Source organism: Stenotrophomonas rhizophila, from assembly GCF_003651185.1.
GTDB classification, from domain to species: domain Bacteria; phylum Pseudomonadota; class Gammaproteobacteria; order Xanthomonadales; family Xanthomonadaceae; genus Stenotrophomonas; species Stenotrophomonas maltophilia_Z.
Map to the genome: position 1 here is coordinate 1 of NZ_RCDC01000004.1, position 114941 is coordinate 114941.

106 protein-coding genes, 1 tRNA gene and 1 pseudogene (1 of these 108 running past the window's edge) are annotated in these 114941 nt (G+C 67.4%); 62 read left to right on the forward strand and 46 right to left on the reverse strand.

The window, feature by feature from the left end; translation table 11 throughout:
- The coding region (locus BCL79_RS00070; protein ID WP_259462063.1) for an integrase core domain-containing protein at positions 1–497 on the forward strand (497 nt) is incomplete at its 5' end.
- A 19-nt stretch (positions 498–516) separates the two neighbouring features.
- Positions 517–966 (forward strand): annotated as a pseudogene (locus BCL79_RS00075) (integrase core domain-containing protein); the annotation flags it as partial.
- Positions 967–979: 13 nt separating this feature from the next.
- On the opposite strand, the gene BCL79_RS00080 reads toward BCL79_RS00075, so the two are convergent.
- Positions 980–1603, reverse strand: a complete 624-nt coding sequence (locus BCL79_RS00080; protein WP_220668884.1) for a LysR family transcriptional regulator — start codon at positions 1601–1603, stop codon at positions 980–982.
- 97 nt (positions 1604–1700) lie between these two features.
- Between BCL79_RS00080 and BCL79_RS00085 the strand changes: the two genes are divergently transcribed.
- Positions 1701–2147: a PACE efflux transporter gene (locus tag BCL79_RS00085; protein WP_121036601.1), complete on the forward strand. Its 447-nt coding sequence runs from the start codon at positions 1701–1703 to the stop codon at positions 2145–2147.
- A gap of 130 nt (positions 2148–2277) precedes the next feature.
- On the forward strand, positions 2278–4743 hold the full coding sequence (locus BCL79_RS00090; protein WP_121036602.1) for a M20/M25/M40 family metallo-hydrolase: 2466 nt from the start codon (positions 2278–2280) through the stop codon (positions 4741–4743).
- Positions 4744–4911: 168 nt separating this feature from the next.
- On the opposite strand, the gene lpdA is transcribed toward BCL79_RS00090, so the two are convergent.
- Genes lpdA through BCL79_RS00110 form a run of 4 tightly spaced genes read right to left on the reverse strand, consistent with a single transcriptional unit; the run spans position 4912 to position 9967 of the window.
- Positions 4912–6318 (reverse strand): dihydrolipoyl dehydrogenase, encoded by a 1407-nt coding sequence (gene lpdA / locus BCL79_RS00095; RefSeq protein ID WP_121036603.1) that lies wholly within the window; start codon positions 6316–6318, stop codon positions 4912–4914.
- A 3-nt stretch (positions 6319–6321) separates the two neighbouring features.
- Complete coding sequence (locus tag BCL79_RS00100) at positions 6322–7665, reverse strand: dihydrolipoamide acetyltransferase family protein (RefSeq protein ID WP_121036604.1); 1344 nt, start codon at positions 7663–7665, stop codon at positions 6322–6324.
- Between the two features lie 3 nt (positions 7666–7668).
- Positions 7669–8712 carry an alpha-ketoacid dehydrogenase subunit beta gene (locus BCL79_RS00105; RefSeq protein WP_121036605.1) on the reverse strand — a complete coding sequence of 348 codons (1044 nt, stop codon included), beginning with the start codon at positions 8710–8712 and terminating at the stop codon, positions 7669–7671.
- Positions 8713–8716: 4 nt separating this feature from the next.
- Complete coding sequence (locus BCL79_RS00110) at positions 8717–9967, reverse strand: 3-methyl-2-oxobutanoate dehydrogenase (2-methylpropanoyl-transferring) subunit alpha (RefSeq protein ID WP_121036606.1); 1251 nt, start codon at positions 9965–9967, stop codon at positions 8717–8719.
- 262 nt (positions 9968–10229) lie between these two features.
- On the opposite strand from BCL79_RS00110, the gene BCL79_RS00115 reads away from it, so the two are divergent.
- Positions 10230–11141 carry a LysR substrate-binding domain-containing protein gene (locus tag BCL79_RS00115; RefSeq protein ID WP_121036607.1) on the forward strand — a complete coding sequence of 304 codons (912 nt, stop codon included), beginning with the start codon at positions 10230–10232 and terminating at the stop codon, positions 11139–11141.
- On the opposite strand, the gene BCL79_RS00120 is transcribed toward BCL79_RS00115, so the two are convergent.
- The 8 genes from BCL79_RS00120 to BCL79_RS00155 form a co-directional block, all read right to left on the reverse strand.
- Complete coding sequence (locus BCL79_RS00120; RefSeq protein ID WP_121036608.1) at positions 11111–12307, reverse strand: YkvI family membrane protein; 1197 nt, start codon at positions 12305–12307, stop codon at positions 11111–11113. The genes BCL79_RS00115 and BCL79_RS00120 overlap by 31 nt on opposite strands.
- Positions 12304–13305, reverse strand: coding sequence for a class A beta-lactamase (gene bla, locus BCL79_RS00125; RefSeq protein WP_121036609.1), 1002 nt, complete (start codon positions 13303–13305; stop codon positions 12304–12306). Before bla ends, BCL79_RS00120 begins: the two co-directional genes overlap by 4 nt.
- Positions 13302–14345, reverse strand: a complete 1044-nt coding sequence (locus BCL79_RS00130; protein WP_121036610.1) for a DUF1611 domain-containing protein — start codon at positions 14343–14345, stop codon at positions 13302–13304. The genes bla and BCL79_RS00130 overlap by 4 nt, the downstream gene beginning before the upstream one ends.
- A gap of 192 nt (positions 14346–14537) precedes the next feature.
- Complete coding sequence (locus BCL79_RS00135; RefSeq protein ID WP_121036611.1) at positions 14538–16745, reverse strand: TonB-dependent receptor; 2208 nt, start codon at positions 16743–16745, stop codon at positions 14538–14540.
- A 484-nt stretch (positions 16746–17229) separates the two neighbouring features.
- The gene (locus BCL79_RS00140; protein ID WP_121036612.1) at positions 17230–18561 is read right to left on the reverse strand and encodes a peptide MFS transporter; all 1332 of its coding nucleotides are present in this window, start codon (positions 18559–18561) and stop codon (positions 17230–17232) included.
- A 19-nt stretch (positions 18562–18580) separates the two neighbouring features.
- Positions 18581–20581, reverse strand: a complete 2001-nt coding sequence (locus BCL79_RS00145; protein WP_121036613.1) for a serine hydrolase domain-containing protein — start codon at positions 20579–20581, stop codon at positions 18581–18583.
- A complete protein-coding gene (locus BCL79_RS00150; RefSeq protein WP_121036614.1) occupies positions 20578–21576 on the reverse strand; it encodes a dipeptide epimerase in 999 nt (332 codons plus the stop codon). The genes BCL79_RS00145 and BCL79_RS00150 overlap by 4 nt, the downstream gene beginning before the upstream one ends.
- A gap of 33 nt (positions 21577–21609) precedes the next feature.
- Positions 21610–23484 carry a serine hydrolase domain-containing protein gene (locus tag BCL79_RS00155; protein WP_183073611.1) on the reverse strand — a complete coding sequence of 625 codons (1875 nt, stop codon included), beginning with the start codon at positions 23482–23484 and terminating at the stop codon, positions 21610–21612.
- Positions 23485–23873: 389 nt separating this feature from the next.
- Between BCL79_RS00155 and BCL79_RS00160 the strand changes: the two genes are divergently transcribed.
- A complete protein-coding gene (locus BCL79_RS00160; RefSeq protein WP_121036616.1) occupies positions 23874–24509 on the forward strand; it encodes a helix-turn-helix domain-containing protein in 636 nt (211 codons plus the stop codon).
- Between the two features lie 72 nt (positions 24510–24581).
- On the opposite strand, the gene BCL79_RS00165 is transcribed toward BCL79_RS00160, so the two are convergent.
- The 4 genes from BCL79_RS00165 to BCL79_RS00180 form a co-directional block, all read right to left on the reverse strand.
- A complete protein-coding gene (locus BCL79_RS00165; protein WP_121036617.1) occupies positions 24582–27701 on the reverse strand; it encodes a discoidin domain-containing protein in 3120 nt (1039 codons plus the stop codon).
- Between the two features lie 165 nt (positions 27702–27866).
- Positions 27867–28760 (reverse strand): SDR family oxidoreductase, encoded by an 894-nt coding sequence (locus BCL79_RS00170; RefSeq protein ID WP_121036618.1) that lies wholly within the window; start codon positions 28758–28760, stop codon positions 27867–27869.
- 44 nt (positions 28761–28804) lie between these two features.
- Positions 28805–29335, reverse strand: coding sequence for a hypothetical protein (locus BCL79_RS00175; protein WP_220668885.1), 531 nt, complete (start codon positions 29333–29335; stop codon positions 28805–28807).
- A 10-nt stretch (positions 29336–29345) separates the two neighbouring features.
- Positions 29346–30083, reverse strand: coding sequence for an SDR family oxidoreductase (locus BCL79_RS00180; RefSeq protein WP_121036619.1), 738 nt, complete (start codon positions 30081–30083; stop codon positions 29346–29348).
- Positions 30084–30196: 113 nt separating this feature from the next.
- Here BCL79_RS00180 and BCL79_RS00185 point away from each other — a divergent pair, with 113 nt between their 5' ends.
- Positions 30197–31102: a LysR family transcriptional regulator gene (locus BCL79_RS00185; protein ID WP_121036620.1), complete on the forward strand. Its 906-nt coding sequence runs from the start codon at positions 30197–30199 to the stop codon at positions 31100–31102.
- A gap of 167 nt (positions 31103–31269) precedes the next feature.
- Positions 31270–32298 (forward strand): phosphotransferase enzyme family protein, encoded by a 1029-nt coding sequence (locus BCL79_RS00190; protein ID WP_121036621.1) that lies wholly within the window; start codon positions 31270–31272, stop codon positions 32296–32298.
- A gap of 112 nt (positions 32299–32410) precedes the next feature.
- Here the strand turns inward: BCL79_RS00190 and BCL79_RS00195 are convergent, their stop codons facing one another.
- The 10 genes from BCL79_RS00195 to BCL79_RS00235 form a co-directional block, all read right to left on the reverse strand.
- Entirely contained in the window at positions 32411–33286 is an 876-nt protein-coding gene (locus BCL79_RS00195) for a DMT family transporter (RefSeq protein WP_183073731.1), read from the reverse strand.
- A gap of 44 nt (positions 33287–33330) precedes the next feature.
- The gene (gene murB, locus BCL79_RS00200; RefSeq protein ID WP_183073612.1) at positions 33331–34380 is read right to left on the reverse strand and encodes a UDP-N-acetylmuramate dehydrogenase; all 1050 of its coding nucleotides are present in this window, start codon (positions 34378–34380) and stop codon (positions 33331–33333) included.
- On the reverse strand, positions 34377–35432 hold the full coding sequence (locus BCL79_RS00205) for a quinone-dependent dihydroorotate dehydrogenase (RefSeq protein ID WP_121036622.1): 1056 nt from the start codon (positions 35430–35432) through the stop codon (positions 34377–34379). The genes murB and BCL79_RS00205 overlap by 4 nt, the downstream gene beginning before the upstream one ends.
- 9 nt (positions 35433–35441) lie before the next feature.
- A complete protein-coding gene (locus tag BCL79_RS00210; protein WP_121036623.1) occupies positions 35442–36212 on the reverse strand; it encodes a class I SAM-dependent methyltransferase in 771 nt (256 codons plus the stop codon).
- A gap of 7 nt (positions 36213–36219) precedes the next feature.
- A complete protein-coding gene (locus tag BCL79_RS00215) occupies positions 36220–36504 on the reverse strand; it encodes a DUF4190 domain-containing protein (protein WP_121036624.1) in 285 nt (94 codons plus the stop codon).
- Positions 36505–36554: 50 nt separating this feature from the next.
- Positions 36555–37340: an SDR family NAD(P)-dependent oxidoreductase gene (locus BCL79_RS00220; protein WP_121036625.1), complete on the reverse strand. Its 786-nt coding sequence runs from the start codon at positions 37338–37340 to the stop codon at positions 36555–36557.
- Positions 37340–38872: an L-piperidine-6-carboxylate dehydrogenase gene (gene amaB, locus BCL79_RS00225; protein ID WP_121036626.1), complete on the reverse strand. Its 1533-nt coding sequence runs from the start codon at positions 38870–38872 to the stop codon at positions 37340–37342. The genes BCL79_RS00220 and amaB overlap by 1 nt, the downstream gene beginning before the upstream one ends.
- A 184-nt stretch (positions 38873–39056) precedes the next feature.
- Positions 39057–39133 (reverse strand) — tRNA-Arg (locus BCL79_RS00230).
- A gap of 148 nt (positions 39134–39281) precedes the next feature.
- Positions 39282–39446: a hypothetical protein gene (locus BCL79_RS20185; RefSeq protein ID WP_183073613.1), complete on the reverse strand. Its 165-nt coding sequence runs from the start codon at positions 39444–39446 to the stop codon at positions 39282–39284.
- A 16-nt stretch (positions 39447–39462) separates the two neighbouring features.
- A complete protein-coding gene (locus tag BCL79_RS00235) occupies positions 39463–39834 on the reverse strand; it encodes a hypothetical protein (RefSeq protein WP_121036627.1) in 372 nt (123 codons plus the stop codon).
- Between the two features lie 156 nt (positions 39835–39990).
- On the opposite strand from BCL79_RS00235, the gene BCL79_RS00240 reads away from it, so the two are divergent.
- From BCL79_RS00240 to BCL79_RS00285, 10 genes are all read left to right on the forward strand, one after another.
- Positions 39991–40479 (forward strand): DUF421 domain-containing protein, encoded by a 489-nt coding sequence (locus BCL79_RS00240; protein WP_121036628.1) that lies wholly within the window; start codon positions 39991–39993, stop codon positions 40477–40479.
- A 92-nt stretch (positions 40480–40571) separates the two neighbouring features.
- On the forward strand, positions 40572–40811 hold the full coding sequence (locus BCL79_RS00245; protein ID WP_121036629.1) for a hypothetical protein: 240 nt from the start codon (positions 40572–40574) through the stop codon (positions 40809–40811).
- Positions 40812–41001: 190 nt separating this feature from the next.
- Positions 41002–42165, forward strand: a complete 1164-nt coding sequence (locus BCL79_RS00250) for a zinc-dependent alcohol dehydrogenase (protein ID WP_019183026.1) — start codon at positions 41002–41004, stop codon at positions 42163–42165.
- Position 42166: 1 nt separating this feature from the next.
- Positions 42167–43159 carry an acyl-CoA dehydrogenase gene (locus BCL79_RS00255; protein ID WP_121036630.1) on the forward strand — a complete coding sequence of 331 codons (993 nt, stop codon included), beginning with the start codon at positions 42167–42169 and terminating at the stop codon, positions 43157–43159.
- Positions 43156–43905 (forward strand): PIG-L deacetylase family protein, encoded by a 750-nt coding sequence (locus BCL79_RS00260; RefSeq protein ID WP_121036631.1) that lies wholly within the window; start codon positions 43156–43158, stop codon positions 43903–43905. The genes BCL79_RS00255 and BCL79_RS00260 overlap by 4 nt, the downstream gene beginning before the upstream one ends.
- Positions 43902–44489 (forward strand): class I SAM-dependent DNA methyltransferase, encoded by a 588-nt coding sequence (locus BCL79_RS00265; RefSeq protein WP_121036632.1) that lies wholly within the window; start codon positions 43902–43904, stop codon positions 44487–44489. The genes BCL79_RS00260 and BCL79_RS00265 overlap by 4 nt, the downstream gene beginning before the upstream one ends.
- Entirely contained in the window at positions 44486–45199 is a 714-nt protein-coding gene (locus BCL79_RS00270; RefSeq protein ID WP_121036633.1) for a glycosyltransferase, read from the forward strand. Before BCL79_RS00265 ends, BCL79_RS00270 begins: the two co-directional genes overlap by 4 nt.
- On the forward strand, positions 45199–45468 hold the full coding sequence (locus BCL79_RS00275) for a PQ-loop domain-containing transporter (protein WP_121036634.1): 270 nt from the start codon (positions 45199–45201) through the stop codon (positions 45466–45468). The genes BCL79_RS00270 and BCL79_RS00275 overlap by 1 nt, the downstream gene beginning before the upstream one ends.
- A 169-nt stretch (positions 45469–45637) precedes the next feature.
- A complete protein-coding gene (locus BCL79_RS00280) occupies positions 45638–46087 on the forward strand; it encodes a PA2169 family four-helix-bundle protein (protein WP_019183020.1) in 450 nt (149 codons plus the stop codon).
- A gap of 159 nt (positions 46088–46246) precedes the next feature.
- Positions 46247–46534 carry a hypothetical protein gene (locus BCL79_RS00285; RefSeq protein ID WP_046272599.1) on the forward strand — a complete coding sequence of 96 codons (288 nt, stop codon included), beginning with the start codon at positions 46247–46249 and terminating at the stop codon, positions 46532–46534.
- A 58-nt stretch (positions 46535–46592) separates the two neighbouring features.
- On the opposite strand, the gene BCL79_RS00290 is transcribed toward BCL79_RS00285, so the two are convergent.
- A complete protein-coding gene (locus tag BCL79_RS00290; RefSeq protein ID WP_121036635.1) occupies positions 46593–47081 on the reverse strand; it encodes a GNAT family N-acetyltransferase in 489 nt (162 codons plus the stop codon).
- Positions 47082–47184: 103 nt separating this feature from the next.
- On the opposite strand from BCL79_RS00290, the gene BCL79_RS00295 reads away from it, so the two are divergent.
- The 6 genes from BCL79_RS00295 (at position 47185) to thrC (ending at position 54012) form a co-directional block, all read left to right on the forward strand.
- Positions 47185–47874: a helix-turn-helix domain-containing protein gene (locus BCL79_RS00295; RefSeq protein ID WP_121036636.1), complete on the forward strand. Its 690-nt coding sequence runs from the start codon at positions 47185–47187 to the stop codon at positions 47872–47874.
- 67 nt (positions 47875–47941) lie between these two features.
- Positions 47942–48889 carry a DMT family transporter gene (locus BCL79_RS00300; protein ID WP_121036637.1) on the forward strand — a complete coding sequence of 316 codons (948 nt, stop codon included), beginning with the start codon at positions 47942–47944 and terminating at the stop codon, positions 48887–48889.
- Between the two features lie 129 nt (positions 48890–49018).
- Positions 49019–49147, forward strand: a complete 129-nt coding sequence (locus tag BCL79_RS20415; RefSeq protein WP_259462064.1) for a hypothetical protein — start codon at positions 49019–49021, stop codon at positions 49145–49147.
- Between the two features lie 89 nt (positions 49148–49236).
- Positions 49237–51759, forward strand: a complete 2523-nt coding sequence (gene thrA / locus BCL79_RS00305) for a bifunctional aspartate kinase/homoserine dehydrogenase I (RefSeq protein ID WP_183073614.1) — start codon at positions 49237–49239, stop codon at positions 51757–51759.
- An 11-nt stretch (positions 51760–51770) separates the two neighbouring features.
- Positions 51771–52688: a homoserine kinase gene (locus tag BCL79_RS00310; protein WP_121041028.1), complete on the forward strand. Its 918-nt coding sequence runs from the start codon at positions 51771–51773 to the stop codon at positions 52686–52688.
- A 31-nt stretch (positions 52689–52719) separates the two neighbouring features.
- Entirely contained in the window at positions 52720–54012 is a 1293-nt protein-coding gene (gene thrC, locus BCL79_RS00315; protein ID WP_121036639.1) for a threonine synthase, read from the forward strand.
- A gap of 7 nt (positions 54013–54019) precedes the next feature.
- Here thrC and BCL79_RS00320 read toward each other — a convergent pair whose 3' ends face one another.
- Positions 54020–54781, reverse strand: coding sequence for a Crp/Fnr family transcriptional regulator (locus tag BCL79_RS00320; RefSeq protein ID WP_019183011.1), 762 nt, complete (start codon positions 54779–54781; stop codon positions 54020–54022).
- Positions 54782–54922: 141 nt separating this feature from the next.
- Between BCL79_RS00320 and hisS the strand changes: the two genes are divergently transcribed.
- The 15 genes from hisS (at position 54923) to BCL79_RS00395 (ending at position 68812) form a co-directional block, all read left to right on the forward strand.
- Positions 54923–56320 (forward strand): histidine--tRNA ligase, encoded by a 1398-nt coding sequence (gene hisS, locus BCL79_RS00325; RefSeq protein ID WP_121036640.1) that lies wholly within the window; start codon positions 54923–54925, stop codon positions 56318–56320.
- 23 nt (positions 56321–56343) lie between these two features.
- Entirely contained in the window at positions 56344–56610 is a 267-nt protein-coding gene (locus tag BCL79_RS00330; protein WP_259462065.1) for a hypothetical protein, read from the forward strand.
- A gap of 166 nt (positions 56611–56776) precedes the next feature.
- Positions 56777–57097 carry a YerC/YecD family TrpR-related protein gene (locus BCL79_RS00335; protein ID WP_121036642.1) on the forward strand — a complete coding sequence of 107 codons (321 nt, stop codon included), beginning with the start codon at positions 56777–56779 and terminating at the stop codon, positions 57095–57097.
- A gap of 11 nt (positions 57098–57108) precedes the next feature.
- Positions 57109–58020 carry an ATP phosphoribosyltransferase gene (hisG, locus tag BCL79_RS00340; RefSeq protein WP_121036643.1) on the forward strand — a complete coding sequence of 304 codons (912 nt, stop codon included), beginning with the start codon at positions 57109–57111 and terminating at the stop codon, positions 58018–58020.
- Positions 58017–59312, forward strand: coding sequence for a histidinol dehydrogenase (hisD, locus tag BCL79_RS00345; RefSeq protein ID WP_121036644.1), 1296 nt, complete (start codon positions 58017–58019; stop codon positions 59310–59312). The genes hisG and hisD overlap by 4 nt, the downstream gene beginning before the upstream one ends.
- Positions 59309–60397, forward strand: coding sequence for a histidinol-phosphate transaminase (gene hisC / locus BCL79_RS00350; protein ID WP_121036645.1), 1089 nt, complete (start codon positions 59309–59311; stop codon positions 60395–60397). Before hisD ends, hisC begins: the two co-directional genes overlap by 4 nt.
- Positions 60394–61467 (forward strand): bifunctional histidinol-phosphatase/imidazoleglycerol-phosphate dehydratase HisB, encoded by a 1074-nt coding sequence (gene hisB / locus BCL79_RS00355; protein ID WP_121036646.1) that lies wholly within the window; start codon positions 60394–60396, stop codon positions 61465–61467. Before hisC ends, hisB begins: the two co-directional genes overlap by 4 nt.
- Positions 61464–62066 carry an imidazole glycerol phosphate synthase subunit HisH gene (hisH, locus tag BCL79_RS00360; protein ID WP_121036647.1) on the forward strand — a complete coding sequence of 201 codons (603 nt, stop codon included), beginning with the start codon at positions 61464–61466 and terminating at the stop codon, positions 62064–62066. The genes hisB and hisH overlap by 4 nt, the downstream gene beginning before the upstream one ends.
- Positions 62063–62797 carry a 1-(5-phosphoribosyl)-5-[(5-phosphoribosylamino)methylideneamino]imidazole-4-carboxamide isomerase gene (gene hisA, locus BCL79_RS00365; protein ID WP_121036648.1) on the forward strand — a complete coding sequence of 245 codons (735 nt, stop codon included), beginning with the start codon at positions 62063–62065 and terminating at the stop codon, positions 62795–62797. The genes hisH and hisA overlap by 4 nt, the downstream gene beginning before the upstream one ends.
- Positions 62791–63567, forward strand: a complete 777-nt coding sequence (gene hisF / locus BCL79_RS00370) for an imidazole glycerol phosphate synthase subunit HisF (protein WP_121036649.1) — start codon at positions 62791–62793, stop codon at positions 63565–63567. The genes hisA and hisF overlap by 7 nt, the downstream gene beginning before the upstream one ends.
- The gene (hisIE, locus tag BCL79_RS00375) at positions 63557–64195 is read left to right on the forward strand and encodes a bifunctional phosphoribosyl-AMP cyclohydrolase/phosphoribosyl-ATP diphosphatase HisIE (protein ID WP_121036650.1); all 639 of its coding nucleotides are present in this window, start codon (positions 63557–63559) and stop codon (positions 64193–64195) included. Before hisF ends, hisIE begins: the two co-directional genes overlap by 11 nt.
- 93 nt (positions 64196–64288) lie before the next feature.
- Complete coding sequence (locus BCL79_RS00380; RefSeq protein WP_121036651.1) at positions 64289–65887, forward strand: calcineurin-like phosphoesterase C-terminal domain-containing protein; 1599 nt, start codon at positions 64289–64291, stop codon at positions 65885–65887.
- Between the two features lie 145 nt (positions 65888–66032).
- Complete coding sequence (locus BCL79_RS00385) at positions 66033–67034, forward strand: glucokinase (protein ID WP_121036652.1); 1002 nt, start codon at positions 66033–66035, stop codon at positions 67032–67034.
- A 33-nt stretch (positions 67035–67067) separates the two neighbouring features.
- On the forward strand, positions 67068–68066 hold the full coding sequence (locus BCL79_RS00390) for a N(4)-(beta-N-acetylglucosaminyl)-L-asparaginase (RefSeq protein WP_121036653.1): 999 nt from the start codon (positions 67068–67070) through the stop codon (positions 68064–68066).
- Positions 68063–68812, forward strand: coding sequence for a copper homeostasis protein CutC (locus BCL79_RS00395; protein ID WP_121036654.1), 750 nt, complete (start codon positions 68063–68065; stop codon positions 68810–68812). The genes BCL79_RS00390 and BCL79_RS00395 overlap by 4 nt, the downstream gene beginning before the upstream one ends.
- A 120-nt stretch (positions 68813–68932) precedes the next feature.
- Here the strand turns inward: BCL79_RS00395 and BCL79_RS00400 are convergent, their stop codons facing one another.
- The gene (locus BCL79_RS00400) at positions 68933–71998 is read right to left on the reverse strand and encodes a TonB-dependent receptor (protein WP_121036655.1); all 3066 of its coding nucleotides are present in this window, start codon (positions 71996–71998) and stop codon (positions 68933–68935) included.
- Positions 71999–72566: 568 nt separating this feature from the next.
- Between BCL79_RS00400 and BCL79_RS00405 the strand changes: the two genes are divergently transcribed.
- The 6 genes from BCL79_RS00405 (at position 72567) to BCL79_RS00430 (ending at position 82493) form a co-directional block, all read left to right on the forward strand.
- The gene (locus BCL79_RS00405; RefSeq protein WP_121036656.1) at positions 72567–75053 is read left to right on the forward strand and encodes a GH92 family glycosyl hydrolase; all 2487 of its coding nucleotides are present in this window, start codon (positions 72567–72569) and stop codon (positions 75051–75053) included.
- A 118-nt stretch (positions 75054–75171) separates the two neighbouring features.
- On the forward strand, positions 75172–76215 hold the full coding sequence (locus tag BCL79_RS00410) for a LacI family DNA-binding transcriptional regulator (RefSeq protein WP_121036657.1): 1044 nt from the start codon (positions 75172–75174) through the stop codon (positions 76213–76215).
- 44 nt (positions 76216–76259) lie between these two features.
- Positions 76260–77570, forward strand: coding sequence for an L-fucose:H+ symporter permease (gene fucP, locus BCL79_RS00415; protein ID WP_121036658.1), 1311 nt, complete (start codon positions 76260–76262; stop codon positions 77568–77570).
- A 7-nt stretch (positions 77571–77577) separates the two neighbouring features.
- On the forward strand, positions 77578–78573 hold the full coding sequence (locus tag BCL79_RS00420; RefSeq protein ID WP_121036659.1) for a carbohydrate kinase family protein: 996 nt from the start codon (positions 77578–77580) through the stop codon (positions 78571–78573).
- The gene (locus BCL79_RS00425) at positions 78570–79763 is read left to right on the forward strand and encodes an AGE family epimerase/isomerase (protein ID WP_121036660.1); all 1194 of its coding nucleotides are present in this window, start codon (positions 78570–78572) and stop codon (positions 79761–79763) included. The genes BCL79_RS00420 and BCL79_RS00425 overlap by 4 nt, the downstream gene beginning before the upstream one ends.
- Positions 79764–79850: 87 nt before the next feature.
- On the forward strand, positions 79851–82493 hold the full coding sequence (locus tag BCL79_RS00430; protein WP_121036661.1) for a beta-mannosidase: 2643 nt from the start codon (positions 79851–79853) through the stop codon (positions 82491–82493).
- 71 nt (positions 82494–82564) lie between these two features.
- Here BCL79_RS00430 and mtnC read toward each other — a convergent pair whose 3' ends face one another.
- The 5 genes from mtnC to BCL79_RS00455 form a co-directional block, all read right to left on the reverse strand.
- The gene (gene mtnC / locus BCL79_RS00435; RefSeq protein WP_121036662.1) at positions 82565–83263 is read right to left on the reverse strand and encodes an acireductone synthase; all 699 of its coding nucleotides are present in this window, start codon (positions 83261–83263) and stop codon (positions 82565–82567) included.
- 3 nt (positions 83264–83266) lie between these two features.
- A complete protein-coding gene (locus BCL79_RS00440; RefSeq protein ID WP_121036663.1) occupies positions 83267–83830 on the reverse strand; it encodes a 1,2-dihydroxy-3-keto-5-methylthiopentene dioxygenase in 564 nt (187 codons plus the stop codon).
- A gap of 117 nt (positions 83831–83947) precedes the next feature.
- Positions 83948–84589 carry a methylthioribulose 1-phosphate dehydratase gene (locus BCL79_RS00445; protein ID WP_121036664.1) on the reverse strand — a complete coding sequence of 214 codons (642 nt, stop codon included), beginning with the start codon at positions 84587–84589 and terminating at the stop codon, positions 83948–83950.
- 112 nt (positions 84590–84701) lie between these two features.
- Positions 84702–86126, reverse strand: a complete 1425-nt coding sequence (locus tag BCL79_RS00450; protein ID WP_121036665.1) for an amino acid permease — start codon at positions 86124–86126, stop codon at positions 84702–84704.
- Between the two features lie 68 nt (positions 86127–86194).
- Positions 86195–87673 carry an amino acid permease gene (locus BCL79_RS00455; RefSeq protein ID WP_121036666.1) on the reverse strand — a complete coding sequence of 493 codons (1479 nt, stop codon included), beginning with the start codon at positions 87671–87673 and terminating at the stop codon, positions 86195–86197.
- A 185-nt stretch (positions 87674–87858) separates the two neighbouring features.
- Here BCL79_RS00455 and BCL79_RS00460 point away from each other — a divergent pair, with 185 nt between their 5' ends.
- Positions 87859–88440 carry an NUDIX hydrolase gene (locus BCL79_RS00460; protein ID WP_121036667.1) on the forward strand — a complete coding sequence of 194 codons (582 nt, stop codon included), beginning with the start codon at positions 87859–87861 and terminating at the stop codon, positions 88438–88440.
- Positions 88441–88482: 42 nt separating this feature from the next.
- Here BCL79_RS00460 and serA read toward each other — a convergent pair whose 3' ends face one another.
- Positions 88483–89724, reverse strand: a complete 1242-nt coding sequence (serA, locus tag BCL79_RS00465) for a phosphoglycerate dehydrogenase (RefSeq protein WP_121036668.1) — start codon at positions 89722–89724, stop codon at positions 88483–88485.
- 203 nt (positions 89725–89927) lie between these two features.
- Between serA and BCL79_RS00470 the strand changes: the two genes are divergently transcribed.
- From BCL79_RS00470 to BCL79_RS00480, 3 genes are all read left to right on the forward strand, one after another.
- Positions 89928–91316, forward strand: a complete 1389-nt coding sequence (locus BCL79_RS00470) for an FAD-binding oxidoreductase (RefSeq protein ID WP_121036669.1) — start codon at positions 89928–89930, stop codon at positions 91314–91316.
- Positions 91317–91377: 61 nt separating this feature from the next.
- Positions 91378–91674 (forward strand): DUF2388 domain-containing protein, encoded by a 297-nt coding sequence (locus tag BCL79_RS00475; protein WP_121036670.1) that lies wholly within the window; start codon positions 91378–91380, stop codon positions 91672–91674.
- Positions 91674–93491 carry a DUF4105 domain-containing protein gene (locus BCL79_RS00480; protein ID WP_121036671.1) on the forward strand — a complete coding sequence of 606 codons (1818 nt, stop codon included), beginning with the start codon at positions 91674–91676 and terminating at the stop codon, positions 93489–93491. Before BCL79_RS00475 ends, BCL79_RS00480 begins: the two co-directional genes overlap by 1 nt.
- Here BCL79_RS00480 and BCL79_RS00485 read toward each other — a convergent pair.
- Both BCL79_RS00485 and BCL79_RS00490 read right to left on the reverse strand, forming a co-directional pair.
- Positions 93469–94536: an ATP-binding protein gene (locus BCL79_RS00485; RefSeq protein ID WP_121036672.1), complete on the reverse strand. Its 1068-nt coding sequence runs from the start codon at positions 94534–94536 to the stop codon at positions 93469–93471. The genes BCL79_RS00480 and BCL79_RS00485 overlap by 23 nt on opposite strands.
- Positions 94536–95285 carry a response regulator gene (locus BCL79_RS00490; RefSeq protein ID WP_121041030.1) on the reverse strand — a complete coding sequence of 250 codons (750 nt, stop codon included), beginning with the start codon at positions 95283–95285 and terminating at the stop codon, positions 94536–94538. Before BCL79_RS00490 ends, BCL79_RS00485 begins: the two co-directional genes overlap by 1 nt.
- A gap of 22 nt (positions 95286–95307) precedes the next feature.
- On the opposite strand from BCL79_RS00490, the gene BCL79_RS20015 reads away from it, so the two are divergent.
- The 3 genes from BCL79_RS20015 to BCL79_RS00500 all read left to right on the forward strand — a co-directional run bounded on the left by BCL79_RS20015 (position 95308) and on the right by BCL79_RS00500 (position 96750).
- Positions 95308–95511 carry a hypothetical protein gene (locus BCL79_RS20015; protein WP_147433821.1) on the forward strand — a complete coding sequence of 68 codons (204 nt, stop codon included), beginning with the start codon at positions 95308–95310 and terminating at the stop codon, positions 95509–95511.
- Positions 95508–95903 carry a nuclear transport factor 2 family protein gene (locus tag BCL79_RS00495; protein WP_183073615.1) on the forward strand — a complete coding sequence of 132 codons (396 nt, stop codon included), beginning with the start codon at positions 95508–95510 and terminating at the stop codon, positions 95901–95903. Before BCL79_RS20015 ends, BCL79_RS00495 begins: the two co-directional genes overlap by 4 nt.
- A gap of 103 nt (positions 95904–96006) precedes the next feature.
- A complete protein-coding gene (locus BCL79_RS00500; protein ID WP_121036674.1) occupies positions 96007–96750 on the forward strand; it encodes an MliC family protein in 744 nt (247 codons plus the stop codon).
- A 60-nt stretch (positions 96751–96810) separates the two neighbouring features.
- Here the strand turns inward: BCL79_RS00500 and BCL79_RS00505 are convergent, their stop codons facing one another.
- The 7 genes from BCL79_RS00505 to BCL79_RS00535 all read right to left on the reverse strand — a co-directional run bounded on the left by BCL79_RS00505 (position 96811) and on the right by BCL79_RS00535 (position 103553).
- Positions 96811–97191: a hypothetical protein gene (locus tag BCL79_RS00505; protein WP_226956558.1), complete on the reverse strand. Its 381-nt coding sequence runs from the start codon at positions 97189–97191 to the stop codon at positions 96811–96813.
- 70 nt (positions 97192–97261) lie between these two features.
- Positions 97262–97828, reverse strand: coding sequence for an elongation factor P-like protein YeiP (gene yeiP / locus BCL79_RS00510; protein WP_121036675.1), 567 nt, complete (start codon positions 97826–97828; stop codon positions 97262–97264).
- 68 nt (positions 97829–97896) lie between these two features.
- Positions 97897–98667, reverse strand: coding sequence for an SDR family NAD(P)-dependent oxidoreductase (locus tag BCL79_RS00515; RefSeq protein ID WP_121036676.1), 771 nt, complete (start codon positions 98665–98667; stop codon positions 97897–97899).
- A 52-nt stretch (positions 98668–98719) separates the two neighbouring features.
- Positions 98720–101308: a sensor domain-containing protein gene (locus BCL79_RS00520; protein ID WP_121036677.1), complete on the reverse strand. Its 2589-nt coding sequence runs from the start codon at positions 101306–101308 to the stop codon at positions 98720–98722.
- On the reverse strand, positions 101305–102198 hold the full coding sequence (locus BCL79_RS00525) for a hydroxymethylglutaryl-CoA lyase (protein ID WP_121036678.1): 894 nt from the start codon (positions 102196–102198) through the stop codon (positions 101305–101307). Before BCL79_RS00525 ends, BCL79_RS00520 begins: the two co-directional genes overlap by 4 nt.
- A gap of 168 nt (positions 102199–102366) precedes the next feature.
- The gene (locus BCL79_RS00530; RefSeq protein WP_121036679.1) at positions 102367–102753 is read right to left on the reverse strand and encodes a VOC family protein; all 387 of its coding nucleotides are present in this window, start codon (positions 102751–102753) and stop codon (positions 102367–102369) included.
- 11 nt (positions 102754–102764) lie between these two features.
- Positions 102765–103553, reverse strand: a complete 789-nt coding sequence (locus BCL79_RS00535; protein ID WP_121036680.1) for an enoyl-CoA hydratase-related protein — start codon at positions 103551–103553, stop codon at positions 102765–102767.
- A 114-nt stretch (positions 103554–103667) separates the two neighbouring features.
- Here BCL79_RS00535 and BCL79_RS00540 point away from each other — a divergent pair, with 114 nt between their 5' ends.
- From BCL79_RS00540 to BCL79_RS00550, 3 genes are read left to right on the forward strand one after another with little or no spacing between them, the layout of a single operon-like run.
- A complete protein-coding gene (locus BCL79_RS00540; RefSeq protein ID WP_121036681.1) occupies positions 103668–103925 on the forward strand; it encodes a FeoA family protein in 258 nt (85 codons plus the stop codon).
- Positions 103922–105781 carry a ferrous iron transporter B gene (feoB, locus tag BCL79_RS00545; RefSeq protein WP_121036682.1) on the forward strand — a complete coding sequence of 620 codons (1860 nt, stop codon included), beginning with the start codon at positions 103922–103924 and terminating at the stop codon, positions 105779–105781. The genes BCL79_RS00540 and feoB overlap by 4 nt, the downstream gene beginning before the upstream one ends.
- On the forward strand, positions 105781–106035 hold the full coding sequence (locus BCL79_RS00550; RefSeq protein WP_121036683.1) for a DUF6587 family protein: 255 nt from the start codon (positions 105781–105783) through the stop codon (positions 106033–106035). Before feoB ends, BCL79_RS00550 begins: the two co-directional genes overlap by 1 nt.
- 35 nt (positions 106036–106070) lie before the next feature.
- Here the strand turns inward: BCL79_RS00550 and BCL79_RS00555 are convergent, their stop codons facing one another.
- Positions 106071–106832: a 3-oxoacyl-ACP reductase gene (locus BCL79_RS00555; RefSeq protein ID WP_121036684.1), complete on the reverse strand. Its 762-nt coding sequence runs from the start codon at positions 106830–106832 to the stop codon at positions 106071–106073.
- 94 nt (positions 106833–106926) lie between these two features.
- Between BCL79_RS00555 and dapB the strand changes: the two genes are divergently transcribed.
- From dapB to recJ, 7 genes are all read left to right on the forward strand, one after another.
- On the forward strand, positions 106927–107667 hold the full coding sequence (gene dapB, locus BCL79_RS00560; RefSeq protein ID WP_121036685.1) for a 4-hydroxy-tetrahydrodipicolinate reductase: 741 nt from the start codon (positions 106927–106929) through the stop codon (positions 107665–107667).
- Between the two features lie 240 nt (positions 107668–107907).
- Entirely contained in the window at positions 107908–109038 is a 1131-nt protein-coding gene (carA, locus tag BCL79_RS00565) for a glutamine-hydrolyzing carbamoyl-phosphate synthase small subunit (protein WP_121036686.1), read from the forward strand.
- A complete protein-coding gene (locus BCL79_RS00570; protein WP_183073616.1) occupies positions 109035–109592 on the forward strand; it encodes a hypothetical protein in 558 nt (185 codons plus the stop codon). Before carA ends, BCL79_RS00570 begins: the two co-directional genes overlap by 4 nt.
- Before the next feature lie 54 nt (positions 109593–109646).
- On the forward strand, positions 109647–112889 hold the full coding sequence (carB, locus tag BCL79_RS00575) for a carbamoyl-phosphate synthase large subunit (RefSeq protein WP_121036688.1): 3243 nt from the start codon (positions 109647–109649) through the stop codon (positions 112887–112889).
- A gap of 8 nt (positions 112890–112897) precedes the next feature.
- On the forward strand, positions 112898–113362 hold the full coding sequence (gene greA, locus BCL79_RS00580) for a transcription elongation factor GreA (protein ID WP_183073734.1): 465 nt from the start codon (positions 112898–112900) through the stop codon (positions 113360–113362).
- Between the two features lie 5 nt (positions 113363–113367).
- Positions 113368–114288 carry a phosphoglycerate mutase gene (locus tag BCL79_RS00585; RefSeq protein WP_121036690.1) on the forward strand — a complete coding sequence of 307 codons (921 nt, stop codon included), beginning with the start codon at positions 113368–113370 and terminating at the stop codon, positions 114286–114288.
- A 67-nt stretch (positions 114289–114355) separates the two neighbouring features.
- Positions 114356–114941, forward strand: partial view of a single-stranded-DNA-specific exonuclease RecJ gene (gene recJ, locus BCL79_RS00590; protein WP_121036691.1) — the 5' end (the start) only. 1169 nt of this gene lie beyond the right edge of the window; only the first 586 of its 1755 coding nucleotides appear in the window; its start codon is at positions 114356–114358; its stop codon lies off the right edge, out of view.

The window sequence follows — 114941 nt, forward strand, 5'->3', positions numbered from 1 at the left end:
CCGTCTGGTCCATGGACTTCATGAGTGACGCGTTGGCCTGTGGCAAACGATTCCGAACGTTCAATGTGGTCGACGACTTCAACCGCGAGGTGCTGCATATTGAGGTGGATACATCACTCAACTCTGGTCGCTTGGTGCGCGTGTTCGAGCAGCTCAAACGTGATCACGGATTACCGCAGGTTCTACGGTCGGACAATGGCCCTGAGTTCCTGGGCGAAGCATTTACCCAGTGGGCCAAACTCAGCGGCGTGGCGCTGCGATACATCCAACCTGGCAAGCCCAACCAGAACGCCTTCATCGAACGCTTCAACCGCACGTTCCGTGAGGAGGTGCTGGACCAGCACCTCTTCGCACGCCTTGAGGACGTACGTGAGGCAGCGCATTGGTGGATGATCGATTACAACGAGATTCGTCCACATGACTCGCTCAGCGGCATGAGCCCCGTCGAGTACCGTACCGCTCACGCCAGAAGCTCTGCTTTAGAAATGTCTGCTTGACGGGGGAGCTTACGGGGTGATCAAATGCCTGACCATTGTCGACGACGCCACCCACGAGGCCGTGGCCATCGAAGTGGAGCGGGCAATTTCTGGGCAAGGTGTGTCCAGGGTGCTGGACAGACTGGCCATGCAGCGCGGCTTGCCAGGAGTGATCAGGACAGACAACGGCAAGGAATTTTGCGGTAAGGCGATGGTGGCCTGGGCTCACACAAAGGGAGTTGCCCTGCGTCTGATCGAGCCGGGAAAACCGAACCAGAATGCTTACGTCGAATCTTTCAACGGGCGTTTACGCGATGAATGCCTCAACGAGCACTGGTTCCCGACATTGCTTCATGCCCGTACCAGCATCGAAATCTGGCGGCGCGACTACAACGAAGAAAGGCCCAAAAGAGCGCTTGGCGGACTGACACCTGCCCAGTACGCCGCGCAGTTGGCGGCGAAGAAAGATACCATCAGCACTGGATTCTAAACCCGCCCACTACTCAGGTCGGGGGGACGTCGGGGTCCAGCGATGACGATCTGGCGGCTGCCGCTGAGATCCTCCAGGCGCCGCAGGTCTGCCGGGAGGCCGGGCGTATCCGCCGTGGCCGAAGTGACGGCGACGAAAAGCATATCGGCGACATGGGTAAAGGCTTCTTCCCGATCCACCTCTGTAGAGACGGGCAGTAGGGCCAGATCGGCCTGTTCCTGGTGAAGCCTCTCCCGACCTGGTCCTCGGGCAGTCGCAGCAGGTTCACCCGCAGCAGCGGGTACCGGGAACCCACCTGCGCCAGTGCCGCCAGCATCGCCTCGTCTGGAACACCGGCGGCGACGGCGACCGTCAGGGTGCTCTCCAAATCCTGCGACAGCTCCACGGCATGGATCTGCAGCAACCGCAGCCTGCTGGCGACGGAACGTGCGTGGGGCACCAGGGCCAGCGCTTGTGCGGTCGGCAACGCCTCGCGGCGCGAGCGGTCGAACAGGGGATAGCCCAATCCGGCCTCGATGTTGGCGATGCCCATGCTCACGGCGGACGGCACCCGGCGCAACGCGCGGGCCGCGCCGGAGAAAGAGCCGTGGTCGACCACCGCGAGGAAGAGATCGATGTCTTCGCTGGACAGGGACATGTATTTGTCAGTGTTTCTGAAAGGAGATGACTTTTTCAATCAACCTTTCTGAATATAGCATCCACCCCCTTCGCCAGTGACCTAGCAGGAGGATGTGATGCAGGGAGTAAAACGCAAGGTGATCTACGTCGGGGGCTATGAGCTTCTGGGACTTGTGGTGGGAACGATGGTCATGACCGTGCTGACGGGCAAGTCACCGGCGACGACAGGGCTGCTGGCGCTGATGATCACGGGGATCGCCACGGTATGGAACGTTAGCTTCAACTACCTGTTCGAGGCATGGGAGCGACGGCAACGCGACCGGACGCGCACGGTACGCCGACGCGTCCTGCATGCCGTAGCGTTCCAGCTCACCCTGGTGTGTTTTCTGGTCCCGCTCATCGCGTGGTGGCTGGGCATTACGCTGATCCAGGCATTTGTCCTGGACTTGGTATTCATCGTCTACATCCCTTTCTATACGTTCGCCTACAACTGGGCGTTCGACCGGTGCTTCGGCGTTCCCAGTTCCGCGGTGAATCACGAGGGGAACCCGCATCTTGGCTGATCAGAAAATTGTTTGACAGATCGGAAATTGCTTTGTAATCCTGTGAAGGTCACCCTTGCTGGATTGCTCCTGTGCTCGTTATCCCGCTCTTCTGCAGCCTGGCGAATGACCTAGACCACAGGGGGCGCGCATGAGCGCGCTCCGGTCATCCCGCGGCGCCGCACGGTATGCGCTGCCACTGCTGCTCCTCAGCATCGCCATCGCCGCATGGTCCGCCTGGAGCGCGCAGAAAACCCCGCCGCCACAGCCCGCCAGCATCGCCACCACCGAGTTCTCGGCGGCACGCGCGATGCAGCATCTGGGTTGGATCGCGGCCGAACCGCATCCCACCGGCTCGGCGGCGGCCGCGAAGGTTCGCGACCAGTTGGTGCATCACCTGCAGCAGGTCGGACTCCAGGTATCCGTGCAGCGTGGCCAGGCGGCTGCCGAGTACGGCAAGGGCGACGGTCGCGGTGTGCGGGCGGCCAATGTCGAGAACGTGGTTGCGGTACTGCCGGGCCGCGATCGCAGCCTGCCGGCGGTGCTGCTGATGGCGCACTACGATACCGTTCCCCATTCGCCCGGCGCAGCCGACGATGGCCTCGGGGTGGCGGTGATGCTGGAGATCTCCCGTGCTATGCAGAGTGACGTGCGGCAGCGTGACGTGGTCTTCCTGTTCACCGATGCGGAGGAGGCCGGCCTGCTTGGCGCGCGTGCGTTCTTCGCCTCGCATCCGCTGTCGTCGCGTATCGGCACAGTCGTCAATCTGGAAGCCCGCGGCAGCAGCGGCCGTGCGGTGCTGTTTGAAACCGGGCCGGGCAACGCGGCGCTGCTCAGCACGTTCGCCAAACTCGCGCCGCAGCCGCTGGGCAATTCGCTGACCGGTTTCGTCTACCGCTACATGCCCAACGGCACCGACTTCACGGTGCCGGCGCAGAAAGGTATTCCCGGCCTCAATTTCGCGATCATCGGCAGCCAGATCGACTATCACGCCGCGACCGCGAGCGTGGCCAATCTCGACCCGGGCAGTGTGCAGCACATGGGCGCCCAGGTGCTGCCGCTGGTGCGCCAGTTGGCCAGCTCGGCAACCCTGCCGACTGCTACCCACGATGCAATCTACAGCGACCTTCCCGGCGGCTGGATGATCAGTGTGCCGATGTGGTCAGGCTGGTGCGTGCTGGCGTTCGGGTTGCTGGTCATTGTCGTGGTCGCACGCCGTGCCACGTTCAACCATGGCGGATGGCGCGGCGTGGTCAGTGGCGTGGCGGGGTGGCCGCTGGCGCTGCTGTCCGTCGCGCTGGCCGTACGTGTGTCGTACCGGTTGCTGGGCGGCGGCGATGCCACGCTGGTGAACAACCGTGATCTGCTGGCGGCATTCTCCACGCTGGCGGCAGGCGAGGGGCTGTTGGCGATCGGCGTAGTGCTGGCGTTGGGCGCACTGCTGGTCTGCAAGGCGGCACGCAAACCGGCTGCCGCGCTGGCGCTGGTGGCCGGTGCGTGCGCTTCTCTGCGGGGTGGGTTCGATGTGATCGGACTGGTGCTGGGCGTGCTGGTGGCGCTGCTGGTCTGGACCAGCGCGGGGACCGCTGCGCGCGGTGAAAGCGTGCGATTGGGTGCCTTGCTGGTGGCCTGGATCATCGGCGCGGTCGTGCAGCTGCTCGCGCCGGAGCTGGCGCCGCTGCTGCTGTGGCCGCTATTGGCGGTGGCCGCGGTGGTCTGGCTGCTACCGGCGCACGCGCCGCTGACCGCATTGCGTGTCCTTGCCGCGGCAGTCATCACCGCATTCGCCTTGGCCCATGTCTTCCACTTCGCGCTGCAGCTGTTCGAGGCGATCGGCTTCGGCACGCCGGAGGTGCTGGCGTTGCCGTTCGCATGGCTCGCCATGTTGCTGTTGCCGTGGGTACGCGCGGCCGACGGCGGACGCTGGCTTGCCATCGCTGCGTTCATCACGCTGTTGTCTGCCGCATGTGTTCTGGCCGCGGCATCGCTCACCCAGGCGGACCGCACGCGCTATCCCGAACTGTCCCAGGTGCTGTTCGTCGCCGATCCAGACAACCAGCAGTACCACCGCGTCAGTCCGTTGTCGCAGCTGTCCGATTGGAGCCGCGGCGCATTGCGGGTAGGGCAGGGTGAGCTTGCCCGTCTGTCGATTCCGGCGCTGGATTGGGCAGGGGTCTGGGCGACGAAGGCCGACGCCATCGCGGTGCCGGAGCGGGTTCGCTTCGAGCCGTCGTTCGATGCTGCCACCGGTCAATCGGTGCTGCGCGTGCTGGCACCCGCAGGCACGCGCGAACTTCGTGTACGACTGAAGAGCGGGGCGGTGGTGCGCAATGTGCAGTTGCAGGGCGAAGAGGTGCCACTGCTGGACGAGGCGGACCGCTGGTCGCGTCTTCGCTGGCAGGCGCCGGGGCCGGACGGGATCGAACTGCGCTGGCCAGCGGACAGCGGTCCGGTCGAGGTCCAGGCCGCAGCCGGGATCGATGGCTGGCCCAAGGATGCGGCGCCAGTGCCTGCGCGGTCTGCGCACATCGTGCCGTGGTCGACCTCGGACATGACCTGGATTCTTGGCGCGACGCGCGTGAGTCCGGAGGGCGGCGCGCACGGGGGCGCGCGGTAACGCCCGACGAGATGGAGGGCGGGTGGCTCTTCCGTCACGGCCAGCATCCACGGCTGCCTGTTGCGATCTACCGGAACCCATACAAAGAAACGGCCCGCAGTGCGGGCCGTTTCTTTACTGCCTGGACATCCAGCGCTTCCGACTCCTCAGCAGCGCCTTGCAGATGCCTCAGATATGCAACGCATGCCCCAACGCACGCAGCGCCGCCTCCTGCACCGCCTCACCCAGGGTCGGGTGCGGATGGATCGTCCCGGCGATGTCTTCCAGCGTGGCACCCATCTCAATCGACTGCACGAAGGCGATCGACAGTTCCGAGACCTGCACGCCCACGGCCTGCCAGCCGAGAATCCGGTGATCGCTGCTGCGTGCGACCACGCGCACGAAGCCATCGGTGGATTCCAGCGACATCGCACGGCCATTGGCCGCGAACGGGAACAGCGCGACCTTGGTCTCGATGCCCTGCGCCTTGGCTTCGTCCGGCGACAGCCCGACCACCACGATTTCCGGGTCGGTGAAGCACACCGCCGGAATCGCGGCCGGCACGAAGTGGCGCTTCTTGCCGCTGACGATCTCGGCCACCAGTTCGCCCTGTGCCATCGCACGGTGCGCGAGCATCGGCTCACCGGCGACATCGCCGATCGCCCACACGTTGCGCATCGAGGTCTTGCACTGGTCGTCGATCTTGATCGCCTTGCCGGTCAGATCCAGCTGCAGCGATTCCAGATTGAAGCCGTCGGTCTTCGGGCGACGACCCACCGCGACCAGGATCTGGTCGGCGTCCAGCGCGATCTCGTTACCGTCCTTGTCACGCACGCGCAGCTGGCCGTTGTCGGCCAGGCCGAGCACGCTGTGCCCGGTCAGCAGCTTCACGCCGGATTTCTCCAGGTGCGTGGCCACCGGCTTGGTCAGCTCGGCGTCGTAGGCCGGCAGGATGCGCTCCCGGGCTTCGACCACGGTGACTTCGCAGCCGAGCTTGCGGTACACCGTGCCCAGTTCCAGGCCGATGTAACCGCCACCGACGACGATCAACTGCTTCGGCAGCGTGGTCGGCGAGAGGGCTTCGGTGGAGGAGATGACCTTGCCACCGAACGGCAGGAACGGCAGTTCCACCGGCACCGAGCCGGTGGCCAGCAGCAGGTGCTCACAGCTGATGCGCAGCGTGCCGCCATCTTCTGCAGCGCCGGCGATCTCGACGGTCTTGCCGTCGACGATCGTGGCCCAGCCCTTGATCAGCTGCGCGCCGTTCTTCTTCAGCAGTGCGCTGACGCCGCCGGTCAGCTTCTTGACGATGCCGGCCTTCCACGCGACGGTCTTGGCCAGATCCAGCGACGGCGCCTGCACGCTGATGCCCAGCGGCGAGGTGCCCGCCGCATACGCGGTGACCTTGGCGAATTCCTCCGCGGCATGGATCAGCGCCTTGGACGGAATGCAGCCGATGTTGAGGCAGGTGCCACCCGGATTGACGCCCTCGACCACGATGGTCTTGACGCCGAGCTGGCCGGCGCGGATGCCGGCGATGTAACCGCCGGGACCGCCGCCGATGATCAGCAACTGGGTTTGAAGGGTATTGGACATCGCTTACTCCACGAACAGCAGGGCCGGGGTTTCCAGGCGCGTACGGATCGCCTGCACGAACTCGGCCGCATCCATGCCATCGACGATGCGATGGTCGAACGAAGACGACAGATTCATCAGCTTGCGGGCAACGACCTGGCCCTCGCGGAACATCGGGCGTTCGATGATGCGGTTCACGCCGACGATCGCCACTTCCGGATGGTTGATGATCGGCGTGGAGACCACACCGCCCACCGCACCGAGGCTGCTGATGGTGATGGTGGAGCCGGACAGCTCCTCACGCGTTGCCTTGCCCACACGAACGGCGTTGGCCAGGCGCGCGATCTCGGTGGCGGTCTGCCACAGGTCCAGCGACTCGGCATGCGCGACCACCGGCACCGACAGGCCGACCTCGCTCTGGGTCGCGATGCCCAGCTGCACGCCTTCATAGCGGGTCACGATGTTGGCCTGGTCATCGAAACGGGCGTTCATCTGCGGGAAGTCGCGTGCGGCCAGCACCACCGCGCGTGCCAGCAGTGGCAGCAGGGTCAGCTTGCCGCGCTCCTTGGCCCAGCGCTCGTTGAGCTTGGCGCGCAGGGCTTCCACTTCCGTGACGTCGATTTCTTCCACATAGGTGATGTGCGGAATGGTCGTCCAGGACTGCTGCATCTTCTGCGCGATCTTGCGGCGCAGGCCCATGATCGGCACCTGCTGCTCGCCGGTACGGCGCGCGTAGCTGCTGCCACCGACAGTGCCACCGATCGGCTGCGCCTTGCCACCGGCGGCGGCGTAGGCATCCAGATCGGCCTGCAGGATGCGACCGCCCGGGCCGGTGGCCGGCACGTAGCGCAGCTCGATACCCAGGTCCCAGGCGCGGCGGCGCACGGCCGGCGAGGCCAGCGGGGCTTCACCGGCGTTGAGCACGCCGTTGGTGACCGCGCCGCGCGCGTCCTGCTTGGCGGCAGGGGCGGGTGCGGAGGCAGCGGCAGCCTTGGCGGGCGCCGCAGCCGGTGCGGCCTCGGCGGCGGCGGCAGGTGCAGCGGCCGGTGCAGCCGCCTTGGGCGCAGCCACCGGTTCGGCCGGCGCCGCGGCGGCCGGTGCACTGGCGGCGCTGGCATTGCCGGCGCCGTCCACTTCCAGGCGGATCAGCTCGCTGCCGACGGCCATCATCTGGCCGGGCTTGCCGCCCAGCGAGACCACGGTGCCTGACACGGGCGAGGGGATCTCGACCATGGCCTTGTCGGTCATGACCTCGGCCACGACCTGGTCTTCGGCGACCGGGCCACCGACCTCGACCTTCCAGGTGATCAGTTCGACTTCGGCGATACCTTCACCGATGTCCGGCATCTTGATGACGTGATGTCCCATGGTTCAGTCCTCCAGCACGCGCTGCATTGCATCGATGACCCGGGACGGACCCGGGAAGTAGTCCCATTCCTGCGCGTGCGGATACGGGGTGTCCCAGCCGGTAACGCGTTCCACCGGTGCCTGCAGGTGGTAGAAGCAGTGCTCCTGCACCAGCGCGACCAGTTCGGCGCCGAAGCCGCAGGTGCGGGTGGCTTCGTGCAGCACGATGCAGCGGCCGGTCTTCTTGACCGAGGTGACGATGGCCTCCAGGTCCAGCGGCCACAGGCTGCGCAGGTCGATCACTTCGGCATCGATCCCGGCATCTTCGGCGGCGGCCTTGGCCACCCACACGGTGGTGCCGTAGGTGATGACCGTCAGTGCCTTGCCTTCGCGGGCGATGGCGGCCTTGTCCAGCGGCACGTTGTAGTAGCCCTCCGGCACCAGGTTGTCCGGGTACTTGGACCACGCGGTGACCGGGCGGTCGTGGTGACCGTCGAACGGGCCGTTGTACAGGCGCTTGGGCTCCAGGAAGATCACCGGATCGTCGTTCTCGATCGAGGCGATCAGCAGGCCCTTGGCGTCGTACGGGTTGGAAGGCATGACGGTGCGCAGGCCGGTGGCATGGGCGAAGATCGCCTCCGGGCTCTGGCTGTGGGTCTGGCCGCCGTAGATGCCACCACCGCACGGGGTGCGGAACACCAGCGAGGAGGTGAAGCTGCCGCCGGAGCGATAGCGCATGCGCGCCGCTTCGGAGACGATCTGGTCGTAAGCCGGGTAGATGTAATCGGCGAACTGGATCTCGGCGACCGGGCGCAGGCCGTAGGCGGCCATGCCGATCGCCGCGCCGGCGATGCCGTTCTCGGAAATCGGCGCATCGAACACGCGCTGCTTGCCGTACTTGGTCTGCAGGCCGTCGGTGCAGCGGAACACGCCGCCGAAGTAGCCCACGTCCTGGCCGAAGACCACCACGTTGTCGTCGCGTTCCAGCATCACGTCCATCGCCGAGCGCAGCGCCTGGATCATGGTCATCGGCGTGCCGCCGGTGTTGTTCTGTTCAATCCCGCTCATGTGTTCAGACTCCCAACTGCTGACGCTGGCGACGGAGGTGTTCGGGCATGTCCTTGTAGACGTCTTCGAACATGAGGGCCGCGCCGGGACGGTTGTCGCTGCCGAGCAACCCGTGGGTCTCGGCTTCCTTGAGGGCACGCAGGACCTCGGCATCCAGTTCGGTGCGCAGTTCGTCGTGCTGCTGCTCGCTCCACAGGCCGCGCTTGATCAGGTGCTGTTTCAGGCGGTCGATCGGATCGCCGAGCGGGAACTGCTGCGCATCGTCGGCCGGGCGGTACTTGGAGGGATCATCCGAGGTCGAATGCGGGCCGGCGCGGTAGGTGACCCACTCGATCAGGGTCGGGCCCAGGTTGCTGCGGGCGCGTTCGGCGGCCCAGCGCGAGGCGGCGTACACGGCCAGCAGATCGTTGCCGTCCACACGCAGCGACGGAATCCCGTAGCCCACGCCGCGGGCGGCGAAGGTGGTGTTCTCACCGCCGGCGATGGCCTGGAAGGTGGAGATCGCCCACTGGTTGTTGACCACGTTGAGCACGACCGGTGCGCGGTACACGTGCGCGAAGGTCAGCGCGGCGTGGAAGTCGCCTTCGGCGGTCGCGCCATCACCCACCCATGCGGTGGCGATGCGGGTGTCGCCCTTGATCGCCGAGGCCATCGCCCAGCCCACGGCCTGGATGTACTGGGTGGTCAGGTTGCCGGAGATCGAGAAGAAGCCGTAATCCTTGTACGAATACATGATCGGCAGCTGGCGGCCCTTCAGCGGGTCGGCCGCGTTGGACAGCACCTGGCAGATCATGTCGACCAGCGAGACTTCCTTGGTGATCAGGATGCCCTGCTGGCGGTAGGTCGGGAACTGCATGTCGTCATCGCGCAGCGCCAGGGTCTGGCCGACCGCGATCGCTTCTTCACCCAGGCACTGGATGTAGAACGAGGTCTTCTTCTGGCGCTGGGCGATCAGCAGGCGGGCGTCGTAGGCGCGCGTCTTGAGCATGGCGTGCATCGCACGCAGCAGCACGGCGTCGTCGATGTCGGCAGCCCAGGGGCCCACGGCGTCGCCGTTGTCGTCCAGCACGCGGATCAGCTGGCCGGTCAGCGGCGCGGTCTGGCTGGCGCTCACATCCACGGGCGGTTTGTCGACCGCGCCGGCGGGGCTCAGCTTCAGATAGGAAAAGTCGGTGGCCTGGCCGGGACGGGCGCTGGGCTCGGGCACGTGCAAACGCAACGGTTCACTCGTGGCGGGGATCTGGGGTGATGACATGTCAGGGGCCTCGCTGGGCTTGGGTCATGGAGCTACAGGCATACCGCAGGCGGGGGGCAACGGTAATGGCGATGTTGGCGCGCCGACATCCGGGCGGGATCTCGTCGCGAAGCGGGTAAGGGCCAGCGCTTGCAAGGCGGCTGGGGCCATGGCGCATTGCACCCGGTGTGAAGTCTAGAGGCACAGCGGCTTATCGTAAATTTGTTTAATTGCGTATGAGGTATTGTTTATTCAGATATCTTCATTCCGTGGGAGCCCGTGCATGCAAATCCCCGCCAACATGACCCTGCGCCAGCTGCGGTACTTTGCCGAAGCGGCCGAGTTGGGGCAGTTTTCGCAGGCCGCACGCAAGCTGCACGTCTCCCAGTCGGTCATCACCACCGCGGTCGCCCAGCTGGAAGCCTCGCTGGGCCTGAAGCTGTTCGACCGCATGCCGCACGGGGTCGGGCTGACCGCCGAGGGGCATCGTTTCCACCAGCATGTGCGGCACATCCTGGATACGTTGCAGGACGCGCTCAGCGAGCCGATGTTCCTGGCCAACACGCTGCCGGGCCGGGTGAGGATCGGCGCCTCCTACACGGTGCTGGGCTACTTCCTGCCGAGCCTACTGGCGCGCTTCAAGCGTTCCTACCCGCAGGTGGAGGTGGATCTGGTCGACATGGACCGCGCGGCGATCGAACAGGGCGTCAGCAGCGGTGAGCTCGATTTCGGGCTGTGCATCATCTCCAACATGGCCGAGCCCTATGTGCTGCGGCGCCAGGTGCTGATCCGCTCGCGCCGCCAACTGTGGCTGGCCGAGTCGCACCCGCTGCTGCAACTGCCGGTGATCAGCCCGGCCGACGTGGAGCCATACCCGTACATCATGCTGATGGTCGACGAAGGGCAGGAGTCGGCGATGCGCTACTGGCGCTCGGTAGGGCGCGAACCCAATGTGGTGTTCCGCACCTCGTCGCTGGAAGCGCTGCGCGGCATGGTCGCCTACGGGTTCGGGGTCAGCATCCTGTCGGACATGGTCTACCGCCCCTGGTCGCTGGAGGGGCGCCGGATCGACGTACGCACCCTCACCGATGCGGTACCGCCGATGGAAGTCGGCCTGGTCTGGCGCCCGGACGAAGACCTGTCCGCGCCGGCACGCGCACTGCATCAGTTCCTGGTCTTCGCCTGTGGCGGATGAGCGCCGAGTGCATCGGCCAGGGCAGGACGCGGATCGGGCAGCTCACCGACGGGCGCGGTGAAGGCCTGCCCACGGCGTGTCCAGATCTGCCACGCCGAGTACGTCAGCAGCGGCACCACGTAGGTGGCCAGGATGGCGTAGGCCAGCAGCCGGTAGCCCTTCGCGATCAGCGCGACCAGTCCGATGCCATCGGCCAGGAATACGGCCATCAGCAGAATGGCGGCAATGATCGCCACCCGCATGCCGCGGCCGGGGGCAGCGCCGGTGCGCTCTTTCCAGTTGACGCTGATGCGACCGTCCACCGAGGCCATCAGCGTGACTCCGGTTTCGACCAGCGCGACCATGATCATCAGCCGGAACAGCCACTGGAACCACGGCAGGCCGAGCTGGCCGAGCATCAGGTCCGAGGGCAGGGGCGCATCGGCGATGTCCGGCAGGAAGGCGATCATGCAGACGTAGAACACGATGGCCGGCAGGATCGCCAACGGGCCGGCCAGGGCGCCGGCGATCACCGCATCGCGCCGGCACAGCAGGTGGCGCACCACCAGCAGGATCGAGACCGCCGCGAACATGTTGTAGCCGGCGTAGGTCACGCCGTTGAGCACCCAGTCCTGGCCGAGCTCATGGGTGTTGGACAGCTGTGCCATCGCGCCGCCGCCGAAGCGATAGAGGATCAGGCACGCGGCAATGGCGTAGACCAGGTACATGAAGGCCGACATCAGCTTGAACATGCGTTCGACGGCGTTGGTGCCGGCCTGCACCACACCGGTGATGATCGCCACCAGCACCAGCGTGCCGACGATCCGTGGCCAGCCGAACATGGTCGCGGCCAGTTCGCCGGCGGCCGCGCCGAACACCGCCAGCACGACGACGATCAACGCCAGGTAGGCCACTTCGAAGGTCCACCAGCCACGGCCCAGCAGATGCCGGAAGAAGGTGCGGTAATCGTTGGCCCGGATCGCCCGGGCCAACAGGAACGTCAGGATGCAGATCACGCTCCAGATCAGCATCGACAACACCATCGCGGCCAGGCCGCCCCAGGGGCCCGATGGCAGGAAAAACTCCGCCAGCTCACGGCCGGTGGCGTATCCGCCGCCGATCACGGCCGACTTGAACGCCAGACCGGGCAACAGATACCGCTGGAAGCGGCTGGCGGCGGCGGTCACTTGCGGGCGGCCGTGGGCTGCAGCAGGTAGAAGTCGCGCACGGTGCGGGCGATCTCGGCGATCACACGCTCACGTTCGCTGCGCGGGGCATTGCTGGCTTTGACGAACACGGAGATCGCAAACTGGCTGCCATCGGGCAGGGTGACTACGCCCACATCGTTGACGGTGCCGGCTACGGTGCCGCTCTTGTCGGCCACCTTGGTGCCCGGCGGCAGACTGCCACGCAGGCGTGCACTGCAGGTGCGGCAACGTTCCATGATCTGCACCAGCACCTCGGTGCTGGCCGGGCTCAGCGCCTTGCCGGTGAACAGCCTGGTCAGCAGGGTCGACATCGCACGCGGCGTGGAGGTGTCGCGCGGATCCTTGTCGAAGGCTTCGTTGCCGGATTTCGTGCGCTTGACCACCTCGGGGTCGAGGGTCAGTTCGGCCACGCGTTCCTTGGTCAGCGGCTCATCGCCGAGGCCGAAGATATCGCTGAGCAGCTGCCGGGTGTTGCGATCCAGGCGCTGGCCTTCAATGCCCTGTGCGCGCAGCCAGGCGGTGACCGCGGCCGGTCCGCCGGCCTGCGCCACCAGCACGTCGGTGGCGGTGTTGTCGCTCTGGGTCAGCATCACTTCCAGCAGATTGTGCACCGACAGGCTCACACCATCATGGATGAAGCGGTCCGCGATCACTTCCGAATCGACATAGAACGCCTTCGGCACCGGCACCATCGTGGTCAGTGCCAGTTCGCCGGCATCGACCTTGGTCAGGATCACGGCCGCCACGGCGACCTTGAACGTGCTGGCCATCGGGAATGCTTCGTCGGGATTGAGATGGACCTGCGCGCCCTTGCCATCCAGGCGCCACGCCGAGACCCCCACCTTGCCGTCGACCAGGGTGGCCAGGCGCGCGACTTCGGTTTCAACCGGGCTGGTGGTGGCGCTGAACGCAGCGAGCGGGCTCAGGCCCAGCAACGCGGCAACGCACAGGCTCAAGGTACGGGATGTCATCTTCATGCGATGCAGGCCTCCAGCAAACGGTTGAATTCCCCATCTTGCCGCATCGGGTCGGCCACCGGCAGACCAAGACGCGCGCTGACTTCGGCACAGGCGGCGGCTGCCGCGGCGTCGGTCATGCCATGGGTATTGAGACTGACGCCGACGCAGCGGATATCAGGATTGGTACGGCGCCCCAGCTGCACGGTCAATGCGATGACCTCTTCGATGGAGGGCAGCGGATAGTCCGGATACCCCAGCACGTGCTTGCGCCCCGGCTGGTGGCAGACCACGAACACATCCGGCTGGCTGCCATGCAGCAGACCGAGGCTGACACCGGCGTAGGCAGGATGGAACAGCGAGCCCTGGCCTTCGATGACATCCCAGTGATCGTCGGCCGCATTCGGGCTGAGCAGTTCGGCGGCACCGGCCGAGAAATCGGCGACCACCGCGTCCATCGGAATGCCGCTGCCGGCGATCAGGATGCCGGTCTGGCCGCTGGCGCGGAAGTCGGCATCCACGCCGAGCCCACGCAGGCCGCGTGCCAGCGCCAGCGCGGTGTACTTCTTGCCCAGCGCGCAGTCCGTGCCGACGGTCAGCACGCGCTTGCCGGTGCGCTTGCGGCCGTTGCCGACCGGAATGCCGCGCGGTGGCACGCGCACGTTGATCAGCTCGCGCCCGTGGCGTTCGGCCGCCGCAGCCAGTTCCGGAATGTCACCCAGCTTCTGGTGCATGCCACTGACCAGGTCCAGGCCGTTTTCCAGTGCGTCCACCAGCGCCGGCAGCCACTGCGGGGGAATGACCCCACCGCCGTTGGCCACGCCGATCACCATCGCACGTGCACCGGCGGCGCGCGCCTGCGCCGGCGTCATGCTCGGCAGGCCGGTGGTGATCGGGCAGCCCGGCAGGCTCCACTCGGCCACGCACACTTCCGGCGCCCAGTCGTGCAGGCCGATCGCGGTCTTGGCGAAGCCCGCTTCGGTGGTGTCACCCAGGAACAGCAGGTACGGCTGGGGGAGGGCGGCGAGGGCCTGTACGGCAGCGGTGGGCGTTGCGCTCATGAGGGATCCAGTAGTCGGGGGAGAGAAGAGAGGGGAGGCATTCACGACGAGGGGCTCGCAGTTGTTAGACCTGGTTGGATCTGTATAAGTCCTAATCAGAGAATATGCAACCCAATCAGGATACTCCTTTAGTCTCTTCCGACGGTGGGCCGGGCGACGGCTTGCGCGCCACCGGGCACGGCGCTACGGCACTCAGTAGCGGTAGTCGATCGACATACCGATCGTGCGCGGCTGCAGCGGCACGCCGGTCACCGCGACGTAGCGGTTGAGCGCGTCCCGTACCGAGCCGGTTGAGACGTAGGCACGCTCGTCGGTGGCATTGCGGGCGTACAGGCGGACCGTCCACGTCATGTTGGTCAGCTCGGCATGCAGGTCCAGCGCGTTGTAGCTGTCGATGTCGTACGCGCCGGCGACGCGCTCGCCGGTGACCCGGTAGCCAGCACCGACCCGGCCCTGCCACTGGTCGCTCACATCGAAGTCGTAGTCGATCGTGCTCGACCAGCTCAGGCGCGGCGTCATCGGCATCCGGCTGCCGGACACCAGTCCGCTGGAGGGCGGTACATCACCGATCTTCGAATCGATGTAGGCCGCATTGAGGCCGACCGTCAGGCGCTCGGCCGGGCGGACCATGAAGCTCAGTTCCGCACCCTGGCTGCGCGCGCTGCCGGCATTGCCCATCCAGCTCAGGCCGTTCTCGGAGACGCGCACCTGGATGTCGTCCCAGTCGATCCGGAACAACGCCAGGTCGATCATCGCGCGGCGGTCCCAGAAGTGCGATTTGAAGCCGAGCTCGAGGTTGTCCAGCGTGTCGGCCTTGGTCATCGGCACCACGCCGGAGGTCGAGACGTTCGGTCCACCCGGACGATAGCCGGTGGCGTAACGCGCGTAGATCATCGCGCTGTCGTTGAGGTGCCAGCGCGAGGCCAGCTTCCACGTGGTCACGCTGTCATCGGCGGAGTCGGCCAGATCGATCGGCCGCGGGCCGTACAGCAGCCCGATGCTGTGCTGTTCGAAATCCTGCTGGTTGCGCGCGTGCCGCACACCGGCGGAGACATCGAAGCGCGGGCTGAACTTATACGTGACGTCGGCGAAGATCGCCTGCTCGTCATAGGTGCCGGGCAGGCTGGCGGTGCCGGGGTTGAACGGCAGCGGGATGCCGTTGGCATCGTAGGCACTGACCTGCTGGCGGTTGGTGTTCTTCTCGCCGGTGAAGAAGGTGCCGAGCAACCATTCGACGCGCTCGCTCTCCTTGGAGCTGATGCGGAATTCCTGGGTCCACTTGCGCGTGCCGAGGAAGACATCGAACTGCGCCTGGCCGGCCGGGTACGGTGTCAGCAGCGGCCAGGCCACGCCATAGACCAGCGTGGAATCCTGCACTTCGTCCATGCGGGTTTCGGAGAAGCTGGTGGCGGAGACGAAATCGACGTTGCCCAGATCCCAGTCCAGGATCGCCGAGTAGTAGTCGGTTTCCATCCGGTACGGCGTCGCGCGCTGCAGGATGCCTTCGAGCGGGCCGCGGATCGGCTCCAGCGTGGGATAGGTCAAGCCCACCGCACTGGAGTTGTCGGCGTCCACGATCTGCGACAACGCCTGCACGCGCAGGTTGGCGGTGTCGCTGATGCGCCAGGTCAGCGCCAGGCGTGAGGCCAGCTGGTAGTAGCCGTTGCTGTCTTTGGCATCCTCGCCGGTGAGGTCAGGCTGGTCGACGTAGCCCGGCGTGCTCTGGCGCGACAGGCTGGCGCGCATGGCCAGCTTGCCTTCAATGAGCGGTACGTTGAAGGCCGTGCGCACGCCGATGCCGGTATCGCCGGCCTCCTTGGTCGCGTTCACATCCGTGCCGGCGCGGAACTCGAACGCATCCGGATCGGCCGCCTTGGTGATGTACTTGAACAGCCCGCCCATCGAACTGGCGCCGTACAGCGTGCCCTGCGGGCCGCGCAGCACTTCCACGCTCTGGATGTCATACGGCAGCAGGTCCAGTGCGTAAGTGGTCGCGCGCTGTTTGTTGCTGCTCGGGCCGATCGGCGTGTCATCAATGTAGGTGCCGATGATCGAGCCGCCCCCGAGAGGCGCGACACCGCGCAGTGCCATCGTGGTCTGGCCCGGTGCGCCGCCGCTGTCCACCTGGAAGCCCGGCACGTAGGCGGCGAAGTCGTTCAGGCGGGTGGCGCCGAACGCCTCGAGACGTTCTTCGCTGATCACGCTGACGCCGGCGGCCACCTCCATCACGTTCTCGGCGCGCTTCTGTGCGGTCGCCACCACGCGATCAAGCTCCACCACATCGGGCGTGCTGCGGCTGCCATCGGCGTCGGCATCCTGGGCCATCGCTGCGGTGGCAAGGCCCATGCAGCACAGGGTGACGGTGGAGGCGAGGATCGAACGTTTCATCGGCTTGCGCATGTGGCGGGCTCTCCGGAATCAGGAACGGGGTCAGGCAGGAAAAACGACGGCCATGCACGGCGGTAACAGCCGTGCAGGGGTGTGGAGGCGCGCGCTGTCGACGCCGCGCCGGGTTGGCACGTCGGTCAGGGGAGGCGGCGTGGGGGAAGGAAACGGCAGACGACGGGCGTTGGCAGGTGCAAGGCCGTGTTGCTGGCCAGCGGCGCGATCGGCGCGGAGGCTGGCGGTGGGGTTGTACGGAAACTGATCGGGCATTTCGACATCCCTACAAATCCTATGTAAGGAATATTTAGCTTGATCAGGTTTATGTCAAGCTCAATCAGAAAACATCATCCCATTACGGACTATTGCGCCGCAGCAATTCAGCGGATGCGGAATCGCGTTTCCCGGCGTTCTGATCTGTCCCGGGGGCGTACGCCGGGAAACGGGTCGCTATCGGCCGCGATCGTCGCCACGGCCGATCGCCCTGCTCAGCGCTGCGGCCTCAACCCGATGTCACGGCACCGTCGGCCGCGGCGGCATTCTGTGGTGCAGGTGCAGCATTGCCGGCGAGCAATGGCCGGGCACGTCGCTCCAGGCGCAGCAGCAGCACCGCAACCAGCATGCAGGTGCCGGCCATCAGCGAGAAGAAGACGGCACTGGAAAGCGTTGACCACAGCGTGCCGACCGCGCCGGCCAGCAGGTTGCCGCCGAACGAGGCCAGGAACCAGAACGCGATGATCGTGGCGCCAAAGCCGACCGGCGCCAGCCGTGCGAACAGGCCCAGCCCCACCGGCAGGATGAAGAGCTCGCCGAAGGTGAAGATCGCAAAGAACAGCACGGCCCACAGCCAGCCGACCTTGGCCGACGGTTCACCGCCCAGCATCGCCACCAGGGCAAAGGACAGGCCGACCACCGCAGCACCGATCGCCATCTTGGTCAGTGCGGCCGGCTCGCGGCCGTTGCGGGCCTGGCGGGTCCAGTGCTGCACCAGCATCGGCGTGATCAGGAACACCAGCAGGGGATTGAGCGAGAAGAACCAGGTCATCGGCAGGGTGAAATCGGCGGTGAGCACGCGGTCCACGCCGGTATCGAGCCAGACCGCGATGGTGTTGCCGATCTGTTCGTAGGCCAGGCGGAACACCACGATCAAGCCGGCAATCATCGCCATCACCTGCAGCAGCGGGCGGTAGGCTGGCTGCCACAGGGCGGAGAAGGGCAGTGTGGCGCGCTCGCTGCGCGGCGGATCCGGCGGCAGATGGCGGCGGCCGGTGATGTAGATCACCAGGCCGAGCAGCATGCCGATGCCGGCCGCGGAGAAGCCAACGTGCCAGCCATACACCTCACCCAGCGTGCCGCAGATCAGCGGGGCGAGAAACGCACCGAGGTTGATGCCCACGTAGTACACATTGAACGCCGAGCCACGGCGCGGATCATCGCGCTGGTACAGATCGCCGACCTGGCCGGGCAGGGTCGGCAGGAACAGCCCGTTGCCGAGCACGATCGCCAGCAGGGCCGGATACAGCAGCGCATCGAAGGCCATCAGGAAATGGCCGAACGCCATGATCGCCCCGCCCAGGATCACCGCCCGCCGCTTGCCCAGCCAGCGGTCGGCGAGCATGCCGCCGAACACCGGGCTGAGGTAGGCCAGCGCGGTGTACAGCCCGTAGACCATCGAGGCCTGTTCCTGCGAGAACAGCAGCTGCTTGGTCATGTAATAGACCAGCAGCGCCCGCATGCCGTAGTAGGAGAATTTCTCCCACATCTCGGTGAGGAACAGGATGGTCAGGCCGGGCGGTTGCCCGAACCAGGCCTTGCGCGGGGCATCGAGGGTCATGGGGCGGGGCGTCCGGGGGTCAGATCTGCAGGCCGGTGCTGATCAGGCGCTGGGTAATGGCGACGAACGCCACTGCCAGGCCTGCCAGTGCGACGACCCAGGCACCGTAGCGGCGCACGCGCGGCCAGCTGGCCGGCGCGCGGACGGCCACCCAGACCAGTGCGAGGGCGGCGATAACGCTGAGCCAGGACAACGCCTGCACCAGGATCAACGGCCCGTTGGTGTACGACGAGATCGCGCCCGGGCCAGCGATCGATTTCACGTACAGCGCCCAGGCGACCACGGTGCCGAGCTGCGTGGTGACCGACAGCGTCTGCAGCCAGCGCAGGCCACGGGCCTCGAGCGGTGCGCTGACGCGGTAGTAGCGGCGCACGAACACGCCCCCGATGCGCAGCACGGCCGACAGCGTCAGCAACCCCAGCGCGACGAACAGCGCCGGGCGCAGCCATGCTGGCGAACGCCAGCCCGGGATCGGTTCAAAGCCGAACACCGAGGCGAACGGACCGCCGGAGAAGTACACCGGCCGGCCGTCCTTGACCTTCACTTCCAACAGGCCGCGGCCGTTTTCCTGCTGCCACAACCACGGCGACACCTCGCGCCAGCGCAGCAGCTGGCCGTTGAGGCCCTTCTGGCCATCCACGGTGATGGTGCCGTCCTCCTGCGGGTGCACACGGATCGGTGCGAACAGCGTCAGCATGCGCAGATACGAACTGTCCGAACGGCGCGTGCTCTGCCAGCTCGTTCCGGCCAGCGCAGCGGCGTGCTCGCGGGCAGTGGCAGCATCCACGCCCGGGCCAGCGCGTTCGATCGGCAGGGTCGGCAGGAAATTCTCGACGAAGCGCTCCCACACCTGGGCGCGCAGGGCAGAACCGGCCGCGTCACGCCCCACGCTGTTGGTGGACACGAAGACGCCGATGTTGCGTTCCGGAATCATCCACAGCCACGAGTAGAAGAACAGCATCGTGCCGCCGTGCGAGCGGGTGTCATAGCCACCGGTGTCCGAGGCCATCCAGCCCAGGGCCATGCGCGGCAGGTGCGGCAGGATCGCCGGCTGCGGGGTCAGCATCTGTGCGTTGGTTTCCGCGCGCATGATGCGCTGGCCGTCCAGTTCGCCATGGTTGAGCGTGGCCATCATGAAACGTGCCATCGCCGAGCCGGAGGCATACAGCCCGCCCACGCCCGGCGCGGTGTTCTTCTCGGCCGGGTAGCTTTTGCCCGAGCCCAGCAGATAGCCCTTGGCAGCGTGCGGCAGCAGCTCGGCCGGCAGCTTCTGTTCGAAGCTGGCGTACTGCATGTCCAGCGGCTGCAGGATGTGCTGCCTGGCGTAATCCTCGAAGCGCTGGCCGCTGACCCGCTCGACGATGTACGAGGCGATGCCGGTGGCGTAGTTGGAATACGCCGGCGTGGTGCCCGGCGCAGAGATCTGGTTGGGCACCCATTCCTTGAGGTAGTTGTCTCGGTTGGCCGGATGGTCCGGGCCGAGCACGATCAGGTAGCGCATGCGCTCTTCCAGACCGCTGGTGTGGGTCATGATCTGGCGCAGCGTGATCGGCTCACCCTTGGCCGGGACCTTGATGTCCAGGTAGGTGTTGATGTCGGTGTCCAGGTCCAGCTTGCCCTGTTCCACCAGCTGCATCACCGCGGTCCAGACGAACAGCTTGGAGATCGAGCCCGGGCGGAACAGGGTGGTCCTGGGATCCACCGGCGTGCGCTTTTCAACATCGGAGAAACCAAAGCCGCGCTCGGTGACGACCTTGCCGTTCTCGACCACGGTCACCACGGCGCCGGCGAGATCGCCCTGCGCCATCAGATAGGGCACCAGGCCATCCAGGAAGGTATCCACGCGGGCCGCATCCAGCGTGCCGGTGGCGGCCGGTGCGGGCGTGATGGTGTCCGGCGTCTCGGCAGCCACAGGTGCGGCGGGCGCCGCGACGGGCGTGGGTGCCTGCGCATGCAGCGGCGAGAACGCGGCGGTGGAGGCCAGCAGCAGGCCGCAGATTAGCGGGCGCCAGAGACTCATGCCTGCACTCCCTTGCCCCACACCGCATCGTCGCAATGCACCAGGCCCTCGTCGTAACGCAGGCCCGGCACGCGATCGTCGCGCAGGAACAGCGGGCCATCCAGATCCACCACGTCGCAATGCTGGCCCACGATGAAGGCCGGGCCCATCGCCCAGCTGCTGCCGATCATGTTGCCGACCATCACCTGCATGCCCAGCGAGCGTGCCTTGCCGACCATCGCCAGGCTTTCGGTGAGGCCGCCGGCCTTGTCGAGCTTGATGTTGATGACGTCGAACAGGCCTGCCAGCGCGTCGATCTCGGAAACGTCCTGCACACTCTCGTCGGCGGCGAACGGCAGCGGCCGCGCGAAGCCCTTGAGCTCGGCTTCGCGACCGCGCGGCAGCGGCTGCTCCAGCAGCTTGATGTCGTTGTCCAGCAGCACCGGAATCAGTGCATCGAGCACATCCACGCTGTAGCCCTGGTTGGCGTCCACGCCCATCCACACATCCGGGCGCACCTTGCGCACCGCGCGCACGCGCTCGATGTCGATATCCAGGTCACCGCTGAGCTTGAGCTTGAGTGCCTTGGCCGGCGCATAGCGTCCGGTGGCGATCGACTGCATCGTCGCAGGGTCATCGGCGCCGAGCGTCCAGGTGGTCAGCAAGGGACGCGTCTGCGAGAGCCCGGCCAACGCCCAGGCATGCTTGCCGGTGCGGCTTGCTTCCAGATCCCATAGCGCGCAGTCCAGCGCGTTGCGCGCACCGCCGCGGGGCAGCAGCTGCTGCAGTTCGGCACGGGTGATGCCGGCTTCGATCCGCGCACGCAGCAGTTCCAGCGTGGCCAGCATCTGCTCGGGCGTGTCATTGAAGTAGTACACGCCGCTGGCTTCGCCACGGCCGCGATGGCCGTCCTCTTCCAGTTCCACGCGCAGTACCGGCGCGTTTTCGAACACGTAACCGCTGATCCGGAACGGGGCCAGCAACGCAAGCGAGTCGATCTGCAGGGTCAGTTTCACAGGATGTCTCCAGCCCCATGGCGGGGCCATGGGTCAGTAGTTGAGAGCGAAGTCGGCCAGGCCCATCAGGACCAGGGCGTAAGCGAGCACGCAGGCCGACAGCAGCAGCAGCGCAGCCCACAGGCGCGCCAGCCAGCCGCGTCCAGCGCGGACCGTCTGCACCAGGTTCCAGGCCGTTGCGCCGATCCCGCCGATGATCGCGATCACCGTGGCGATGCCCAGCCCGATCACCGCCGGATCCAGACGATCATCCAGGCGGGCGAAATCGGCTGACGCCCAGGCCATCACGGCCATGGCGGCCGCAGGCACCAGCAGCAGGAGCCAGCAGGCGGCGCGGCTCAGGCGATAGGCCAGCAGGGTGCTGCGCGGCCAGCCCAGCACGCGGCCATGACGGCGGCGGACGAGGGCGGCGATGGGCCACGCCAGCGCGGCCAGTGCCAACGCCGCCACAGCAGCGGTCAGCAACGGCTTGAGCCACAGCGCCGAGCGGTAGCCTTCCGCGGCCAGGAACACGTTGAACGGGGAGGAGGAATCCACCGCGAAGCCGACCGGCGTGCCGTCCTTGAGGATGGCGGCCAGGCGCAGTTCGCTGTTGCTTGCCTGCCACAGCCACGGGCCGATCGGCTTGAAGGTGGTCGGCTGCCCGTTGGGCTGCTTCAGGCGCGGCAGACGCAGGCTGCCATCGTCGAGGGCTTCCAGGCGCGTCTGGGTGAGGATGCCGGTACGGCCGATGCCGGTCTCGGCGCGCCGCGAATCGAGGTAGCTCGGTGCCGCCAGCTGGCGTGACTGCGCCTTGGCCAGCGCCGTGTCGACGGCCGCTGCCGTGGCCGGGGCGCCCGCCGGGAAGTAACGGTCAGCGAAGTTCTCCAGCAGTTCACGCCGGATCGGGCCGGTGATGCCATTGGCGCCGGCACTGTTGAGCGAGACGAACAGGCCGACATCGTGATCGCGGAAGAGGAACAGCTGCGAGTGGAAGGAGTAGGTGTCGCCGGCGTGCGACACCACGCGCTGGCCGTTGACATCGATCTCGTAGAAGCCGAGCGCCATGGTGTTCAGTGGCGGCGCGAAGCGGGTCTGCGGGGTCAGCATCAGCTGGCTGGTCGCCGCCTTCAGGATGGCGGTGTCATGACCGCCGGCGGCACTGAGGTGCGCGATCATGAAGCGCGCCATGTCGCTGCCGGTGGCCGAGAGTGCGCCGGCCGGCGCGGAGGGGGTCACTTCGAACGCACGCGGCTTGCCCGAGCCGAGGGCATAGCCTTTGGTCACCAGGGCGCGCAGCGCCGGCGGCAACGGCTGGCGGAAGCTGGCGTGCTGCATCTGCAGCGGCACGAAGATGTGCTGCTCGACATACTCGGCGAAGGGCTGGCCCGACACGCGCTCGACGATGTAGCCGGCCAGGCTGGTGCCGTAGTTCGAGTACGCGGGCACCGTGCCCGGCGCGAAGATCTGCGCCGGCACCCGGCGCTTGAGATACGGGCCCAGTTCGATGCCGCCGGCCTCGGCCACGGCTTCGCTGGTCCACATGTACTTGATGTTGGCCTCGAAGCCGCCGGTATGCGTCATCAGCTGGCGCAGCGTGATCGGCAGGCCGCGTTCGGGCACCTTGAAATCCAGGTACTGATTGATGTCCGCGTCCAGATCCAGCTTGCCGGCTTCCACCAGCTGCATCACTGCGGTCCAGGTCATCAGCTTGGAGACCGAGGCCATCCGGAACAGCGTGCGGTCCGGATCCACCGGCGTCTGCGCGGCCACATCGGAAACGCCGTAGCCGCGGCGGACCAGGATCTGGCCGTCCTTGACCACGGTGACCACCGCACCGGCGATATCGCCCCGCGCGATGGCGTACGGCATGAAGCCATCCAGCCAGGTGGTCGCATCGTCGGCGGTGAGCCGGGCAACGGAATCCACGCCGGCAGGCGGTGTTGCCGCCTGGGGTGGGGCGGGTGGCCGCTGTGCGTCGGCCTGGAAAGACAGCAACAGCCCACAGCACAAGCCGACAAGCCCTGACAACGCACGCATGTGACGATCCCCTTCAAACCATCTCAATCAGACAACAATATTCCTGATCAGAGAAATGTCAAATGCGCGTGATCGTGATCGGATCGCGCCAACCGGGCTGAATGTGACGTTTGGATGCCCTGCGCAGGCCGTTCTTCGGCCATTGAGAACGTTTTCAGGGCGCAGAGAAGCGCTTAAGGCGGCGAACGCGACAAGAAAGCATCCTGATCAGGATGGCATTCATCTCTACGTAGTATCGTATCGGCAACTTCACCAGCAATAGCCCAAAGGTCCTGTCGATGAGCCCCAAAAGCCCGACGCTCGGAACCCTGCTGCGCGGTCTGCGCACCCGCCAGGGATGGACGCTCAAGGAAATGAGCGAGCACACCGAAATTCCGCTGTCCACGTTGTCCAAGATCGAGCATGACCGCTTGACCTTGACCTACGACAAGCTGCAGCACCTGTCCCAGCGCTTGAACCTGCGCATGTCCGAGCTGTTCTCCGAGCCGGAGAGCGACAGCGCGCCCAAGCCGGTCACCGCGCGGCGCAGCCTCGGCTCGCTCGACAAGGCACTGCGGGTGCAGACCGACAACTACGATTACTACTACCTGTGCACCGAACTGCGGCGCAAGCGGATGATCCCGATCCTCACCAAGGTGCGCGCCAAGACCACCGCCGAATTCGGTGAGCTGGTCCGCCACCCGGGCGAGGAATACGTGCATGTGATCGAAGGCCGCATCCAGGTCCACACCGAGTTCTACGATCCGGTGGTGCTGGAGACCGGGCAGGGCATCTACATCGACAGCCAGATGGGCCACGCCTACATCGTCGATACCGGCTGCGAGGAAGCGGTGCTGCTGGCCGTCTGTGCCAGCGCGGACGAGGATCTGATGGAATCGCTGATCACCCTGCATGAGCAGGAGGGTGGGGTCTGATTCTGCGCCCTGCGTGGCGCTGCGAGGACCCTGTGCCCGTAGCGCCGGATCGCAGTCGGCCGAAACGAACGCTTACCAGTTCGCCTCCAGCCGGCGGAACGGCTGGGTGAGCAGCACACCGCGTGCGTCGTAGTCGGTGACGTTGCGTCCATCCACCCGCACCGTGGTGGGGCGGGTGCGGCTCGGCCACCACACGCGCACCGCGGTGTCCTTGCGCAGTCCCTTGCCCAGCGTGACCTGCAGCGCTCCCTCGCGCTGCCGGGCCTGCAGCGCCAAGGTGCCATAGGCAGTCGGCAGGCGATCCACTGCCAGCCCATCACCGGCCAACCATGACGGCGGGGTGCCCGGCAGCAGTGACAGCGCGTCATCGTCTTCGCGCATCAGCATTCCGAACAGCGTGCGCCCGTACTCCGCACCGATCCAGGTATGCGGCATGTCGCCGAGGTAGCGCGGGAAGCGCAGCCGCGAGTGCACCACCTCGGCCAGCACCTGCCATTCCAGCGGGCGGCGGTCATGCAGCAACCCCTGCAGCAGTTCGTCGGCAGCCTCGGGCTGGTCCAGATGTACGTAGCTCAGCACGTTGCGGATTTCATACGGCGTGTAGGCGTACAACGCGTCCGGCTCGCCGCGCTTGCGCACATCCTGCAGATACCGCGCGAACGTGGTGCGCAGTGCCTCCGCCGGCAGCACATCCTGCGCGCCGGTCGGGTCGAGTGCAATCGACACACCGGTCGGGTCGCCATCGCCAAGGTCGGCCGAAGAGGGAATGAAGTCGATGCCCTTCCACGCCATCGTGGCGCGGATCGAAGCGGCCAGCGCATCGTGCAGGGCGGCGTACTGTCCGCGCGCCCATGCGGCGGTTTCGTGATCGCCGAGCGACTCGGCCAACCACGCGCCGTCATGCCAGCCCTTCAGGCCCCAGTAGTCGTCCCAGTAGCTGTGCGTGGGCGACGGGTAGCCCTCGTGGCTGATCGATGGCGCCAGGATGCCGGCGAAACGCTCGGGCGCGGGCTGGCTGGCCATGTAGCCGGGCACCAGCGTGCGCTCGCGGAGTTCCTGCAGGAAGCGCATCGCCGCTTTCACTTTGGGCAGGTACGCGCGCACCGAATCCGGTCCTCCATCCAGCCGCGCGACGTCGGCAACCAAGGCGATGTACTGCCCTTGGCTGTCGTATTCGATATCCGAGCCGAAGCCGGTGTTGACGCTGCCGTCGTCATTGAGGATCGGCGAGACCAGACCGTTGGCGTGCACGCCGTGCTCGCTGTACCAGGCCAGGTAATCGCGCGCGACCTGGGATTCACCCATGCGCAGCAGCACCGCCGAGGTAGCCATGCCGTCGCGGATGAAGGAGCGGTTGTAGTTGCGCGGGCCGGGCTGCATCGCAGGGCCGGTCTGGTTGATCAGCATGTACGCGGCCTGCGCGCGCAGCATGTCCACGAGGGAGGGATCGGGCAGACGCAGCCCGACCTGGCCCAGGCGTGCCTGCCAGTCGTCCGATGCACGTTTGGCCAGCGCGTCGTACGCCGCATCGGGTGCGCGCGGGACGCCGGCCAGATCCAGCGGCGGGGCGTCGGGCAGCGCACCGTCCGTCGCAGAGGGTGCCGTGCCAAGCGGGAAGGCGACCACCACGGAGCGGCTGGCACCGGGTGCGAGCTGCACGCGGTAGGCCAGCGCTGCGGAGGCCAGGCCGTCGGTATCGCGTGCCTGCGTGGCGGCGGGCAAGGTGCCGCTGGCGATCGCCGCGGTGATCTCGCTGCTGCCGTCCGGGCCGAATGGTGCCGCGCCGGCAGCATCCACCGGCGTCAGCGACTGCAGCAGGGCGCGACCATTGATGCGTACGCGTTGCCCCTCGATGGCGACTTCGCGGATCGGTGAGAGGCCTCCGTTCTGCCACGGCGGATTCATCTGCATCGGCCGCACCGCCAAGGTCAGGGTGCCGTCGACGGGCGCACTGCCGGTGTTGCGCAGGCGGTGACGCACGAAGGTGACCGGCTGTCCGTCGAGCTCGACCGCGAACGCCTCGCTCTGCAGTTCAAGCCCGGGTTGTGGCGACCACGTCGCCGAGGGCATCGGCTTCCAGCCATCGCGCAGTGCGTGCTGCACCGGTTGGTCGGCAGCGCCTGCGGCCACACCGTCGGCATTGCGCCAGATCGGCTGCACCAGCGGTGCACCCTTGAAGGCCTCGATGTTGCCGTACTCGTCGAAGATCGATTTCTGCCGGCCGGCATGGATGCCGACCGCGGTCCAGTAGGTCTGCTGCAGGTGCAGCGAGGCCGGGAACAACGCGCGCTGCGCGCCACTGGCGGCGATCTGGTAGCGCTTCATCGGGGTCATCACCGCCTTCGGCCCGAGCAGGCGCAGGCGGTCGACCTGCGGCGTGTCGCCCTCCACCGTCAGCCGCAGCGCCGTGGCGGTCACGGCCGCAGTGCCGGCCAGCCAACTCTGCTGGCGTGCACCCGCCTGCGGATCGCGCGCAAGCTCCACCCAGCCACCCTGGGCATCACGTGCCTGCAGCCGTGCGGCGCCATGCGCGCCTGTCCAGTCCACGGCCAGGCCGGTGGTGGCCACGGCACGCGGCAAGGTGATCTCAAGCGTGTGCGTATCGTCCTTGCCACGTGGGATCGTGACCGCGCTGCCGCCTTGCCACAGCGCCGCGGCCTGGGCTGCATCCACACCGGCCACGCGCGCACTGGTGGTGCTGTCCAATGGCTCCAGTTCGAAGATCGACACGCCCCAGTCCGACGTGCGCTCCGGGCTCGCCAGGCGAAGGTAGCGGGCCTGGCGTGGCGCGAAGTAGAGCGTCTCGATACCGCCGAGTGAATCGCGCATGGTGTAAGCCGGCTGCCACTGTTGGCCGTCCAGCGAGGTCTGCAGGGTGTAACCCTCGGGATTGGAGACATCCCAGGTGATCTGCGCGCCGCTGAGCGTGCTCGGCGTGCCCAGATCCACCTGGAACCAGTGCCCGGGGCTGAAGGCGCCGCCGGTCACCGTCTTCGGGTCGCCATCGATCAGGTGGCTGACCGCCATCGCCGGCACCTGCTGCGAGGAACTGCTGGCCTGCCACTGGCTGCGCGGCGGCAGGGTCTGGGCGGCGGCGCCGAAGCTCAGCGCGAGCGCGGAGAAGAGCAGGGTACCGGCCATGACGCGGCGCGGCCGGTGCACAACAGTCGAACGGTCAGCATGCAGCCCCATCAATGCGCTCCTGATCTGAAACGGCCCCGACGGCGGGGTGGAGGTCACGCTAGCAGGGGCTGTAACCGTTTACATGACGCGTCGCAATACTGAACAGGCGTGTCGTCCAGGCTGAAACGGCACGGGCACCCGCAGGTGCCCGTGATGGTGCGTCACACAGCCATGTCAGGCGCGCGGCGAGAGCAGGTCGGAAAGGCCGATCGTCCTGTACATCTCGGTGCGCATCCGGTCGGCTACACCATTGACCACTTCGGCACCGTCCTGCGACGGATCCACATGCACGCGGAACGGGCGCTTGCCATGCGGCAGGCCGACCACACGCACGATCTCGCGCGCGACCTGCTCGGGGTCGGCATCGGCCGGCTCCAGGCTGGCCAGGCCCTGCAGTGCCTGCTGGGCAACGCCGGCATACGGACCGTTCTCGTATTCGGCGGCGATGTCGGCATCCTCCGGCGTGCCCGAATGCGCGAAATGATTGGTGCCCTGGGTGAACGCGCCCGGCACCATGATCGTGGTCTCGATGCCCCAGCGCGCCAGTTCGGTTGAGTAGGCCACCGCCAACGCATCCATCGCGGCCTTCGCAGCGAAGTAGGGCGCGAGAAATGGCGGTGTGCCCCCGCGGGTGGAGGACGATCCGACCCACAGCAGCAGACCCCTGCCGCGCCCGCGCATGAAGGGCAGCGCAGCACGGTTGACCCGCTGCGTACCCAGCACGTTGACGTCGTACTGTTGCATCAGTTGCTCAGGCGTGAACGCCTCGGCCGGTCCAAACACCATGTGCCCGGCGTTGTGGATGATCACATCGAGCGTGCCCGCCTCGGCGAGTACCTGTGCAATGGCAGCGTTGCTGGAAGCCTCGGACTGCACGTCCAGTTCAACGGTGCGCAGGTCGGCGCGCTGCTGGGCGGCCCACGCGGCGATCTCGGCAACGCGTGCGGCATTGCGTCCGCCGATGTCGCGCATCGAGGCGTAGACGGTGTGACCGGCCTGGGCCAGGGCTTTGGCGCTCATCAGGCCGAAGCCGGAGGACGCGCCGGTGACAAGGATGGTGTGCGGCATGGGAATCTCCAGGTTGAAAAGGGGGCGGCGAGGGAGAAGGACAACTAGGGGGTGAGAGGGCGCGTGCTGTCGCGCAGGCGGCGGTAGAGCACGCGACCGGCATCCAGGTGGGGGGTGAAATCGAAGCCCTGGGCCAGCATCGCGTCCATGTCCTGCGCGGGAATCTGCATGACGTAGCTGTGGTCGTTGGCGACCAGTTCGAACGCCTCCGGGCCGAGCGACGCAGCGCTGAACCATTTGCCGGCATCGGCATGTCCGCTGCGCAGTACCTGGCCGCGGTAATGCAGTTCCCAGCCGCCATCCAGCAATACCCAGACGTCATCGCGGCCCTCGGCGGTAACGTTGCCGAGGATGGGGGCGCCGGCGCTCACCTCCCATTCCCGCGAATGGTCGATCACGTGGCGCAGCTGCGCGGTGGTCAACGCGGTGAAGAACGGGGTGTTGCGAAGCAGGTGCAGATAGGTGATGGACGGCTTCATGGCGGGGTGTGGCGAGGGCGTGCGCGCTTCGCACGACGCCGTCATGACGGTCGCGCAGAGCAGGGGCAGCAGCACGGCCAGGTGGCGGGGCGACATCCGGGCGACCTCAGGCCACGCCGCCGTTGGCGCGCAGGATCTGGCCATTGACCCAGCCGCCGTCCGGCCCGGCGAGGAAGGCAACCACGCCGGCGATATCGTCCGGCTGGCCGAGGCGTTCCAACGGCGGCATCCGCGCGAAGGTGTTGATCTGCTCTTCGGTCTTGCCGTCGAGGAACAGTGCGGTCGCGACCGGGCCCGGGGCCACCGCGTTGACGGTGATCGCGCGGCCGCGCAGCTCCTTGGCGAACACGTGGGTGAACGCTTCCACCGCGGCCTTGGTGCCGTTGTAGATCGCATAGCCCGGCAGATTCAGGGCCAGCGTGGTGCTGGACAGATTGATGATGCGGCCGCCGTCGTTGAGGCGCGTTGCCGCTTCGCGCAGGGTGTTGAACACGCCCTGGGTGTTGATCGCGAAGTTCTGCAGATACAGCGCGTCGCTGGTCTGCGCCAGCGGGGCGGTCTTGAGGATGCCGGCGTTGTTGACCAGCACATCGATGCGGCCCAGCTGCTGTTCAACCGTGGTGAACATCGCGCCGACCTGATCGGCCTGGGAGACATCGGCCTGGATCGCGATGGCGGACGCACCGCCGCGGGTCAACTCGGCGACGAGCGCATCGGCCTCGGCGGTGTTGGAGGCGTAGTTGAGGGCGACGGCGAAGCCATCGGCAGCCAGGCGCCGGGCGATGGCGGCGCCTATGCCGCGGGAGGCGCCGGTGATCAGGGCGACGCGGGAGGAGGTGGACATGGTGGGGCTTCCTTCAGTGGTGGGCACGGAAGGAAGGATGGATCATTCGGCGGCAGGGATAATCCTGCTAAAGTTGCGATCACAATTCCAATTGCTTTAACAATGGGTGGGTCATGGACCGCTTCCAGGAGATGCAGGTGTTCGTCCGGATCGCCGAACGCCAGAGCTTCACCCTGGCGGCCGAGGATCTGCAGATTCCGCGCGCCACGGTGACCAACCTGATCAAGCGGCTGGAGCAGCGCATCGGCGTGCGCCTGCTGGAACGGACCACTCGTCAGGTGCGCATGACCCATGACGGCGAGGCTTACTACCATCGCTGCGTGCGGTTGCTGACCGATCTGGAAGAAACCGAAAGCGCCTTCCGCGATGCCCCGCCCAAGGGGCTGCTGCGGGTCAATCTGCAGGGCACGCTGGCCCGGTACGTGGTGATGCCGGCCATGGGCGAATTCCTTGCACGCTATCCCGGCATCACCCTGCACGTGGGCGAGGACGACCGCTTGGTGGACTTGGTCCGCGAGGGCGTGGACTGCGTGCTGCGCGCGGGCGTTCTGCAGGATTCGTCGTTGATCGGCCGGCAGGTCGCGCTGCTGGAGCAGGTCACCGTGGCCAGCCCCGCGTATCTGGCGCGCGAGGGTGTGCCGACCCGCCTGGACGATCTCGCGCAGCACTACGCGGTTGATTACGGCCCCGGCGGCGCGCACTCGGCCGGCTTGGATTTCCTGCTTGATGGCGACGTGGTGGAGCGGCAGCTGCAGTCGCGCATCTCGGTGACGGGCGCTGACCTGTACACCGGCGCGGCGCTCTCGGGGCTGGGCTTGATCCAGGTGCCGCGCTATCGCATTGCGCAGGCGCTTGCCGAGGATCAGCTGCGCATCGTGCTCGCGGATCACCCGCCACCGCCGATGCCGGTGTCCGTGCTGTATCCGCAGAACCGGCAACTGTCCGCCCGCGTGCGGGTGTTCGCGCAATGGCTGGCCGCGTTGTTCGAACGCGCTGCGGGCACCGCAGCATCCCCCTGACAGCAGATCGTCATGCCACCGCCGCCGCGAACTATTCGCGCAGCCAGCATCGGTCGGAGGAGGCGACAACGCCCTGTCACGCGTTGTCGCTTTCGTGATGCACTGCGCTGGGCGGTACGGGACCGGTCTGCGATAGTCGAGATATATCTATTACGCGCGTTGGATCGATGCTCCATCCACAAGAGTTGTCCGCGGCGCAGATCAGCGAGGTGCTGGCCGAGGTGTTCGGTGTGCGTGCCAGCACGGTGCTGCAGCGCGCAGGTGGGGCCGATGCAGGCGCGACGGTGTACCAGGTGGCGGGCCCGGACGGCGCGCGCTGGTGGCTCAAGTGCCGCCGTTATGCCGTGGATCCGGTGGTGTGGGAAGTACTGCACCACCTGCGTGAGCACGTCGGCCTGCGCGAAGTGATCGCACCGCTGCCCACACGCGATGGGGCGGCGGCAGCGAGCTGGGCGGGTTTGCAGTGGACCCTGTTCCCGTATGTCGACGCGTTCTCCGGTTTCGAGGAGGCGCTCTCGCGTGCGCATTGGCAGCGGCTCGGGCGCGTCCTGCGCCAGGTTCACGACGTGCCGCTGCCGGCCGAGCTGTCCGATCGCCTGCGTTGCCCTGGCTTCGACGACGACACCGCCGTGGAGCGGGTGGGCGCGTGGCTGCAGCGGGCCGACGCGCGGATTCCAGTGCGCGATGCACTGGGTGAGGAGTACCTGGCGCTGTGGTGCCGCCACCGCCAGCGTATCGAGGCGATCTGGCAGCGCTGCCGCGAGCTGCGTGCGCGTATCGGTGAGGGGCGCGCCTCCCGCGTGCTGTGCCACGCTGATCTGCACGCGGGCAATGTGCTGGTCGGGCCGGAGGACGGTGTCTATCTGATCGACTGGGACGAGATGGTGCTGGCGCCGCGCGAACGCGATCTGATGTTCGTCGGCGCCGGCATCGGTGGTCGTTGGGGGCGCGAGCAGCCGCCGGGGTTCGCGGAAGGCTACGGGCCGGTCACGGTGGATCCGCTGCGGGTTGCCTACCACCGCCACTGGCGGATCCTGCAGGACCTGCAGGAGTTCCATGATCTGCTGCTCGAGCCCGGCGCCACCGCGCGCCCACCTGCACAGCGACGCCAGGCCCTGCGCTACATGGCCGAGCAGTTCGCGCCCGGCAACGTGGCCGATTGTGCGACCCGTGCCTGGCAGGCCGCGCAGGGCTGAGGCTGCAGCCCAGCGAATGTTCGTACGCGGGCTGCCGCGGATCTGACCGCACCCGTCGCGTGCTGACCGAGCCGACCTTCTATCGCTCCCGCGCATCACCCCATGCGCGGGTCTATTCCCCCGGCTTGGCGGCCGCCGTGACTGCCTGCGACTTCGCCCGGCGTGCCAGTACCGCTTCGCGGTGGGCGATGTAGGCATTCGCGCCGAGGATGATGCCGGCGCCGATCACGGTCCAGCGGTCCAGCGTTTCGTTGAACAGCAGCCAGCCCAGCAGGCTCACCAGCGGCAGCTGCATGAAGCTGATCGGGGTCAGCGCGGAGACCTCGCCCAGGCGCAGCGCACGGGTCCACAGCAGCTGGCCCAGCGTACCGAGTACGCCGGTCGCGACCAGCCAGACCCACGCCAGGCCGGTCGGCCAGACCCACACGAACAGCGCGGGCACCAGTGACAGCGGCACCCAGAAGACATAGGTGTAGAACACCACCGTATCGGCGCTGTCCACGCGGGTGAGCTGCTTGATCTGGATCGCCACCAGCGAGCTCAGGACCGCGGCGCCCACGGCCACCAGGGTGCCGGGGGTGAAGGTGGTCGAGCCCGGGCGCACGATGATCAGCACGCCGATGAAGCCGATGATCACCGCCGCCCAGCGGCGCATGCGCACGGTCTCCCCCAGCCACAGCACCGCGGCGATGGTGACGAACAGCGGCGTGGAGTAGGAGAGCGAGATCGCCTGGGAGATCGGCAGGTGCCCGATCGCCCAGAACGCACACAGCATCGAGGCCAGCCCGATCGCACTGCGCAGGAAGTAGCGCGGCAGCTGCTGGGTCTTCAGCGGTGCGCTGCCCGGGCGGATCAGCATCGGCAGCAGCGCCAGCAGGCCGAAGGCGTTGCGGAAGAACGCCACTTCCTGGGTCGGCACGTACCGGGTGGCGTAGCGGATCGCAATCGCCATCAGGCCGAAGGCCAAGGTACTGCCGAGCATCAGCATGGCGGCCCGCAGCGGCGTGGCCACCGGTAACGCGGGGGCGGGGTTCACCACTGTGCGCCGATCAGCCTGGGCTCCGGTTCGATCGGCACGCCGAACTTCTCCACGACCGAGGCGGAGATCCGCCGCGCCAGTGCGAGCAGTTCTTCACCGGTGGCCTGGCCATGGTTGACCAGCACCAGTGCGTGGCTCGGCGCCACGCCGGCATCGCCATCGCGGTAGCCCTTCCAGCCGCAGCTCTCGATCATCCAGGCGGCGGAAATCTTGCGGCGGCTGTCGTCGTCGGCCGGGAACACCGGCAGCTCGGGGAAGTGCTGCAGCAGCACCTCTACCTGTTCCAACGGCAGGATCGGGTTCTTGAAGAAGCTGCCCGCATTGCCGAGCACCTCCGGATCAGGCAGCTTGCGACGGCGGATGTTGATCACCGCATTGGCCACATCGGCGGCCACCGGCAGCTCCACACCCATCGCCTCCATCTCCTCGGCGATCCCGGCATAGCCCAGGCGCAGGCCATGCAGCAACGGCAGACGCAGTTCGATCGCGGTGATCAGGTAACGGTCCGGGTCGTGCTTGAAGATGCTGTCGCGGTAGGCGAACTGGCAGCCTTCCGCATCGAAGCGCACCCAGTCGTTTTCGTGTCGGTCCCAGGCATCCACGGCCTGGATGAACTCGCCGACCTGCGCGCCATAGGCGCCGATGTTCTGGATCGGCGAGGCGCCGGCGGTGCCCGGGATCAACGCCAGGTTCTCCAGCCCGGACAGCCCGTTCTGCAACGACCACATCACCAGCCCATGCCAGTTCACGCCGGCACCGGCGCGCACGATGGTGTGGTCGGCGCGGTGCTCCAGAATCTCGATGCCGCGGTTGGCGAACACCAGTACGGTGCCTTCCACGTTGTCGGCGATCAATACATTGCTGCCGCTGCCCAGCACCAGCAGCGGTTGTTCGGCGACGCGCGGGAGGGCAAGTACCTCCGGCAGCACGGAAGGATCGAACACCTCCAGCAGCTGCGCAGCGGTGGCGTCGACGTGGAACGTGTTGAGCGCCTTCAGCGAGGCGTTTTCAGTGATGGCCCAGGCAGTCATGGCGTCGTTCACAGCGGTGCCACCGCGCCGCGGCTGGGCGCCTCTCTGCGGCGGCGGATCGCTTCCACGCACTCGTGCACCAGTTCCGGACCACGGAAGATCAGGCCGCTGTAGCATTGCACCAGCGCGGCGCCGGCCGCCATTTTGGCGACCGCATCCGCGCCGGATTGAATACCGCCGACGCCAATGAGCGGCATCGACTCGGGCAGGCGCGCACGCAGGCGGCGCAGCACCAGGGTGGACTGGCCCAGCAACGGCGCGCCGGACAAGCCGCCGGCTTCATTAGCACGCGGGTCACCGGCCACCGCACTGCGGTCGATGGTGGTGTTGGTGGCGATCACGCCGTCCACCTTGAGCTCACCGAGCACGCGCGCTGCGGCGTCGATATCGCGGTCGCTCAGGTCCGGGGCCACCTTGACCAGCATCGGCACGCGCTTGCCGTGCTTGGCGGCCAGGCTTTCCTGGCTCTCGCGCAGCTGCGAAATCAGCTGGCGCAGCGCGGTCTCTTCCTGCAGCTCGCGCAGGCCGGCGGTGTTCGGCGAGGAGATGTTGACGGTGATGTAGTCGGCCAGCGGATACACCTTCTGCAGGCAGTGCTGGTAATCGTCGAACGCCTGTTCGTTCGGGGTGTCCTTGTTCTTGCCGATGTTGATGCCGAGCAGGCCAGTGCGGCGCTTGGCGCGCTCGACATTGCGGACCAGCGCATCCACGCCCAGGTTGTTGAAGCCCATGCGGTTGATGATGGCCTGGTGCTCCGGCAGCCGGAACAGGCGCGGCTTCGGGTTGCCCGCCTGCGGGCGCGGGGTGATCGTGCCGATCTCCACGAAGCCGAAGCCCAGGGCCAGCAGCGCATCGATGTGCTCGCCGTTCTTGTCCAGGCCGGCGGCCAGGCCCACCGGATTCGGGAAACTCACTCCGAACGCGTTGGTCGGCAGCGGGTCGATGCGGCGGCCCATCAGCGGCGTGGTGCCGGTGCGATAGGCCAGGTCCAGCGCGCTCAGGCCAAGGCCGTGGGCGCGTTCTGCATCAAGGGCGAACAGGAAGGGGCGGGCAAACGAGTACATGGCGTTCAATCAGTCCAGCGTGCCGACAAAGGCACGGGTTTGGTATTCAAAAGCGATCTGGCCGTCCACCGCATGGGCGTCGAACAGCTGTTGCAGCGCGGCCAGCATCGGCGCGTGGCGCGGGTGACCGGCCTGCGGTGCATACGAGGAGGACAGCAGGCGGCCACGCAGGCCATCCAGATCCATGCGCTGCACGTTCGGCAGCCGGGCCATGCCGCGCAGGCCCTCGCCGAACCATGCGCGCATGGTGTCATCGTCCTGGTAGCGCTCGGCCACCTCGGTGTAGTCGGTGCCGAACTCGAGCAGCAATTGCTCATAGCCGATCAGGAACGGGGAGGCATCGAGCAGGCGCGAATTCCAGAACACCAGCGCCATGCCTTCGGGCTGCAGGATGCGCGCCCATTCGCGGCGCACTGCAGTGGTATCGAACCAGTGGAAGGCCTGCGCTGCGGCGACCAGACCCACGCTGTTGTCGGCCAGGCCGGTCGCTTCGGCGGTGCCGTCGGCCACCTTCAGGCGCAGATAATCCGGCGCCAGCAGTTGCTCGGCGGCGTCGCGCATCGCCGCATTCGGCTCCACTGCGATGACCGGGTGGCCAGCGGCCAGGAACAGCCGGGTGGAAATGCCGGTGCCGGCGCCGATATCGGCGACCAGGGTCTCGGTGGGAACACCGATGTCCTGGTGCAGCCAGTCCAGCAACGCCGGAGGATAGTCGGGACGGTAGCGGACGTAGTCGGCAACCCGACTGCTGAAGCGTTCGGTCGAATCCGAGCGGCTCATGTGCACCTCACGATTGGGTAGCGGCAAACCAGGCCAGTCCGCCGAAGAACAACAGCACCACCACCAGCGCGAGCAGGCTGCCGATCACGATGATCCAGCCCAGGATCAGGCCGGCCAAGGCCATGCCGTCGCCTTCCAGCTCCAGCGGGCGGCGCCGGATCTCGGCGCGGGCCAGGTGCCCGGTGATGATCGCCGCGATGCTGCCGATGAAGGGCAGGGCGGTCCAGCCGAGGATGCCCATGATCAGGCTGACCACGGCCATGGCACTGGTTTGTCGGGGCGGGAGGCTCATGCAGGTCCTGGTCGCGGTGGGGTGGTTCGATGATAGGGCCAGCGGCGGGTTTATCCCATCAGGACCTGGCCACCATCCACATTCAAGGTATGCCCGGTGATCCAGCCCGCCAGCGGCGAGCACAGGAACAGCGCGGCGTTGGCGATGGCCGCTGGCTCGCCGAAGCGGCCAAACGGGATCTTCGCCAGGGTGTTTCGATACAGCTCCGGGTCCTGCTCGCGCCGACGCGCCCACAGCCCATCCTCGAACTCGATCGAGCCGGGGGCGATGGCGTTCACGCGGATCCGCTGTGGCGCCAGGGCCAGGGCCTGCGAAGTGGTGTAGTGCATCAGCGCGGCCTTGGCCGCCGCATACGGCGCGCCACCCGGGCGCGGCTGCTGGGCAGCGATCGAGGCCAGGTTGAGAATGCAGGCATCACTGGACTGCTGCAGCCAGGGCAGGGCCAGCCGCGAGGCACGCACGGCCGCCATCAGGTCGACGTTCAAGCTGGCTTCCCAGCCCGCCTCATCGTCGGTCATGCCGTAGCCGGTCGCGTTGTTGACCAGCACGTCGACGCCGCCCAAGGCCTGAGCGGCATCGGCCAGCCAGCGGCCGATGTCGCCCAGCTGGGAGAGGTCGGCCGTGGCCGTATGCACGGCCAGGCCGAGCGCGCCGGCATCCGCACGCAGCGCGGCCAGACCGGCCTCACCGCGTGCGCAGACCGAGACGCGGGCGCCTGCCGAAGCAAACGCCAGCGCCATCGCGCGCCCGATGCCCCTGCTGCCACCGGCAATCAGCACCCGGCGCCCGGTGAACTCCAGGCGTGGGCCGGCGGGCAGGTGGGGCGCGGGGTCCATCACAGGTCGAACTTGATGCCCTGGGCCAGCGGCAGCGAATCGGAGTAGTTGATGGTGTTGGTCTGGCGGCGCATATAGACCTTCCAGGCATCCGAGCCGGACTCACGGCCACCGCCGGTGTCTTTCTCGCCACCGAACGCACCGCCGATCTCCGCACCGGAGGTGCCGATGTTGACGTTGGCGATGCCGCAATCCGAACCAGCTGCCGACAGGAAGCGCTCGGCGGTCTTCAGGTTGGTGGTGAAGATCGAGGACGACAGGCCCTGCGGCACGCCGTTCTGCATGTCGATCGCTTCGTCCAGCGTGCTGTACTTCATCACGTACAGGATCGGGGCGAAGGTCTCGTGCTGGACGACCTCATCGCTGTTCTTGAGGCCGGTCACGATGGCCGGCAGCACGAAGTTGCCGGCGCGGTCGAGGCGGGTGCCACCGGTCTGCACGGTGCCGCCGCTGGCCTTGGCCTTCTCGATCGAGGCCAGGAACTGCTGCACGGCGCCGTCGCTGTTGAGCGGGCCCATCAGGTTGGCCGGGTCGGTCGGATCGCCGATCTTGCCTTCCACCTGCTTGTACGCCTTGATCAGCGTGGCCAGCACGTCGTCATGGATGGATTCGTGCACGATCAGGCGGCGCGTGGTGGTGCAGCGCTGGCCGGCGGTACCGACGGCGCCGAACACGATGCCCGGGATCGCCAGCTTCAGATCAGCGGTTTCATCCAGGATGATGGCGTTGTTGCCACCCAGCTCCAGCAGGCAGCGGCCCAGGCGATGCGCAACCTTCTCGGCGACCTGACGGCCGACCTGGGTCGAACCGGTGAAGCTGATCAGCGGCACGCGCTTGTCGGCCACCATCTTCTGCGACAGCTCGGTGCCGGCATCGTTGATCAGGAAGAACAGGTCCGGGAACCCACCGTCACGCAGCGCTTCATTGCAGATGCGCATGGAGGCGATCGCGGTCAGCGGCGTCTTGTTGGACGGCTTCCACAGGCAGATGTCGCCGCAGATCGTGGCCAGGAACGAATTCCATGCCCACACCGCGACCGGGAAGTTGAACGCACTGATGATGCCGACCAGGCCGAGCGGCTGGTACTGCTCGTACATGCGGTGGCCCGGGCGCTCGGAATGCATCGTGTAGCCATAGAGCATGCGGCTCTGGCCCACGGCGAAATCGGCGATGTCGATCATCTCCTGCACTTCGCCATCGCCCTCGGGCTTGCTCTTGCCCATCTCCAGCGCGACCAGCGAGCCCAGGGCATCCTTGTTGGCGCGCAGGGCTTCGCCACACAGGCGCACGGCTTCGCCACGGCGCGGGGCCGGGGTGGTGCGCCAGACCTTGAAGGACTCCTGGGCGCGGGCCACGATGGTTTCGTAGTCGGCGTCGGTGGTCGCGTAGACCTCGGCGATGGCTTCGCCGGTGGTCGGGTTCACCGGGGTGATCACACCGGCATCGGTGGCCGAGGACCACTCGCCGTTGCCAAGGTAGGTGCCAGCGTTGGTCGCGTCGAGGCCGAGGGCCTTGAGCAGGTCAGAGGACATGCAAACTCCTGTTGCGTTGCGTTTGTAAGGCGCTGGCCGCTGGCAGGGTGGGGGGCGGCAAGCTGAACCACGAATGGTAACAGAGGGGCGCAATGCCTCATCTGGCGGTGCAGCGCAAGGATCGGCAGACGCCCATGGCGGCAGGAACCCGCGCGGCCGGCGATGGCGCCAAAGCATCCGATGCTGGTGACCCCGGCCCGATTCGAACGGGCGACCTTCCCCTTAGGAGGGGGACGCTCTATCCAGCTGAGCTACGGGGCCAAAACGGCCTGCAAGGATACAGGCAAACAGGCCCCCCTGCAGCCGGGCGTGCATCCACACGCGTGTTGCCCGCTCAGACGAGGCGGGCGTTGGGGGTTCTCATCCTCCGGTGGCCGCAAGCGGTCTGCGCCAGCGGAGGGTACGCCGGCTACGGTGCTTTTGGGCGCTCGTAATCCTGGGGTCTGGCAGTGTGTTCCGCCTCCGGCATGTCCTTGTCCTTCCAGCGGGCGTCATCGTTCCTCAGCGTGTCCGGCGTGTGGCTTTTCTGCTGGTCATCTTCTTTGGTAGCCGGTGCTCGCGGTGCAGTGGTCATGACATCTCCTCGTTGATCAGCGATCCAGCGTCTGTTTGCCGGCCGTACCGTGCTGGCCGAAGTCTGGCTGGGTAATGCCGTCGTCCTCGCGCACGCCGTCCGGCTCACCTTCACCGGCTTTGCCTCCCTTGCCGTGGCCGTGCTGGTTGTAGCCCTCGTTCTCGATCTTCAGGTGCTCCGCATCCGGATCTTTCGCGTCCTTGTCGTCCTCAGGCGGCTTGGCCGCCACGAACGGAGAGATCGGGTCACTGGCCGGGAAGGTCTCTTCCAGCGCTTCGTCGTGGTTCTCCGAGGTGCGCTTCTTGTCGACCGTGCCTTCGGCCGGTGGGCAGGTGTGCGTGGCGTGGGCGTCTTCGGTGGAGGCGGGCGGGGTCTTGTCGTGCTGCATGGCGTGTCTCCTGCGCGAACGGGTAGGGCGGTGATGCCTCGACGCTAGCCCTGGCGCTTTTACGAAGCGGCAGGGATCCCGTGAAGGGCGGGTGCTCCCACCGGCTTCACTTCGGACTTCCTATCGTCCAGACCTCGCCACACAGAGGCTGCCGCGATGCATGAGATGTTCGAGCTGGGAATGGAATGGTGGGAGTTCGTGGTCCGCGCGGTTGCGGTATATGTGGTGGTCCTGCTGCTGACCCGTATGAGCGGCAAGCGCTCGATGGGGCAGTCCACGCCGTTCGACATCCTGGTGATCGTGCTGCTGGGCACGGCGGTGCAGAACTCGCTGATCGGTGAGGACACTTCGCTGCCCGGCGGGCTCATCCTGGCCGCGACGCTGATCGGTCTGAACTGGTTCGTCGGCTTTCTGGGTGCGCGCAGCAAGCGCCTCAACGAGATCGTGGAGGGCGTGCCGGTGGTGCTGGCGCGGCACGGTACGATCTACTGGGAGCAGGTGAAGCGCTGCAATGTCAGCCCGGCGGATCTGGAAGTGGCGATGCGCGCCAACGGCTGCGAGGGCTTCGGGCAGGTGGAGCTGGCGGTGCTGGAAACCTCCGGCGAGATCACGGTGCACAAGCGCCGCGCCGAAGGCGATGACTGAGCGGGAGCGTTCGCCGGTCACTCTCGCCCTCGCTGGATGTTGACGGTGTACCGCGTAGCGTCGTGCGCAGTCCCACAACAGGAACACGCGCGATGCACATGCCACTGGACAGTGAAACGACGGCCCGATGCGATGAGGTGATCGCCCAGGTGCCGGACCCGACCCCGGAACCCGTGCCGCCCGCGCCGCCAGTGGAAGAACCGGGCCGTGGTGATCCGCCTGCGCAGGAGCCGCCGCAGGAGATCCCACCGGAGGGCGACCCGGCACCTGCATCGCCGCCGCAGGAACTGCCGCCGGATCCGGAGGCGCCTTCGGCGCCCTCGGTGGAGTAGGCGAACCACGCATGAGGCGCTGGCCGCGCCCGCAGAATGAATGATTCAGTCCTCATGCCCTGCGGAGCGCATGCGCTCCAGCCTCTGCAGTGCGACGCGTTCACCCGGATAGACACGCCGCACACGTTGCGGTCACGACGCTGCCACGCCGTACCACGTACCACAGAGGTACTTGGACACGGAGTTTGCTATGCGCGCACTGACTTACCACGGCAGCAAGGATGTACGGGTCGATACCGTGCCCGATCCCGCACTCGCTGCCCCGGACGACATCATCCTGCGCGTCACCGCCACGGCGATCTGCGGCTCGGACCTGCATCTGTACCGCGGCAAGATCCCGGATCTGCACACCGGTGACGTGCTCGGCCATGAGTTCATGGGCGTGGTGGAGGAGGTGGGCGCTGGCGTGATGGATCTGCGCCCGGGCGACCGCGTGGTGATTCCGTTCGTGATTGCGTGCGGCGAATGCTTCCACTGTCGCCTGGCCGAGTTTGCTGCCTGCGAGACCACCAATACCGGCAAGGGCGCCGCCGTGAACCAGAAGGGCATCCGCCCGCCGGCGGCGCTGTTCGGGTACAGCCATCTCTATGGCGGTGTATCGGGTGGGCAAGCGGAGTTCGTGCGTGTGCCGAAGGCCAATGTGGGGCCGTTGCGCATTCCCGATGCGCTCGCCGATGAGCAGGTGCTGTTCCTCTCCGACATCCTGCCGACCGGCTACCAGGCGGCGATCAACGCAGGGGTGAAGCCGGGCTCCACGGTGGCGATCTTCGGTGCCGGCCCGGTCGGGCTGATGAGTGCGGCATGTTGCCGCCTGCTGGGCGCGGAGACCATCTTCATGGTCGACCATCTGCCGTATCGCCTGGCCTTCGCGCAGCAGACCTACGGCGTGACCCCGATCGATTTCACCCAGGTGGAGGATCCGGCGGAATACATCATCACCCAGACCAACGGCCGCGGCGTGGATGCCACGATCGAAGCGGTCGGCTTCGAGGCGGAGGGCAGTGCGCTGGAATCGGCGCTGACCACGCTCAAAGTGGAAGGCAGCAGCGGCGTGGCGATCCGCCAGTGCATCGCCGCGACCCGTCGCGGCGGCACGGTGAGCATCCCGGGTGTGTATGCCGGTTTCATCCACGGCTTCCTGCTCGGCGATGCATTCGACAAGGGCCTCACCTTCAAGATGGGCCAGACCCATGTGCAGAAGCTGATGCCGGAGCTGCTCGACCACATCGGCGAAGGCCGGCTGGATCCGGGCGTGATCGTGACGCACCGGCTGTCGCTGGAAGACGCGGTGCGTGGCTATGAGATCTTCGACCGCAAAGAGGAGGATTGCCGCAAGGTGATCCTGACGCCCTGACATGAATGCCGTGGCTTCTCTTGTACCGCCGGCGGCACCGCAGCCGGTGACCGATGGCGATGACCTGCAGGCGCAGGCGCGTGCGTGGATCGAACACCAACCCTCGTTGTCGCGCCCCGGCAGTGGGGACACGTTGCTGCGCTGGCAGGCGTTGGCGCATATCGCCGCGCGCGATCTCTGCCTGGCCAAGGTGCTGGAAGCGCATTACGACGCGCAGGCGATCCTGGAAGAACTCGGCGCCTCGATGCCGGACCGCGATCGGCTGGGCGCCGTATGGGCGGCCGAAGGGCCGGCGGCGACCCTGCGCTTTGATCGGGCCACCGGCACGCTGTCCGGTGACAAGCCATGGTGCTCTGGTGCAGGCAGGGTTGACCATGCCCTGGTGACGGTGCGCGATGATGGGCGCTCGCGGCTGTTCCTGGTGCCGGTGCGCCGCGCCAGCGTGAGTTTCCTGCCACAGACGTGGCAGGCCACGGGCATGGGGCGGGTGCCGAGCGGGACAGCCCGTTTCGACCAGGTGCCGGCCGTCGAGGTTGGCGCGGCGGACGCCTATCTGCAGCGTCCGGGGTTCTGGCACGGCGGCGCAGGTATTGCCGCCTGCTGGTTTGGTGGCGCCAGTGCCTTGGCCGAGCCGCTGCTGCACAACGCGCGGGCCGATGAGCCGGGCACGGTGGCCGGCCTGCTGGGTGAGATCGACCTGGCGCTGTCGCCGTGCGCCTCACTGCTGCGCGAGCTGGCCGCGCTGATCGATGCGCAGCCCGAGCTGCCTCACCAGAAGGAAATCGTGCGGGCACGCAGCGCGGTGGAAAGGGCTGCCACCCTGACCCTGGATCGGGTGGGCAGGGCGTTGGGGCCTGGTCCGATGTGCATGGACCCGGCGCACGCCCGGCGCTGGGCCGACCTGACGGTGTTCATCCGGCAGAGCCATGCCGACCGCGACTGGCAGCATCTTGGCAACCTGATGCACCGCGAGGGCCGCACGTGGACGCTGTGAATCGTCAGATCGAAGGCGGCGGCGTGACCGAAGCGCAGTGGGCGGCATCGCCGTGGTTGCAGGCGCTGCCCCTGGCGTCCCTTGCGGCGCTGTTCGGCGATGCGCGGCGGCTGGTGGTGGTGTCGCCGCATCCGGACGATGAAGTGTTGGCATGCGGCGGCCTGATGGCGCTTGCGCACCACGCCGGCTTGGCCATCACGGTAATCTCGGTGACGGACGGCGAAGCCTGCTATCCCGATCAACCTGCGTGGTCGCCCGAGCGGCTGCGCGTGGCCCGTGCCGCTGAGCTGGACGACGCGCTGCGCTGCCTGGGCTTGGCGAGTGCAGCGCGGATCGCCTGGCACATCGGCGATGGCGCGGTGACGGCCAGCGAGGCATGGATCGGCGAGCAGCTGGCGGCCCTGCTGCAGCCGGATGATCTGGTGTTGGCACCGTGGCGCTTGGATGGGCATCCGGACCATGAAGCGGTCGCGCGTGCCTGCGTGCAGGCCTGCACCGCGCGCGGCGCCGCGTTGAAGGAATACCCGGTGTGGGGCTGGCATTGGCTGGACCCGCAGGCGGCACCGACGGCCTGGGCGCCCGCCACGCGCTATGCGCTGGAGGACGACCTGCTGGGCTGCAAGCGCGATGCCATCCAGCAATTCGTGACCCAGACCGGCGCGGTGCCGGGGCTCGAGTGCGAGCCCATCCTGCCTGCCGCTGTGCTGCAGCGGTTTGAACGGAACTACGAGGTATTGATTGGATGAGCGATGTCGCCTACTTCAACGCGCTGTACGAGAACGAGGATCCCTTCCAGTACCGCACCCGCTGGTACGAACAGCGCAAGCGCGCGCTCACCCTTGCAAGCCTGCCGCGCGAGCGCTTTGGCCGTGGCTGGGAGCTGGGCTGCTCCAACGGGGTGCTGACCGCGGCCTTGGCCGAGCGCTGCGATCACCTGCTCGCCACCGATCTGAGCGAAGGCGCTGTCGCCGCGGCGCAGGCGATGACCCGGCGCCACGCGCACGTTTCCATCGAGCAGGCGCGTCATCCTCAGGACTGGCCAGCAGGCACGTTCGATCTGATCGTGCTCGGTGAAATGGGCTACTACCTCTCACAAGACGACATGCGTCAGGTGGCGGCGCAGGTGGTTCAATCGCTCACGCCGCAGGGCGTGGTGATTGCCTGCCATTGGCGCGTGCCGTTCGAGCAGGCGCGTTGCAGCGCCGCGTTCGTGCACGCGCAGTTTGATGACAGCCTGCCCCGCCTGTTCTCGTATCGTGACGAGGACATGCTGCTGGAAGGCTGGTCGGCCGAGACCACCTCGGTGGCCGAACACGAGGGCCTGCGATGATTGCCGTGACCGTTCCCGCGCACAACGAGGAACAATTGATCGCGGCCTGCCTGCAGTCGCTGCAGGTGGCCGCGTTGCATCCCGCGCTGCGTGGCGAGCCGGTGGTGATCGTGGTCGCCCTTGATCGCTGCAGTGACGCGACCGAGTGGATCTGCCAGCGCATGGGGGTGGAGGTGGTGACTGTGGAGGCGGGCTGTGTTGGCGTCGCGCGCGCGGCGGCGAGTGAGCGCGCGTTGGCACTGGGGGCTCGCTGGATCGGCTGCACCGACGCGGACAGCGCGGTGCCGCCGGACTGGCTGGCGCGCCAGCTGCAATGCGGTGCGAATGCCTTCTGTGGCGTGGTGGCGGTGGGCGATTGGCTGGACTACCCGCAGGCCGTGCGCGAGCAGTTCCTGCAGCGCGAGCATGCGGTGGATGGGCACCCGCACGTACACGGCGCGAACATGGGCTTCAGCGCGTTGGCCTATCGGCAATCCGGCGGCTTCGCGCCGCTGGCAACCGGTGAGGACGTTGCGCTGATCCAGGCCATGTACGGCGCTGGCATGCAGGTGGCGCGGCTGGCCAGCCCCCGGGTGATCACCAGCGCACGCCGGTACGCGCGTGCACCGCACGGTTTCAGTGACTTCCTGCGCCGCCTGGAACAGCGCGTTGGTTTGGCGGCCGATGAGGTGGTGAGCGACGTGCCGCCGCTGTCACTGCTGGCGCGCTGATGGCCCCCATCGATCTGCTCGGCTGGGCGGCGACCGCCGTGCTGATCGCCACGCTGTGGCGGCAGATCTGGAAGCAGTGGACCGCCGAGGATGCGCAGGCGGTATCGACGTGGTTGTTCGTTGGCCAGATCACTGCCTCGGTATTGTTCATTGCGTACAGCGCGGCGACCGGATCGATCGTTTTCGTGGTGACCAATTCGCTGATTCTGCTCACGGCGATCGCCGGGCAATGGCTGTCCTGGATCAAGCGCAGACGGGCGGGGAAGTAACACGTATTTCGCGCCTCGACGACGCGCCGTGCACATCTGCCGCGCAGTGCGTTGAGCTCGCTGAACACTCGCATTTCAGTGTCACGCCGACTTCATGGCCAATGCGGAAAAGTCGACTCACCCCGACAACAACACACGGGCCAAACCGGACCAACAGGAGTACATCGCAGTGAATACCGAATCGAAGACCGCGCATAACTTGAACGACCTGATCGAAATCGCCCGCGATGGCCAGGAGTTCTACACCGAGGCCGCAGGCAAGGTCGAAGATGCCGAGTTGGCGGCGCTCTTCACCCGTATCGCCGGTGTCAAGAATGAGATCGTCCGCTCGCTAAGCGCCACCGTTGTCGCCGCTGGCGGCAAGCCGGCCGACCATGGCACCTTCGTCGGTTCCATGCAGCAGTTCTACGGCAAGGTGCGCGCCACCCTGGGCGACAAGCAGTACGGCTACGTGGCCGAGCTGGAAGAATCCGAGGATCGCCTGCTGAAGGCGTTCAAGGACACCCTGACCGACGCCGACACCTCGCCGGCCGCGCGCCAGGAAGTCCAGCGTCTGCTGCCGCAGGTGCAGGAGTGCCATGCCGTCATGCGCGACCGCAAGCACGCCATGAAGCACTGAGTTCCAGTCGCTTCCTGAAGCGGTATCCAGACAGCCCCGGCACTGCCGGGGCTGTCTGTTTGTGTCCGGCAGGCGCGGTGGCGGCCAAGGTCCAGACGGCGCCGAACGGTAGTGGGGGAATTGGTGCATACTCGGGACAAAGAGCCGCTTGGATTTGTCATGGAACACATGCGTTGGCTGACGCTTCGTCTCAGCAACAATCAATCCATCGGCCCGAAGGTGCTGATGGACCTGTGGGCCAACGCGTGCGAGACCAATCAGTCCTCGGTGACCCGCGAAACGCTGCCCGGGAAATCGACCTCCTACGCCCTGCACGCGCCGACCTCGCTGGCCTACCCCAAGCGCGCGGAGCTGCGCATGCGCAAGCTGCTGGAAGAGGCTGGATACACGTTCACGCTCGGCTCGCTGGCCGACCGCCCGGCACCGCAGCCGGTGCGCTTCCGCTGACGCCGTTCACCGGCGGCGCATTCATTCATTCTTGAACCAGGGCGCCGCAACCGCGCGTTCAGTCGACGCGGTCGGCGGCCACGCTGCGGACCATGATCCGGACGGGCATGCCGGCGGCATGCTGCAGTGATTCCAGCGGGGCCCAGCCCAGCCGACGATACAGGCCGCCATCATCGGCTTCGGTCTGCAGGTAGAGATCGCGTACGCCAAGCGCGCGACCGCGCACCAGCAATTCTTCGATGACTTTCTCGGCCAGGCCTCGCCCGCGGTGCGCCGGATGGACATAGACGCCGCCCAGCCAGTGCAATCGTTCGGGCCGCTCGGTCCGCTCATGGAACTTGAGCTGCGCTGCGGCGACCGGCACCGCGTCATCCAGCGCGATCAGCAGCAGGGGCAACTCGTCGTTCTGCAGGAACACTTCCAGCCGCTGCTGCTGATCGAGCAGGGTCAGGTCCGGCACGTGGCGTCCCCATTGCTGGAAGTACCACTCGGCCAGGATGGGCAGCAGGTCGGGGCGGTCACTGAGGGGAACGATGGTGCAGGCCACGGTGAACGCTCCATGTTGGACGGGTCGGCTGCCATGGTACGCGGATGCGCGGGCGTTTCGCCGCCGCTTGCAGCGGCCTTCACCGTGCGCGCAGACTATCGCCATGCACGCCAGCGCCTGCCATCTGCGGTGTTACGGAACGTCCAGCGATGTGGACCGGCATGACTTTGCGCAATGGGTGCTGCCGCTGCGCGGCGATCTGGATGTCGAGGTCGATGCGTTTGGCGGCCGCCTGGATGTGCTGCAGGGAGCCTTCGTGGCGCCCGGGGAGGGACATGCGCAGACCGGCGATGGCGATCATCTGATGTTGATCGTCGATTGCCCGGCGGGGGTGATCGATGACCACACCCTGGAGCACCTGCGCCGCCAGCGTTGGCTGGCACTGCCGAAGGGAGTGCGCCAGCGCCTGGCCGGTGCGCCCGCACACGGCAGTGAGGGTCTGCTCGCGACCCTGCTGCAGCAGTACGCGCCCGCTGGCAGCGCGGCACGCCTGCATGCCCTGTGCACCCGGCTCTCGGCCAACCCCGGCGCGGACTGGAACGTAGCCCGAATGGCCGCGCTGGTGGGCATCAGCGGCAGCCGCCTGCACGCGGCCTTCGTACAGGAATTCGGGGTGCCTCCCCAAGCGTGGCTGAGTGCCTGCCGGTTACGCTGGGCCAAGCATCGGCTGCTCACCAGCACCGACAGCATCGCCACGATCGCGCTTGATGCCGGCTATTCCGAGCACAGTGCGCTGACCCGTGCCCTGCGCCGGGAGACCGGGCTGACCCCGCAGGCCTTCCGGCGGCAGTAGCCTCGGTCAAGACGTCGCGGTGCGCGGCTTCTACACTGCGCGGCCAATGCATACCGCGTGAGCTGCAATGAAACGATCGATGGGAGTGGGCATCGCCAACGGCATTGCCGCCGGCGCGCTGTGGGGCGTGGTGTTCCTGGCCCCGGCGGTGCTGCACAGCTTCAACGCGGTACAGCTCTCGGCCGGCCGTTATCTGGTCTACGGCCTGATTGCCGTCGTTCTGCTCGCGCCGCGCTGGCGGCAGCTCAAGGACCGGCTGGCGTGGCCCGAGTGGCGTGGTCTGCTGTGGCTGAGCCTGGCCGGCAACCTGGTCTACTTCCTGCTGCTGGCCAATGCCGTGCAGTGGGCCGGTGGTGCGGCCGCCTCGCTGATCGTGGGATTGATGCCGGTGGTGGTGACCCTGGCTGGCGTGCGCGAGGAAGGCGCCGTCCCGCTGCGACGCCTGGCTCCGGCGCTGCTGTTGTGCCTGCTCGGCGTGGCGCTGGTGGGCTATGAAGCTTTGATGGCCGAGCATGCGCAGGGCTCGGCCGGGCGCCGGTTGCTGGGGCTGCTGTGCGCGGTCGGGGCGTTGTTGTCCTGGGCGGTGTATTCGATCGGCAACAGCCGCTGGCTGGCGCGCCGGCCGGATCTGTCCGGGCATGACTGGTCGCTGCTGACCGGCATCACCACCGGCGGGCTTGCCCTGGTACTGGTGCCCAGTGCGTTCCTGACCAGCGCGACGGTGCATCCGCCGGGCGAGTGGCTGAACTTCTGGCTGATCAGCGCGGGCGTGGCGGTGGTCGCCTCGGTGCTCGGCAATGCCTGCTGGAACCGCGCCAGCCGCCACCTGCCACTGACCCTCACCGGGCAGATGATCGTCTTCGAGACCCTGTTCGCCCTGCTGTACGGCTTTGCCTGGCAGCAGCGCTGGCCGACGCCGATGGAAACGGTCGCCATCGTCTGCCTGGTCTCGGGCGTGCTGATGTGCGCGCACGCGCATCGCCCACCGGCGGCGGTGGCGGAGCATGTGGGATAGGGAAGGCCTTGCCGCGGCTGGATGGTCACAATCGCAACTTGTTGGCCGACGATGGCAGCGGTTTACGTGCCACCATCTTTTGCAGCGCAGCACTTGACAAGCAGGGCGGCGGCGTAGTTTTCTTGATCCATGGTCATCACCGCCGCCCACGCCTTCCTGCTCGTTCCCGCCTCCGCGGGCGCCCTGGCCGTGTCGACCGGTACCACCATCATTACCGCCGCCACCACTCGCCCGGTGCGGCCCGTCGTCTTCGCGTAATTTCCGAAAACCACGGCCCCGCACCCAGATCAGGTGGCGGGGGAAACTCTCAAACCTGATGTGACGCGGGGCCTCCCATCGAGGTCAGCATGTCTTCTGTCGCCGCTTCCGCTCCACCTTCCGCCCAGCCCGCCGCTTCCGTCGCCGCGCGGGCCGGCGTGACCACCGTGGTCCACAAGTTCGGCGGCACCTCGGTGGCCGATGCCGAGCGCTATCGCCATGTGGCGCAGCTGCTGCTGGCGCGTGAGGAGACGATGCAGGTCACCGTGGTCTCGGCGATGAAGGGCGTGACCGATGCGCTGATCGGGGTGGCCACGTTGGCCGCAGAAGACGCCTCGGCCTGGCGCGAACAGTGGCACGCCTTGCGGGCACGCCACCGCGGTGCCGCCGTTGCCTTGCTCGGCGAGCACGCCGGGGCGACGGTGGAATGGCTGGACCAGCGCTTCGATCAGTTGGCCGAGGTGCTGGGTGCGCTGGCAGTGATCGGCGGCCTGCCCACCGAAGTGCTGGATCGCGTGCAGGGCATGGGCGAGGTGTACTCGGCCCAGTTGCTGGGCAAGTACCTGCAGACGCTGGGCGAAGACTGCGCGGTGCTGGACGCGCGCGATGTGCTGGTGATCGAGCGCGGTGAACTGGGCGTGGACGTGGACTGGGTGCGCAGCGCCGAGCGCCTGGCCCAGTGGCGCCTGCAGCATCCGCAATCGCGCATCGTGGCCACCGGCTTTGTCGCCCGTGATCGCCAGGACCGCATCACCACGCTGGGCCGCAACGGCAGCGACTACTCCGGTGCGATCTTCGCCGCCTTGTTCAATGCCGACGAGCTGCACATCTGGACCGACGTGGACGGCGTGCTCTCGGCCGATCCGCGGGTGGTGCCCGAGGCGGTCCAGCTGGAAGCGCTGAGCTACGACGAAGCCTGCGAGTTGGCCTATTTCGGCGCCAAAGTGGTGCACCCGAAGACGATGTCGCCGGCGATCGAGCGCGGCCTGCCGATCATCATCCGCAACACCTTCCACCCGGACCATCCGGGCACGCGCATCACCGCCGAGCGCACCGTCTCCGGTCCGATCAAGGGCCTGACCCTGAGCCCGGACCTGGCCGTGATCAACCTGGAAGGCACCGGCCTGATCGGCGTGCCCGGCACGGCCGAGCGGGTGTTCGCGGCGCTGCGCAATGCGCATGTGTCGGTGGTGATGATCTCGCAGGGCTCGTCCGAGCACTCGATCTGCTGCGTGGTGAAGCAGGCCGAGGCCGTGCGGGCGCGTGAATCGCTGCTGCAGGCGTTCGCGCATGAGTTGAGCCTGGGCCAGGTGCAGCGTGTGCAGTTGACCGACAACGTGAGCGTGCTGGCCGCCGTGGGCGATGGCATGGCCGGCCAGCCCGGCGTGGCCGCGCGCCTGTTCGAGTCGCTGGGCCGCGCGCAGGTGAACATTCTGGCGATCGCGCAGGGCTCGTCGGAGCGCAACATCTCGGTGGCGGTGGACAGCCGCCATGCGACCAAGGCCCTGCGCGCGGCACATGCCGGATTCTGGCTGTCGCCGCAGACGTTCTCGGTCGGCGTGATCGGCCCCGGCAATGTGGGCGCGGCGCTGCTGGATCAGCTGCAGGCGGCCCAGGTGCAGTTGCTCGGCCGCGCCAATGTGGATCTGCGCCTGCGTGCGGTCGCCTCGCGCAGCCGCATGGTCCTGGACGAGCGCGGCTTGAAAGGTGACTGGCGCGCGGCGCTGTCCGGCCCGGCGCAACCGAGTGATCTGGAGGCGTTCACGGAGCATCTGCTCTCCGCGCATCTGCCGCATGCGCTGATCATCGATTGCAGTGGCAGCGCCGACGTGGCCGACCGCTATGCCGGCTGGCTGGCCGCGGGCATCCATGTGGTCACCCCGAACAAACAGGCCGGTGCCGGCCCGCTGGAGCGCTATCACGCGATCCGCGAGGCAGCGGCTGGCAGTGGCGCGCGCTTCCGCTACGAAGCCACGGTCGGCGCGGGCCTGCCGGTGATCACCACGCTGCGCGACCTGGTCGATACCGGCGATGAGGTGCTGGCGATCGACGGCATCTTCTCCGGCACGCTGGCGTGGCTGTTCAACAAGTACGACGGCCAGGTGCCGTTCTCCGAACTGGTCAGCCAGGCGCGTGGCATGGGCTATACCGAGCCGGACCCGCGCGATGATCTCTCCGGCGTGGATGTCGCGCGCAAGCTGGTGATCCTGGCGCGTGAGGCAGGCCGTGAGCTCAGCCTGGCGCAGGTGCGCGTGGAAAGCCTGGTACCCGAAGCATTGCGCCAGGCCAGCGTGGACGACTTCATCGCCGGCCTGCCGCAGATCGATGCGGTGTTCGCCGAGCGCCTGGCGGCCGCCCGCGCGGACGGTGCCGTGCTGCGCTATGTGGCGCGCCTGACGCCGGACGGTGCCGAAGTGGGCCTGGTCGCGCTGCCGGCCGGCCATGCCTTCGCCAACCTGCGCCTGACCGACAACGTCATGCAGTTCACCACGCGCCGCTACTGCGACAATCCGCTGGTGGTGCAGGGCCCGGGCGCCGGGCCGGAGGTGACCGCCGCCGGCGTGTTCGCCGATGTGCTGCGCGTGGCGGTGGGTGAAGGAGCACGTCTGTGACTGAGGGCAGCATGACGGAAGCACGTGCGTTTGCGCCGGCCTCGGTCGGCAACGTGGGGGTCGGGTTCGACATCCTTGGCCACGCCATTGAGGGCGTTGGCGATACCGTGACGGTGCGGCGAATCGGGGAACCGGTGGTCCGCATCCACGCGATCCGCGGTACCACGGTGGATCTGCCACGGGTGGCCGAGGACAACACCGCCGGCGCCGCGTTGATCGCGCTGCGTGCCGCGCTGGATCTGCCGTTCGGCTTCGAGGTGGAGATCGACAAGGGCATCGCGCTGGGCTCGGGCATGGGCGGTTCGGCCGCGTCGTGCGTGGCGGCGCTGGTCGCGGCCAATGCGCTGTTGCCGCAGCCCTTGTCGCGCGAGGCGCTGTATCCGTTCGCGTTGACCGGTGAGGCCGTGGCCAGCGGGGGCCGGCATGGCGACAACCTCGGGCCGATGCTGCTGGGCGGGCTGGTACTGAGCACGGCGGACCGGCTGGTGCCGGTGCCGGTCCCGGCGGCGTGGCACAGCCTGCTGGTGCACCCGGATGCCGTGCTGGAGACCCGCCGCGCGCGCGCCGCGCTGCAGGGGCATTACGCGTTGGGCGAGTTCGTCGCGCAGAGCGCGAATCTGGCACTGGTGCTCAGTGGCTGCTTCACCGGCGATGCCTCGCTGATCCGTGCCGGACTGCGTGATGTGCTGGTCGAGCCGCGCCGTGCCGGTCTGATCACCGGGTTTGCCGCCGCGCGCGACGCGGCGCTGGCGGGCGGGGCGATGGGCGCCAGTATTTCCGGCGCAGGGCCGAGCGTGTTTGCCTGGTTCGAGCAGCGTAACGCTGCCCTTGCTGCGCAGGCGGCCGTGCAACAGGCATTTGCCGAGTCCGGCTTCGACAGCCAGGCCTGGGTGTCGCCCTTGAATGCGCCCGCCGCGCGCCTGCTGTGACGCGTCCACTCTTTCTACTCTGGGATGTCCGATGAAGTTCGTTTCCACGCGTCACGCTGCACCCGCCGCTTCACTCAGCCACGCGCTCGCCGCTGGCCTCGCCCCGGACGGTGGTCTGTATGTCCCCGAACACCGCCCGCGCCTGCAGCACTGGTCAGCGCAGGGGTCCTTCGCACAGACCGCTGCGGCGCTGCTGGCGCCGTATTTCCATGACGATGCCCTGGAGAAAGCGCTGCCCGAACTGTGCGAGCAGGCCTTCGATTTCGATGCGCCACTGCGCCCCTTGGCGACCGCCGATGACCATGTACTGGAGTTGTTCCATGGCCCCACGGCCGCCTTCAAGGATTTCGGTGCGCGCTTTCTCGCGGCGTGTCTTGCGCGCCTGCAGCAGGGGCGCGAGCGTCCGCTGACGATCGTGGTCGCGACCTCCGGCGACACCGGCGCCGCCGTCGCCGCGGCCTTCCATCGGCAGCCGGGAATCCGGGTGGTGGTGCTGTACCCGGATGGCCGTGTCTCGCCGCGCCAGGCGCATCAGCTGGGGTGCTTCGGCGACAACATCCACACGCTGCGCGTCGCCGGATCGTTCGACGATTGCCAGGCGATGGTGAAACAGGCGCTGGGCGATCGCGAGCTGCAGGACGCGGTGCCGTTGAGCTCGGCCAACAGCATCAGCCTGGGCCGCTGGCTCCCGCAGATGAGCTATTACGCCCACGCTGCCCTGGTCCATCAGGCGCAGACCGGCCACGTGCTCAACCTGGTGATTCCGACCGGCAACCTGGGCAATGCGATGGCAGCGATCCTGGCGCGGGCGATGGGCCTGCCGCTGGGGCAGATCGCGCTGGCGACCAATGCCAATGATGTGTTGCCGCGCTACTTCCACGGCGAGGCCTACCAGGCACAGACCAGCGTGGCGACGATCGCCAATGCCATGGACGTGGGGGCCCCGAGCAATTTCGAGCGACTGCGGTGGCTGTACAACGACGACGATGCAGCACTGCGCGCTGCGTTCAGCGCGGAAGCGATCGACGATGCGGCGATCCGCGAGCTGATCCGTCGGCGACATGACCTGTATGGCGAGGTGTTCTGCCCGCATACGGCGACGGCGGTGGCGCGCCTGGAGCATCTGCGGGCCGCGGGCGCACAGGGCCACTGGGCGGTGGCGGCGACCGCACACCCGGCCAAGTTCGAATCGGTGGTGGAGCCATTGATCGGGCGGGCGCTGGACGTGCCGCCGGCCCTGGCCGCGCTGCTGGAGCGGCCCGCGCAGGCCGAAGCCTGCGCACCGGCGTATGGGGCGCTGCGTGAGGTGCTGTTGCGCGGGTGAGGCGGGGTCAGTACGACTCGTCGGCCGAGAGCTTCTGCAGGCCGGCTTCGTCCAGGATCTCGACGGTGTTCAGATGGGGCAGGGCGATCAGGCCCTGCTGGCGCAGCTTGGTGAAGGTGCGGCTGACGGTTTCCATGGTCAGGCCGAGATGGTCGGCGATGTCGCCACGGCCCATCGGCAGGGTCACGCGCAGCCCCGGCTCACCGAGCAGCGCTTCCCGCGCGGCCAGGCGCAGCAGGAAATCGGCGACCTTCTCGGCCGGCTGCAGCCGGCCCAGCGCCATCGCGGCATCCTGCGCGGCATCCAGCTCCTGGCAGGCGCGCTGCAGCAGCTTGCGCTCCAGATGCGGGAAGCGCGAGCGCAGGTCCTTCATCTGCGGCAGGGCCACGCGGCAGACCCGGCTGTCGGCGATGGCCTCGATGTCATAACGGTGGTGATCGCTGCCGCTCAACCCGAGAAAATCGCCGGGCAGCACGAAGCCGCTGATCTGGCGGCGGCCATCGGCCAGCGTGCGGACCAGGCGCAGCGCACCGGCGGTAATCGTATAGACATGTTGGCGCGGCTCACCGGCACGGGCCAGGGTGGAGCCCAGCGGCAGTGCCTGGGACACGGTGACCCGCTCCAGCGCCTGCACTTCATCCGGCGACAGCGCCGAGCAGACCGCCAGGTGCCGTACCGAGCAATGCAGACAGTCGCGCAGCGGCGAACAACCGGGGGCGGCGGGGTCTTCAACAGCGGAAAGCGCGGTACCGGAGTGGGGCCGGGTCATGTCAGGTCAGCAAGCGGGACCTGCCTATGATACGTCATGCCGTCATTGGCCCGGCCCCGACGCCCGGATGCGGCTCGTTGCGCCGGCTGCGGCTAGAATATGCCGCTCGCTCATCCCCCCGTTTCCGCAGGAGTCCCGCAAGTGATCAAGCCCCGTACGCCGCCCGGCATCATGGAATTGCTGCCGCGTGAGCAGATCGCGTTCCAGCGCATGCTGGACGTCATCCGCCGCAACTACGAGCGGTTCGGGTTCCTGCCGGTGGAAACCCCGGTGTTCGAGCTGTCCGATGTGCTGCTGACCAAATCCGGTGGCGAGACCGAGCGCCAGGTGTATTTCGTGCAGTCCACCGGCGCGCTGGCCAATGCCGCCGAAGCCGAAGAGAAAGCGCTGCCCGAGCTGGCCCTGCGCTTCGATCTGACCGTGCCGCTGGCGCGCTACGTCGCTGAGCACGAACACGACCTGACCTTCCCGTTCCGCCGTTACCAGATGCAGCGCGTGTACCGCGGTGAGCGTGCCCAGCGGGGCCGTTTCCGCGAGTTCTACCAGTGCGACATCGATGTGATCGGCAAGGACGCGCTGAGCACCCGCTATGACGCCGAAGTGCTGGCGGTCATCCACGCGGTGTTCGCCGAGCTGCGCATCGGTGATTTCTCGGTGCAGCTCAACAACCGCAAGCTGATGCGCGGGTTCTTCGAAAGCCTGGGCGTGGCCGATGGCGAACGCCAGCTGGCCGTGCTGCGCGAAGTGGACAAGCTGGACAAGCGCGGCGCCGATTACGTGCGCGAGACGCTGGGGGGCGAGGGCTTTGCGATTCCGGCCGAGCAGGTCGAGCGCATCCTGGCCTTCGTGGCGGTGCGGTCGAGCAGCCATGCCGATGCGCTGGCGCAGCTGGATGCGCTGCTGGCCGACGGCGCCGCCAGCGAGACGCTGAAGCTGGGCGTGGCCGAGCTGCGCGAAGTGCTGCAGCTGGTCAAGGCGCTGGGCGTGCCCGAAACCGCGTACTGCCTGAACTTCTCGATCGCGCGCGGCCTGGATTACTACACCGGCACCGTCTACGAGACCACGCTGACCGACCACCCGCAGATCGGCTCGATCTGCTCTGGTGGCCGTTACGAAGACCTGGCCAGCCACTACAGCAAGTCCAAGCTGCCGGGCGTGGGCATCTCCATCGGCCTGACCCGCCTGTTCTGGCAGCTGCGCGAAGCCGGCCTGATCGCCGGTATCGAGGACAGCAGCGTGCATGCGCTGGTGGCCCTGATGGATGACAACGGCCTGCCCGAGTCGCTGGATATCGCCCGTCGCCTGCGCGTGGGCGGCATCAACGCCGAAGTGCAGATGGAGCCGAAGAAGATCGGCAAGCAGTTCCAGTACGCGGCCAAGGCCGGCATCCGTTTCGTCGTGCTGGCCGGTGAAGATGAGCTGGCCCGTGGCGTGGTGGCGGTCAAGGATCTGCTGCGCGAGCAGCAGTTCGAGGTCGCCCGCGACGAGCTGGCCAGCGCGCTGCAGGTCGAGCTGGAGCAGGCCAAGGCCATGGCATGAAGCGGCTTGGGGCAGGGGCGCTGATGGTGCTCCTGCTCGCGGCCTGCCAGAGTGATCCGGCGCTGCGCAGCCAGCGGATCGGCCCGGGGCACTACCAGCTCTCGGTCGATCGCTGCCATGTGATCGATCGGGAACAGCTTGAGCACGACCTGCGCGCGCTGGCCGGCAACCGCTGTCCCGGCGGCGCCGGCCCCCTGCAGGCCGTGGAGTCGTTCCCCAGCCGCCAGGGCAGCCTGCTCGGCGAATGCCTGCGCAGCGGTGCCCTGCGTGCCGAGGTCCGCTGCCGGTAGGGGCCGACTGTTCGTCGGCGCGCTTCCTTGGAGATCCATCACAACGCCCGCTAACGCGGGCGTTGTGCGTTTCCAGACCCTGAACCGGTCCATTTCGCCTGCGGCGGCGGTTTGACTGCGCGGTTTCGTTTGCGCTAATGTAATATCACGCTATTACATTGATACGATGAAACTACGTCCCGTCCCCCGCGAAAAAGACGCCCAGGCCGATCTGGCCTCGCTGGCGCGTGCCTTTGCTGCCCTGTCCGATCCGGACGCGGTGACCGCGTTCCTGCGCGATCTGTGCACCCCCGCCGAGCTGGAAGCGCTGTCCGACCGCTGGAAGGTCGTGCCGCTGCTGCAGCAGAGCGTGCCGTATCGCGAGATCCATGAGTTGACCGGGGTCAGCGTGACCACCACCGGACGCGTGGCGCGCTCGCTGGACCACGGCCACGGCGGTTACGCCGCCGCCATCGCCGCCACGCCGACCTCCCCCGAATCCGAGTAGAGACCTCCCCCATGAGTGCAACCCAGACCGCCCCGGCACGTGACCGGCTGCGTATCGCCATCCAGAAGAACGGGCGGCTGGCCGAGCCCGCCCGCAGCCTGCTGACCGCCTGCGGGCTGAGCTGGCGGCAGAGCCGCGACAAGCTGTTCTGCTACGGCGAATCGCTGCCGGTGGATCTGCTGCTGGTTCGCGACGACGATATCCCCGGCCTGATCGCCGACGGTGTGTGCGATTTCGGCATCGTCGGGCGCAACGAGCTGGACGAGCAGGGCGCCGCCCGCCGCCGGATCGGCCTGCCGGATGCGTACCAGGCGCTGCGCGGGCTCAACTTCGGCCAGTGCCGCTTGATGCTGGCGGTGCCGGAGGAGTGGGAATGGACGGGCGTGGAGCAGCTGGCCGGCAAGCGCATCGCCACCAGCTACCCCGCGATCCTGGCCGACTGGTTGGCCGAGCGCGGCGTGGATGCCCAGGTGGTCGAGCTGTCCGGCTCGGTCGAAATCGCCCCCCGCCTGGGCACGGCTGATCTGATCTGCGATCTGGTGTCCAGCGGCGCCACCCTGGCCGCCAACCAGCTCAAGCCGGTCGAAACCCTGCTGGAAAGCGAAGCGGTGCTGGCCGGCCCGGTCCGTACACCCGATGACGCCCGCGCCGGTCTGATGGCCATGCTGCTGCGTCGTCTTGATGGCGTGGTGAAGGTGCAGGACAGCAAGCTGCTGATGTTCCGCGCCGCGCTGGACCGGGTTTCCGAGTTGACCCGCCTGCTGCCCGATGCCGATCCGCTGGTGCAGCTGCCCGATGATGGCGGCCACCTGCGTTTGCAGACCATGTGCCACGGTGCGTTGACCTGGCAGCGGTTGGAGGACCTGGAGCGCGCGGGGGCGCAGGGCTTGATGGTGCTGAGTGTGGAGCGGTCGCTGGCATGAATCGTTTGACGTGGTCCCAATTGGATGCCGGCGCCCAGGCGCAGGCGCTGCAACGCCCGGTCCAGGCCGTGGCGGCGCGCACCCGTGAGTCCGTTGCCGCGTTGATCGCGGCGGTGCGCGAAGGCGGCGATGCCGCACTGCGCGAGATCACCCTGCGCTTCGACGGGGTGGCACCGGAGACCTTCGAGGTGAGCGAAGGTGAATTCGCTGCGGCCGAACAGGCCGTCTCGGCCGAACTGCGTCAGGCGATGATCGATGCCGCCGCGCGCATCCGTACCTTCCACCAGGCCGGCATGAGCCAGGGCTATTCGGTCGAGACCGCGCCCGGCGTGCGTTGCGAGCGCGTGGTGCGCCCGATCGGTCGGGTGGGTCTGTATGTACCGGCCGGCAGTGCACCGTTGCCGTCCACCGCGCTGATGCTGGGCGTGCCCGCACAGCTGGCCGGCTGTCGTGAAGTGGTGTTGTGCACGCCGCCGCGCAAGGACGGTAGTGCCGATCCGGCCGTGCTGGTGGCCGCACGCCTGACCGGCGTCCACCGCGTGTTCAAGCTGGGCGGCGCGCAGGCGATCGCGGCGATGGCATATGGCACTGAAAGCGTTCCCGCCTGCGACAAGCTGTATGGCCCGGGCAACAGTTACGTGACCGAAGCCAAGCAGCAGGTCGCCCAGGACGGCGCTGCGGCGATCGATATGCCGGCCGGGCCTTCCGAAGTGCTGGTGATCGCCGATGCCGGCGCCAATCCCGCATTCGTCGCCGCCGATCTGCTCTCGCAGGCCGAGCACGGCCCGGATTCGCAGGTGCTGCTGCTGACTGAAGACGCGGCGATGGTGGACCGGGTCGAGGCTGCGGTTGAAGCGCAGCTGGCGCAGTTGTCGCGTGCGGAAATCGCGGCGCAGGCGCTGGCGTCCTCGCGTCTGATCCTGGTCGATTCGCTGGACGACGCTTTCGCGATCAGCAACCGGTATGCCCCGGAGCACTTGATCCTGGCGCTGCGCGAGCCGCGCGCCTGGTTGGACAAGGTGGAGGCCGCCGGTTCGGTGTTCCTTGGCGATTACACCCCCGAAGCGCTGGGCGATTACTGCAGTGGCACCAACCACGTGCTACCGACCGCCGGTGCCGCACGTGCCTACAGTGGCGTCAGCGTGGCCAGCTTCCAGAACCTGATCAGCGTGCAGTCGGCCACGCCCGCTGGCATCGCGGCGATCGGCGAGTGTGCCCGTGTGCTGGCACGCGCCGAAGGCCTGGATGCGCACGAGAACGCGGTGACCCTGCGCATGGAGGCCGCCGCATGAGCACTGCCTCCCTCCTGTCCCTGGTGCGTGCCGACCTGCAGGCGTTTGCCGGGTATTCCTCGGCGCGCAGCAGTGCGCTGGTCGGCGATGTCTGGCTCAACGCGAATGAGTCGGCGTGGGCCAACCCGGCCGACGCCGCCGGTGGCGCGCGTCGCTATCCCGACCCACAGCCGGCCGCGTTGCGAGATCGGCTGGCCGAGCTGTACGGCTGCTCCGCCGAACAACTGCTGATCGGCCGTGGCAGTGACGAGGCCATCGATCTGCTGGTGCGCGCGCTGTGCGAGCCGGGCCGCGATGCGGTGCTGACCACACCGCCCGTGTTTGGCATGTATGCCGTCTGCGCGCGGCTGCAGAACGCGCCGTTGATCGAAGTGCCCTTGGTCGATCTGGGCGATGCGCTGGTCGCCGATATCGATGCGGTGATCGCCGCCGCGCTGGGTGGTAACGCCAAGCTGGTGTTCCTGTGCTCGCCGTCCAATCCCGCAGGCAGCCTGATCACGCTGGCCGAGATCGAACGGGTGGCGACGGCGTTGCAGGGCAGGGCGCTGGTGGTGGTGGATGAGGCCTACGGGGAGTATGCCGAGCAGCCGTCCGCGACCACGCTGCTGAGCCGTTACGACAACATCGCCGTGCTGCGCACGTTGTCCAAAGCGCATGCGCTGGCGGCCGCGCGTATCGGCACCCTGATCGCCGATGCCGCCCTGATCCAGGTGCTGCGCCGCTGCCAAGCGCCCTATCCGGTGCCGGCACCTTGTGCCGAGCTGGCGCTGGCCGGTCTCGGCGCCGAGAGCCTGGCCATCACCACCCAGCGCATCGCGCAGATCAAGGCCGAACGTACCCGGCTGCAGTCCGGCCTGGCAGTACTGCCCGGCGTGGTGCGTGTCTATCCCTCGCAGGGCAACTACCTGCTGGCCCGCTTTACCGACCCACAGGGCGCGTTCGATGCGCTGCTCGCCGCCGGTGTGGTGGTGCGTGACCAGCGTGCCGCGCCGCAGCTGGGCGATGCGCTGCGCATTACTATCGGCAGCCCGGATCAGAACGACCGTGTACTCGCCGCCCTGATGGCCCGGAGGGCTGCCGCATGACCCCGATTCTGTTCGTCGACCGCGACGGCACCCTGATCGAAGAACCCGCCGATTTCCAGATCGACGCCTACGAGAAGCTGCGCTTCGTGCGCGATGTGATCCCGGCGATGCTCAAGCTGCGCGATGCGGGCTATCAGTTCGTGATCGTCAGCAACCAGGATGGCCTGGGCACCGAAGGCTATCCGCAGGCCAGCTTCGATGGCCCCAACGATCTTATGCTGCAGATCTTCGCCAGCCAGGGCATCACCTTCCGTGACGTGCTGATCGACGGCACCTGGCCGCAGGACAACGCGCCGACCCGCAAGCCGGGTATCGGCCTGATGCTGCCGTACCTGCAGGACCGCAGCATCGACTGGTCGCGCTCGGCGATGGTGGGTGACCGCCTGACCGATATCCAGTTCGCCGAGAATATGAAGATCCGTGGATTCCAGCTGCGCACCGAGCAGTTCGGCGGCGACTGGGACTGGACCTCGATCGCGCATGAGCTGGCCGATGCACCGCGCCGCGCCACCGTGCAGCGCAATACCAAGGAAACGAAGATCCGGGTCGAGGTCGATCTGGATCGCACCGCCGAGCCGCAGACCCACACCGGGCTGCCGTTCTTCGATCACATGCTGGAGCAGATCGGCAAGCACGGCGGCTTCGCGCTGAGCGTGCAGGCCGAGGGCGACCTGCACATCGACGAGCACCACACCATTGAAGATACCGGTCTGGCGCTGGGCCAGGCCCTGCGTGAGGCACTCGGCGACAAGCGTGGTATCGGCCGCTACGGCTTCACCCTGCCGATGGATGAAACGCTGGCCAGTGCTGCGCTGGATTTCAGCGGCCGCCCGTACTTCGTCTTCGAAGGCGAGTTCAAGCGCGAGCGCGTGGGCGACATGCCGACCGAACTGGTGCCGCACTTCTTCCGCTCGCTGTGCGATGCGGCCGGGCTGAACCTGCACCTGAGCGTGCGCGGTGACAACGACCACCACAAGGTCGAGGCCTGCTTCAAGGCGCTGGCGCGCGCGCTGCGCCAGGCCTTGCCGCGGCAGGGCACCGCGCTGCCGAGCACCAAGGGGGCGCTGTGACGGAAGTTGCGCTGATCGATGCGGGCGGCGCCAACCTCGGCTCGGTCCGCTATGCGCTGGAACGGCTGGGCGTGCAGGTGCGGCTGGTGCGCGATGCGCAGGGCCTGCAGGGCGTTTCGCGGGTGATCCTGCCCGGCGTCGGCGCGGCCCCGCACGGCATGGCGCGTCTGCATGCACAGGGTCTGGTGCAGCCGCTGCGCGAGCTGGAGGTGCCACTGCTCGGGATCTGCCTGGGCATGCAGCTGCTGTTCGACGGCTCCGAAGAAGGACACGTCGAATGCCTGGGCCTGTTGCCCGGAGTCGTGCGCCACCTGCGTCCTGCCACCGGCATCCGTGTGCCGCACATGGGCTGGAACCGGTTGCTGCCCCTGCGCGCGTCGCCGCTGCTGGCCGGCGTGCCGGACCGGGCCAGCGCTTACTTCGTCCACAGCTACGCCGCGCCCCTGGGCGAAGACACCGTGGCCGCGTGCGATCACGGCGGGCTGTTCGCAGCCGTGGTGCAGCGCGGCCGGCACAGTGGTGCCCAGTTCCACCCGGAGCGCTCGGCCGATACCGGCGCACGCATCCTGCGCAATTTCATCGAGAACGAACCGACATGAGTTTCATCGTCTATCCCGCCCTGGATATCCGCGAAGGCCGCGTGGTGCGGCTGCTGCAGGGTGACTACGCGCAGCAGACCACCTACGGCGATGACCCGCTGCCGCGCGCGCAGGCGTTTGCCGCGGCGGGCGCAAGCTGGATGCACCTGGTGGATCTGGATGCGGCCCGCGCCGGTGGTTACACGTTGGCACCGCTGCTGTCCTCGATCGCGTCGCAGACCGGCCTGAAGGTGCAGACCGGCGGCGGTGTGCGCTCGCGCGATGACGTCGCCCGGATTCTCGACGCCGGTGCCACCCGCGTGGTGGTGGGCTCGGTATCGGTCCGCGAGCCGGACACCGTGATCGGCTGGCTGCGCGAGTTCGGTCCGGAACGGCTGACCATCGCGCTGGACGCGCGCCAGGCCGAGGACGGCCGCTGGCTGTTGCCGGTGCATGGCTGGACCGAGACCGCCGAGGACACGCTGGACGTGTTGGCCCAGCGCTACGCAGAGGCGGGCATGCAGCACCTGCTGTGCACGGATATCGCGCGCGACGGCATGCTGTCCGGGCCGAACATCGATCTCTACCGGCATCTGGCCGCACGGCTTCCCGGCGTGGCGGTGCAGGCCTCCGGTGGCGTGCGCGATGCGGACGATGTCGCCCAGGCCAAGGCGGTCGGCTGCGGCGGGGCGATCCTCGGCAAGGCATTGCTGGAAGGGCGCATGACCCTGGAAGGAGCGCTGGCATGTTGAGCCGCCGCCTGATTCCCTGCCTGGATGTGCGCGATGGTCGCGTGGTCAAGGGCGTGCGCTTCCGCGATCACGTGGACATGGGCGATATCGCCGAACTGGCGATGCGCTACCGCGACCAGGGCGCGGATGAACTCGTGTTCTACGACATCGGCGCCAGCCCGGAAGGGCGCGCGGTGGACGTGGCCTGGATCGAGCGCATCGCGCGCTTGATCGACATTCCGTTCTGTGTGGCTGGCGGGATCAGCGATGTGGAGACCGCACGGCGCGTGCTGCATGCCGGCGCCGACAAGATCTCGATCAACTCGCCGGCTCTCGGACGGCCCGAACTGATCGAGGAGCTGGCCGATGCCTTCGGCGTCCAGTGCGTGGTGGTCGGCATCGATTCGGTGCGCGAGGCGGACGGACAATGGCGGGTGCGCCGCTTCAGTGGCGATCCGGACAAGACCCAGGCGGTGGCCGTACGTACCTTGGACTGGGTGGTGGAGGCACAGCGCCGGGGTGCCGGTGAGATCGTGCTCAACTGCATGGACAGCGATGGCGTGCGCCGCGGCTACGATGTGGCCCAGCTGCGCCAGGCCCGTGCGCTGTGCCAGGTTCCACTGATCGCCTCCGGCGGCGCGGGCGAGATGCAGCACTTCGCCGATGTGTTCGACCAGGCCGATGTCGACGGTGCGCTGGCCGCCAGCGTGTTCCACAGTGGCGCCATTGCCATTCCCGCGCTCAAGCAGTTCCTGCGCGAGCAGCAGATCGAGGTTCGAGATGTCTATTGACGTGAATTCCATTGACGTGCAGCCGTCGCGCGAGGCGCTGGCGCAGCTGGATTGGGGCAAGGGCGATGGCCTGTTGCCGGTGGTGGTGCAGGACACGGATACGTTGCGCGTGCTGATGCTCGGCTATGCCAACGCGGCCTCGCTGGCGCAGACCCTGGCCACAGGCCACATGACCTTCTTCAGCCGCAGCAAGCAGCGGTTGTGGACCAAGGGCGAGTCCTCCGGCAACGTGCTGGCGGTGACCGCCGTGCGGATCGACTGCGACAACGACACCCTGCTGGTCAGTGCGCGCCCGGCCGGGCCGACCTGCCATACCGGCAGCGAGAGCTGCTTCCCGCAGGCACCCGGCAACTTCCTGGGCCGGCTGGATACCGTGGTGCGCGAACGCGAGCAGCAGCGCCCGGCCGGCAGCTACACCACGTCGCTGTTCGAGGGCGACATCCGCCGCATCGCGCAGAAAGTGGGCGAGGAGGGCGTGGAGACCGCGCTGGCAGGGGTGGTGCAGGACGATGACGCGCTGCTGGGCGAGTCGGCCGATCTGCTGTTCCATCTGACCGTGCTGCTGCGTGCGCGTGGGCTGTCGCTGGATGATGCGGTCGCGGTGCTGGCGGCGCGCCACGCCGGGTAGGGCAGGGCTGCACATCGTTTAACGTCGGTGAAACGCGGTGCAGGCGATGATGTGCCGCTCTACAATTCTCCACCCCCGACCGGACCGCCCCCGATGACCCGTACTGCCGCCTGGCTGGCTTGCCTGCTGTTGATGACTTCGCCTGCCTGGGCTGCTGAAACGACCGTCACCGGCAAGGTGTATCAGGAGCGCGACGGCAAGCCCGGGCGCGGCCCGACCGATCCCGGCCTGGCCGGGGTACAGGTCTCCAACGGCGAAACGATCGTGCGCACCGCCGCCGATGGCAGCTACAGCCTGCCGGTGCGCGAGGGCCAGACCATCTTCGTGATCAAGCCGGACGAGTACCGCTTCCCGGCAGCGGCCAATGGGCTGCCTTCCTACTGGCGACACTACGCGCCCCAGGGGTCGCCAAAGCTGAAGTACGACGGCATCCGCGCCACCGGCGGCGCCACCCGCAACTGGGATTTCGCGCTGGAACCGGCCAAGGGCACCGATGCGGCACGCAACGGTTTCGAGATGCTGGTGTTCACCGATTCGCAGACCGCCAGTCGCCAGGACATCGGCTACTACCAGCGCGCCATCGTCGAGCCGATCATCGGCAAGCACCCGGCGCGGCTGGGCACCACCCTGGGCGACATCGTCAACGACGACCTGAGCCTGTACCCGGACATCAACAAGGTCACCGCGCAGCTGCAGGTGCCGTGGTTCCACGTGCCGGGCAACCACGACCTGGACATGGACGCCGGCAACGATGCGCACTCGCTGGACAGCTGGCGCGCCGTGTACGGCCCGGATACCTATGCGGTGGAAGAGGGCGGCGCGAGTTTCGTGTTCCTCGATGACGTGGTCTACGACCCCAAGGCCAAACCGAGCTACGTGGGTGGCCTGCGCGCGGACCAGTTCACCTTCCTCGGCAATTATCTCAAGGGGCTGCCGCGTGATCGGCTGATCGTGCTCGGCATGCACATCCCGCTGTTCGATGCCGCGCCCGGCCGGGAGACGTTCCGCCATGCCGACCGCACGCGTCTGTTCGCGCTGCTCAAGGATTTCCCGAACGTACTGGTGCTCAGCGGCCACAGTCACACCCAGCAGCACTACTACCACGGTGCGGCCGAAGGCTGGCAGGGCAGCAAGCCGCTGCACGAGTACAACGTGGGCGCGGCCTGCGGGGCATTCTGGTCGGGCGTGAAGGACAGCAACGGCATCCCCGATGCGACCATGAGCGATGGCACCCCGAACGGCTATGCGGTGCTGTCGGTCAAGCCCGGTGGCGACTACGGCCTGCGCTATTACGTGGCGCGTGCGCCGGATGATTACCAGATCGCCCTGCATGCGCCGAAGGTGCTTCGCCAGGGCGCGTATCCGGCCTGGGGCGTATACGCCAACGTGTTCATGGGCCAGGCCGATTCGTTGGTGGAGTACCGCGTGGACGATGGCGCCTGGCAGCCAATGAAGCGCGTCGAGCAGCCCGATCCGCGCCTGCTGCAGGAGAACGTCGCCGATGACACCGCCGAGCGCCTGCGTGGCTTCGACCGCTCGCCGGAAGCCACGCCGTCACCGCACCTGTGGCGCGGCGCGCTGCCGACCCACCTGGCCGTGGGCGAGCACAAGGTGGAAGTGCGTGCCGTGCAGGGCGATGGCCCGACGGCCACGGCCAGCACCAGCTACCGCCTGCAGACCGCCAAGCCCTGATCACGGCGCCGTGGGTTCAGTACGGCGCTGTATGGCGCAGGCGGCTTTGCATTCCCCCGGCGATGCCTGAGAATCGCCGGGATTCAATCGATTCAACCAAGGCAAGCGAGTGAGCGCAGCGGTACCGGTTCCGGCTCAACCTGATGTGGCGCGGACCGCGGCCCACCGGGATTCCCCCCCTGACACGCTGATCGTGGCCGATGTGGGCGGCACGTTCGCCCGCGTCGCGCTGGCCACTGTGCGGGCGGGTGCTGCGCCACAGCTGAGCGGCCTGCAGCGTTATGCCTGCGCCGAGCACCCCAGTCTGGCCGCGATCCTGGCCGCTTTCATCGCCACGCTGCCGGCAGCGCCGGACAGTGCCGTGGTCGCGATCGCTGGCTTGCTGGACGGTGATCACCTGGTCAACACCAATCTGCCGTGGCCGGTCTCGGTCGCCCGGACCCGTCACGATTCCGGGCTGGCGTCGCTGGCGCTGATCAACGATTTCGAAGCGGTGGCCTATGCGATTCCGCACGTGGCGCCGGAGACGATGGTGGCCCTCAATGGCGATCCCGAGCCGGGACCGCGCTGGCCGGCGCTGGTGCTGGGCCCGGGCACCGGCCTGGGCGCAGCGCTGCGCTTCGAGGGCGGCCAGCGTCCGGTGCTGGCCAGCGAGGCCGGCCACGCCGCGTTGAACGCCTGCAATCCGCTGGAACTGGAGGTGCTCTCGCGCCTGCTGCAGCGCTGGGAGCACGTGGACAACGAGCGCGTCCTGTCAGGTGGCGGCTTGATGAACCTGTATCCCTGCCTGTGCGATATCCGTGGCGTCACGCCGCACTGGACGAGCACCGAAGCCCTGATCGCGGCCGCCCATGAGGGCGTGGATGCGGTGGCGGTCGAGACGCTGGAGGTGTTCTGCGCCTGGCTCGGCAGTCTGGCCGGCGACCTGGCCACGACCTTCGGTGCGCGCTCGGTCTACCTGGCCGGTGGCATCTCCACCCGGGTGGACCGCTTCCTGCGCGATGGCGGTTTCCGCGCGCGCTTCCTGGCCAAGGGCGTGATGCACGATGTGCTGCGCCAGGTGCCGATCTGGCGGGTGGACCACGGCGAGCTCGGCGTGCTTGGCGCGGCGGTCTGGCATGCGGAGCATCGCTGTATCGTCGTGTAATTCCCTCATTTTCCGTTCGCTGGAGACCTACCCATGACTGACCGCAGGCGATTTCTCCAGGCCAGTGCCTTGGCCGCTGGCGCCCTCGCGCTGCCGACGTTGCAGGCACGTACTGCCTCCGGCGCGCGCGTCGTGTCCACCTGGGATTTCGGTGTGGGAGCCAACCAGGTGGCCTGGAAAATGCTGGCGAGCGGCGGCTCCGCGCTCGATGCGGTCGAGGCCGGCGCGCGCTGGGCCGAGAGCGATCTGTGTAATCCCACGGTCGGGCGCTGCGGCAATCCGGACCGTGACGGCGTGCTGAGCCTGGATGCCAGCATCATGGACGGCGATGGCCGCTGTGGTTCGGTGGCGGCGCTGAGTGATATCGCGCACCCCGTCTCGGTGGCACGGCGGGTGATGGAACAGACGCCGCACGTGATGCTGGTGGGCGAGGGCGCGCAGCAGTTCGCGGTGCAGCAGGGCTTTGAACGCAGGAAGCTGCTTACCCCGGAAGCCGAGAAGGCCTGGCGCGAGTGGCTCAAGACTGCGCAGTACACGCCCGAGATCAATGCCGAGCGCCGCAGCCGCCCCGGCGACAGCAGCAACCACGACACGCTGGGCATGCTCGCCATCGATGCCCAGGGGCATCTGGCCGGTGCCTGCACCACCAGTGGCATGGCCTGGAAGATGCACGGCCGCGTCGGCGACAGCCCGATCATCGGCGCGGGCCTGTACGTAGACAACGAGGTCGGCGCCGCCACCGCCTCGGGTGTCGGTGAGGAAATGATCCGCAATGCCGCCTCATTCCTGGTGGTCGAGCTGATGCGCCAGGGCCGCTCGCCGGCCGAGGCCTGCCGCGAGGCGATCGCCCGGGTAGTGCGCAAGCGCCCTGAGGCAAGCAAGACCCTGCAGGTGTGCTTCCTCGCGTTGAACAAGCACGGTGAGGTCGGCGCCTATGCGCTGCACCGCGGCTTTGTCTACGCGGTCTGCGACAAGGACCGGCAGGACGATCTGCGTGATTCCGCCTCGGTGTACACGAGCGAGCAGACGTGAGCGCGCCGTGCCGGGTGCTGGAGATCGCGTCCAATTCGGTGGCCTCTGCGTTGGCCGCCCAGCAGGGTGGCGCGGATCGGATCGAACTGTTCGACAACCTCGCCGAGGGCGGCACCACCCCGTCGCAGGGCAGCATCGCGGTCGCCCGTGATCGCCTGCAGATTCCGCTGTTCGTGCTGATCCGGCCGCGGCCTGGCGATTTCCTCTACACCGCGCTGGAGGCCGAGATCATGCTGCGCGATATCGCGTACTGCCGTGCACTCGGCTGCGAGGGCGTGGTGATCGGCGCGCTGGATGCCGACGGTGGCATCGACATGGCGTTGTGCCGTGAACTGGTGTCCGCGGCAGGTCCACTCGGCATCACGTTCCACCGCGCCTTCGATGCGGCGCGTGATCTGCCGGCGGCGCTGGAGCAGATCGTGACGCTGGGCTGCCAACGCATCCTGAGTTCGGGCGGACAGGCCAGTGCACTGGCCGGTGCCGATGTGCTGGCCGCCCTGGTGGCGCAGGCCGGCGACCGCATCTCACTCATGGCCGGTGCGGGAATCACTGCGGCCAACGCCGTGGAGGTAGCCCAACGCAGTGGGTGCGTTGAACTGCACGCCTCAGCGAAGACGACGCAGCCGTCGGCAATGCGTCACCACAATCCCGCGTTGACCGGGTTGTCACCGGACTGGAACGTGACCGACACAGCGCACGTCAGAGCACTGTGCGCGGCTCTTGATAATAGGGACGGAGGTAGTTAATCCGCGACGCCCGGCCGCAATTAACTACCTCCGTCCCCATTAGAAAAACGGCAGCCGCCTGTACAAGCGCAGCTGCCGTGGAGGACCGTTGCCCCGCCCGAAGGCGGGGGCGGGTGAGGCTTAGAACTTCCAGTTCACGCCGAAGTACAGCTGGCGGCCGGCATAGATGTTGGACAGCAGGCGGGCCTGGCTGTCATCGCCGATGTAGCTCTGCAGCTCGGACTTGGTGGCGTTCAGTACCGAGGCGGTGACCGTCCAGTCCGGGGTGATGTTGTAGGCCACGTTGAGGTCGAGCTGGTCGTACGGCTTGGTGTAGGTGGTCATGCCGTTGTTCAGGCCGCCCACCACTTCGCCACGGCGGTTGTACGAGGCGCGGGCCAGGATCGTGTCGTTCTCGTAGAAGATCGTGACGTTGGCCTGGTTCTTGGCGCTGCCCACCAGCGGCGAGGCACCGATTTCTTCCCCATCCAGCACGATCGAGGCGAGGTTGGTGTCGTTGTAGGTGTAGTTGGCCTGGACGCCGAAACCCATGTCGAAGGTGTACTGGCCGTACACTTCAACGCCCTGCGAGACGCCGTCACGGCCGTTGGCTTCGGTGCGGTACTTCTGCACGGTGACCGACTGCCCGCCGACCGTCATCTGCTGGTCGCGCACCACCGGCACGGTGAAGTTGTCCACGTTCTTGCGGAACAGCGCCACGCCCGCGGCAGAGCCGGGCTTGAAGTACCACTCCAGGCCGAGGTCGAACTGGACGGCCTTGAACGGTTCCAGGTTCTTGTTGCTGCCCGAGCCGTACCAGCCCGGGGTGTCAGTACCACCGGCCACACGGCGGTCGTTGCTGTACTCCTCGCTGATGTAGTTCAGGCCGCCCGGGTAGGCGATGCTGGTATAGCCCGGCCGCGCGATGACCTTCGAGGCTGCGCCGCGCAGCACCAGGCTGTCGTTGATGTCCCAGGCGATGTTGAAGCTCGGCAGGAAGTCGGTATAGGTCTTGTCCAGCGAGCTGAGGGTGTAGACCTTGTCGCGCACCTGGTTGTCCGGCAGGCGCACGAAGCCACCCTGGCAGCGCAGGGTCGGATCCGCGGCCGGGTCATCGCAGCTCATCGGCGACCCGTTGGCGTTATCGACGAAGTAATCGTTGAAGCGCTCGACCGAATCGCTCGACTGGGCGAACTGCTCGGTACGCACCACGCGCACACCGACATTGCCGCGCAGGCGCTCGGTACGGAAGTTGGCCTGGAAGTACCCGGAGTAGATCTTCTCGTTGACGTCGTAGACGAAGTCTTCTTCGGTGCGGTTGTGCGAGCCGCCGTAGGTCTGGTTGAGGTAATTGATGTAGGCCGGGTAGTTGATGCCCGGGAACACGTTGGCGTTGAAGCCGCCGGCGATGTTGCTGATCGGGTTGGACAGGAAGAAGCCCGGCTGGGCATCACCGGCGGTGGAATCGCAGCCGGCCTGGTAACGGTTGTTGTCGTAGTCGGCCGGATCCAGGCCCTGGCACACCCAGTAGGTGTTGCCGGTGTTGCGGTGGACCTTGCCGTCACGGTACTTGGTGCCGAACTGGATGGAATCCAGCCAGCCGGTCTCGAACAGTTTGGTGAAATCGGCCTGGAAGTAGTTCTGTTCAACCTCGGTCTGCATCCACGACGAGTCGGTCGAGCCGGTGTCGACTTCGGCAATGCCGGCCATCAGCTGCTGCTGCAGGTCCGGGGAGAACTGCACCGACGGCGTGCCGGTCAGATCCCATGCGGTGTACTGGTTACCCGACAGATAGTCCGGGCCGACCTTGCGGCGCGGCTTGGCCGACATCCGGAAGTTCATCGACGGACCACCTTCGGACCAGGTACGGCCACCGGTGAAGGACGCCTTCCACAGCGGGCTGATGTCCCATTCGACCGACAGGTCGGCGGTCTGCGAAAGCGCCTTTTCCTTGCTGTAGCCACCGGTCAGCTGCGGGGTGGGCAGGGTGCAGTCGTCCGGCCCCCAGCCGCCCGGCGCAAGGCCGGCCGCCGCGGCCTGCTCTTCGCTGCAGATGTAGGCCTTGCCTGGCAGCTTCTCGAACTGTGCGCCGGTCACGATGCTGCCGCTGGGATCGAAATCGAGCCCGTTGAGCAGCCGGCCGCCGGCCCAGTTACCGTCACCATTGAAGCGGGCCATGCTCCACTCCGGCACCTTGAGCATGTTCTGGGTGTAATCGCCCTGCAGCTCGAAGCGGAAGTAGTTGGCGGTCAGGGTCAGGTTGTCGAGCGGCTTGAACTGGAAGGTCAGCTGGCCGCCCTTGCGCTCGCGTTTTTCTTCCTTCACCGCGAAGTTGACCGAGGTCGGCATGAAGAAGTCGCTGTAGTTGCCGCCGGTCTGGTTGTTGAAGCCGGACTGCCCCCACCAGTAGTGGATACCATCCTGCGGCAGCGCATTGCCGTTGGCATCACGCGCTTCACCTGCGCCATACCACTGGTAGTCCTCGGTGCTGGCTTCCATGGTGCGGCTGGTGCGCTTCTGCTGCGTCACGCCCACCAGCACGCCGAAGCGTTCGTCCTTGCTGTGCCAGGAATACAGCGCCGAGGCCTGCGGATCGATGTCGTGGCTGGTGTCCGATGAGGTGCCTTCCAGGTTGACGTAACCGGAGTTGGCTTCCATATCGAGCGGGCGGCGGGTATGCAGGATCACGGTGCCACCGATGCCGCCTTCGTCGATGCGCGCTTCCGGGGATTTGAACAGCTCCGCGCTGGACAGCATGTTCGACGGCAGCAGCGTGTAGTTGAACGAACGCGACGCCTCGTTGTTGGTTTCCGAGGTGGCGACGTAGTTGCCGTTCAACTGGGTGAGGGTCAGGTCCGGCGCGAGGCCGCGCACGCTGACGCTCTTGCCTTCGCCGCCACTGCGCGTGATCACCACGCCGGGCACGCGCTGCAGCGCGTCGGCCACGTTCTTGTCGGGGAACTTGCCCACGTCTTCGGCGGTGATCACTTCGACCACGGCGTTGGCATCGCGCTTCTGCTGCAGGCTCTTTTCGATGGCGTAGCGATAGCCGGTGACGGTCACGCTGTCGAGCGTGGTCGCATCGGGGGTGCCGGTGGCCGGGGTTGCTTGTTGCGCGAAGGCGCTGGCCGGCACGATGGCCGTGGCCAGCGCGCTGGCAATGGCCGCGGACAACGCAACGCGGCGGTGCATGCGTGACATCTTCATTCCACTCTCTCCCTCTCCTGGATTGAAACGGTGGCGATACGAATTCTTTGAATCGATCTAATGTTTGAAGCCGACTTTCTCGAGCGTCGAGTTGCCTGGCGCGTCCCGCATGCATCGCGTGGGGCAGTCCCCCGGCTCCCCACTTCCGGCAATCGTGACCGTTTTAAGTTGGATCGATCTAAACGATTGGCGGGGGATTTTTAGCACGACCGCGCGGGGGACGCATGCTGCTCCGCAATATGGATCCCGGCGGTGCTTTCGCTTGTGCCGGGCCGAGGCCGCGGCGGCGCTGGGTTGGCCGCCCCAGCCCTGTCGGCGGGCCGATGGGTGCCGATCCGCTTGCCCACGCGTGGGCGGTGCAGCCGAGTGCGCAACCGGACACGCTGCTGCTGGCCCCCAGGGTGCCGCCGATGTTGCAGCGCAGAATGCATCCCCCGAAATTCCCGTGCTTTACTTAAATCGATCTAAATTCACCGGGGTGTGGATTGGGTCGCCCAGTCCAGGGAACCAGCGGCGCCCGCCGCCACTGGTTCGCGCTGCCGCCACGTCCGCCAAGGAGTCCGTGTCCGTGACCCGTTTTTCTCACCGTCCTTCCGTTGTTCCCGCCGCCGGTGCCGTCCCGGCCCGCCGCCGCCCGCTGGCGGGTCTGGTCTGCCTGCTGGCCCTGAGCTGCGCGCCGCTGTTGCTTCAGGCCGCGCCTGCGGCGCTGGAGCGCGAGGTCAACACCTTCATCGGCAGCAAGGACGATGGCAATACGTTCCCGGGTGCCTCGGCGCCGTTCGGCCTGATCCAGGTCAGCCCGATCGGTGAGCACTATGCTGGCTGGCGCTACGACGATCCCAAGATCCGTGGCTTCGGTCATTCCTTCCTGTCCGGCGCCGGCTGCTGGGAGCAGGGCGGCCAGGTCTCGGTCCTGCCGGTGACCGGCAGCATCGGCCCGGGCGGTGACTTCAATACCGACGACGCCAAGAGCTTCGACCACAAGCGCTACGCCTCCAGCTACACCCACGAGGGTGAAATCGGGCAGGCGGGCTACTACAAGGTGCGCCTGACCAACTACGGCGGCATCGACGCGGAGGCTACCGCACGCACGCGTGCCGCGGCCGAGCGTTACACCTTCGCCGCCGATGCGGGCACCGGCCACGTGCTGGTCAACCTCGGCCAGGCCAACGAGCGCCATTCGGTGATCGGCAGCGTGGTTGATGTTGTCGGCGACCGCGCGGTGGAAGGCAAGCTGGTCACCAAGAGCTTCTGTGGCGGGCATCAGTACACCACCTGGTTCCGCATCGAGTTCGACCGCCCGTTCAAGGCGTTCGGTACCTGGGGCGAGGGCGGCGGCCTGCCGGGCGCACGCCATGGCATGGAAGGCGAGCTCAAGCCCAGCGGCGCCTGGCTGAGCTTCGATCTGGCCAAGGGCCGTGCGGTGACCGCGGTCAGCGCGATCTCGCACGTGGATGCCGAAGGGGCGCGCGCCAATCTGCGCAGCGATGGCATGCAGGGCGGTCGCCTGCTCGGCTTCGATCAGATGCGCCAGATGGCCCAGCAGCAGTGGCGCAAGGAATTGGCGGCCGTGCGTGTCCAGGGCGGCAGCAGCGACGACCGCACCGTGCTGTACACCGCGCTGTACCACGCGTTGCTGCAGCCGATGACCGGCAGCGATGCCGACGGCCGTTACCGTGGCTACGACGACAACATCCATCGCGCCGATGGCTGGACCTACTACGAGTACTTCTCGCTGTGGGATACCTACCGCGCACAGAACCAGTGGCTGGCGTTGACCAAGCCGGAGGTCGCGCGCGATATCGGCCGCACCCTGCTGGCGATTGAAGCGCAGGGCGGTTGGCTGCCGCGTTGGGGCTACGCCAACTTCGAAACCAACGTGATGACGGGTGACCCGGTCACGCCGTTCCTGGTGGACCTGTGGCGCTTCGGCGCGCTGGCCGGCCGCGAAAGCGAGGCCTACACCGCGCTGCGCAAGAATGCGTTCGAGGTGCCGCCGATGAACTCGCGTCATGCGGGCCGTTCGGGCAACCCGAGCTACCTGGCCAATGGCTATGTGCAGTACGACCGCGCCTTCCCCTCCAAGGGCATGGACGTGGATCCGCACCACGGGGGTTCGGCGACGCTGGAGTACGCGCTGGCCGACTGCGCCCTGGCGCAGATGGCCGATGGCCTCGGCCATGCCGCCGATGCCGGCGTGCTGCGCGATCGTGGCCGCAACTGGCACAAGGTGTGGGACCCGTCGGTGCGCGATGAAGAGGGCGATTTCAACGGCTTTCCGCGGCCGCGCATGGAAGATGGCGCGTGGTACCTGCCGGCCGATGGCGCGTACAGCCCGCGCTCGCACCATGGCTTCCATGAAGGCACCGCGTGGCAATACCAGTGGCTGGCGCAGCAGGACGTGCCGGGCCTGGTCCAGGCCATGCACGGCCGCGAGCAGGCCGCGCGGCGCTTGGATACCTTCTTCGCTTACGACGCGCTGGTGAAGTCGCCGCTGACCGCCGCCCGCAAGGAATGGGTGGTCGGTCCCTACAGCTACTACAACCAGTACCGCTACAACCCCAACAACGAACCGGACCTGCACGCGCCGTGGATGTACACGCTGATCGGGCAGCCGTGGAAGACCGCCACCGTGGTGCGCGCCGCGCAGCAGTTGTTCACCAACGCGCCCAACGGCGTCACCGGCAACGATGACCTGGGCACGATGTCGGCCTGGTACCTGTTCAGTGCGCTGGGCCTGTACCCGGCGGTGCCGGGCAGCGGCGAGTTCCTGTTGCATACGCCGCGCTTCGCCCGCGCCGAGATCGATCTGGGCCAGGGCAGGACGCTCACCCTGAAGGCGCCGGGCGCGGATGGCCGCCAGTTGCAGTATGTCCAGAACGTGCAGGTCGATGGCCGCGCGCATGCGCCGGTGTGGCTGGACTGGGCGCAGCTGCAGCGCGGTGGCACCATCGCCTTCGCCCTGGGCAGCACCGCGCAGGAGAACGGCTGGGGTACCCAGGCCGAGGCGCTGCCGGCGTCCTTCTGCGCCACCCCCGGCGCGGTACTGGAATGAGCCACACGCTGGTCCGCGCCGTGGCCAGCCCACCGGGGTTGACCCTTGGCGCGGGCAGGGACCGCTGGTCAATGCGATCGTTTAGGCTTGCACCTTGCTTGAGGAACCCGACGACCCGATGAAAGACAAGGCCACCCCCGCCGGCAAAGGCACGCGCGCGGTCACTGTGACCGACATCGCCGAAGCGATCGGCGTGTCGCGCGCGACCGTCTCGCTGGTGCTGCGTGGCAGCCCGCTGGTGAACGTCGACACCCGTGCCAAGGTGGAGGCCGAACTGCGACGCCAACGCTACGTGTACAACCGCGGCGCGGCCAATCTGCGTCGCCGCACGTCCTCAAGCGTGGCCCTGGTCATCAACGACCTGTCCAACCCGTTCTTCGCCGAATTCGCCTCCGGGGTGGATGAAGCGCTCGGCGGCAAGGGCTTCGTGACCCTGCTTGGCAGCACCGGCGAATCGCCGGAGCGGCAGCAGGCGGTGCTGACCACGCTGATGGAGCACATGCCCGCCGGGTTGATCCTGTCGCCGGCCGAAGGCAGCGATGCCGGGCAGCTGCGCCAGGTGCTCGGCCATGCCAACGTGCTGCTGTTCAACCGCGAACTGCCGGGGGCCGACTGGGACTTCCTGACCCTGGACAACCAGCAGGGTGCCTACCTTGCCACCCGTCATCTGATCGAACAGGGCCACCGCCGCATCGCGTTCTATGGCGGCCACGCGGTCTCCAGTTCGTGCCATCAGCGTCGTACCGGGTATGCGCAGGCGCTGGTCGAGGCGGGCATGCCGGTGCAGCCGGCGTGGCTGATCGAAACCTCGCCCAGCCGCCTGGATGCGGCTGCGCGCGCCGGCGAGCTGTTCGCGCTGGATGCCGTGCCGACCGCAGCGGTCTGCTACAACGACAGCGTCGCGCTGGGCCTGATGCTGGGCCTGGCCTCGCGCGGCGTGCAGCCGGGCCGCGACTTCGCGGTGACCGGTTTCGATGATATTTCCGAGGCCTCGGTGGCATCGCCGCCGCTGACCACGCTGACCGTCAACCCGCGCGAGCGCGGGCGACAGGCGGCTGAACTGCTGTTGCTGCGTCTGGATCATCCCGACGCGGCGCCGGCCCGTACCGTTGCACCGGTCCAGCTCCGCGTCCGCGAGAGCAGTGGCGCGATGACCGTCTGATGGTTTCCCCAATCACCTGCTCGCGCACTGAGGCGCGTACCTGAATGCCCATCTCTCCTACGCCCCGCCTCCCATCCTCATCCTCCGCTGCGCCCGTGGTGAACACGCGTGTCGCGCTGGCCGTGGCGACCACCATCTTCTTCATGTGGGGCTTCCTCACCTGCCTCAACGACATCCTGATCCCGCATCTGAAGGCGGTGTTCGAACTGAACTACGCCCGCGCGATGCTGGTGCAGTTCACCTTCTTCGGTGCGTACTTCCTGATGTCGCTCCCGGCCGGCCGGCTGGTTGCGCATCTGGGGTACAAGAAGGGCATCGTGGCTGGCCTGGCGATCGCCGCGGTTGGTGCGCTGGGCTTCTGGCCGGCCGCCGAACTGCGCGTGTATGAAGCCTTCCTGGGCGCCCTGTTCGTGCTGGCCACCGGCATCACGGTGCTGCAGGTCGCGGCCAACCCGTACGTGGCGCTGCTCGGTCCGGAACAGACGGCCTCCAGCCGGCTGACCCTGGCCCAGGCGCTGAACTCGCTGGGGACCGCGATCGCACCGATCTTCGGTGGCCTGCTGATCCTGGGCAACACGGTCAAGAGTGCCGATGAGATCGGCGCGCTGCCGGCTGCCGAGCAGATCGCCTACCGCGTGCAGGAAGCGCAATCGGTGCAGGGCCCGTACGTCGGCCTGGCCGTGGCGCTGTTCCTGCTGGCCGTGTTCGTCTACCTGTTCCGTCTGCCCGCGCTGAACGAGACCACCGAGCAGGCCGATACCAGCAAGCACACCCTGCTGGATGCGCTGCGCCATCGCCACGTGCTGTTCGGCGTGCTGGCGATCTTCTTCTACGTGGGGGCGGAGGTGTCGATCGGCAGCTTCCTGGTCAACTACCTGTCGCTGCCCAACATCGGCGGCTTCACCGAGAAGGAAGCCACCCATTACGTTTCGGCTTACTGGACGCTGGCGATGATCGGTCGTTTCGCCGGCTCGGCGATCATGACCCGGTTCTCGCCGCGTGTGCTGCTGACCCTGTTCGCGGGCATGAACGTGGCGCTGCTGGCCCTGACCATGCTCAGCCAAGGGCAGGTCGCGCTGTATTCGATCGTGGCGGTGGGCCTGTTCAATTCCATCATGTTCCCGACCATCTTCGCGCTGAGCATCGAACGCCTGGGCACGCTGACCAACAAGGCCTCCAGCCTGTTGATCATGGCCATCGTCGGCGGCGCGGTGGTGCCGTACCTGCAGGGCCTGCTGGCCGACCAGATCGGGCTGCATGAGTCCTTCATCCTGCCGCTGCTGTGCTACGGCTACATCATCTTCTACGGCCTGTCCGGTTCGCGCCCGGCCGTCGGATTCCGTCAGGGAGCTTGAGGCCACGATGTCCAAGATTGTTTGTTTCGGCGAGATTTTGATCGATCTACTTGCCCAACCGCCGGCCACCCCGGACACCCCGCGTGCCTTCCTGCAGTATGCCGGCGGTGCGCCGGCCAACGTCGCCGTGGCCGCAGCGCGGCTCGGTGCGGACACCCATTTTGCCGGCATGCTCGGCCAGGACATGTTCGGCGACTTCCTCGCCGAGAGCCTGGCCAGTGCCGGCGTGGCGACCGACTGCATCGTGCGCACCGACGCCGCCAAGACCGCGCTGGCGTTCGTCGCACTGGATGCCGGCGGCGAACGCAGCTTCAGCTTCTACCGCCCGCCGGCGGCCGATCTGTTGTTCCGCAGCGTGCACTTCCACCCGAACTGCTTTGAAGGCACCCGCAGCTTCCACGTGTGCTCCAACAGCCTGACCGAGGCCGAGATCGCGCAGGCCACGCTGGAGGGCATGCGCCGCGCCCGCCAGGCCGGTGCGATGGTCAGCCTCGACCTCAACCTGCGCCCCGCGCTGTGGCCGACCGCTGTCGACCCTCTGCCGCGGTTGTGGGAAGCCCTGTCGCTGGCCGATCTGGTCAAGCTCTCGCGCGAAGAACTGGAGTACCTGGCGGCCGCAGTGCCGGGCGGCGACGCCGCCGTGATCGCGCGCCTGCTGGGTGCGCAGGCGCAGGCGGTGGTGATCACCGACGGCGCCGCGCCGATCCGCTGGCATACCCGCCACACCCACGGCGTGTTGACCGGTTTCCGCGTGACCACGGTTGATTCCACCGCGGCGGGCGATGCCTTTGTCGGCGGCCTGCTGTTCGGGATTGGCGAGCGCGGCGGCGACGGCACCGGTTTTGCCGGGTTCTGCCAGGACCCCACCGCGCTGGTGGAGGCGATCCGGTTCGGCGCGGCCGTCGGTGCTTTGGCCGTGACCCGCAAGGGCGCCTTCGCCGCGATGCCCAGCCTTCATGAAGTCCAGCAACTGCTGCAGCAACAACAGGATGACGCCGCATGACCACGCCGGTTCCGCCGACCCCCGACTTCCGCTCGCCCGCGTTCCTGCGCGCCCACATCGCGCAGACGATGGCGTTCTACCAGCCGCATGAAATCGACCCCAAGGGCGGTTTCTTCCACTACTACCGTGACGATGGCAGCGTGTACGATGCCAGCCACCGCCATCTGGTCAGCAGCACCCGGTTCGTGTTCAACCATGCGATGGCTTACCGCGAATTCGGCAAGCCCGAGGATCTGGCGGCGGCCGAACACGGCGTGCGCTACCTGCGCGAGGTGCATCGCAATCCGGCCACCGGCGGTTATGCGTGGACGCTGCGCGACGGCGTGGTCGAAGACGCGACCAACCACTGCTACGGCGTGGCGTTCGTGCTGCTGGCCTACAGTTGCGCGCTGAAGGCCGGCATTGCCGAGGCGCGTTCGTGGACGGACGAGACCTGGCAGCTGCTGGAAACGCGCTTCTGGGAACCGGCGTTCGGCCTGTACAAGGACGAAGCCGATGCCGACTGGAACTTCACCGACTACCGCGGCCAGAACGCCAACATGCACATGTGCGAGGCGATGCTGGCCGCGTTCGAGGCCAGTGGCGAGCAGCGCTACCTTGATCGTGCGCTGCTGCTGGCCGACCACATGACCCGCCGCCAGGCGGCGCAGGGCGACGGCCTGGTGTGGGAGCACTACGATACCCAGTGGCAGATCGACTGGGACTACAACCGCGACAACCCCAAGCACCTGTTCCGTCCGTGGGGTTTCCAACCCGGGCATCAGACCGAGTGGGCCAAGCTGCTGCTGATCCTGGATCGCCACGTACACGCCGACTGGCTGGTGCCGACCGCGCGGCATCTGTTCGATGTGGCGGTGGCGCGCAGTTGGGACGCCGAGCGTGGTGGGTTGTATTACGGCTTCGCGCCGGATGGCAGCGTCTGCGATGACGACAAATATTTCTGGGTACAGGCCGAATCGCTGGCCACCGCCGCGCTGCTGGCCAAGCGCACCGGCGATGCCGTGTACTGGGACTGGTACGACGCCCTGTGGGGCTACGCGTGGCAGCACATGATCGATCATCGCTACGGTGCCTGGTACCGCATCCTGGATGCGGACAACCGCAAGTACAGCGATGAGAAGAGCCCGGCCGGCAAGACCGATTACCACACCATGGGCGCGTGCTACGAAGTGCTCAACGTGGTCCGTTGAATCCGGTAGCCGACCGTCGGTCGGCTTCCCCGACATCCCGGTAGAGCCGACCGTTGGTCGGCTGCCCCCGCAGCCAGGCAGGTCCCCATGCGCGCGCACAGCCGTCTCCATGTCGTTGCACCGGCCAGCTGGCTGATGCTGGTCCTGCTGGCAGCATGGGCACTGCCCGTGGCAGCCGCCCCGCTGGCGGCGGAGTGGTCATTCCGCCTGCTGCCCGGTGACGCGCGCGGTGCCGCGCACCCTGACCTGCAGCAGTGGCGCCCGGCACAGGTGCCGGGTGCGGTGCATACCGACCTGCTGGCGCGGGGGCGGATTCCCGATCCTTACGTGGGTGCGCCGGAGGCCGGGCTGCAGTGGATCGGCCTGGCCGACTGGGAATACCGCGCACGATTCGATGTGGATGCGACGACCTTGGCGCGCGCGCACGCCGAGCTGGCGTTCGAAGGCCTGGATACGTTCGCCACGGTCACGCTCAACGGCCAGCCGTTGCTGCAGGCCAACAACAGTCATCGCACCTGGCGTGCACGGGTGGAGGGCAGGCTGCGGCCTCGCGGCAATGAACTCCGGATCGTGCTGCATTCGCCGATCCGCAGCCTGCTGCCGGACGTGCAGGCGATGCCGCACAAGATCGCCGGCAACTACCCCTCGCCGTATGGCGATGAGCCCAAAGACGCGATGGTCGGCAATTTCGTACGCAAACCGGGCTACCACTTCGGTTGGGACTGGGGCCCGCGTTACGTGACCGCGGGCATCTGGCGGCCGGTGACGCTGGAGAGCTGGGACGCGCAGCGCTTGACCGCGATGGCGGTGCAGACCCGTGCGCTGGATGCCGCACAGGCTGAGCTTGAGATCGCGGTCGAGGTGGAAAGCGCAGTGGTTGGTTCCGCGTCGGTGCAGATCGAGGTGCTGGATCCGGACGGCACGCGCGTGGCGCGCATCGACCGCAGGACGATGCTGAAGGCCGGTGACAACCGCGTCGCGGTGCCGGTGGCGCTGCAGGAGCCGCGGCGCTGGTGGCCGGCCGGGCAGGGCGAGCAGGCCCGCTATACCGTGCGTGCCACGCTGGCACCTGAGACGGCGGAGGCGACGCACATCGAGCAGCGCACCGGCCTGCGTACCGTCGAGCTGCGCCGCGAGGTGGACCGCAACGGCGGACAGGGCTTCGCGTTCGTGATCAACGGTGTGCCTATCTTCGCCAAGGGCGCCAACGTGATTCCGTTCGACATGTTCCCCGCGCGTGTGGACGCGGCGCGGATCCGCCGCGAGCTGACCGCGGCGCGCGATGCCAACATGAACATGCTGCGCAACTGGGGCGGTGGCTATTACGAAGACGATGTGTTCTTCGATATCGCCGACGAGCTGGGGCTGCTGGTCTGGCAGGACTTCATGTTCGGTGGCGGCATGCAGCCCGGCTACGATCCGGCGTTCCGCGCGAACGTGGTCGGCGAGGCGCGCGACAATGTGCGCCGCCTGCGGCATCACCCCAGCGTGGTGCTGTGGTGTGGCAACAACGAAGAAGAGACCGCATGGAAGGACTGGGGCCACGGCCGTGACCTGACCGCTGCCAATCCTGCCTTCGCCGCGAAGGTCTGGCAGGGCTATGTGGAGTTGTTCGGCAACGACCTGCGCCAGGTGGTGGCCGAGGAAGGGCTGGGCGTGCCGTACTGGTCGAGTTCGCCGAGCAACGACCTGGACGAGAAGGCCAACGATTCCACCCGTGGCGACAAGCACTACTGGCAGGTGTGGGGCAACCCGGCGCTGCCGGTGACCGCCTACCTGCGTGAAACGCCGCGCTTCATGTCCGAATACGGGCTGCAGGCCTGGCCGGTGCTGCGCACGCTGGACGGCATCATTCCCGCCGCCGAGCAGCAGGTGGACAGCCCGACGGTGCGCGCGCACCAGAAGTTCATGGCGGGCGAGGGCAACCAGCGCCTGCTCAAGTACATCGAGGAGGAGTACGGCACGCCGCGTGACTTCCCCACGTTCGTCTACCTGAGCCAGGTGATGCAGGCCGATGGCATCCAGCTCGCTGCCCTGCATCACCGGGCCTCGCGGCCGTACACGATGGGCTCGCTGTACTGGCAGCTCAACGATGTATGGCCGGGGGCGTCGTGGTCCAGCATCGATTACGCCGGCCGCTGGAAGGCGCTGCACTTCCACGCCAAACGTTTCTTCGCCGACCACGCGGTGGCGGCGTTGCGCGACGAGGGCGTGACCCGGGTGAGCCTGCTCAATGATCGTCAGCAGGGCCTGCAGGCGACATGGCGGCTGCGCGTGCTCGATCTCGACGGCACCCAGCGCAGCGAGCAGCGGCACACCGTGGCAGTGCCACCACTGTCCGCGCTGGAGGTGGGGCAGTTCGCCGATGCCGTGTTGTTGAAGGGCGCCGATCCGGGCCGCACCGTGGCGGTGGTCGAGCTGTTCGACGGCGCCACGCTGTTGTCGCAGCAGGTGGTGTATTTCGTCCCGGCCAAAGCGTTGGCGCTGTCACCGGCGAAGATCGACAGCGCGCTGCGCGCCGATGGCGACGGCTACCTGCTGACGCTGCGCTCGCCGACGCTGGTGCGGGCGCTGTGGATCGACTTCGATGGGCTGGATGCCGCGCTGGAGAACAATGCGCTCGACCTGTTGCCGGGTGAAACGGTGACGATCCGGCTGCGCGCTGAGGCGGATCTGGCCACGCTGCGCGGCGCGTTGCGCCTGCACTCCTTGGCAGATATCCGGAGGTAGGGCCACGCCATGCGTGGCTGGCGTGGTACCGGAATCGCGGAAGGCATCCACGCATGGCGTGGATCCACCCGTTACAGCGTGATCTGCTGGAAGTTCTCGACGCGGTCGTGGCCGTGGGTGGCCTCACCGCTGCGCGGCAGCGGGTAATCTTCCAGGCGGTCGATCAGGCGCGTCTGCAGGCCGGCGTCGCGCGCGGCATCCAGCTCTTCCACCACGTCGGACAGGAACAGGATCTGCGCGGCCGGTACGTCGATCGCCTCGACGATGTGACGGTAGCTGTCGGCCTCACGCTTGCCGCCCACTTCGGTGTCGAACCAGCCTGACACCAGCCCGGTCAGGTCACCGGCTTCGCTGAAGCCGAAGAACAGCTTCTGCGACGGCACCGAGCCGGAGGAATACACGTACAGCGGCTTGCCCTGCGCATGCCAGCCCTTCAGTACGGCGGCCACTTCCGGATAGAAGTGCGCCTTGTAGTCGCCGTTGCGGTAGCCGCTTTCCCAGATCATGCCCTGCAAAGCCTTGAGCGCGGTGTGCTTGCGGTCCTGGTCGATCCAGCCCTGCAGCGTCTCCACGATCAGGCTGTCCTGGCAGGCACCGCCGATCTCCACCGCCACCGCGTCCAGCCAGCGGCGCACCTGCGGCTCCTGGCCATGCGCGGCGACGAACGCCGGCAGTGCCTTGCGCGCATACGGGAACAGCACGTTCTTGACGAACGAAATGCTGCTGGTGGTGCCCTCGATATCGGTGAGGATGACGGTCGGTTGCGGCATGGATCAGTCGGCCTGGTGCTGTGCGGGGTGGTAACGCGGGAAGGTCTGGGCGATGTCGCTGCCGGTGAAATGGCCGACCCAGCCATCCGGCTCGGTGAAGAAGCGGATCGCCACGAAACTCGGTTCCTCGCCCATATCGAACCAATGGGTGATGCCATCGGGCACGGCGATCAGGTCGTTCTTGACGCACTCGATCTCGTAGACCTTGCCGTCCACGTGCAGGGTGAACAGCCCGGAGCCGGCGACGAAGAAGCGGACTTCATCTTCCTTGTGGAAGTGCTCGTCCAGGAACTTCCTGCGCAGCTCGGCGCGGTTCGGGTTGTCCGGCGCGATCGAGGCGACGTCCACGCTCTTGAAACCGTGCGTGGCGACGAGACGGTCGATATCGACCTTGTAGGCGGCGAAGACCTCGTCCTGGCTGGCGCCCGGCGCGACCTCGTGGGCCGCCTGCCAGCGCTCGAACGTGACGCCGATCTTCTTCAGTTCGGCAGCGATCGCCTCGCCATCCCGGCTGTCGAACAGCGGGACATCCGGGGCGGTGTCATCAAAGATACGGAGTCGGCTCATGGCGGCGGCATCGAGGCGAAGAGGGGAAGGAAAGGGTACCAGTGCGGCGCCGGGGTGGGGGCGACGCACTGATGCCGATGCGCGGAATACAGATTCTCTTCAGGAATCTGAGCGCGATCAGCCACGCAGCTTGCGCAGTTCCAGCTCACAGTGCAGCAGGAATTCGAAGGCTTCCATGTGGCGGCGCGCCTCGGCCATGGTGCGGCCCCACGCGTACAGGCCGTGGCCGTCGATCAGGTAGCCCCACAGCGGCTGGGTGTCGAGCAGGGCATCGACCTGGGCCGAGAGCACGTCCATGTCCTGGGTATTGGCGAACACTGGCACATCGATCGCCATCTCGTGGGTGCTGTTGCCGTGGAAGGCCTTCAGCAGCTCGTAGCCTTCCAGGCGGATATGGCCCTGCGGCGCATACAGGCGCGAGGCGATGGTCTGCACCGGCGAATGGGTGTGCAGCACGCAGCCGATCTCCGGGAACCGGCGATACAGCTGGGTGTGCAGCAGCGTCTCGGCGGAGGGGCGCAGCGGGCGGCCTACGGCCTGGCCGTCGAAATCGACCACCATGATGTCGTCCTCCACCAGGCGGCCCTTGTCCTTGCCGGACACGGTGATCGCCGCGTGGCGGTCATCCAGGCGGTGGGAGAAGTTGCTGCTGGTGGCCGGGGTCCAGCCGGCGTGCGCCAGCTCACGGACGTTGTCGATCAGCAGCTGGGCCAGCTCGCTCAGGCGCGCGGTGTCGTACGGGAAGGTGGGGGTGCTCATGGGGCTATTTTACGGCGCTTCCATCGATTTCGCGCGCTCTGCGGTAGTGCCGGCCGCCGGCCGGCTCCTCATGAGCGTGTTGGGTGCAGGTGGAGCCGGCCAGCGGCCGGCACTACTTGCGCAGCCGGCTATGGCGATACCCATAACAGAAATAGATCGCGAAACCGCCCAGCGTCCAGAAGCCCATCAGCATCCAGTTGTGGGCCGTCATCGCCGTCAGCAGCGCGATGCAGCTGAGCACGCCCAGGCTGCAGATCAGCCACGCCATCGGCATCCGGAACGGACGCGGCAGGTCCGGCTGGGTACGGCGCAGGATCAGCACGCCCGCGCAGACTGCCGCGAACGCGATCAGCGTCCCCATCGAGGTCAGCTCACCGAGCACGTCCAGCGGGAACACTGCCGCCAGCAGCGCGATGCCGATACCGGTGATCACGGTGTTGATGTGCGGCGTGCGGTACTTGGGATGGATCTTGGTGAACAGGGGCGGCAACAGCCCGTCGCGGCCCATGATCATGAAGATGCGCGGCTGCGCGATCACCATCACCAGCACCACCGAGGACAGCCCGATCAGCGCGCCGATCTCCACGACCACGCGCAACCAGCCCAGCTGCGGATGCGCCGCCACCGCGGTCACCACCGGCTCATCGGTCCCCAGCAGCTGGTACGGCACCAGCCCGGTCATCACCGCGGCCATGGCGATGTACAGCACGGTGCAGATCACCAGCGAGAGCAGCATGCCGATCGGCATGTCGCGCTGCGGCTTGTGCGACTCCTGCGCGGCTACCGACACCGCCTCGAAACCGATATAGGCGAAGAACACCATTGCCGCACCGCGCAGCACGCCGTCGAAGCCGTACTTGCCCGGGCCTTCGTTTTCCGGAATGAACGGGGTCCAATTGGCCGGGTCCACGTACTTCCAGCCAACCACGATCACCAGCACGATCAGCGCGGTCTTGAGCACCACCATCGCCATGTTCATGGCCGAGGATTTGCTGATGCCCACGTAGCACAGCCAGGTCAGCAGCAGCACCAGCACCGCGGCCGGGATGTTGGCGATGGCGCCGGTCGGGCGCAGCTGGCCATCCAGTGGCGCGCTGACCAGCGCGGCGGGGAGATGGATGTCGAAATGGCTGAGCAGGCTCAGGAAATAGCCGGTCCAGCTGACCGCCACGGCCGAGGCGGAGACGCCATATTCCAGCACCAGCATCCAGCCGATGAACCAGGCCGAGAGCTCGCCGAAGGTGGCATAGGTATAGGTGTAGGCACTGCCGGAGACCGGCACCATCGCCGCGAACTCGGCGTAGGCCATCGCGCAGAATGCGCAGCAGATCGCGGCGAGCACGAACGACAGCATGATCGCCGGGCCGGCGTGGTTGGCCGCGGCCTGGCCGGTGATCACGAAGATGCCGCCGCCGATCACCGCGCCGATGCCCAGCGCGGTCAGGCCCCAGGGGCCGAGGGTGCGGCGCAGGCTCAGGCCGTTGGCGTCTTCATGGGCGGCGTGCGGATGCTTGGTGGCCCACAGTTGCTTGAACATGGTTTGGATGTCTTCTCAGGCGCGACGTATCAAACGGCCGGGCCGGCACGTGGCCGGCCCGGCAGCACTCAGGCGTTCTTCTTGTTCAGCTTGCTGTGGCGGATGCCGTAGCCGAAGTAGATGCACAGACCCAGCAGGGTCCAGGCCACGAACAGGTGCCAATGCACGACGAACGCCTGGTAGAACAGGAACAGGCAGGCCAGGGCGCCCAGCGGGCAGATGACCCACACCAGCGGCACGCGGAACGGTCGCTCCAGTTCCGGGCGCGTGTAGCGCAGGACAAGCACGCCGATGCAGACGGTGGCAAAGGCCAGCAGGGTGCCCATCGAGACCAGTTCACCGAGCACGTTCAGCGGCACGGTACCGGCCAGGGTGGCGGCAATGGCGCCGACAACGATGGTGCTCCAGTACGGGGTACGGAAGCGCTTGTGCACCTTGCCGAAGATCTTCGGCAGCAGGCCGTCGCGCGAGATCGTGTAGGCGATGCGGGTCTGGCCCATCATCATCACCAGCACCACCGAGGAGAGGCCGGCGATCGCACCGATTTCCACGGCGGTCTTCAGCCAGGACAGGGTCGGGTAGGGCTCCAGCGCGGTCGCGACGGGCTTGTCCGTGCCCAGCAGGTGGTACGGCATCATGCCGGTCAGCACGGCGCAGACGATGATGTAGACGATGGTGCACACGGCCAGCGAGCCGAGCAGGCCGATCGGCATGTTGCGCTGCGGGTCCTTGGTTTCGCCGGCGGCGGTGGAGACCGCATCGAAGCCGATGTAGGCGAAGAACACGATGGTTGCCGCACGGAACACGCCACTCCAGCCGAACTCACCCGGCACGCCGGTGTTCTCCGGAATGAAGGGGGTCCAGTTGGCCGTATCCAGGTGCGCGGCGCCGAACCCGATGAACAGACAGATCACGGTGACCTTGATCGCCACGATGATCGCGTTGACGAAGGCCGACTGCGTCACGCCGACGTACAGCAGGCCCGAGACGGCCGCCACGATCAGCACCGCCGGCAGGTTGAACAGCTTGCCGGAGGAGATGAACTCATGGCCGGTCCAGGCGATGGGCGCGGCGCTGAGCGCATCGGGGAAGGGCATGTTCAGCGTGGTGGTGATGAAGCTGATCAGGTACGCCGACCAACCCACCGCGACCGAGGCCGAGGCGAACAGGTACTCCAGCACCAGGCACCAGCCGATGAACCAGGCCATGCCTTCGCCGAGGGTGGCGTACGAATAGGAATAGGCGCTGCCGGAGACCGGCATCATCGCCGCGAACTCGGCGTAGCACAGGCCGGCCAGCGCGCAGGCAAAGCCGGCGAACACGAACGAGAGCATCACCGCCGGGCCGGCATGGTTCGCCGCGGCCTGGCCGGTGAGCACGAAGATACCCGCACCGATCACCGCGCCGATACCCAGCAGGATCAGGTGTTTCGCTGTGAGGGTCCGCCTCAGTGTGGGCTCGCCGTCCAGGCTGCCTTCGATGGGCTCGCCGGCATCGACGTGCGGTGCCGGTGCGACCGGTTTGACCCTCAACAGAGACTTCAGCATGCAGTGCTTCCCTAAATGAACAAAGGTGAGGCGCGCGGTACATTGCCGCACGCCCTGATGGCGACTGGGCGCCCCAGCGGTGCGGGGGCCGCTGTACCTTAGCCAAAGCTGAAGCCGCTGTACAAGCACAAATGCAGCATGGCCGAGCGATAATCGGCCAAATCCGCACGATGCCTGCACCTGCCATGTCGCTGAACCTCGAATCCGTTGCCATTCCTGACGCCGCCCTGCGCAGTCAGCTTGATGCTTACGCCCGCCGACACCCCGAGCACGCGGCATTGGCTGACGAATTCAGCACAGTGCTGGACGATCCGGACAACCCGTTCCTGCGCGAGCGCCTGGCCGGGCACTTCACCGGCAGCGCGTGGCTGGTCAGCGCCGACGGGCAGCGCGTGCTGCTGACCCACCACCGCAAGCTGGACCGCTGGCTGCAGCTGGGCGGCCACGCGGATGGCGAGCGCGATCTGGCCCAGGTGGCGCTGAAGGAAGCCGAGGAGGAATCCGGGCTGACCGCGCTGGTGCTGGAGGATGGCGAGTTGTTCGACATCGACAAGCACTGGATTCCCGAACGCAAGGACGTCCCGGGGCATTGGCACTACGACGCGCGCTACGTCGTGCGGGCGCTGGGCAGTGAGCAGTTCGCGATCAGCGACGAATCGCTGGCGTTGGCCTGGCGCGAGATCCGTGACGTGGCCAATGCGGCGATCGAGACCCCCGATGGGGATGACTCGTTGCCACGCATGGCCAAGCGCTGGCTGGCGCGGTGATTTAACAGGGACGGGGGTAATTATTAATTACCCCCGTCCCCTTTAATACAGCACGCGGGTGCGCAGGGTGCCGGGGATCGCCGCCAGCTCCTCGCGCACCGCGCCGGCCTGGGCTTCGCTGGCGGTGATGTCGATCACCACGTAGCCCACCTTCGGGTCCGTACGCAGGAACTGGCCGTCGATGTTGACGTTGTGGCGCGAGAAGATCTCGTTGACCTTGGAGAGTACGCCCGGCACGTTCTGGTGGATGTGCAGCAGGCGCAGGCTCTCGGCGTGCTCGGGCAACGTCACTTCCGGGAAGTTGACCGCCGACAGGGTGCTGCCGTTATCGCTGTAGCGCACCAGTTTGGCCGCCACTTCCACACCGATGTTGTCCTGTGCTTCCAGTGTGCTGCCGCCAACGTGCGGGGTCAGGATCACGTTGTCGTGGGCGGTGAGCGGGGAGACGAAGACATCGCCGTTGCCCTTGGGCTCCACCGGGAACACATCCAGCGCCGCACCACCGAGGTGGCCCGAGCGCAGCGCCGCATCCAGCGCGTCGATGTCGACCACGGTGCCGCGCGCGGCGTTGATCAGGTGTGCGCCGGGGCGCATGCGCGCCAGTTCGTCGGCACCGATCATCCACTGCGTGGCCGGGGTTTCCGGCACATGCACGGTCACGATGTCGGCGCGCGCCAGCAGGTCATCCAGGTTGATCGCCGCGCGGGCATTGCCCAGTGACAGCTTGGTTTCCACATCGTGGAAGATCACCTGCATGCCCATCGCCTCGGCCATCACGCCGACCTGGGTGCCGATATGGCCATAACCGATGATGCCCAGCGTCTTGCCGCGCACCTCATGGCTGCCGGCGGCCGACTTGGACCAGCCGCCGCGATGGCACTCGGCGTTTTTCTGCGGGATGCCGCGGGTCAGCATGATCGCTTCGGCGATCACCAGCTCGGCCACGCTGCGGGTGTTGGAGTAGGGGGCGTTGAACACCGGGATGCCGGCCAGTTCCGCCGCCTCCAGGTCCACCTGGTTGGTGCCGATGCAGAAGCAGCCGACCGCCATCAGGCGCTTGGCGTTCGCCAGCACCTCCGCGCTGAGTTGCGTGCGCGAACGGATGCCGACGATGTGGGCCTCGGCGATGCGCGCCTTCAGTTCGTCTTCGGGCAGCGCCTTGCTGTGCAGTTCGATCTGCGAATAGCCGGCCGCGGTGAACACGTCGATCGCGGTCTGGCTGACCCCCTCGAGCAACAGTACGCGGATATCCTGCTTCGGGAACGAGGTCTTTTTCGGCGACATGGGCGGCGTGCGACGTATGGCGGTGGAGCCCCCAACTATGCCAGAAGCGGGCGGCGATGGTGCGGTGCGCCAATCAACGTCCGAACGGTTTCAGATGCACCTAATTTCGTGAGTACGTGTGGCCGTCACAGGCGCGCCTGCTACTGGACGCGGCCGGTAGCGGCTGGCAGGCTTGCGGGCTCCCCGGCACCGCCAGACGCCCCATGACCGATCCGCGCCTCGATTCGCTCCTGCACGACTGCCCCGGGCTGCGCCTGAAGACCGATCCTGCCGATCTGGAGCACTACGGCCGCGATTGGACCCGGCGCTGGACACCCGCGCCGCTGGCGATCGCCTTGCCCGGCACGGTGGAAGAGGTGCAGGCGACGCTGCGCTGGGCCAGTGCCCAAGGGGTGGCCGTGGTGCCCTCCGGTGGCCGTACCGGGTTGTCCGGCGGCGCGGTGGCAGCCCACGGTGAGCTGGTGCTCAGCCTGGAGCGGATGAACAAGCCGCTGGCCTTCGATGCGGTCGACCGCACCCTGACCGTGCAGGCGGGCATGCCACTGGAGGCGGTGCACAACGCGGCGCTCGAGCATGGCCTGATCTACCCGGTGGATTTCGCCGCGCGTGGTTCGTGCTCGATCGGCGGCAACATCGCCACCAATGCCGGTGGCATCCGCGTGATCCGCTACGGCAATACCCGCGAGTGGATCGCCGGCCTGAAGGTGGTGACGATGGCCGGTGAGCTGGTCGAGCTCAACAAGGGCCTGATCAAGAACTCCAGCGGCTATGACTTCCGCCAGCTGCTGATCGGCTCGGAAGGCACGCTCGGCGTGATCGTCGAAGCCACCTTGAAGCTCACCGATCCGCCGCCGGCCAGCAACGTGATGCTGCTGGCGCTGCCCTCGTTCGAGGTGTTGATGCAGGTGTTTGCCGCCTTCCGCGAGCGGCTGCAGCTGCAGGCCTTCGAGTTCTTCACCGACCGCGCGCTTGGGCATGTGCTGGCGCATGGCGCGCAGGCGCCGTTCGACGAGGTCCACCCGTATTACGTGGTAACCGAATTCGCTGCCGGCGACGAGGCGCAGGAAGCCGCCGCGATGGCCGCGTTCGAAGACTGCATGGAGCACGGCTGGGTCAGCGATGGCGTGGTCAGCCAGAGCGACGCGCAGGCCGCGCAGCTGTGGCGCCTGCGCGAGGGCATCACCGAAGCGGTGGCGCGCTACACGCCCTACAAGAACGATGTCTCGGTGCGGATTTCGGCGATGCCGGCCTTCCTCGCCGAAACCCAGGCGCTGATCGGGCAGGCGTACCCGCAGTTCGAGGTGGTCTGGTTCGGGCACATCGGCGACGGCAACCTGCACATCAATGTGCTCAAGCCGGACGAGACCGCCGATGCGGAGTTCCTGACCCAATGCGAGCATGTCACCAAGCTGCTCGCCGGTGTGCTGGCCCGCTTTGACGGCAGCATCTCGGCCGAACACGGGATCGGCCTGGTCAAAAAGGGCTACCTGGACAGCACGCGCAGCGCGCCGGAAATCGCACTGATGAAGGCGGTCAAACGTGCGTTTGATCCCCAAGCGCTGCTGAATCCCGGCAAGCTCTTCGACCTCTGAGGCAAGACAGGATTTCACGCAGCCTATACGCTCTGTGCTTTCTACCGCGAACGACACCCCGATGATGCGTCCGATCCTGCTTGTTGCCGTGCTCGCCCTGCCGTTGTCGGCGATGGCCTCCAGTTTTGCCGGCAGCTCTGCCGGTTCCGCCTCCGGCGCGTCCTCGGCCGGTTCGTCCAGCTCGGGCGATGACAAGATCGTGCTTGATGCGCGCGATGATGCAGCCGCCTTCGTGGCCAGCGACGGTGCGATCCGTGGTGCCCGTCTGGAAGCTGCGCTGCTGCACCTGCGCGAACAGAGCGTTGCGAAGCAGCAGGCCAGTGACATGGCGCTGGCCAGGACCCTGCTGGCCCGCTGATGCGAACGCGTGGTCAGGTCCGCCGCTGGCGCTGGGCGGTCCTGATCGCGTGGCTCGCCGCGCCGTTCGCACAGGCGGCGCTGCAGCTGGAGTTGCAGCCGCAGGGATTGAGCGTGGCGCAGATCGTGGCCGCCGAGCGTGCCCTGCAGCAGGTGCACACGCGCCTGCCGGCGCCGTGGCAGGCACGTTTCCAGCACCCGGTGCAGGTGCGCTGGTCGGACACGCTGCCGGCCCACGTGCACGGCCGCACCCGCAACGGCACGATCACCCTGCAGCGCGCGTTGCTGGACACCGTGCAGGACGATCAACCGCTGCCACGCCCGCTCGAAGCCGCGCTGATCCACGAATTGACCCATGTGCTGGACCGTTCGCCGCAGGGTGGCTGGTCGCGCGATGCGCGTCTGCGTGACCTGGCCGGCTGGCAGCGACGCCCGTGGAAGCTGGGGCGTACAGCGAATGCCTTCAGCGAGCGCAGTCCGGACGATTACGAGCGCACGCGACCGGCCGAGTTCCTGGCGGTCAACGCCGAGCACCTGCTGCTCGATCCGGATTACCCCTGCCGCCGTCCGGCCGTCGCCGCGTGGTTTGCCGAGCACCTTGGGCCGAACGACGCGGCCGAGGGATGCGACACCCGTCTGCCGTTGATGCAGGCCGAAGAGGAGGCGGGCGCGGCGACGCTGCTCGAACTGGATCCGGCCCGGATCTACGCGGTGGACTACCTGCTCGCCGAAGGCAATGACCAGCTGATGAGTCGCTGGGGCCACAGCATGCTGCGCCTGGTGATCTGCGCGCCAGGCCGCCCGCGTGGGCCGGCCTGCCGGATGGATCTGTCCCATCACCGCGTGCTGTCCTACCGTGCCTTCGTCGGCGATGTACAGATCTCCAGCTGGCGCGGGCTGACCGGTGCCTATCCTTCGCGCCTGTTCGTGCTGCCGCTCAACCAGGTCATCAACGAATACACACAGGTGGAACTGCGGGGGCTGTCTTCCGTGCCGTTGGCGTTGGATGCGCCGGACATCGCCAGCCTGCTGGAGCGCGTCGCGCAGGTGCACTGGAGCTATGACGGGCGCTATCTGTTCGTCAGCAACAACTGCGCGGTGGAGACCGGCAAGCTGCTGCAGGAAGGCGTGCCACGCCTGGCTTCGCCGGGGTTGAACCGGCTCACCCCGCGCGGCCTGCTGACCCGCCTGGAGCGCCAGGGCGTGGCCGACGCCAGCGTGCTGGCCGATCGCGGGCAGGCGACGCGACAGGGCTACTACTTCGCCTCCGCCGAGGATCACTACCAGCAGTTGTTCGATGCGGCGCGCCAGCAGCTACGGCTGGGCACGACAACCGTCGGCGAGTGGTTGCGGCAAACGGCCAGCGAGCGTGCACGCTGGGTAGAGCAGGGTGATCTACGTGCCACCGCCGCCCTGCTGTTGCTGGAACAGGCCGCCCTGCGTCGCGAAGAACTGCGCGCACGCGACGTGCTTAAGCGGCTGCTGGGCGATCCGGCCAAAGAAGATGCTGCGGCGCGCGACACGCTGCGCGCGTTGCTGGAAGACACCGGCCAGCTGATCAGCCCGGCCGCACTGGTGGCGGGGGGCGGCTACGGGCTGCCGTCGGCGCACGAGCGGGCGCAGGCCAGCGAGGCGGCGGCGCGGCTCAGTGCACAGGGTGTGCCGGCCTGGCAGGCGTTGCAGCTGCAGCTCAAACACCGCTTGCCACAGGCACAGCAACGCGAACTGGCCACGATCGACAGCAATCTGGCCCGACTGGGTGCGCGGATGCGCGAACTGGCCCGGCAGGACGCTGTTACTGCCGCGGCAGCTCGATGACGAAGCGCGCCCCGCCCAACGTGCTGGCGCTGCAGGCGACGTGGCCCCCATGCGCATCGGCGATTGCCTTGACCACCGCCAGCCCCAGCCCGCTGCCACCGCGCTGACGCGAGCGCGAGCCGTCGCCGCGCAGGAAGGGATCGAAGATCTGCTCGCGCAGCGCCGCATCGATGCCGGGGCCTTCATCGTCGATGGCGATCTGCACGTGGGTAGCGGTGTCGTGCACCGCAATGCGGACCCGGCCGGGCGTTGCATAGCGGCGCGCATTCTCCAGCAGCGCCATCAGCGCCTGGCGTACCCGGGTGGGGTCGCAATGCGCGGGATGCTCCCCGCGCGAGGTCTCCAGTTCCAGCACGAAGCCGCTGCTGCGGAAACCCGGATCCACCAGGCTCATCACCGAGTGCACTTCCTGCACCACGTCATTGCGGGCACGGCGGACATCCAGGCGCGCGCTGTCGGCCAGGCTCAGCACACGCAGGTCCTCGATCAGCCGCGACAGCCCTTCGACCTGGGCCAGCAGGCTGCGGAACTGGCCTTCGTCGGGTGCGAACACGCCTTCGGCCAGCCCCTGCAGCCGGCCGCGCAGGATGGTGACCGGCGTGCGCAGCTCATGCGCGATCGCCGCGTGCCACATCACCCGGTCGGCCTCGATGTTCTGCAGCCGCCGCGCCATCGCGTTGAAGTCGTCCACCAGCAGCGCCACTTCGCCGAGCGAGCGGTCACTGACGGCAGCGCGTGCACCGAGATCGCCATCGGCGAGCCGGCCGATGCTGTCCACCACCGCGTTGAGCGGGGTCAGGATGCGCTGGGACAGCCGCACCGAAGCGGCCACGGCCAAGGTCAGCCCGATCAGGGTCACGCCCACCATCCAGACCAGCTCGGGCCCGCTGGGCACCCAGCTGACCGGCTCGTCCACGCCGCCGGGATAGAACGCGACTAGCACCGCGTACAGCAGATAGGAGCTGAGGATCACCATCACGATGACCGCCAGCACCATCATCGACATCGACAGCACGATGTGCCGGCTCAGGCCCGAGCGGCGCATCAGTGGTCCGTCGCCAGCCGGTAGCCGACGCCGCGCACGCTGGCCGGGACATTGGCCAGGCCCACATCATCGAGTTTGCGGCGCAGCTTGCTGACATGGCTGTCCACGGTGCGCTCCAATGCTTCGCTTTCCGGCAGGCACTCGTGCATGAGCTCGCTGCGGCTGAAGATGCGCATCGGTGCCAGCGCCATGCAGTGCAGCAGTTTGTATTCGGTCAGGGTGAGCAGCAGCTCGTGGCTGTAGCCATCGCCTTCGACATGCACCGTGTGGTGCTCCGGATCGATCACCAGGCTGCCGACGCGCAGGATCTCCGGCACGCTCTGGCGCGGCGCATTCAAGGTGCGCCGCAGTACCGCACGCACCCGTGCGGCCACTTCAGCCGGGTTGAACGGCTTGACCACGTAGTCGTCCGCGCCCATCCGCAGGGCGGTGAGCTTGTCCAGGTCCTGGTCCAGCGCGGTCAGCATGATCACTGGCGTGTCGCCGCGCTGGCGCAGGGTGTTGAGCACGGTCCAGCCGTCCATGCCCGGCATCTGTACATCCAGCAGGACCAGGTCCGGCCGTGCGCTGCGATGCAGCGCCAGGGCGTTCAGGCCATCCCGCGCGCGCAGCGTGCGCAGGCCCTCGCGGGCTAGGTAGGCCGCGACGATATCGGCGATCTCGGGTTCGTCCTCGACGATCAGGACCAGGGCGTTGAGCGAATGATCCCAGCGCGCGGTGGGGGCGCCGGGTGAATCGGAGGCGGGCATGCAGGGCAGGGCCGGAAGGTGCTTGAGCTCCATCGTATCTCCACACTTCCTCCATCGAAACCCCACCGAACCCACGCAGACTGCCGCCATGTTGATTTCGGCCGGTATCCCGGCGGCTGTGCTGCAGATGAAGAGCAAGAACAGGCATGCCGCCCCGGTGGCGGTGATCCAGGCGCTGCGCGCGCACGGCGACGTGCTGCGGCGACGATGGCAGGTGCGCACATGAGCGCGGTACTGCAACCGGCACACGTGGAGGCGGCCGAGGCGCGGCTGTGGGATGCGCTGATCCAGTGGCAGCCGCAGCAACTGCATGCACTGCTGTCACCAGCCCTGTTCCTGACCGACCACGACGGCCAGCGTCAGGATGCATCCCCGTTGCTGGCGGGCTGGAACGCGCGGCGCATCCGCATCGCGGCGATCGAACGGGAGCAGACCGAGCAGCTGGCCTGCGGCGCGATGGTGCTGGTCACCGGTGAGCTGCGCATCCACCTCGATGGCGAGCACGGCAGGCAGCTGCATTCCATGCGCCTGCTGCGGGTCTGGGCGCGCTGCACGGGCGCGCCAGGCGTCCATCTGCTCTCGCTGTGCATGCTGCCGGCTGCGCCGCGTCCGCACTGAACCGCGTGTTCAGCGATGCCCGGGAGGTCAGCGTCGCTTCACCTGTTCTCACGGCCCGGCAGGTACGATCAAGTGTTGTCGACGTTATCGCAAGGAGTCCCTCATGCGCGCATCCCCCTGGTTGTTGAGCCTGGCCATTACCGGCGCACTCGCCGCCTGCCAACCGGCCAGCCAGAGCAGCCCCGCCGCCGATGGCAGCGAAGCGCCGCCCCCGATCGATGCCTCCACTGCTGAAGAGCGCGCGTATGCGTTCCGCTGTGGGGAGCTGGAAGTGCATGCTACTTACCGCGGTCAGGATTCGGCAACGGTGGTGGTGGGCGACCGCACTTTCCCGATGTCCTCGCAGCCTGCAGCGTCCGGCGCGAAGTATGGCGATGGGCAGGGCAACGAATTGTGGACCAAGGGGACCACCGAAGGCAGCCTGATCCTGAAGGGCGAGCCGGACCGCACCTGCACCGGCACCGGCGAGCAGGGCGGACAAGCACCGCCGGCCAATGCGACCGCCCATGCGGAGACGGACGCCGATGCGGCAGGCGGCTTCCGCGCGACCGGCAATGAGCCCGGCTGGCTGGCCCAGGTCGGTGCGGGTGCAACCCCGGCGCTGCACATCGAGATGGATTACGGCGAGCGCAAGCTCGAGATTTCCAGCCCCACCCAGGGCCGTGACGGCTGGTCGGGTACTGCCGCCGATGGCACCCCGGTCAAGCTGACCTTCCAGCGCACGGTGTGCCAGGACGACATGAGCGGCCAGGCCTTCGGTGCCACGGCCATGCTCACGGTCGGCGCGCGCCAGTACCACGGCTGCGGGGATTTTGCCGGCGCGCCCTCGTTGGCGGCCAAGCCCTGATCCAGCAAGCTCTGACTCAGTTGAAGGCACCGGATGCGCGCATGCGCGTCCGGTGAACCATCACATGCCGCGCGGGCAGGGGTTGGGCAGCGCCCGGCTGTCGGCATCCAGCATCAGCTCATTGCGGGTGCCCAGCAGCATCAGCTCGGTGTGCACCAGGCAGTTGTCGGCATGGCGCTGCAGGAGTTGATTGAAGCGCCGGGCACGGTCGTCGCAGCTCTCGTGGATCGCGTAGGCCAATTCGCGCGCACGGTCTTCGTCGTACGCTTCTTCGCCAGCGAAGTGCTGGCACGCGCTTTCACGCGCCAGGAAGGCCTGCACATCGCCGGGCATCGCGCAGTACATGCGGATGTCCTCGGCCACGAACACCTCCGCCGGGACGTCGCAGCGCTCACCGTGGGCGGTCTCAGCCAACGTGGCGGGTGCGCGCGGGGTATCCAATGTCTCACTCTCCACCGCCCGCGGCGAGCACGCCGCGAGCAGCAGGAGCAGGACGGTCAGTGCAGACCGTTTAGTCGGCACGGCCGGCGAATTCACCGGTGGTGGTATTGACCAGCACACGTTCACCGTTGGCGATGTACTCCGGCACCATGATTTCGATGCCGGTGCTGAGCTTGGCCGGTTTCGGGCGCTTGGTGGCAGTGCCGCCCTTGAGCTCCGGCGGCGTTTCGACCACTTCCAGCACCACGCTGGTCGGCAACTGCACGCCCACCGGGGTCTCGTCGATCACCTGCACGTAGATGCCGGTCAGGCCATCGGTGATGTAGCCGGCGTCATCGCCGAGCACATCCGCATCGACCATGTACGGGGTGTAGTCCTCGTCATCCAGGAAGACGAAGGCGTCGCCATCCATGTACGAGTACGTGGCCTGGCGGCGCAGCAGCTCGACTTCCGGCAGGTTGTCGTCGGCGTCGAAGCTGGAATCGAGCTTGTTGCCGCCCGGCACGCTGTACATGATGAAACGGAAGCGGACATTGCCGCCGCGGCCCTGCGGGGAGCTGCGTTCGATGTCGCGGATCTGGTAGACGCCGTTGTTGAATTCGACGACGTTGCCTTTCTTGATGTCGCTGGCTTTCATGGGAATGAAGGTCGGTTCGTGGAGGTGGCGGGTGCCGGAACCGGGCACCCAGCGGGTTGCGTGCTCGCTTACTTCGGCGCCAGACGCACGGCGCCGTCAAGGCGGATGGTCTCGCCGTTGAGGTAGGTGTTGCCCAGGATATAGGCGACCAGGCCGGCGAAATCCTCCGGCTTGCCCAGGCGCGGCGGGAACGGGATCGAGGCGGCCAGCGATTCCTGCACGGCCGGCGGCATGCCATCGACCATCGGGGTCCAGAAGATGCCCGGGGCGATGGTCATCACGCGGATGCCGAAGCGCGACAGTTCGCGGGCCATCGGCAGGGTCATGCTGACCACGCCGCCCTTGGAGGCGGCATAGGCGGCCTGGCCGATCTGGCCCTCGTAGGCCGCCACGCTGGCGGTGTTGATGATCACGCCGCGCTCGCCATCCTCGCCCGGGGTGTTGTGCTGCATGCGGTTGGCGGCGGCCTTGGCGACGTTGAAGCTGCCGACCAGGTTGACCATCACCGTGCCCTGGAAGTTGGCCAGCGGCATTGGCGCTTCCTTGCCGAGCACGCGGCCCGCGCCCAGGATGCCGGCGCAGTTGATCGCGGTGTTCAGCCCGCCCAGGAAGTCGCAGGCGGCATCGATCTGCGCGGCCACGGCGGCTTCGTCGCTGACATTGGTGCTGTAGTAGCGCGCATTGGCTTCGCCAAGCGCGGCCACGGCGGCCGCGCCCTTGTCGTCATTGAGATCGAACAGGGCCACCTTGCCGCCATGGGCGACCAGGTGCTGGGCCACGGACAGGCCAAGGCCGGAGACACCGCCGGTGATGACGGCGCGGACAGAAGACAGCTGCATTGCACGATCCCGCTGGTTCAAGAACCGCCGATTCTAGCGGAAGCGGCCGCCTTCACCGTTGTGCACTGCCCACGGCGACCTTCGCACGCAGTGCCAGCCGCCGGGCGAACTCGTCCGCCGCCAGCCCTGGGGCGAACAGGAAGCCTTGGCCGACCGAGACCCCCAGCGTGGTCAGGAACTGGCGCTGGGCCTCCGATTCGATGCCCTCGGCGACCAACCCGAGGCCCAGGCTGCGCGCGATGCCGCAGACCGCCTCGCAGACCGCCACGTCCGAGCGGTTGGTCGGCACGCCCTCCACGAACAGCTGGCTCAGCTTGAGGCCATGGATCGGCAGCCGGCGCAGATAGTTCAGCGCGCTGTAGCCTTCGCCGAAGTCGTCGATGGTCAACAGCACGCCCATCTCGCGCAGCTGCGCGAAGGTGCGCAGGGTGTCCGGGGCGTCTTCGATCAACACCCGCTCGGTGAACTCCAGCTCCAGTGCGCTGCCGGGCAGGTGGAATTCGTCCAGTACGGCGCGCACGTTCCGGGCCAGATCCTCGCCGACGAACTGCCGGTAGGACACGTTGACCGCCACCCGCACGATGCCCAGCCCGTCGTCCTGCCACTGGCGCACCTGCCGGCACGCCTCGCGCAGCACCCACAGGCCGATCCGGACGATGTCGCCGGTGCTCTCGGCATGGCCGATGAAGATGTCCGGGCGCAGTTCGCCCAGCTGCGTGTTGCGCCAACGAATCAGCGCCTCGGCGGCGATCAGCTGGCCGCTGTGCAGGTTGACCTGCGGCTGGTAGACCAGGTGGAACTCATCGTCGTCCAGCGCCCGGTGCAGCCGGCTCTCGATCTGCAGCCGATCATGCTGGCGCTGGGCCAGCTCGGGCGAGAACACCTGCCAGCCGTTGCGGGTGCGTCGCTTGCAGTCGTACATGGCGATGTCGGCGTTCTGGATCAGCTGCTGCGGGCGCAACCCGTCCTGGGGCGCCCGCGCGATGCCGATGCTGGTGGTCACCGGGAACTCGTCGGCGCCGAAGCGGAACGGGGTGCTGAACGCACGGGTGATCGCTTCGGCGAGCCGTTCGGGCTGGTCGGCCTGGTCGCGGGTATCGCAGACCACCAGGAACTCGTCACCGCCGAACCGGGCCAGCAATCCTTCGGTGCCGATCGCGGTGGCGATGCGGCGGGTGGCATCGATCAGCAGTTCGTCGCCGGCATTGTGGCCGAGCAGATCGTTGACGATCTTGAAGCGGTCCAGATCGATGTACAGCACGGCCACCCGGCAATGGGTGGGGTTGGCCATGCGTGTGGCGAGATCATTGAGCACCGCATGGCGGTTCATGATGCCGGTGAGCGGATCGGTGCGCGCCTGGATGCGCAGCGTCTCTTCGGCCTGCTTGCGCGCGGTGATGTCCTGCACGGTGCCGGCGATGCGGGCGGCGTCGACATCGCCGGCCTCGGCTTCGCCGATCATGCGCACCCAGAACGAATGTCCATCACTGCGCTGGCCCTGCAGCTCCAGTTCGAAGGACACCTGCCGGTCGATCACATCCAGCAGCGCCTGCTGCAGCAGCGCGCGATCATCCACGCGCAAGCACTCCAGCAGCTCGGCCATGTCGCGCATCGGCAAGTTCTGGCCGAGGATGCGGGTCGCCTCATCAGTGAGGTACAGGCGCTGCAGGCCGCGGTCCCACTCCCAGCCGCCGATGTGCGCCAGCGACTGCGCGCGGTCGAACAGGGTGTTGTTGCGCTTGAGCTCGGTGATGTCGCTGAACAGCCCGAACACGTGGTCAGGCGCGTCGCGCCCGTTGCCGTATACCGGTACGTTGGTGGTGGAGATCCAGATCATCCGGCCGCGCGGGCGGTGGTAGAGGCCGACGATGGTGCTGCGCACGATGCGCCCGGTCTGCAGCGAGACACTGGCGGGCCATTGGTCGCGGGTGAGCGGGTGGCCGTGCTCGTCCACGCTGATCCAGTCCTCCGGCGCCAGCATCGCCTGCAGGCTGCCGCCATTGCCGGCGGTGCCCAGAATGCGGTGCGCGGCCGGGTTGGCCGAGACCACCCGCAACTGGCGGTCAAACAGGACCACGCCCTTGTCGATGGATTCCATCAGCAGCCGGTAACGCGATTCGGCCTGCCAGCGGCTGCTCAGATCGCGCGCCACCGCCACGATGCAGTGCTCGCCCTGGTGCTCGAAGCCGGCCGAATGCACCTCCACCGGGAAGCGGCTGCCATCGCCGCGCATGTTGGTGACTTCGATGACGTAGGTCTCGCCCCGATGCAGGGCTTCCCAGACCGGGTCCAGGTGGTCGCCGGGCAGGTCCGGGTTCAACAGTTCGATCGGCTGGCCGACGATCTCCTCACGGGGGCGGCCATAGGCACGCACGCCCGCCTTGTTGAGGTCCAGCACCACGCCGCGTTCGCTGAGGATGCTGACCGGGTCCGGGACGGCATCGAACAAGGCGGCGTAGCGACGCAGGGCCAGCTGGCGCTCGTCCATCGCTTCCTGCAGGGCCTGCTGGACCTCCTCCAACAGGCCGCGCAGGTCGCCCGGCGAGTGGGCCAGGGCGCGTTCCAGGGCAGCCAGCGCGTGGACGTGGGGGGTGAGGTGATCACCCACCGCAGCGTCCTTGCGCGGGCCGCCGCTTTTCATGTCGCCGCCAGGGCCCTGCCGGTCTTGCTCCCGGTCTCGCGGCCCAGCCGTGAGGCCAGCCAGCGCCCGGTGGCGGCCAGCGCCGGCAGATCGATGCCGGTGCGCATGCCGATGCCATGCAGCATGTAGACCACGTCTTCGCTGGCGACATTGCCGCTGGCGCCCTTGGCATACGGGCAGCCACCTGCACCGGAGACCGCCGAATCGACCACGCGCACACCTTCGTCCAGGCAGGCATCGATGTTGGCCAGGGCCTGGCCATAGGTGTCATGGAAGTGCACGGCCAGCGCGGCCATCGGCAGTTCGCTGGCGACCGCGTTGAGCATCGCGCGCGCCTTGCGTGGCGTGCCCACGCCGATGGTGTCGCCGAGCGAGATTTCGTAACAGCCCATGTCATGCAGCGCACGCGCGACCCGGACCACCTCGCTCACCGCGACCTCGCCCTGGTAGGGGCAGCCGAGTACGGTGGAGACATAGCCACGCACCTTGACCCCGTCGGCTTTGGCCCGCTCAAGGATGGGTGCGAAGCGCGCCAGCGACTCGTCGATGCCGGCGTTGGTGTTGGTCCGGTTGAAGGTTTCCGAGGCGGCAGTGAACACCGCCACTTCCTGCACGCCCACCGTGCGTGCGCGGTCGTAACCCTGTTCGTTGGGCACCAGCACCGGGTAGTCGATGCCCGGGCGGCGCTCGATGCCGGTGTACACCTCGGCAGCGTCGGCCAGTTGCGGCACCCAGCGCGGGCTGACGAAGCTGGTCGCCTCGATGGTGCGCAGGCCGGTCAGCGAGAGCTGGCGGATCAGTTCGATCTTGTCGGCGGTGGCCACCGGCTGGGCTTCGTTCTGCAGCCCGTCGCGCGGGCCGACCTCGACGATGCGCACGAAGTCATTCATTCGCCAGCCCTCCGCGAACGGAGCGACGGACGACCAGCAGGGGGCGGGGCGGGGTAGAGATCACGGAGATTCCTGTCAGACGAAAGGCGGCCCACGGTCCCCGGCAGGCCACGAAAGGGGGATACGCGGGATGGGCGACAAAGCGGCCATCCCGCCGGCGATGGGCGGTCAGCCCGGGTGGTGGCAGACCGCTTCGATGTTGTTGCCATCCGGGTCGAGCACGAACGCCCCGTAATAATCGGGGTGGTAATGCTCGCGGATGCCCGGGGCACCGTTGTCCGTGCCGCCGGCTGCCAGTGCGGCGCGGTGGAAAGCGACCACGTCGGCCCGGCTGCCCGCGCTGAAAGCGATGTGCACGCCGCCATGGGCGCCCGGGGCGTTGCCGATCCAGAAGTCCGGCTTGCCGCTGCGGCCGAAGCCGGCATGGTCATGGTCGCCGGTCTGCGCGGCCGAGACGTGCATCACCACCGCGATGCCCAGCGGGGCCAGGGCCTGCTGGAAGAACGACAGGCTGCGCGCGAAATCGCCGCAGCGGATGCCAACGTGGTCGAGCATGGTGCTTCTCCTCAGTCCTGGGTGACCCAGTGCGGGGCGCGCTTGTCCAGGAAGGCGCCGAGGCCCTCCTGGCCTTCGGCCGAGACCCGCAGGCGGGCGATCAGGGCCGCGTTGTCGCGGTCGGTGGCGTCGCGGTCGCGGCCCAGCGCGACCCGCCGGACCAGCTCCTTGGCAGAGGAAGAGGCCACCGGACCGGCCTTGTCGAGCAGCCCGAGCTGGCGCTGGACGGCCTCGTCGATCCGTTCAGGCTCGATCAGCTGGTGGACCAGGCCGATGCGCAGTGCGGTCTCGGCGTCGAAATGCTCGCCGGTGGCGAACCAGCGCCGCGACTGGCGTGGGCCGATCGCGTCGATGACATAGGGCGAGATCACGGCGGGCAGCAGGCCCAGGCGGCTCTCGGTCAGGCCGAAGCGGGCGCTGGTGCTGGCGATGGCGATATCGCAGCAGGCCACCAGGCCGACCCCGCCACCGAAGGCGGCGCCCTGGACACGGGCGATGGTCGGCTTGGGCAGCTCATCCAGGGTCCGCATCAGGCGGGCCAGGGCGAGCGAGTCCTGGCGGTTGTCCTCCTCGCTGGCGGCGGCCATGCCACGCATCCACTGCATGTCCGCGCCCGCCGAGAACGAGGCGCCTTCGCCGGCCAGCACCACCGCCCGGACGTGGTCGTCGCGGCCGGCGGCCTCCAGGGCGGCCGTCAGCTGGGCGATCAACGAGGCGTCGAAAGCGTTGTGCAGGGCCGGGCGGTTCAGCCACAGGGTCAGCACCGAGGCGCTGCGTTCAATCCGTAGTGCATCACTCATGGGTCGGCTTGCTCCAGTACATGTACAGATCATAGCGGGCCATCGGTCACGGGCAATGGCGCGGCGCGTCGATGGTAGAATTGATAACCATTCCTATCATCGAGAAGGCGCTCCGTGACGTTGTCCGATCTGGCGCTGTACAGCTCCGCCGTGGTGGAGTCCGTGCAGGAAACACACGCAAACGATGCGATCGCCCGCCGACTGAAGGAGCTTGGCTTCGTCAAAGGGGAAGAGGTGCGTCTGGTCGCCCGTGGTCCCGTCGGCGCCGAGCCGCTGCTGGTGCAGGTGGGGTTCACGCGTTTCGCGCTTCGCCGCAGTGAGGCCGCCCGCATCGTGGTAACCGCGTTGCAGTCCCAGGAGGCCCGCGCATGAGCGCCGCCAGCAACGCCCTGCGCATCGCCCTGGTCGGCAACCCGAACAGCGGCAAGACCGCGCTGTTCAACCAGCTCACCGGCAGCCGCCAGAAAGTGGCCAACTACACCGGCGTCACCGTTGAACGCAAGGAAGGCCGCCTGCGTGCGCCGTCCGGCCGCGAGTTCGCCGTGCTGGATCTGCCTGGCGCCTACAGCCTGCAGCCGGCCAGCCTGGACGAAGCGATCACCCGTGACCTGTGCCGGGGCTTCTACCCCGGCGAGGCCGCGCCGGACGTGCTGCTGTGTGTGATCGATGCGACCAACCTGCGCCTGCACCTGCGCTTCGCGCTGGAGCTGCGTGAGTTGGGCAAGCCGATGATCGTGGCCCTGAACATGGTCGATGCGGCCGAGCGCCGCGGCATCAAGATCGATGTGCAGGCGCTGGAACAGGCCCTGGGTGTGCCCGTGGTGGAGACCGTGGCGGTGCGTCGCAACGGCGCGGCCAGGCTGGTCGAGCGCCTGGATGCGATGGTGCCGCACCTGCAGGCCCCGGTGGCGGTGCCTGCCGCCGAGGCCGATTACCACGCCCAGGTGCGCGACATCCTGGCCGCTTCGGTGAGCATGCCGACACGTACGGCGAAGATCGATGACGCACTGGATCGCTGGCTGCTGCACCCGGTGTTCGGTCTGCTGACCCTGGCCGTGGTGATGTTCCTGATCTTCCAGGCGGTGTATGCCTGGGCGACGCCCGTCATGGACCTGATCGAGGCCGGTACGGCGGCACTGGGCGGCTGGATCGGTGGCGCGCTGCCGGAAGGCCCGCTCAACAGCCTGCTGACCGACGGCATCATTGCCGGCGTGGGTGGCGTGATCGTGTTCCTGCCGCAGATCCTGATCCTGTTCGCCTTCATCCTGGCGTTGGAAGAATCCGGTTACCTGCCGCGCGCGGCGTTCCTGCTGGATCGCATGATGGCGGCGGCCGGTCTGTCCGGGCGCTCGTTCATCCCGTTGCTGTCCAGCTTCGCCTGCGCGGTGCCGGGCATCATGTCCACCCGCAGCATCCAGGACCCGCGCGACCGGCTCGCCACGATCCTGGTGGCCCCTCTGATGACCTGTTCGGCGCGCCTGCCGGTGTATGCGCTGCTGATCGGCGCCTTCATCCCGCAGAAGCAGATCTGGGGCGTCTTCAACCAGCAGGGCCTGGTGTTGTTCGGCCTGTACGCGGCCGGCATCCTCAGCGCGCTGCTGATGTCCTGGACAATGAAGAAGTGGCGCCGCGACAAGAGCGAGCATCCGTTGATGCTGGAACTGCCGTCCTACCGCATCCCGCACCCGCGCGATCTGGCGGTGGGGCTGTACGAGCGCGGCATGATCTTCCTCAAGCGCGTGGGTGGCATCATCCTGGCGCTGACCATCCTGCTGTGGGTACTGCTGTCGTTCCCGGGGGCGCCGGAAAACGCGACCATGCCGGCGATCGACTACAGCTTCGCCGGCCAGATCGGCCATGCCATGGCGGTGTTCTTCGCGCCGCTGGGCTTCAACTGGCAGATCTGCATTGCACTGATCCCGGGCCTGGCCGCGCGTGAAGTGGCGGTGGCCTCGCTGGCCACGGTGTACGCGCTGTCCGCCGCCGATGACGATGCCGCCAGCCAGGCGCTGACCCCGCTGATCAGCGACGGCTGGTCGCTGGCCACCGCGCTGTCGTTGCTGGTCTGGTACATCTACGCCCCGATGTGCATCTCCACGCTGGCCACGATCAAGCGTGAAACCAACTCGTGGAAGCAGATGGGCTTTGCCACGTTCTACCTGTTCGCGGCCGCCTACATCGCCTCGCTGATCACCTACCAGGTGACCGTTGCCCTGGGCGGCGGCTGATGGAGACCGGTCTGCTGCTGCAGTACGTCGTGATCGCGCTGGCCGTGCTGGTCAGCGCGTGGGTGGTGATGAAGAAGCAGTTCCCGGGCACCGTGCGCAAGGCACGCGGGGCGATCGCGCTGGGGTTGGTGAAACCGCAGCGCGCCGCCTGGTTGCAGGCGCTGGGCCGGAAGATCGCACCACCGGCGACCGGTGGCGGTGGTGCGTGCGGTGGTTGTGACAGCTGCGGGCCGACGCCGCCGAAGCGGCACTGAGGCGCTCGGCGGTAGAGCACGCCCTGCGTGATTGCTCAATCGCGCACCAGCCCCCCATCCACCACCAGGTTCTGCCCGGTCACCGCGCGTGACCATGGCGAAGCGAAGAACAGCACCGCATCGGCGAACTCGGCCGGGGTGGTGACGCTGCGCAACGGGGTGTTGGCCGCGATGTAGTCGAACACCGCCTCCGGCGTGGCCGCACTGGCATCCGTGGTGCGCAGCAGACCACCGGAGAGCATGTTGACGGTGATGCCGTCCGGGCCGAGATCGCCCGCCAGCGTGCGGGTCAGCGAGAGCAGGGCGGCCTTGGCCGCGGTGTAGTCGTGGTACGGCACCACCGGGTTCTGGAACAGGTTGGTGCCGATGTTGATCACGCGGCCGAAGCGCTGCGCGCGCATGCCGGGCAGGGCGGCCTGCACCGTGTTGAGTGCGCCGCGCACGCTGCCTTCGAACTGCTGGTTGAAGGCGTCCCAGCCGATCACGTCGGCCTTGTCGCGCGCATCGCCGTTGAACGAGAACGCCGCCAGTGCGTTGTTGACCACCGTGGTGATGTCACGGCCGAAGTGCTGGCGCGCCTGTGCGAACAGGGCATCGACCTGGGCGCGGTCGGTCACGTCGGCCTGGATCGCCACGCAGGCGCTGCCCAGCTCGGCCGCCAGCTTCTGCGCGGCTTCTGCGCTGGCGTGGTAGTTGATGACGACCTGTGCGCCCTCGCGGACGAAGGCGCGGACCAGATGCTGGCCGAGCCCGCGGGCACCGCCGGTGACGAGAACGAGCTGCTGCGAAAGCTGCATGGAGGGGCTGCCATGGGGATCCACCCGCTAGCGTAGCAAGCGGTGCGCGGATTTCCTCTTGTGCAGCGCCGCCGGCACCCGCTAGCCTGCATGCATGACTACCACTCCCCTACGTTTGCTCATCCACGGTGCGTCCGGCCGCATGGGCCAGGCACTGCTCCGCCTTGCCGCTGACAATCCCGCCCTGCAGGTGGTGGCCGCGGTGAACCGCCGCTCGCCGACCCAGCGCGTGGTCGAGGGCGTGCCGCATTTCGCCAGCAGCGAGCTGGCTGGTGCCCCCCCGTTCGATGTCGCCATCGATTTCAGCCTGCCCGAGGGTTTTGATCCGGTGCTGGCGCTGTGCGTGGAGCGCGGTGCGGGCTTCGTGTCCGGCACTACCGGCATCAGTGAGGCGCAGCGCCAGGCACTGATCCGGGCGGCCGGCCGGATTCCACTGGTCTGGGCCTCCAACTTCAGCCTCGGTGTGGCGGTGCTGGATGAGCTGGTCGAGCGGGCTGCCGCTGCACTGGCCGGCTGGGACTGCGACATCGTCGAATCCCACCACACCCAGAAGAAGGACGCGCCCTCCGGCACGGCCCTGACCCTGGGCGCGGCGGCGGAGAAGGGCGGGGCGCACCCGCACTACGCCAGCCTGCGCGCCGGCGACATCGTGGGTGAGCATCTGGTCCAGTTCACCGGGCTGGGCGAGCGCATCGAGCTGACCCACCGTGCCACCAATCGGGACATTTTTGCCCGTGGGGCCCTGTTCGCGGCCAGCCAGCTGCCGGGTCGCGCGCCGGGCAGCTACCGGGTCCGGGATCTGCTGGATGGGGCCACGCCGCCGCCCGCCGTCTGAATTGGGGCCTCGGGGCAGGATGGGCGGGCGCCTGAACCGGCGCTGCGCCCTCCGTCGGCCTGAATAGGGCAATTGCACGCGGATACTGGCGCCGCACCCGGCTTGCCTTTACAATTCCCGCTCGCCGAATCACGACAGCCGGACCGGTCCAGAACCGCAGTCCGCGCTTTTTTGCAGCCGCTTTTTCGTGAAGCGCAGGCGTGACTTCGGCGACCCCTCGGTAGCCAAAGTGAGATTTCCGTGACCCAAGTCGCAATCCTCGTCCTCGAAGACGGCACCGTATTCGAGGGCGAATCCGTAGGCGCGCCCGGCCTGTCCGTTGGTGAGGTGGTGTTCAACACCGCCATGACCGGCTATCAGGAAGTGTTGACCGATCCTTCCTACGCCCGGCAGATGGTCACGCTGACCTACCCGCATATCGGCAACACCGGCATGACCGACCAGGACGATGAAGCGGCCAAGGTGTGGTCGGCCGGCCTGATCGTGCGCGATGTCCCGCGCCGCCCGAGCAACTGGCGCAGCCAGGTGTCGCTGCAGGATTGGCTGATCCAGCGCGGCGTGGTCGCCATCTCCGGCATCGATACCCGCAAGCTGACGCGCATCCTGCGCGAGCGCGGCGCCCAGAACGGTGCGCTGATGGCCGGCGAAGGCCTGAGCGTGGAAACGGCGCTGGAAGCGGCGCGCAAGTTCCCGGGCCTGAAGGGCATGGATCTGGCCAAGGTGGTCAGCACCGACAAGCGTTACACCTGGACCGAGGGCCAGCTGGATCTGGACAGCAATGCCTTCGTCAACGCCGCACCGCGTTTCAAGGTGGTGGCCTATGACTTCGGCGCCAAGCTCAACATCCTGCGCATGCTGGCCGAGCGCGGCTGCGAGCTGACCGTGGTGCCGGCGCAGACCCCGGCTGCCGAGGTGCTGGCGATGAATCCGGACGGCGTGTTCCTGTCCAACGGCCCGGGCGATCCGGAGCCGTGCGATTACGCGATCGCCGCGATCAAGACCTTCCTGGAGAAGAAGGTGCCGACCTTTGGCATCTGCCTGGGCCACCAGCTGCTGGCGCTGGCCTCCGGCGCGAAGACGGTCAAGATGGGCCACGGCCACCACGGCGCCAACCACCCGGTCCAGGACCTGGACGGCGGCCGCGTGATGATCACGTCGCAGAACCATGGCTTCGCGGTGGATGAAGCCTCGCTGCCGGCGACCCTGCGCGTGACCCACCGCTCGTTGTTCGACGGCACCAACCAGGGCATCGCCCGCACCGACGTGCCGGCGTTCTCGTTCCAGGGCCACCCGGAAGCCTCGCCGGGCCCGCACGATGTCGGTCCGCTGTTCGACCGGTTCGTGACGATGATGGCCGAGGCCAAGGCGTGATGCGCAGCCCCGCGCTGCTGCTGTCGCTGGTGTGCCTGACCGGTGTGGCCCAGGCCGCACCGGCGTCCGATACGCAGGTGCAGGCGGTCATGCAGAAGTTGAGCATGGGCACGCTGGGCACCGACATGGCCAAGCTGATGATCGACAACGTGCCGGCGCTCAAGGCCCTGCCCGAGACCGATCGCCAGTGCGCGCATGCGCCGATCCAGAATCTGCTCGATGCGCAGTTTCGTCATTCGGTGATCACCGGCCTCGGCAACGACGGCGACCAGGTGATCGCCGAGTGGTCGCGCTTCCTGGGGACGCCCGGCGGCAAGAGCCTGTCCTCGGCCTTCGCCGGTGCCAATCCCGCGACGATGGCGGAAAAGGCCAACGTGAACCTGAGCGAGAAGGACCGCGCCGAGGTGACCGCGTTCCTGGCCAGCCCGGCGTACACCCGCTTCATCGCCACGTTCGACACCGAATCGGAGCTGCCCGACGACATCGGCGTGCAGCTAGCGAAAGGACTGCAGGACCAGTGCCGGATCGCGCTGAACCCCGACGATATTTCCTGATCGACAGCGTGCGATCACCCCCATCTGCCTCGCTGTCCAGACTTAGAGAAGACAATGCCCAAGCGCACTGACCTTAAAACCATCCTCATCATCGGTGCCGGCCCGATCGTCATCGGCCAGGCCTGTGAGTTCGACTACTCTGGCGCGCAGGCCTGCAAGGCACTGCGCGACGAGGGGTACCGCGTGGTGCTGGTCAACAGCAATCCGGCCACCATCATGACCGACCCAGAGATGGCTGACGCCGTCTACATCGAGCCGATCAACTGGCAGACGGTCGAGAAGATCATCGCCAAGGAAAAGCCCGACGCGCTGCTGCCGACCATGGGCGGCCAGACCGCGCTGAACTGCGCACTGGATCTGGCCGACAACGGCGTGCTGGAGAAGTACAACGTTGAACTGATCGGCGCCAAGCGCGACGCGATCCGCATGGCCGAAGACCGCGAGCTGTTCCGCGTGGCCATGGGTGAGATCGGCCTGGAGTGCCCGTCCGCTGCGGTGGCGCACACGCTGGAAGAAGCGATCGACATCCAGACCCGCGTCGGCTACCCGACCATCATCCGCCCCAGCTTCACCCTGGGCGGCAGCGGCGGCGGCATCGCCTACAACCGCGAAGAGCTGGTGGATATCGTGACCCGCGGCCTGGAACTGTCGCCGACCACCGAAGTGCTGGTGGAAGAATCGGTGCTGGGCTGGAAGGAATTCGAGATGGAGGTGGTGCGCGACACCGCCGACAACTGCATCATCGTCTGCTCGATCGAGAACCTGGACCCGATGGGCGTGCACACCGGTGACTCGATCACCGTGGCCCCGGCCCAGACCCTGACCGACAAGGAATACCAGCGCCTGCGCGATGCCTCCATCGCCGTGCTGCGCAAGATCGGCGTGGATACCGGCGGTTCGAACGTGCAGTTCGGCATCAGCCCGACCACCGGCCGCGTGGTCGTGATCGAAATGAACCCGCGCGTATCGCGTTCCTCGGCGCTGGCCTCCAAGGCCACCGGCTTCCCGATCGCCAAGGTCGCGGCCAAGCTGGCCGTGGGTTACACCCTGGACGAATTGAAGAACGAAATCACCGGTGGTCTGACCCCGGCCTCGTTCGAACCGTCGATCGATTACGTCGTCACCAAGATTCCGCGCTTCGCCTTCGAGAAGTTCCCGGCCGCCGATGCGCGCCTGACCACCCAGATGAAGTCGGTGGGCGAGGTGATGGCGATGGGCCGCACCTTCCAGGAGTCGCTGCAGAAGGCCCTGCGTGGCCTGGAAACCGGCAAGATCGGCCTGGACCCGACCGGTCTGGACCTGTCCAACGAAGACGACATCACCACCATCAAGCGCGAGCTCAAGGCCCCGGGCCCGGAGCGCCTGTTCTTCGTGGGGGATGCGTTCCGCGCCGGTTTCAGCGTGGAAGAGGTCTTCGCGCTGTCGCACATCGACCCGTGGTTCCTGGACCAGATCGAAGAGATCATCCAGGCCGAAGCCGAGGTGGCCACCGACGGCATCGACGCACTCGATGCTGCACGTCTGCGCAAGCTCAAGCGCGCCGGTTTCTCCGATGCCCGCCTGGCCGAACTGACCGGCACCAACGAAGCGGCCGTGCGCGCGCTGCGTCGTGCGCACAAGGTGCGCCCGGTATACAAGCGCGTGGATTCGTGCGCCGCCGAGTTCGCCACCAGCACCGCCTACCTGTATTCGACCTACGAGGACGAGTGCGAAGCGGCGCCGAGCAACCGCGACAAGATCATGATCCTGGGTGGCGGTCCGAACCGTATCGGCCAGGGCATCGAGTTCGACTACTGCTGCGTGCATGCGGCACTGGCGCTGCGCGAGGATGGGTATGAAACCATCATGGTCAACTGCAACCCGGAAACCGTCTCCACCGATTACGACACCTCCGACCGCCTGTACTTCGAGCCGCTGACGCTGGAAGACGTGCTGGAGATCGTCGAGCTGGAACAGCCGAAGGGCGTGATCGTGCAGTACGGTGGCCAGACCCCGCTGAAGCTGGCGCGCGCGCTGGAAGCCAACGGCGTGCCGGTGATCGGCACCTCGCCGGACTCCATCGATCTGGCCGAAGACCGCGAGCGCTTCCAGCAGCTGGTCGACAAGCTCGGCCTGAAGCAGCCGCCGAACCGCATCGCCCGCAACGACCAGGAAGCCCTGCTGCTGGCCCGCGAGATCGGCTACCCGCTGGTGGTGCGCCCGAGCTACGTGCTGGGCGGCCGTGCGATGGAAATCGTCTACGGTGAATCCGATCTGGCCCGCTACGTCCGCGACGCGGTGAAGGTCTCCAACGATTCGCCGGTGCTGCTGGACCGCTTCCTGGACAACGCCGTGGAAGTGGACGTGGACATCATTGCCGACAAGGACGGCAACGTGCTGATCGGCGGCGTGATGGAGCACATCGAAGAAGCCGGCGTGCATTCGGGCGATTCGTCCTGCTCGCTGCCGCCGTACTCGCTGTCCGCCGAAACCCAGGCCGAGCTGCGTCGCCAGGTGGTCGAGCTGGCCAAGGCCCTGAATGTGGTCGGCCTGATGAACACCCAGTTCGCGATCCAGGCCGGCGAAAACGGCGAAGACATCGTCTACCTGCTGGAAGTGAACCCGCGTGCCTCGCGCACCGTGCCGTTCGTCTCCAAGGCCACCGGCATGCCGCTGGCCAAGATCGCCGCGCGCTGCATGGCCGGCAAGACGCTGGCCGAGCAGGGCGCGACCAAGGAAATCGTGCCGGGCTACTACTCGGTCAAGGAAGCGATCTTCCCGTTCGCCAAGTTCCAGGGCGTCGATCCGATCCTCGGGCCGGAGATGCGCTCCACCGGTGAGGTGATGGGCGTGGGCCGCAGCTTCAGCGCCGCCTTCGCGCGTGCGCAGGAAGCCGGTGGCATCAAGGCGCCGCCGCTGGGCAAGGCGTTCGTGTCGGTCCGTGACCCGGACAAGAAGCGCGTGCTGCCGGTCGCCAAGGCACTGGTCGAGCGCGGCTACACCCTGGTGGCTACCCGTGGCACCGGCGCGTGGCTGCAGGAGCACGGCATGACCTGCGAAATCGTCAACAAGGTGGTCGAAGGCCGTCCGCACATCGTCGATTCGATCAAGAACGGCGAGATCGTCTACATCGTCAACACGACCGAAGGTCGTGCGGCGATCAATGACTCGTTCTCGATCCGTCGCGAAGCGCTGCAGCATCGCGTGACCTATTCGACCACCATCGCCGGCGCCATGGCGCTGGTGCAATCACTGGAATTCCGCGGCACCGGCCCCGTCTGGTCGCTGCAGGAACTGCACAAGGAGTTGAACGCATGAGAGCACCGATCACCCTGAAGGGCGCGCAGCGTCTGCGCGAAGAGCTTGACCACCTGAAGTCGGTCAAGCGCCCGAAGGTCATCGCGGCGATCGCCGAGGCACGCGAACACGGCGATCTGAAAGAGAACGCCGAGTACCACGCCGCGCGCGAAGAGCAGGGCTTCATCGAAGGCCGCATCAAGCAGCTGGAAGGTGAGCTGTCGCATGCCGAGATCATCGACATCACCAAGCTCAACGCCGGCAGCAAGGTGGTGTTCGGCGCCACGGTCGAGTTGTCGGACGTGGAGAATGATGAAGAGAAGCGCTACCAGATCGTTGGCGACCTGGAAGCGGACATCAAGCTGGGCCTGATCGCGATCTCCTCGCCGCTGGCCCGTGCCTTGATCGGCAAGCTGGAAGGCGATGCGGTCACCATCGACGCACCGGCCGGCCAGCGCGAATACGAAATCGTCAGCGTCCAGTACCTGGACTGACGGCGATGGCCACGGCGACGTTGTTGCTGCCGGCGCGCAGCCGGTTTCCGGCGGCGCCGTTGCCCGATGACGTCGCCAAGGCGCTGGGGCGTGCGCAGCGCCGCAGCGCCGAGGCGGGCGAACGCGCCCAGCTGCGTCGGCATTTCCAGACGCAGCCGGACGCGTGGTCCGCGGCCGCCCTGACCCGTGAGCTGGATGTCGGCGATGCCGACCAATCCGTGTGGCTGCGGGCGGATCCGGCCAATGTGGTGCCGGACATGCATGGCGCACGCCTGATGGGGCACGGGGATACCCTGCGCCCCGATCTGGCCGATGTGATGCATCTGCTGCCCGCGTTGCAGCCGTTGTTTGTCGGCTACGGCTTCGTGCTGGATGCGCCGGTGCCGTCACGCTGGTACCTGCGCCTGCCGCCGGGCACCACGCTGCCCGTCTTCGCCGAGCCTGATGAAGTGCTCGGCGATGATCTGTTTGCCCATCTGCCCGAAGGCGATGCGGGCCGCCGTTGGCGCGCCCTGCTGACCGAAGCGCAGGTGGTGTTGCACCAGCACGAGTGGAACCAGCAGCGCGTGGCCGACGGCAAACGTGCGATCAACTCGCTGTGGTTCTGGGGCGGCGGCGAGCTGCCCGAGCGTGTGACCACCGCGCATGCCCAGGTCCGCAGCCGCGATGCGCTGCTGCAGGCGCTGGCCAGGGCGGCGGGCCTGCAGGCCGATGGCGAGCAGACCGTGGATGCGCTGGTGGACCTGCGCCAGCTGCGCTCACTGGAGCAGCTGGGCAATGAGGCGATCCGCCCGTTGCTGGCGGCGATCGCACGCGGGGAATTGAAACGTCTGGTGCTGGATTTCGAGGACGGGGCCCGCGTGGAGATCGACAAGAGCCAGCGCTGGCGGTTCTGGAAGAAGCCGGTGCAGTTGCACGATCTCTGAGTGCATGCCCAAGGACAGCCGGCCAGCGGTCGGCTCTGCCGGTAGCGGGGCGGTATCATGCTCGCGCATGTCATCGATCGAGCCCGTTTTGACCCCGTCTGAAGCACCCCGTATCCAGCGCCGTCCTGCCGCCGCCGTCAGCGAGTGGCCGTCCTCCATGTTGCCGTTGCTGCAGCGCTTGTACGCCGCGCGCGGGGTGACCGATGCCGCGCAGGCCCAGCCGAAGCTGGCCCAGCTGCATGCGCCGGATCTGCTGGGCAGCATGCAGGCCGCGGTAACGCTGCTGGCCGATGCGATCGCCCACAACGAACGCATCCTGATCGTCGGCGATTTCGACTGCGATGGCGCCACCGCCTGTGCGGTCGGGGTGCGCGGCCTGCGCATGCTCGGCGCGCGCGATGTGGTGCACGCGGTGCCCAACCGCATGCTGCATGGCTATGGGCTGTCGCCATCGCTGGTGGCCGAACTGGCCCCGCTCAATCCGGGCCTGCTGGTCACGGTCGACCATGGCATCGCCTGCCATGCCGGCGTCAACGCGGCCAAGGCACTGGGCTGGAAAGTACTGGTCACCGATCACCATCTGCCGGGCGAGCACCTGCCGCCGGCCGATGCCATCGTCGACCCCAACATCAGCGGCGATGCGTTCCCCAGCA

Coding starts and splice junctions, on each gene's coding strand:
- BCL79_RS00440 (WP_121036663.1), bottom strand. CDS start 83,830: ATGAGCCGACTCCGTATCTTTGATGACACCGCCCCGGATGTCCCGCTG.
- BCL79_RS00105 (WP_121036605.1), bottom strand. CDS start 8,712: ATGAGCGGGATTGAACAGAACAACACCGGCGGCACGCCGATGACCATG.
- BCL79_RS00460 (WP_121036667.1), top strand. CDS start 87,859: ATGTCGCTGAACCTCGAATCCGTTGCCATTCCTGACGCCGCCCTGCGC.
- BCL79_RS00425 (WP_121036660.1), top strand. CDS start 78,570: ATGACCACGCCGGTTCCGCCGACCCCCGACTTCCGCTCGCCCGCGTTC.
- BCL79_RS20415 (WP_259462064.1), top strand. CDS start 49,019: ATGGTCATCACCGCCGCCCACGCCTTCCTGCTCGTTCCCGCCTCCGCG.
- BCL79_RS00145 (WP_121036613.1), bottom strand. CDS start 20,581: ATGAGTCTCTGGCGCCCGCTAATCTGCGGCCTGCTGCTGGCCTCCACC.
- BCL79_RS00180 (WP_121036619.1), bottom strand. CDS start 30,083: ATGTCCACCTCCTCCCGCGTCGCCCTGATCACCGGCGCCTCCCGCGGC.
- BCL79_RS00295 (WP_121036636.1), top strand. CDS start 47,185: ATGCACGCCAGCGCCTGCCATCTGCGGTGTTACGGAACGTCCAGCGAT.
- BCL79_RS00420 (WP_121036659.1), top strand. CDS start 77,578: ATGTCCAAGATTGTTTGTTTCGGCGAGATTTTGATCGATCTACTTGCC.
- BCL79_RS00530 (WP_121036679.1), bottom strand. CDS start 102,753: ATGCTCGACCACGTTGGCATCCGCTGCGGCGATTTCGCGCGCAGCCTG.
- BCL79_RS00485 (WP_121036672.1), bottom strand. CDS start 94,536: ATGCGCCGCTCGGGCCTGAGCCGGCACATCGTGCTGTCGATGTCGATG.
- hisIE (WP_121036650.1), top strand. CDS start 63,557: ATGTCTATTGACGTGAATTCCATTGACGTGCAGCCGTCGCGCGAGGCG.
- BCL79_RS00250 (WP_019183026.1), top strand. CDS start 41,002: ATGCGCGCACTGACTTACCACGGCAGCAAGGATGTACGGGTCGATACC.
- BCL79_RS00490 (WP_121041030.1), bottom strand. CDS start 95,285: ATGCCCGCCTCCGATTCACCCGGCGCCCCCACCGCGCGCTGGGATCAT.
- BCL79_RS00165 (WP_121036617.1), bottom strand. CDS start 27,701: ATGGGGCTGCATGCTGACCGTTCGACTGTTGTGCACCGGCCGCGCCGC.
- BCL79_RS00335 (WP_121036642.1), top strand. CDS start 56,777: ATGAAACTACGTCCCGTCCCCCGCGAAAAAGACGCCCAGGCCGATCTG.
- feoB (WP_121036682.1), top strand. CDS start 103,922: ATGAGCGCCGCCAGCAACGCCCTGCGCATCGCCCTGGTCGGCAACCCG.
- thrA (WP_183073614.1), top strand. CDS start 49,237: ATGTCTTCTGTCGCCGCTTCCGCTCCACCTTCCGCCCAGCCCGCCGCT.
- BCL79_RS00445 (WP_121036664.1), bottom strand. CDS start 84,589: ATGAGCACCCCCACCTTCCCGTACGACACCGCGCGCCTGAGCGAGCTG.
- BCL79_RS00400 (WP_121036655.1), bottom strand. CDS start 71,998: ATGAAGATGTCACGCATGCACCGCCGCGTTGCGTTGTCCGCGGCCATT.
- BCL79_RS00195 (WP_183073731.1), bottom strand. CDS start 33,286: ATGCTGATGCTCGGCAGTACCTTGGCCTTCGGCCTGATGGCGATTGCG.
- BCL79_RS00330 (WP_259462065.1), top strand. CDS start 56,344: ATGGTGCTCCTGCTCGCGGCCTGCCAGAGTGATCCGGCGCTGCGCAGC.
- BCL79_RS00550 (WP_121036683.1), top strand. CDS start 105,781: ATGGAGACCGGTCTGCTGCTGCAGTACGTCGTGATCGCGCTGGCCGTG.
- BCL79_RS00215 (WP_121036624.1), bottom strand. CDS start 36,504: ATGAGCCTCCCGCCCCGACAAACCAGTGCCATGGCCGTGGTCAGCCTG.
- BCL79_RS00210 (WP_121036623.1), bottom strand. CDS start 36,212: ATGAGCCGCTCGGATTCGACCGAACGCTTCAGCAGTCGGGTTGCCGAC.
- BCL79_RS00175 (WP_220668885.1), bottom strand. CDS start 29,335: ATGTCGCCCCGCCACCTGGCCGTGCTGCTGCCCCTGCTCTGCGCGACC.
- BCL79_RS00275 (WP_121036634.1), top strand. CDS start 45,199: ATGGCCCCCATCGATCTGCTCGGCTGGGCGGCGACCGCCGTGCTGATC.
- BCL79_RS00475 (WP_121036670.1), top strand. CDS start 91,378: ATGATGCGTCCGATCCTGCTTGTTGCCGTGCTCGCCCTGCCGTTGTCG.
- hisD (WP_121036644.1), top strand. CDS start 58,017: ATGAATCGTTTGACGTGGTCCCAATTGGATGCCGGCGCCCAGGCGCAG.
- BCL79_RS00185 (WP_121036620.1), top strand. CDS start 30,197: ATGGACCGCTTCCAGGAGATGCAGGTGTTCGTCCGGATCGCCGAACGC.
- yeiP (WP_121036675.1), bottom strand. CDS start 97,828: ATGAAAGCCAGCGACATCAAGAAAGGCAACGTCGTCGAATTCAACAAC.
- BCL79_RS00220 (WP_121036625.1), bottom strand. CDS start 37,340: ATGGACCCCGCGCCCCACCTGCCCGCCGGCCCACGCCTGGAGTTCACC.
- BCL79_RS00555 (WP_121036684.1), bottom strand. CDS start 106,832: ATGCAGCTTTCGCAGCAGCTCGTTCTCGTCACCGGCGGTGCCCGCGGG.
- BCL79_RS00135 (WP_121036611.1), bottom strand. CDS start 16,745: ATGCGCAAGCCGATGAAACGTTCGATCCTCGCCTCCACCGTCACCCTG.
- BCL79_RS00480 (WP_121036671.1), top strand. CDS start 91,674: ATGCGAACGCGTGGTCAGGTCCGCCGCTGGCGCTGGGCGGTCCTGATC.
- thrC (WP_121036639.1), top strand. CDS start 52,720: ATGAAGTTCGTTTCCACGCGTCACGCTGCACCCGCCGCTTCACTCAGC.
- hisA (WP_121036648.1), top strand. CDS start 62,063: ATGAGTTTCATCGTCTATCCCGCCCTGGATATCCGCGAAGGCCGCGTG.
- BCL79_RS00450 (WP_121036665.1), bottom strand. CDS start 86,126: ATGTTCAAGCAACTGTGGGCCACCAAGCATCCGCACGCCGCCCATGAA.
- BCL79_RS00130 (WP_121036610.1), bottom strand. CDS start 14,345: ATGAGCGCAACGCCCACCGCTGCCGTACAGGCCCTCGCCGCCCTCCCC.
- BCL79_RS00310 (WP_121041028.1), top strand. CDS start 51,771: ATGACGGAAGCACGTGCGTTTGCGCCGGCCTCGGTCGGCAACGTGGGG.
- BCL79_RS00535 (WP_121036680.1), bottom strand. CDS start 103,553: ATGAGTGATGCACTACGGATTGAACGCAGCGCCTCGGTGCTGACCCTG.
- serA (WP_121036668.1), bottom strand. CDS start 89,724: ATGTCGCCGAAAAAGACCTCGTTCCCGAAGCAGGATATCCGCGTACTG.
- hisC (WP_121036645.1), top strand. CDS start 59,309: ATGAGCACTGCCTCCCTCCTGTCCCTGGTGCGTGCCGACCTGCAGGCG.
- hisB (WP_121036646.1), top strand. CDS start 60,394: ATGACCCCGATTCTGTTCGTCGACCGCGACGGCACCCTGATCGAAGAA.
- BCL79_RS00205 (WP_121036622.1), bottom strand. CDS start 35,432: ATGTACTCGTTTGCCCGCCCCTTCCTGTTCGCCCTTGATGCAGAACGC.
- bla (WP_121036609.1), bottom strand. CDS start 13,305: ATGAAGATGACATCCCGTACCTTGAGCCTGTGCGTTGCCGCGTTGCTG.
- BCL79_RS00240 (WP_121036628.1), top strand. CDS start 39,991: ATGCATGAGATGTTCGAGCTGGGAATGGAATGGTGGGAGTTCGTGGTC.
- BCL79_RS00170 (WP_121036618.1), bottom strand. CDS start 28,760: ATGCCGCACACCATCCTTGTCACCGGCGCGTCCTCCGGCTTCGGCCTG.
- BCL79_RS00515 (WP_121036676.1), bottom strand. CDS start 98,667: ATGCAGCTGTCTTCTGTCCGCGCCGTCATCACCGGCGGTGTCTCCGGC.
- mtnC (WP_121036662.1), bottom strand. CDS start 83,263: ATGCCGCAACCGACCGTCATCCTCACCGATATCGAGGGCACCACCAGC.
- BCL79_RS20185 (WP_183073613.1), bottom strand. CDS start 39,446: ATGACCACTGCACCGCGAGCACCGGCTACCAAAGAAGATGACCAGCAG.
- BCL79_RS00390 (WP_121036653.1), top strand. CDS start 67,068: ATGACTGACCGCAGGCGATTTCTCCAGGCCAGTGCCTTGGCCGCTGGC.
- BCL79_RS00380 (WP_121036651.1), top strand. CDS start 64,289: ATGACCCGTACTGCCGCCTGGCTGGCTTGCCTGCTGTTGATGACTTCG.
- BCL79_RS00410 (WP_121036657.1), top strand. CDS start 75,172: ATGAAAGACAAGGCCACCCCCGCCGGCAAAGGCACGCGCGCGGTCACT.
- fucP (WP_121036658.1), top strand. CDS start 76,260: ATGCCCATCTCTCCTACGCCCCGCCTCCCATCCTCATCCTCCGCTGCG.
- hisG (WP_121036643.1), top strand. CDS start 57,109: ATGAGTGCAACCCAGACCGCCCCGGCACGTGACCGGCTGCGTATCGCC.
- BCL79_RS00080 (WP_220668884.1), bottom strand. CDS start 1,603: ATGTCCCTGTCCAGCGAAGACATCGATCTCTTCCTCGCGGTGGTCGAC.
- BCL79_RS00270 (WP_121036633.1), top strand. CDS start 44,486: ATGATTGCCGTGACCGTTCCCGCGCACAACGAGGAACAATTGATCGCG.
- BCL79_RS00235 (WP_121036627.1), bottom strand. CDS start 39,834: ATGCAGCACGACAAGACCCCGCCCGCCTCCACCGAAGACGCCCACGCC.
- hisF (WP_121036649.1), top strand. CDS start 62,791: ATGTTGAGCCGCCGCCTGATTCCCTGCCTGGATGTGCGCGATGGTCGC.
- BCL79_RS00585 (WP_121036690.1), top strand. CDS start 113,368: ATGGCCACGGCGACGTTGTTGCTGCCGGCGCGCAGCCGGTTTCCGGCG.
- BCL79_RS00320 (WP_019183011.1), bottom strand. CDS start 54,781: ATGACCCGGCCCCACTCCGGTACCGCGCTTTCCGCTGTTGAAGACCCC.
- BCL79_RS00500 (WP_121036674.1), top strand. CDS start 96,007: ATGCGCGCATCCCCCTGGTTGTTGAGCCTGGCCATTACCGGCGCACTC.
- BCL79_RS00190 (WP_121036621.1), top strand. CDS start 31,270: ATGCTCCATCCACAAGAGTTGTCCGCGGCGCAGATCAGCGAGGTGCTG.
- carB (WP_121036688.1), top strand. CDS start 109,647: ATGCCCAAGCGCACTGACCTTAAAACCATCCTCATCATCGGTGCCGGC.
- BCL79_RS00110 (WP_121036606.1), bottom strand. CDS start 9,967: ATGTCATCACCCCAGATCCCCGCCACGAGTGAACCGTTGCGTTTGCAC.
- BCL79_RS00255 (WP_121036630.1), top strand. CDS start 42,167: ATGAATGCCGTGGCTTCTCTTGTACCGCCGGCGGCACCGCAGCCGGTG.
- BCL79_RS00265 (WP_121036632.1), top strand. CDS start 43,902: ATGAGCGATGTCGCCTACTTCAACGCGCTGTACGAGAACGAGGATCCC.
- BCL79_RS00160 (WP_121036616.1), top strand. CDS start 23,874: ATGAGCCCCAAAAGCCCGACGCTCGGAACCCTGCTGCGCGGTCTGCGC.
- dapB (WP_121036685.1), top strand. CDS start 106,927: ATGACTACCACTCCCCTACGTTTGCTCATCCACGGTGCGTCCGGCCGC.
- BCL79_RS00285 (WP_046272599.1), top strand. CDS start 46,247: ATGGAACACATGCGTTGGCTGACGCTTCGTCTCAGCAACAATCAATCC.
- BCL79_RS00100 (WP_121036604.1), bottom strand. CDS start 7,665: ATGGGACATCACGTCATCAAGATGCCGGACATCGGTGAAGGTATCGCC.
- BCL79_RS00470 (WP_121036669.1), top strand. CDS start 89,928: ATGACCGATCCGCGCCTCGATTCGCTCCTGCACGACTGCCCCGGGCTG.
- BCL79_RS00455 (WP_121036666.1), bottom strand. CDS start 87,673: ATGCTGAAGTCTCTGTTGAGGGTCAAACCGGTCGCACCGGCACCGCAC.
- BCL79_RS00115 (WP_121036607.1), top strand. CDS start 10,230: ATGCAAATCCCCGCCAACATGACCCTGCGCCAGCTGCGGTACTTTGCC.
- BCL79_RS00090 (WP_121036602.1), top strand. CDS start 2,278: ATGAGCGCGCTCCGGTCATCCCGCGGCGCCGCACGGTATGCGCTGCCA.
- BCL79_RS00525 (WP_121036678.1), bottom strand. CDS start 102,198: ATGAATGACTTCGTGCGCATCGTCGAGGTCGGCCCGCGCGACGGGCTG.
- BCL79_RS00245 (WP_121036629.1), top strand. CDS start 40,572: ATGCACATGCCACTGGACAGTGAAACGACGGCCCGATGCGATGAGGTG.
- lpdA (WP_121036603.1), bottom strand. CDS start 6,318: ATGTCCAATACCCTTCAAACCCAGTTGCTGATCATCGGCGGCGGTCCC.
- amaB (WP_121036626.1), bottom strand. CDS start 38,872: ATGTCCTCTGACCTGCTCAAGGCCCTCGGCCTCGACGCGACCAACGCT.
- BCL79_RS00085 (WP_121036601.1), top strand. CDS start 1,701: ATGCAGGGAGTAAAACGCAAGGTGATCTACGTCGGGGGCTATGAGCTT.
- BCL79_RS00300 (WP_121036637.1), top strand. CDS start 47,942: ATGAAACGATCGATGGGAGTGGGCATCGCCAACGGCATTGCCGCCGGC.
- BCL79_RS00495 (WP_183073615.1), top strand. CDS start 95,508: ATGAGCGCGGTACTGCAACCGGCACACGTGGAGGCGGCCGAGGCGCGG.
- BCL79_RS00140 (WP_121036612.1), bottom strand. CDS start 18,561: ATGACCCTCGATGCCCCGCGCAAGGCCTGGTTCGGGCAACCGCCCGGC.
- BCL79_RS00430 (WP_121036661.1), top strand. CDS start 79,851: ATGCGCGCGCACAGCCGTCTCCATGTCGTTGCACCGGCCAGCTGGCTG.
- BCL79_RS00520 (WP_121036677.1), bottom strand. CDS start 101,308: ATGAAAAGCGGCGGCCCGCGCAAGGACGCTGCGGTGGGTGATCACCTC.